This window comes from Nocardiopsis sp. ATB16-24 (assembly GCF_030271535.1).
Lineage (GTDB): Bacteria > Actinomycetota > Actinomycetes > Streptosporangiales > Streptosporangiaceae > Nocardiopsis.
In genome coordinates, this window is record NZ_JASCXJ010000007.1 from 1 (window position 1) to 115,343 (window position 115,343).

The 115,343-nt window shown below is 70.1% G+C and carries 97 protein-coding genes and 2 pseudogenes (1 of these 99 running past the window's edge); 39 read left to right on the top strand and 60 right to left on the bottom strand.

Annotation, left to right across the window (positions count from 1 at the left end; translation table 11 throughout):
- The 9 genes and pseudogenes from PFX91_RS23255 to PFX91_RS09985 all read right to left on the bottom strand — a co-directional run.
- Nucleotides 1-157: pseudogene (locus PFX91_RS23255) on the bottom strand (cytochrome P450); the annotation flags it as partial.
- Nucleotides 158-197: 40 nt separating this feature from the next.
- Nucleotides 198-1,442, bottom strand: a complete 1,245-nt coding sequence (locus tag PFX91_RS09950; protein WP_285731122.1) for a cytochrome P450 family protein — start codon at nucleotides 1,440-1,442, stop codon at nucleotides 198-200.
- A complete protein-coding gene (locus PFX91_RS09955; protein ID WP_285731124.1) occupies nucleotides 1,442-2,656 on the bottom strand; it encodes a cytochrome P450 in 1,215 nt (404 codons plus the stop codon). The genes PFX91_RS09950 and PFX91_RS09955 overlap by 1 nt, the downstream gene beginning before the upstream one ends.
- 96 nt (nucleotides 2,657-2,752) lie before the next feature.
- Nucleotides 2,753-4,003 carry a cytochrome P450 family protein gene (locus tag PFX91_RS09960; RefSeq protein WP_285731126.1) on the bottom strand — a complete coding sequence of 417 codons (1,251 nt, stop codon included), beginning with the start codon at nucleotides 4,001-4,003 and terminating at the stop codon, nucleotides 2,753-2,755.
- Nucleotides 4,003-5,229: a cytochrome P450 gene (locus PFX91_RS09965; protein ID WP_285731128.1), complete on the bottom strand. Its 1,227-nt coding sequence runs from the start codon at nucleotides 5,227-5,229 to the stop codon at nucleotides 4,003-4,005. The genes PFX91_RS09960 and PFX91_RS09965 overlap by 1 nt, the downstream gene beginning before the upstream one ends.
- Nucleotides 5,230-5,262: 33 nt before the next feature.
- Nucleotides 5,263-5,853: a GTP-binding protein gene (locus PFX91_RS09970; RefSeq protein ID WP_285731129.1), complete on the bottom strand. Its 591-nt coding sequence runs from the start codon at nucleotides 5,851-5,853 to the stop codon at nucleotides 5,263-5,265.
- Between the two features lie 40 nt (nucleotides 5,854-5,893).
- Nucleotides 5,894-6,253, bottom strand: coding sequence for a DUF742 domain-containing protein (locus PFX91_RS09975; RefSeq protein WP_285731131.1), 360 nt, complete (start codon nucleotides 6,251-6,253; stop codon nucleotides 5,894-5,896).
- Nucleotides 6,250-6,654: a roadblock/LC7 domain-containing protein gene (locus tag PFX91_RS09980; RefSeq protein WP_285731347.1), complete on the bottom strand. Its 405-nt coding sequence runs from the start codon at nucleotides 6,652-6,654 to the stop codon at nucleotides 6,250-6,252. Before PFX91_RS09980 ends, PFX91_RS09975 begins: the two co-directional genes overlap by 4 nt.
- On the bottom strand, nucleotides 6,654-8,066 hold the full coding sequence (locus PFX91_RS09985) for a sensor histidine kinase (protein WP_285731133.1): 1,413 nt from the start codon (nucleotides 8,064-8,066) through the stop codon (nucleotides 6,654-6,656). Before PFX91_RS09985 ends, PFX91_RS09980 begins: the two co-directional genes overlap by 1 nt.
- An 822-nt stretch (nucleotides 8,067-8,888) precedes the next feature.
- On the opposite strand from PFX91_RS09985, the gene PFX91_RS09990 reads away from it, so the two are divergent.
- Nucleotides 8,889-9,272 (top strand): RNA polymerase-binding protein RbpA, encoded by a 384-nt coding sequence (locus PFX91_RS09990; RefSeq protein ID WP_285731135.1) that lies wholly within the window; start codon nucleotides 8,889-8,891, stop codon nucleotides 9,270-9,272.
- A 165-nt stretch (nucleotides 9,273-9,437) separates the two neighbouring features.
- Here PFX91_RS09990 and PFX91_RS09995 read toward each other — a convergent pair whose 3' ends face one another.
- The 4 genes from PFX91_RS09995 to PFX91_RS10010 form a co-directional block, all read right to left on the bottom strand.
- A complete protein-coding gene (locus PFX91_RS09995; RefSeq protein WP_285731348.1) occupies nucleotides 9,438-10,238 on the bottom strand; it encodes an HAD-IIA family hydrolase in 801 nt (266 codons plus the stop codon).
- A gap of 135 nt (nucleotides 10,239-10,373) precedes the next feature.
- A complete protein-coding gene (locus PFX91_RS10000) occupies nucleotides 10,374-11,126 on the bottom strand; it encodes an SCO1664 family protein (protein WP_285731350.1) in 753 nt (250 codons plus the stop codon).
- Between the two features lie 58 nt (nucleotides 11,127-11,184).
- Entirely contained in the window at nucleotides 11,185-11,760 is a 576-nt protein-coding gene (locus tag PFX91_RS10005; RefSeq protein ID WP_285731136.1) for a DUF3090 domain-containing protein, read from the bottom strand.
- A 191-nt stretch (nucleotides 11,761-11,951) separates the two neighbouring features.
- A complete protein-coding gene (locus PFX91_RS10010) occupies nucleotides 11,952-12,758 on the bottom strand; it encodes a histidine phosphatase family protein (RefSeq protein WP_285731138.1) in 807 nt (268 codons plus the stop codon).
- A gap of 251 nt (nucleotides 12,759-13,009) precedes the next feature.
- On the opposite strand from PFX91_RS10010, the gene PFX91_RS10015 reads away from it, so the two are divergent.
- Entirely contained in the window at nucleotides 13,010-13,963 is a 954-nt protein-coding gene (locus PFX91_RS10015) for an aldo/keto reductase (protein WP_285731139.1), read from the top strand.
- 130 nt (nucleotides 13,964-14,093) lie between these two features.
- Here the strand turns inward: PFX91_RS10015 and PFX91_RS10020 are convergent, their stop codons facing one another.
- On the bottom strand, nucleotides 14,094-16,361 hold the full coding sequence (locus tag PFX91_RS10020) for an LLM class flavin-dependent oxidoreductase (protein ID WP_285731140.1): 2,268 nt from the start codon (nucleotides 16,359-16,361) through the stop codon (nucleotides 14,094-14,096).
- Nucleotides 16,362-16,459: 98 nt separating this feature from the next.
- Here PFX91_RS10020 and PFX91_RS10025 point away from each other — a divergent pair, with 98 nt between their 5' ends.
- Together PFX91_RS10025 and PFX91_RS10030 are read left to right on the top strand one after the other, a co-directional pair.
- Nucleotides 16,460-17,068, top strand: coding sequence for a MarR family winged helix-turn-helix transcriptional regulator (locus PFX91_RS10025; protein ID WP_285731142.1), 609 nt, complete (start codon nucleotides 16,460-16,462; stop codon nucleotides 17,066-17,068).
- A gap of 57 nt (nucleotides 17,069-17,125) precedes the next feature.
- Nucleotides 17,126-18,937 carry a helix-hairpin-helix domain-containing protein gene (locus tag PFX91_RS10030; RefSeq protein WP_285731143.1) on the top strand — a complete coding sequence of 604 codons (1,812 nt, stop codon included), beginning with the start codon at nucleotides 17,126-17,128 and terminating at the stop codon, nucleotides 18,935-18,937.
- A gap of 170 nt (nucleotides 18,938-19,107) precedes the next feature.
- On the opposite strand, the gene PFX91_RS10035 is transcribed toward PFX91_RS10030, so the two are convergent.
- A complete protein-coding gene (locus PFX91_RS10035; RefSeq protein ID WP_285731144.1) occupies nucleotides 19,108-20,061 on the bottom strand; it encodes an alpha/beta fold hydrolase in 954 nt (317 codons plus the stop codon).
- A gap of 53 nt (nucleotides 20,062-20,114) precedes the next feature.
- Here PFX91_RS10035 and PFX91_RS10040 point away from each other — a divergent pair, with 53 nt between their 5' ends.
- A complete protein-coding gene (locus tag PFX91_RS10040) occupies nucleotides 20,115-20,708 on the top strand; it encodes a TetR/AcrR family transcriptional regulator (protein ID WP_285731145.1) in 594 nt (197 codons plus the stop codon).
- Between the two features lie 168 nt (nucleotides 20,709-20,876).
- Here PFX91_RS10040 and PFX91_RS10045 read toward each other — a convergent pair whose 3' ends face one another.
- The 5 genes from PFX91_RS10045 to PFX91_RS10065 all read right to left on the bottom strand — a co-directional run bounded on the left by PFX91_RS10045 (nucleotide 20,877) and on the right by PFX91_RS10065 (nucleotide 25,508).
- On the bottom strand, nucleotides 20,877-21,638 hold the full coding sequence (locus PFX91_RS10045; protein ID WP_285731146.1) for an SDR family NAD(P)-dependent oxidoreductase: 762 nt from the start codon (nucleotides 21,636-21,638) through the stop codon (nucleotides 20,877-20,879).
- A gap of 172 nt (nucleotides 21,639-21,810) precedes the next feature.
- A complete protein-coding gene (fabI, locus tag PFX91_RS10050; protein WP_285731147.1) occupies nucleotides 21,811-22,575 on the bottom strand; it encodes an enoyl-ACP reductase FabI in 765 nt (254 codons plus the stop codon).
- 80 nt (nucleotides 22,576-22,655) lie between these two features.
- The gene (locus tag PFX91_RS10055; RefSeq protein ID WP_285731148.1) at nucleotides 22,656-23,360 is read right to left on the bottom strand and encodes a beta-ketoacyl-ACP reductase; all 705 of its coding nucleotides are present in this window, start codon (nucleotides 23,358-23,360) and stop codon (nucleotides 22,656-22,658) included.
- A 227-nt stretch (nucleotides 23,361-23,587) separates the two neighbouring features.
- Nucleotides 23,588-24,247, bottom strand: a complete 660-nt coding sequence (locus PFX91_RS10060; RefSeq protein ID WP_285731149.1) for a response regulator — start codon at nucleotides 24,245-24,247, stop codon at nucleotides 23,588-23,590.
- Nucleotides 24,222-25,508 carry a sensor histidine kinase gene (locus PFX91_RS10065; RefSeq protein WP_285731150.1) on the bottom strand — a complete coding sequence of 429 codons (1,287 nt, stop codon included), beginning with the start codon at nucleotides 25,506-25,508 and terminating at the stop codon, nucleotides 24,222-24,224. The genes PFX91_RS10060 and PFX91_RS10065 overlap by 26 nt, the downstream gene beginning before the upstream one ends.
- 343 nt (nucleotides 25,509-25,851) lie before the next feature.
- Between PFX91_RS10065 and PFX91_RS10070 the strand changes: the two genes are divergently transcribed.
- From PFX91_RS10070 to PFX91_RS10080, 3 genes are all read left to right on the top strand, one after another.
- Nucleotides 25,852-26,619 carry an ABC transporter ATP-binding protein gene (locus PFX91_RS10070; protein WP_285731151.1) on the top strand — a complete coding sequence of 256 codons (768 nt, stop codon included), beginning with the start codon at nucleotides 25,852-25,854 and terminating at the stop codon, nucleotides 26,617-26,619.
- Nucleotides 26,620-26,623: 4 nt separating this feature from the next.
- A complete protein-coding gene (locus tag PFX91_RS10075) occupies nucleotides 26,624-29,359 on the top strand; it encodes an ABC transporter permease (RefSeq protein WP_285731152.1) in 2,736 nt (911 codons plus the stop codon).
- Nucleotides 29,360-29,437: 78 nt separating this feature from the next.
- Entirely contained in the window at nucleotides 29,438-30,982 is a 1,545-nt protein-coding gene (locus tag PFX91_RS10080; RefSeq protein ID WP_285731153.1) for a DHA2 family efflux MFS transporter permease subunit, read from the top strand.
- 84 nt (nucleotides 30,983-31,066) lie between these two features.
- On the opposite strand, the gene PFX91_RS10085 is transcribed toward PFX91_RS10080, so the two are convergent.
- From PFX91_RS10085 to PFX91_RS10100, 4 genes are all read right to left on the bottom strand, one after another.
- Complete coding sequence (locus PFX91_RS10085) at nucleotides 31,067-31,483, bottom strand: hypothetical protein (RefSeq protein ID WP_502888300.1); 417 nt, start codon at nucleotides 31,481-31,483, stop codon at nucleotides 31,067-31,069.
- A 188-nt stretch (nucleotides 31,484-31,671) separates the two neighbouring features.
- Nucleotides 31,672-32,502 carry a polyprenol monophosphomannose synthase gene (locus PFX91_RS10090; RefSeq protein WP_285731155.1) on the bottom strand — a complete coding sequence of 277 codons (831 nt, stop codon included), beginning with the start codon at nucleotides 32,500-32,502 and terminating at the stop codon, nucleotides 31,672-31,674.
- Between the two features lie 119 nt (nucleotides 32,503-32,621).
- Nucleotides 32,622-33,428 carry a DeoR/GlpR family DNA-binding transcription regulator gene (locus PFX91_RS10095; protein WP_285731156.1) on the bottom strand — a complete coding sequence of 269 codons (807 nt, stop codon included), beginning with the start codon at nucleotides 33,426-33,428 and terminating at the stop codon, nucleotides 32,622-32,624.
- A gap of 106 nt (nucleotides 33,429-33,534) precedes the next feature.
- A complete protein-coding gene (locus PFX91_RS10100) occupies nucleotides 33,535-33,705 on the bottom strand; it encodes a hypothetical protein (RefSeq protein ID WP_285731157.1) in 171 nt (56 codons plus the stop codon).
- A 94-nt stretch (nucleotides 33,706-33,799) separates the two neighbouring features.
- Here PFX91_RS10100 and PFX91_RS10105 point away from each other — a divergent pair, with 94 nt between their 5' ends.
- Nucleotides 33,800-34,603: a 4'-phosphopantetheinyl transferase family protein gene (locus tag PFX91_RS10105; RefSeq protein ID WP_285731158.1), complete on the top strand. Its 804-nt coding sequence runs from the start codon at nucleotides 33,800-33,802 to the stop codon at nucleotides 34,601-34,603.
- Here PFX91_RS10105 and PFX91_RS10110 read toward each other — a convergent pair.
- Complete coding sequence (locus tag PFX91_RS10110) at nucleotides 34,583-35,758, bottom strand: acyl-CoA dehydrogenase family protein (protein WP_285731159.1); 1,176 nt, start codon at nucleotides 35,756-35,758, stop codon at nucleotides 34,583-34,585. The two genes, PFX91_RS10105 and PFX91_RS10110, sit on opposite strands and share 21 nt — an antisense overlap.
- A 218-nt stretch (nucleotides 35,759-35,976) precedes the next feature.
- On the opposite strand from PFX91_RS10110, the gene PFX91_RS10115 reads away from it, so the two are divergent.
- Together PFX91_RS10115 and PFX91_RS10120 are read left to right on the top strand one after the other, a co-directional pair.
- Entirely contained in the window at nucleotides 35,977-36,969 is a 993-nt protein-coding gene (locus PFX91_RS10115; RefSeq protein ID WP_285731160.1) for a LysR family transcriptional regulator, read from the top strand.
- Between the two features lie 307 nt (nucleotides 36,970-37,276).
- Nucleotides 37,277-38,596 carry an ABC transporter substrate-binding protein gene (locus PFX91_RS10120; RefSeq protein ID WP_285731161.1) on the top strand — a complete coding sequence of 440 codons (1,320 nt, stop codon included), beginning with the start codon at nucleotides 37,277-37,279 and terminating at the stop codon, nucleotides 38,594-38,596.
- On the opposite strand, the gene PFX91_RS10125 is transcribed toward PFX91_RS10120, so the two are convergent.
- The 6 genes and pseudogenes from PFX91_RS10125 to PFX91_RS10150 form a co-directional block, all read right to left on the bottom strand.
- Nucleotides 38,568-40,001 (bottom strand): sensor histidine kinase, encoded by a 1,434-nt coding sequence (locus PFX91_RS10125; RefSeq protein WP_285731162.1) that lies wholly within the window; start codon nucleotides 39,999-40,001, stop codon nucleotides 38,568-38,570. The genes PFX91_RS10120 and PFX91_RS10125 overlap by 29 nt on opposite strands.
- A gap of 122 nt (nucleotides 40,002-40,123) precedes the next feature.
- Nucleotides 40,124-40,870 carry a TIGR03943 family putative permease subunit gene (locus tag PFX91_RS10130; RefSeq protein ID WP_285731163.1) on the bottom strand — a complete coding sequence of 249 codons (747 nt, stop codon included), beginning with the start codon at nucleotides 40,868-40,870 and terminating at the stop codon, nucleotides 40,124-40,126.
- Complete coding sequence (locus PFX91_RS10135; protein WP_285731164.1) at nucleotides 40,867-41,949, bottom strand: permease; 1,083 nt, start codon at nucleotides 41,947-41,949, stop codon at nucleotides 40,867-40,869. The genes PFX91_RS10130 and PFX91_RS10135 overlap by 4 nt, the downstream gene beginning before the upstream one ends.
- Nucleotides 41,950-42,073: 124 nt before the next feature.
- On the bottom strand, nucleotides 42,074-42,796 hold the full coding sequence (locus PFX91_RS10140; RefSeq protein ID WP_285731165.1) for a DUF6518 family protein: 723 nt from the start codon (nucleotides 42,794-42,796) through the stop codon (nucleotides 42,074-42,076).
- An 81-nt stretch (nucleotides 42,797-42,877) separates the two neighbouring features.
- A complete protein-coding gene (locus tag PFX91_RS10145) occupies nucleotides 42,878-44,395 on the bottom strand; it encodes an alanine/glycine:cation symporter family protein (RefSeq protein WP_285731166.1) in 1,518 nt (505 codons plus the stop codon).
- A gap of 220 nt (nucleotides 44,396-44,615) precedes the next feature.
- Nucleotides 44,616-44,779: pseudogene (locus PFX91_RS10150) on the bottom strand (IS701 family transposase); the annotation flags it as partial.
- Nucleotides 44,780-45,139: 360 nt separating this feature from the next.
- On the opposite strand from PFX91_RS10150, the gene PFX91_RS10155 reads away from it, so the two are divergent.
- Nucleotides 45,140-45,445 (top strand): glycine-rich domain-containing protein, encoded by a 306-nt coding sequence (locus PFX91_RS10155; RefSeq protein WP_285731167.1) that lies wholly within the window; start codon nucleotides 45,140-45,142, stop codon nucleotides 45,443-45,445.
- A 160-nt stretch (nucleotides 45,446-45,605) separates the two neighbouring features.
- Entirely contained in the window at nucleotides 45,606-46,259 is a 654-nt protein-coding gene (locus PFX91_RS10160; RefSeq protein ID WP_285731168.1) for a class I SAM-dependent DNA methyltransferase, read from the top strand.
- Nucleotides 46,260-46,262: 3 nt separating this feature from the next.
- On the opposite strand, the gene PFX91_RS10165 is transcribed toward PFX91_RS10160, so the two are convergent.
- The gene (locus PFX91_RS10165) at nucleotides 46,263-46,427 is read right to left on the bottom strand and encodes a hypothetical protein (RefSeq protein WP_285731169.1); all 165 of its coding nucleotides are present in this window, start codon (nucleotides 46,425-46,427) and stop codon (nucleotides 46,263-46,265) included.
- 720 nt (nucleotides 46,428-47,147) lie between these two features.
- Between PFX91_RS10165 and PFX91_RS10170 the strand changes: the two genes are divergently transcribed.
- The 3 genes from PFX91_RS10170 (at nucleotide 47,148) to PFX91_RS10180 (ending at nucleotide 51,117) form a co-directional block, all read left to right on the top strand.
- On the top strand, nucleotides 47,148-48,440 hold the full coding sequence (locus PFX91_RS10170) for a Fic family protein (RefSeq protein ID WP_285731170.1): 1,293 nt from the start codon (nucleotides 47,148-47,150) through the stop codon (nucleotides 48,438-48,440).
- A gap of 775 nt (nucleotides 48,441-49,215) precedes the next feature.
- Nucleotides 49,216-49,683, top strand: a complete 468-nt coding sequence (locus PFX91_RS10175) for an NUDIX domain-containing protein (RefSeq protein ID WP_285731171.1) — start codon at nucleotides 49,216-49,218, stop codon at nucleotides 49,681-49,683.
- A gap of 93 nt (nucleotides 49,684-49,776) precedes the next feature.
- Nucleotides 49,777-51,117 (top strand): MFS transporter, encoded by a 1,341-nt coding sequence (locus PFX91_RS10180; protein WP_285731172.1) that lies wholly within the window; start codon nucleotides 49,777-49,779, stop codon nucleotides 51,115-51,117.
- Between the two features lie 66 nt (nucleotides 51,118-51,183).
- On the opposite strand, the gene PFX91_RS10185 is transcribed toward PFX91_RS10180, so the two are convergent.
- The 6 genes from PFX91_RS10185 to PFX91_RS10210 all read right to left on the bottom strand — a co-directional run bounded on the left by PFX91_RS10185 (nucleotide 51,184) and on the right by PFX91_RS10210 (nucleotide 58,181).
- Nucleotides 51,184-52,728, bottom strand: coding sequence for a DEAD/DEAH box helicase (locus PFX91_RS10185; RefSeq protein ID WP_502888296.1), 1,545 nt, complete (start codon nucleotides 52,726-52,728; stop codon nucleotides 51,184-51,186).
- Nucleotides 52,729-53,155: 427 nt separating this feature from the next.
- Entirely contained in the window at nucleotides 53,156-53,986 is an 831-nt protein-coding gene (locus tag PFX91_RS10190; RefSeq protein WP_285731176.1) for an enoyl-CoA hydratase/isomerase family protein, read from the bottom strand.
- A gap of 91 nt (nucleotides 53,987-54,077) precedes the next feature.
- Complete coding sequence (locus PFX91_RS10195) at nucleotides 54,078-54,284, bottom strand: helix-turn-helix domain-containing protein (protein WP_285731177.1); 207 nt, start codon at nucleotides 54,282-54,284, stop codon at nucleotides 54,078-54,080.
- A gap of 203 nt (nucleotides 54,285-54,487) precedes the next feature.
- Entirely contained in the window at nucleotides 54,488-56,086 is a 1,599-nt protein-coding gene (locus PFX91_RS10200; RefSeq protein WP_285731178.1) for an ABC-F family ATP-binding cassette domain-containing protein, read from the bottom strand.
- 249 nt (nucleotides 56,087-56,335) lie between these two features.
- The gene (locus PFX91_RS10205; RefSeq protein ID WP_285731353.1) at nucleotides 56,336-57,631 is read right to left on the bottom strand and encodes an AI-2E family transporter; all 1,296 of its coding nucleotides are present in this window, start codon (nucleotides 57,629-57,631) and stop codon (nucleotides 56,336-56,338) included.
- Nucleotides 57,632-57,770: 139 nt separating this feature from the next.
- Complete coding sequence (locus PFX91_RS10210; protein WP_285731179.1) at nucleotides 57,771-58,181, bottom strand: YccF domain-containing protein; 411 nt, start codon at nucleotides 58,179-58,181, stop codon at nucleotides 57,771-57,773.
- Between the two features lie 733 nt (nucleotides 58,182-58,914).
- Here PFX91_RS10210 and PFX91_RS10215 point away from each other — a divergent pair.
- A complete protein-coding gene (locus tag PFX91_RS10215; RefSeq protein WP_017588640.1) occupies nucleotides 58,915-59,214 on the top strand; it encodes a WhiB family transcriptional regulator in 300 nt (99 codons plus the stop codon).
- A gap of 122 nt (nucleotides 59,215-59,336) precedes the next feature.
- Here the strand turns inward: PFX91_RS10215 and PFX91_RS10220 are convergent, their stop codons facing one another.
- Both PFX91_RS10220 and PFX91_RS10225 read right to left on the bottom strand, forming a co-directional pair.
- Nucleotides 59,337-60,647 carry a phosphoribosyltransferase family protein gene (locus PFX91_RS10220; protein ID WP_285731185.1) on the bottom strand — a complete coding sequence of 437 codons (1,311 nt, stop codon included), beginning with the start codon at nucleotides 60,645-60,647 and terminating at the stop codon, nucleotides 59,337-59,339.
- Nucleotides 60,648-60,777: 130 nt separating this feature from the next.
- On the bottom strand, nucleotides 60,778-61,338 hold the full coding sequence (locus PFX91_RS10225; protein ID WP_285731187.1) for a GNAT family N-acetyltransferase: 561 nt from the start codon (nucleotides 61,336-61,338) through the stop codon (nucleotides 60,778-60,780).
- 308 nt (nucleotides 61,339-61,646) lie between these two features.
- Here PFX91_RS10225 and PFX91_RS10230 point away from each other — a divergent pair, with 308 nt between their 5' ends.
- The gene (locus PFX91_RS10230; protein ID WP_285731189.1) at nucleotides 61,647-62,843 is read left to right on the top strand and encodes an MFS transporter; all 1,197 of its coding nucleotides are present in this window, start codon (nucleotides 61,647-61,649) and stop codon (nucleotides 62,841-62,843) included.
- A 274-nt stretch (nucleotides 62,844-63,117) separates the two neighbouring features.
- On the opposite strand, the gene PFX91_RS10235 is transcribed toward PFX91_RS10230, so the two are convergent.
- The 4 genes from PFX91_RS10235 to PFX91_RS10250 all read right to left on the bottom strand — a co-directional run bounded on the left by PFX91_RS10235 (nucleotide 63,118) and on the right by PFX91_RS10250 (nucleotide 67,765).
- Nucleotides 63,118-63,819, bottom strand: coding sequence for a DNA primase (locus tag PFX91_RS10235; protein WP_285731191.1), 702 nt, complete (start codon nucleotides 63,817-63,819; stop codon nucleotides 63,118-63,120).
- A gap of 29 nt (nucleotides 63,820-63,848) precedes the next feature.
- Nucleotides 63,849-65,288, bottom strand: a complete 1,440-nt coding sequence (locus tag PFX91_RS10240) for a flagellar basal body-associated FliL family protein (protein ID WP_285731192.1) — start codon at nucleotides 65,286-65,288, stop codon at nucleotides 63,849-63,851.
- 385 nt (nucleotides 65,289-65,673) lie between these two features.
- Nucleotides 65,674-66,459 (bottom strand): hypothetical protein, encoded by a 786-nt coding sequence (locus PFX91_RS10245; RefSeq protein WP_285731193.1) that lies wholly within the window; start codon nucleotides 66,457-66,459, stop codon nucleotides 65,674-65,676.
- A gap of 295 nt (nucleotides 66,460-66,754) precedes the next feature.
- Complete coding sequence (locus PFX91_RS10250) at nucleotides 66,755-67,765, bottom strand: YihY/virulence factor BrkB family protein (RefSeq protein WP_285731194.1); 1,011 nt, start codon at nucleotides 67,763-67,765, stop codon at nucleotides 66,755-66,757.
- 394 nt (nucleotides 67,766-68,159) lie between these two features.
- Here PFX91_RS10250 and PFX91_RS10255 point away from each other — a divergent pair, with 394 nt between their 5' ends.
- The 9 genes from PFX91_RS10255 (at nucleotide 68,160) to PFX91_RS10295 (ending at nucleotide 79,004) form a co-directional block, all read left to right on the top strand.
- Nucleotides 68,160-69,857, top strand: coding sequence for a nitrite/sulfite reductase (locus PFX91_RS10255; RefSeq protein ID WP_285731195.1), 1,698 nt, complete (start codon nucleotides 68,160-68,162; stop codon nucleotides 69,855-69,857).
- A 131-nt stretch (nucleotides 69,858-69,988) separates the two neighbouring features.
- The gene (locus PFX91_RS10260) at nucleotides 69,989-70,195 is read left to right on the top strand and encodes a hypothetical protein (protein ID WP_285731197.1); all 207 of its coding nucleotides are present in this window, start codon (nucleotides 69,989-69,991) and stop codon (nucleotides 70,193-70,195) included.
- Nucleotides 70,192-70,893: a phosphoadenylyl-sulfate reductase gene (locus tag PFX91_RS10265; RefSeq protein ID WP_285731199.1), complete on the top strand. Its 702-nt coding sequence runs from the start codon at nucleotides 70,192-70,194 to the stop codon at nucleotides 70,891-70,893. The genes PFX91_RS10260 and PFX91_RS10265 overlap by 4 nt, the downstream gene beginning before the upstream one ends.
- 138 nt (nucleotides 70,894-71,031) lie before the next feature.
- The gene (locus PFX91_RS10270; protein ID WP_285731201.1) at nucleotides 71,032-71,826 is read left to right on the top strand and encodes a sirohydrochlorin chelatase; all 795 of its coding nucleotides are present in this window, start codon (nucleotides 71,032-71,034) and stop codon (nucleotides 71,824-71,826) included.
- 133 nt (nucleotides 71,827-71,959) lie between these two features.
- On the top strand, nucleotides 71,960-72,637 hold the full coding sequence (locus PFX91_RS10275; protein WP_285731203.1) for a pyridoxine/pyridoxamine 5'-phosphate oxidase: 678 nt from the start codon (nucleotides 71,960-71,962) through the stop codon (nucleotides 72,635-72,637).
- Between the two features lie 364 nt (nucleotides 72,638-73,001).
- Nucleotides 73,002-74,633, top strand: coding sequence for an acyl-CoA dehydrogenase family protein (locus PFX91_RS10280; protein WP_285731204.1), 1,632 nt, complete (start codon nucleotides 73,002-73,004; stop codon nucleotides 74,631-74,633).
- Nucleotides 74,634-74,897: 264 nt separating this feature from the next.
- Entirely contained in the window at nucleotides 74,898-77,060 is a 2,163-nt protein-coding gene (gene glgX / locus PFX91_RS10285) for a glycogen debranching protein GlgX (RefSeq protein ID WP_285731206.1), read from the top strand.
- A gap of 180 nt (nucleotides 77,061-77,240) precedes the next feature.
- Nucleotides 77,241-78,041, top strand: coding sequence for a dihydrofolate reductase family protein (locus tag PFX91_RS10290; protein ID WP_285731208.1), 801 nt, complete (start codon nucleotides 77,241-77,243; stop codon nucleotides 78,039-78,041).
- Between the two features lie 174 nt (nucleotides 78,042-78,215).
- Nucleotides 78,216-79,004, top strand: coding sequence for a GntR family transcriptional regulator (locus PFX91_RS10295; RefSeq protein WP_285731210.1), 789 nt, complete (start codon nucleotides 78,216-78,218; stop codon nucleotides 79,002-79,004).
- 88 nt (nucleotides 79,005-79,092) lie between these two features.
- Here PFX91_RS10295 and PFX91_RS10300 read toward each other — a convergent pair whose 3' ends face one another.
- The gene (locus PFX91_RS10300) at nucleotides 79,093-79,524 is read right to left on the bottom strand and encodes a hypothetical protein (protein WP_285731212.1); all 432 of its coding nucleotides are present in this window, start codon (nucleotides 79,522-79,524) and stop codon (nucleotides 79,093-79,095) included.
- A gap of 202 nt (nucleotides 79,525-79,726) precedes the next feature.
- Between PFX91_RS10300 and msrB the strand changes: the two genes are divergently transcribed.
- The 3 genes from msrB to PFX91_RS10315 all read left to right on the top strand — a co-directional run bounded on the left by msrB (nucleotide 79,727) and on the right by PFX91_RS10315 (nucleotide 81,869).
- Nucleotides 79,727-80,170, top strand: coding sequence for a peptide-methionine (R)-S-oxide reductase MsrB (gene msrB / locus PFX91_RS10305; RefSeq protein ID WP_285731213.1), 444 nt, complete (start codon nucleotides 79,727-79,729; stop codon nucleotides 80,168-80,170).
- Between the two features lie 240 nt (nucleotides 80,171-80,410).
- Nucleotides 80,411-81,079, top strand: coding sequence for a phosphatidylserine decarboxylase (locus PFX91_RS10310; RefSeq protein WP_285731215.1), 669 nt, complete (start codon nucleotides 80,411-80,413; stop codon nucleotides 81,077-81,079).
- The gene (locus tag PFX91_RS10315; protein WP_285731216.1) at nucleotides 81,066-81,869 is read left to right on the top strand and encodes a CDP-alcohol phosphatidyltransferase family protein; all 804 of its coding nucleotides are present in this window, start codon (nucleotides 81,066-81,068) and stop codon (nucleotides 81,867-81,869) included. Before PFX91_RS10310 ends, PFX91_RS10315 begins: the two co-directional genes overlap by 14 nt.
- 104 nt (nucleotides 81,870-81,973) lie before the next feature.
- On the opposite strand, the gene hemQ is transcribed toward PFX91_RS10315, so the two are convergent.
- Both hemQ and hemG read right to left on the bottom strand, forming a co-directional pair.
- On the bottom strand, nucleotides 81,974-82,684 hold the full coding sequence (hemQ, locus tag PFX91_RS10320) for a hydrogen peroxide-dependent heme synthase (protein WP_285731217.1): 711 nt from the start codon (nucleotides 82,682-82,684) through the stop codon (nucleotides 81,974-81,976).
- On the bottom strand, nucleotides 82,681-84,147 hold the full coding sequence (gene hemG / locus PFX91_RS10325; RefSeq protein ID WP_285731220.1) for a protoporphyrinogen oxidase: 1,467 nt from the start codon (nucleotides 84,145-84,147) through the stop codon (nucleotides 82,681-82,683). Before hemG ends, hemQ begins: the two co-directional genes overlap by 4 nt.
- A gap of 166 nt (nucleotides 84,148-84,313) precedes the next feature.
- Here hemG and PFX91_RS10330 point away from each other — a divergent pair, with 166 nt between their 5' ends.
- Nucleotides 84,314-85,348, top strand: a complete 1,035-nt coding sequence (locus PFX91_RS10330) for a DUF4349 domain-containing protein (RefSeq protein WP_285731221.1) — start codon at nucleotides 84,314-84,316, stop codon at nucleotides 85,346-85,348.
- Between the two features lie 91 nt (nucleotides 85,349-85,439).
- Here PFX91_RS10330 and hemE read toward each other — a convergent pair whose 3' ends face one another.
- Nucleotides 85,440-86,465: a uroporphyrinogen decarboxylase gene (hemE, locus tag PFX91_RS10335; protein ID WP_285731355.1), complete on the bottom strand. Its 1,026-nt coding sequence runs from the start codon at nucleotides 86,463-86,465 to the stop codon at nucleotides 85,440-85,442.
- Between the two features lie 312 nt (nucleotides 86,466-86,777).
- Between hemE and PFX91_RS10340 the strand changes: the two genes are divergently transcribed.
- From PFX91_RS10340 to PFX91_RS10360, 5 genes are all read left to right on the top strand, one after another.
- The gene (locus tag PFX91_RS10340; protein ID WP_285731223.1) at nucleotides 86,778-87,353 is read left to right on the top strand and encodes a DUF3000 domain-containing protein; all 576 of its coding nucleotides are present in this window, start codon (nucleotides 86,778-86,780) and stop codon (nucleotides 87,351-87,353) included.
- Between the two features lie 67 nt (nucleotides 87,354-87,420).
- Nucleotides 87,421-88,683 carry a ribonuclease D gene (locus tag PFX91_RS10345; protein WP_285731224.1) on the top strand — a complete coding sequence of 421 codons (1,263 nt, stop codon included), beginning with the start codon at nucleotides 87,421-87,423 and terminating at the stop codon, nucleotides 88,681-88,683.
- A 202-nt stretch (nucleotides 88,684-88,885) separates the two neighbouring features.
- Nucleotides 88,886-89,923, top strand: a complete 1,038-nt coding sequence (locus tag PFX91_RS10350) for a tetratricopeptide repeat protein (RefSeq protein ID WP_502888301.1) — start codon at nucleotides 88,886-88,888, stop codon at nucleotides 89,921-89,923.
- 216 nt (nucleotides 89,924-90,139) lie between these two features.
- Nucleotides 90,140-91,339, top strand: a complete 1,200-nt coding sequence (locus tag PFX91_RS10355; RefSeq protein WP_285731225.1) for a thiolase family protein — start codon at nucleotides 90,140-90,142, stop codon at nucleotides 91,337-91,339.
- Entirely contained in the window at nucleotides 91,336-93,429 is a 2,094-nt protein-coding gene (locus tag PFX91_RS10360) for a 3-hydroxyacyl-CoA dehydrogenase NAD-binding domain-containing protein (RefSeq protein WP_285731227.1), read from the top strand. Before PFX91_RS10355 ends, PFX91_RS10360 begins: the two co-directional genes overlap by 4 nt.
- 81 nt (nucleotides 93,430-93,510) lie before the next feature.
- On the opposite strand, the gene PFX91_RS10365 is transcribed toward PFX91_RS10360, so the two are convergent.
- Nucleotides 93,511-95,727 carry an MMPL family transporter gene (locus PFX91_RS10365; RefSeq protein ID WP_285731228.1) on the bottom strand — a complete coding sequence of 739 codons (2,217 nt, stop codon included), beginning with the start codon at nucleotides 95,725-95,727 and terminating at the stop codon, nucleotides 93,511-93,513.
- A 142-nt stretch (nucleotides 95,728-95,869) separates the two neighbouring features.
- Here PFX91_RS10365 and PFX91_RS10370 point away from each other — a divergent pair, with 142 nt between their 5' ends.
- Nucleotides 95,870-96,652, top strand: a complete 783-nt coding sequence (locus PFX91_RS10370) for a TetR/AcrR family transcriptional regulator (protein WP_285731229.1) — start codon at nucleotides 95,870-95,872, stop codon at nucleotides 96,650-96,652.
- 546 nt (nucleotides 96,653-97,198) lie between these two features.
- Nucleotides 97,199-98,038 (top strand): neutral zinc metallopeptidase, encoded by an 840-nt coding sequence (locus tag PFX91_RS10375; RefSeq protein ID WP_352231650.1) that lies wholly within the window; start codon nucleotides 97,199-97,201, stop codon nucleotides 98,036-98,038.
- Here PFX91_RS10375 and PFX91_RS10380 read toward each other — a convergent pair whose 3' ends face one another.
- The 8 genes from PFX91_RS10380 to PFX91_RS10415 all read right to left on the bottom strand — a co-directional run bounded on the left by PFX91_RS10380 (nucleotide 98,039) and on the right by PFX91_RS10415 (nucleotide 109,130).
- On the bottom strand, nucleotides 98,039-99,433 hold the full coding sequence (locus tag PFX91_RS10380; protein ID WP_285731230.1) for an FAD-dependent oxidoreductase: 1,395 nt from the start codon (nucleotides 99,431-99,433) through the stop codon (nucleotides 98,039-98,041).
- Between the two features lie 77 nt (nucleotides 99,434-99,510).
- Entirely contained in the window at nucleotides 99,511-101,433 is a 1,923-nt protein-coding gene (gene dxs, locus PFX91_RS10385; RefSeq protein WP_285731232.1) for a 1-deoxy-D-xylulose-5-phosphate synthase, read from the bottom strand.
- Between the two features lie 399 nt (nucleotides 101,434-101,832).
- On the bottom strand, nucleotides 101,833-102,567 hold the full coding sequence (locus tag PFX91_RS10390; protein WP_502888302.1) for a sulfite exporter TauE/SafE family protein: 735 nt from the start codon (nucleotides 102,565-102,567) through the stop codon (nucleotides 101,833-101,835).
- A gap of 114 nt (nucleotides 102,568-102,681) precedes the next feature.
- The gene (locus PFX91_RS10395; protein WP_285731235.1) at nucleotides 102,682-103,938 is read right to left on the bottom strand and encodes a styrene monooxygenase/indole monooxygenase family protein; all 1,257 of its coding nucleotides are present in this window, start codon (nucleotides 103,936-103,938) and stop codon (nucleotides 102,682-102,684) included.
- 308 nt (nucleotides 103,939-104,246) lie between these two features.
- Nucleotides 104,247-105,527, bottom strand: a complete 1,281-nt coding sequence (locus PFX91_RS10400; RefSeq protein ID WP_285731236.1) for a sugar ABC transporter permease — start codon at nucleotides 105,525-105,527, stop codon at nucleotides 104,247-104,249.
- A complete protein-coding gene (locus tag PFX91_RS10405; protein ID WP_285731237.1) occupies nucleotides 105,527-106,324 on the bottom strand; it encodes an ATP-binding cassette domain-containing protein in 798 nt (265 codons plus the stop codon). Before PFX91_RS10405 ends, PFX91_RS10400 begins: the two co-directional genes overlap by 1 nt.
- A gap of 82 nt (nucleotides 106,325-106,406) precedes the next feature.
- Complete coding sequence (locus PFX91_RS10410) at nucleotides 106,407-107,552, bottom strand: substrate-binding domain-containing protein (RefSeq protein WP_285731239.1); 1,146 nt, start codon at nucleotides 107,550-107,552, stop codon at nucleotides 106,407-106,409.
- A gap of 402 nt (nucleotides 107,553-107,954) precedes the next feature.
- Nucleotides 107,955-109,130, bottom strand: coding sequence for an ROK family transcriptional regulator (locus PFX91_RS10415; protein WP_285731240.1), 1,176 nt, complete (start codon nucleotides 109,128-109,130; stop codon nucleotides 107,955-107,957).
- Between the two features lie 107 nt (nucleotides 109,131-109,237).
- Between PFX91_RS10415 and PFX91_RS10420 the strand changes: the two genes are divergently transcribed.
- The gene (locus tag PFX91_RS10420; protein WP_285731241.1) at nucleotides 109,238-109,834 is read left to right on the top strand and encodes a uridine kinase family protein; all 597 of its coding nucleotides are present in this window, start codon (nucleotides 109,238-109,240) and stop codon (nucleotides 109,832-109,834) included.
- A 24-nt stretch (nucleotides 109,835-109,858) separates the two neighbouring features.
- Here the strand turns inward: PFX91_RS10420 and PFX91_RS10425 are convergent, their stop codons facing one another.
- From PFX91_RS10425 to PFX91_RS10435, 3 genes are all read right to left on the bottom strand, one after another.
- On the bottom strand, nucleotides 109,859-111,973 hold the full coding sequence (locus PFX91_RS10425) for a serine/threonine protein kinase (RefSeq protein ID WP_285731242.1): 2,115 nt from the start codon (nucleotides 111,971-111,973) through the stop codon (nucleotides 109,859-109,861).
- Nucleotides 111,974-112,168: 195 nt separating this feature from the next.
- Complete coding sequence (locus tag PFX91_RS10430; RefSeq protein ID WP_285731243.1) at nucleotides 112,169-113,470, bottom strand: hypothetical protein; 1,302 nt, start codon at nucleotides 113,468-113,470, stop codon at nucleotides 112,169-112,171.
- Nucleotides 113,460-115,343 carry the 3' portion of a hypothetical protein gene (locus PFX91_RS10435; RefSeq protein ID WP_285731245.1) on the bottom strand. 108 nt of this gene lie beyond the right edge of the window, so the window shows 1,884 of its 1,992 coding nt (coding positions 109-1,992); the start codon falls outside the window, past its right edge — the gene reads right to left on this strand; its stop codon occupies nucleotides 113,460-113,462. The genes PFX91_RS10430 and PFX91_RS10435 overlap by 11 nt, the downstream gene beginning before the upstream one ends.

The window sequence follows — 115,343 nt, forward strand, 5'->3', positions numbered from 1 at the left end:
GGACGTCCCCCTCCATGAGCACGGGCACGACCGGGCCGTGCCGCTCGCGCATCCACTGGTAGAAGCCCTGGGGATCGGTGTTGAAGCGTTCGTCGTACAACCGGACGGGATCGGCCATCTCGGTCCTCCTGTGGCGATAAGGGGGGTGGAGGGACACGGCGCCCGGCCGCGGTGGCGGCCGGGCGCACGGCGGGCCGTCAGGGCCTCAGGAGCACGGGCAGTTCCTGGAGGCTGTTGACGATGATGGAGTGGTGGTTGCGCAATTCCTCGTCGGGCACGGCCAGGCGCAGGTCGGGGAAGCGCTCGAAGAGCATCGGCAGGGCGATCTGCCCCTCCATGCGGGCCAGGGTGGCGCCGGGGCACACGTGGGGGCCGTAACCGAAGGACATGTGGCGGCCCTTGGTGCGGGTCAGGTCGAAGGTGTCGGGGTGGGGTTCCTCGCCGTGCTCGGCGCGGTCACGGCTGATGGCGCCGTAGGAGACCATCAGCGCCTCACCCTTGCTGATGGTGCGTCCGCCGACCTCCACGTCCTCGGTAGCGAACCGGAAGAGCATGTTGGAGGTGGGCGGGTCATAGCGCAGGGTCTCCTCCACGACCGCGTCCCAGCCGACCTCGCCCTTCTTGACCAGGTCGAACTGTTCGGGGTGGGCCAGGAGGGCGCGCACCGCGTTGCACAGCAGGTTGACGGTGGTCTCGTGCCCGGCCGCCACGGTGACCTGGAGGGTGCCGCGCACCTCCAGGTCGGTCAGGGCGTCGCCGTCCTCGCCCGCCTGGAGGAGTTCGGTTGTCAGGTCCTCCCCGGGGTTCGCGCGCTTGGCCGCGACCATGTCGTCGTAGTAGCGCTCCAGCGTGGTGTAGACCTCCGCGAACTCCTCGGGTCCGGTGACCGAGGAGAAGAACTTCACGTACAGGTCGCGCAGGTGGCCGAACTCGGAGCGGTCCACCCCGTACAGCTCACCGATCACGTTCATCGGCAGCTGGAAGGCGAACTCCTCCTTCAGGTCCAGGGGCCGGTCGGCCTTGGGTTCCATGGCGTCGAGCAGTTCGGTGGTCAGTTCCTTGATGCGCGGGCGCAGACGCTCGACGCTGCGGGCGGAGAAGGCCCTGGCGGTGAGCAGGCGCAGCCGCCGGTGTTCGGCCCCGTCGGTCCCCAGCAGGTTGGTGGGGGTCGGGGGGATCGTGCTCAGCAGGGGCCAGCCCTCGGGGATCCGGCCTTGTTGCAGGTCGTCCCAGTGGGCGACGTCCTTGACCAGGCGGGAGTCGGTGAGCAACGCGCGGGCGGTCTCGTGGTGGGTCACGGCCCAGGCCGAGACTCCGCCCGGCATCTCCACCCGGGTGAGGGGACCGGCGGCGTAGAGCGTCTCGCGTTCGGCGCGCAGGTCGGTGACGTAGGGGTCCAGGACCACGGTTCCGTCGGGGCCGTGGGAAACGGGGCAGGACATCAGAGGGCTCCCAAAGGTGGTACGGAGGTGAACGTGACGGGCAGTGAGGCGACGCCGCGCATCCAGGGGGAGGGCCGCCAGCGCAGTTCCTTGGGGGAGACGGCCAGTTCGAGGTCGGGCAGCCGGTCCATGAGCACCTCGATGGCCGTCGTCGCGACGATCTCGGCGATCTCCTGTGCCGGATAGGGGCAGCTGTGCTCTCCGTGGGAGAACGACAGGTGGGCGTGGTTGCCTCGGGCGTTGGGGCAGCCCGGCGCGGTCCGCACGCGGGGGTCGGTGTTGGCTCCGGCCAGTCCGAGCAGGATCATGTCGCCCTTGCGGATGGTCTTCCCGCCCAGTTCCACGTCGTGGGCGGCGAAGCGGCCCGCGTTGACCTGGGTGGGGGTGTCCTCCCACAGGACCTCGTTGAGCGCCTGCTGTGCGCTGCTGCGGGCGCCGGCGATGGAGACGGCGAAGCGGTCGTCGGTGAGCATCAGCCGCAGGGCGTTGCCCAGCCACTCGCCGGTGGGCTGGTTGCCGCCGCCCAGGAGGACGATCAGTTCGGGAACGGCCTCTTCGTCGGTGTAGCCCGCGGGGTGGGAGAGCAGTCGGGAGACCACGTCGGGTCCGGGCTCCCTCCGACGCTCGGCGACGATCTCGGCCATCGCGGCCATGAGGGCGCGCTGCGCCTCCATGGCCTGGGTTCCTCCGTCGATCATGGTGGTCATGAGGGAGGCGGTGTGGTCCCCGCGTTCGTCGTCCAGGCCGTACATCCAGCTCAGCACCAGCGCGGGCAGCCGCGCGGTGTAGGCGGGGCGCAGGTCGGCACTGGCGGAGGCGCAGAACCGGTCGATGAGGCGGTCGGCCATGCGGGTGGTGACCATGCGCAGTTCGTGCGGGTCGGTCCCGGCCAGGGCGTCGCTGACCGCGCCGGCGCGCCTGCGGTGATCGTCCCCTTCCGAGTACAGGACCGTGGGCAGCTGCATCACCAGGGGCAGCAGGGGCCAGTCCTCGGGGACCAGGTGCCAGGCGTTCCAGCGGTGGGAGGAGCGTGCGAAGACACCGGGGGTGCTCAGGACGTGGTGGAGTTCGCGGTAGCCGATGACCAACCAGGCGGGGACGTCCCCCTCCATGAGCACGGGCACGACCGGGCCGTGCCGCTCGCGCATCCACTGGTAGAAGCCCTGGGGATCGGTGTTGAAGCGTTCGTCGTACAACCGGACGGGATCGGCCATCTCGGTCCTTCCGATGGCGGGGAGGCGGGAGAAGGTGAAGGGCGGGCAGGCGCGCGGCCCGGCCGTCGGGGTGAGGGCCGGGCGCACGGGTCCTGATCAGGGTCGGAGGAGGATCGGGAACTCCTTCAGGCTGTTGACGATGAGCGCCGCCTCGTTCTCCAGCGCCTCGTCGGGGACGGCCAGGCGCAGGTCGGGGAAACGCTCGAAGAGTCTGGGCAGTACGATGCCCGCCTCCATCCGCGCCAGGGGTGCGCCGGGGCACATGTGGGGGCCGTAACCGAAGGTGAGGTGGCGTCCCTTGGTGCGGGTGGGATCGAACACGTGGGGGTCGTCTCCGAACTCCTCCCGGTCCCTGGTGATGGCGCCGTAGTGGGTGACCAGGGCCTCGCCCTTCCTGATGGTCACGTCCCCCATGGGGACGTCCTCGGTGGCGAAGCGGAACAGGATCGCGTTGTTGGGCGGGTCGTAGCGCAGGGTCTCCTCGATGACCTGTTCCCAGGTGATCTGGCCCTGGCGCAGCCGCCGGTGCCATCGAGGGTGGTTGAGCAGGGCCCGGATGACGTTGTTGATGAGGTTGACCGTGGTCTCGTGCCCGGCCGCCACCACCATCAGCAGGGTGACGATGATCTCCGCCTCGGTGAGCGGGTCCTCCCCCTCCTCGGTGGACCTGATCAGGTCGGTGGTGAAGTCGTCGTGGGCGTCCAGGTCGGCGCGCTTACGGGCGACCAGTTCGGTGAAGAACGCGTGGATCTGGGCGTAGAGCCTCAGGTGCTCGCCCTCGTCGGTGTCGACGAAGAAGAGCGGGGCGTACAGCTCGCCGAGCTTGTCGTACTCCTCCTTGGCCACGCCGTAGAGTTCGCCGATGACGGTGATCGGCACCCGGAAGGTGAACTCCCTCTTCAGGTCCAGGGGTTCGTGGGCGCGGTCCTCCAGGGCGTCCAGGTGTTCGTCGGTGATCCGTTCGATGTGCGGGCGCAGTCGTTCCACCCGGCGCGCGGAGAAGGGGTGGGCGGTCAGGCGGCGCATCCGCCGGTGCGGTTCGCCGTCCAGGCCGAGCATGTTGATGCCGTCCCAGGCCAGGACGCCCATGTAGGGCCAGTCCTTGGAGACCTTCCCGTTCTTGTAGTCGGCCCACTGTTGGGGGTCCTTGACGAAGCGCGGGTCGTTGAGCGTGGCCTTGGCCGCCGCGTGGTGGGTGGTGGCCCAGGCCCGTACCCCTCCCGGCAGCTCCACCGGGGTGACCGGGCCCTGTTGGTAGAGCTCCTCCCGATGGGCCTGGATGTCGTCCGGGTAGGGGTTCAGGAAGGGGACGTCGGTGTCGCCGATACCGCGCACGGGGCAGGACATCAGAATCCTCCTAGGGGGGACGAGGGGGTGAAGGTGACCGGTAGGGAGACCACTCCCCTCGCCCAGGGGGACGGGCGCCAGCGCACCTCTTCCGGTGGGATGGCCAGTTCGATGTCCGGCAGGCGGTCCAGGAGTACCTCGATGCCCGTGGTCGCGATGAGTTCGGCGATGCCCTGGGCCGCGTGGGGGCATGCGTGCTTGCCGTGGGAGAAGGACAGGTGGGCGTGGTTGGCGCCCGCCCGTCCCGGGTCGGGGTCGCGTACGCGGGGGTCCCTGTTGGCGGCGCCGTAGCCGAGCATCACCAGGTCGCCCTGGCGGATGAGCCGGCCGGCGAGCTCCACGTCGTGGGCGGCGTAGCGGCCGGCGTTGATCTGGGAGGGGGAGTCCTCCCACAGCACTTCGGCCAGGGCGTCGCGCACATTGCTGCGCGCGCCGGAGAAGGAGGCAGAGAAACGATCGTCGGTGAGCATCAGACGCAGGGCGTTGCCGATCCACTCGGTGGTGGGCTGGTCGCCTCCGCCGAGGATCCCGATGAGTTCGGCGGTGAGTTCCTCGTCGGTGTAGCCGAGGGGGTCGGCGACCAGGTGCGAGATGACGTCGGAGCCGGGGGCGGCCCGGCGTGCGGCGATGGCCGCGCCGAAGCGTCCGACGAGTTCGGTGTAGGCCTCGAAGACCTCCGGTCCGGAGGAGTCGAAGAGGGCGCTCATCGCCTTGGCGAGCGCTCGGACCTCCTGGTCGTCGAAGCCGTACAGCCGGCCCAGGACCAGGCTCGGTAACCATTCGGCGTACTGGGTGCGCAGGTCGGCGCGGCTGTCACCGCAGAACTCGTCGATGAGGCGGTCGGCGAGACGGGTGACCACGGTCCTGAGCTCATGGGGAGGGGCGGAGTCGAGCGCGGCCCCGACCGCCGCGGAGCGCCGTCGATGGTCCTCCCCCTCGGCGAAGAGGAGGTTGGGCATCGGCGCCAGGACCGTCTGCAACGGCGACTCCGGAGGAAGACGATCCCACCCGTTCCAGCGTGTGGAGCTGCGTGCGAACACCGAGGGGGTGCTGAGCACGTGGTGCAGTTCCTTGTAGCCGATGACCAGCCAGGCGGAGATGTCCCCCTCCAACAGGACGGGCACGACGGGGCCGTGTTCACGGTGCATCCACGCGTGGAAGGCGGCCAGATCGGTGGTGAAGCGAACGTCCGACAACCGGACGGGTTGAGCGTTGTTCACGGTCATCCTCGGGGCGGTGAAGGGGGGTCGGTCCGTGCGTCACCGGGCCTGCGCGGTCACCAGGGAGCGGACGTGCTGTACCAGGGCGATGAGGACCTTCTTGGCCGATTCCCGTTTGCGGGCGTCACAGCGCACCAGGGGGATGGCGGGGTCCAGGTCCAGGGCCGCGCGTATCTGGTCCAGGGTGTGCTCGGCGTCGCCGAAGTCGTTGTGGGCGACGACGAAGGGGGTGCCCTGGACCTCCAGGCGGTCGATGGCGTACCAGGAGTCCTCCATGCGCCGGGTGTCGATCAGCACGACCGCGCCGAGCGCTCCGGAGAACAACCGGTCCCACAGGAACCAGAAGCGTTCCTGGCCCGGGGCGCCGAAGACGTACAGGACCGAGGTGGCGTCCAGGGTGATGCGACCGAAGTCGAAGGCGACGGTGGTGGAGCGTTTGCCCTCCACCCCCGAGAGGTCGTCGACGCCGTCCCCGGCACGGGTCATGGTCTCCTCGGTGTTGAGGGGTCGGATCTCGCTGACCGAGCGGACCAGGGTGGTCTTGCCGACGCCGAAGCCTCCGACGACGGCGATCTTCAGGGCCTGCTCTGTGGTGGCCGGCAGGGGGGCGGGAGCGGGTTCAGGGCTCACTGAGGGTCCGTGCGTCGGTGAGGGGGATGCGGAGGGCTCATCAGAGGTTGTGGAGTGCAACGAGCACCTTTTCCAACACGTCCGGGGAGGCGAGGGGGCGGGCGGGGGACGGCGCCGGCCGGGGGTGGCGCGCGGTGATCTGCCCGGTGTCGAGCAGGTCGGTGAGCAGGATGCGTGTGATCGCCACGGGCAGGCGCAGATGGGCGGAGACCTCCACCACGGCCGTCGGGCTGCGGCACAACCGCAGGATCCGGGCGTGCTCGGACTGCATGCCGGGAACGGGTTCGCTCTCTGCCACGATGAGGGCCACCGCGTCCAAGGATTCGTCCGCCCCGCCGCTACGGCCCGAGGTGATGACGTAGAAGCGGTCGGGGCCCTCCTGCTGATGGGGGCGGATCATGCCGATCCAGCGGAGGCGCGGGGCGGGGTGGACAGATACTCGCCCATCTGCTCGACCAGTTCGTTCATGTTGTGTCCGACCAGGCCCGGGTCGGCCTCCTCGGAGGTGATGACGGCCAGGTGGGCTCCGTGCCCCGCCTCGACGATGAACAGCAGTCCACCGTAGAACTCGGCCATGGCCTGGCGGACACCACCGGCTCCGTCGCCGAACTCCACCGACGCGCTGTGCGCCAGGCTCTGCACTCCTGCGGCGATCGCGGCGAGGTGGTCGGCGCTGTCGGTGCGCAGACCGGCGCTGTGGCACAGTTTGAGCCCGTCGCGGGAGAGCACGAGGGCGTGCCGGGTGCCGGGCGTGCGCTCCAGCAGTCCTTCGAGCAGCCAGGTCAACTTGTCGAGGTCCATCATGCGTCCTTATCCGGTCGGCCGCTCACCGCGGAACGGAAGGCGCCGAACCCCTTCGGTGAGGTGGCGGGAACGTCCTTGCGGGGAGTGGGCCTGCTGCTTTCGGTGGCCGCGAGGGTCTGGCCGCGGCGTCGCTGAGGAAGTCCGTTGGCGTCCGAGGCGGAGGTGTCCTGGGTCGACTCCGGGGAGGGGGACGGAGTGGCTCCCATGGAGGCTCCCTGCTCGGAGGCTTGGGCGTGCGTGGTCGCCCGTGAGGGGGCGGATTCGCCGGCCTGGAGCCGCGTGGTCGCGGACTCGGAGGAGACGACGGGCGCGGGGAGGGGCTTGATGAGCTTCTGGGGAAGAAGCATGATCACCGCGGTACCGCCGCGTGAGGAGGGGCGGAAGGAGACCGAGAGGTCGTAACGGTGGGCGATCTGCCCCACGACCGACAGGCCGAGGCGGGTTCCGGAGATCGTGGCCAGGTCGAGGCCGTTCTCGACGGTGTGGCGGGCGCGGCGCAGGGCCTCCTCTCCCATGACCAGTCCGCCGTCCTCGACCATGATCGCCACACCGGCCTGGACCTCCTCCACGTGGACGTGGACCTCGGCCGTGGGCGGGGAGAACTTGGCGGCGTTGTCCAGGAGTTCGGCCAGGGCGTGGATGACGCCCTCGGCGGCGAATCCGGCGACCGCCTGGGTCGACACGTTGTGGACGCGAACACGCTGGTAGGCGCCGATCCTGGCCATGGCGCCGCGCACGACGCTCTCCAGGCTGATGGCGCGTCCCCAACGGCGGCCGGAGCGGGCACCGGTGAGGACCGCGATGCTGTCGGCGATGCGTCCGGCCTGGGCGGTGCTGTGGTCCAGATGCATGAGGTCGCCGAGGATCTCGGTGCCGGCGTGGCCGTCACCGTGGCGTTCCTGCATGCCGCGCAGGTCGGCGAGCATGGTGGTGGTCAGGGCCTGGACTCGACCGGCCGCGGTGGCGCAGGCGACCATGGCGGCCGAGCGGCGGCGTTCCGCGGCGGCGATCTCCGTGGCGGCGGCCTTCAGGAGGGCGCGTCCACCGTGGTCCGAGGGTACGGGCAGGCGGCGCAGAGCGGTGTCGGCCGAGTCGCCCGCGCGCAGGTGGTCGGCCAGACGGGGCAGGTGTTCCTCGGCCAGGGACGCGGTGTCGGCGCGCAGCGCTTCGAGTCGTTCGCCCAGTCGGTGGACCTCATCGCCACGACGGTTGAGGAGCAGCGCCAGGACCGCCACCAGCACCAGGGGGACGGCGGAGGCGATCAGGAGGGGCAAGGCCCGGGCCTCGGGGAGGACCCAGGGGGTCACGGCCCACAGGGGCAGTGCCACCACCAAGAGGAGCAGCCAGCGTGGCACGGCCAGCCACGACGGCACGGAGCCGCGGGGGCGGGGGGGATTCCAAGCAGTCATGGGACTCCATGTCCAGCCGGGTCGTTATTCCTGTTCTCGCAGAGGAGAGAGGCGCCGAAGGTGGGGTTTCTTCGTGCGCGGGGAACGCCGAAAGGAGGGACTAAATGGCCTCTACATGCTTTTTTCGGCGCACAGCGAGCAAACATACCACCAGTCTCCACAGACATCCATGTCGGGATAATGACCTTTATGACCGCGGAGTCAGGGCGTGGCAGGCCGTGTGCCGCGACTTCCCGCACCGGCGCCGGAGGGTGATAACCGTCGACCGAATACGGTGCGGAAATCCTCGCCTCTCATTGCCGTGATCTCGCGTTCGACTACCGTGATCTGCGTGAACAGAGTTCTTACGGGGTTCCCGACGAACTCGCGTCGAGGCCTGGGGAGCGGCGCCGCGGTGTGACGGCGGGGGCGAGGCGGACCACTCCACAGGGAGTGGTCCGAGACGGCCGCCTCAGAACGGAAGAGGCGATCCGGAGTTCGACCCTGCCGAGGAAGATCGGCGTTTCCGCCGGTTACACCAACGCCCGCGCAAGGAACCGAAAGCGACCACGTGGACACCGAACGTTCGGGACATAGGTCCGGGTAGGACACGGATACCGTTTTCTCCGACCGGGACCGGAATAGCGACACACCCGGAAAGGACGGCTCGGAGTGTTCCAGGTCACATGTGCCAGACTCGGTGCACCGGAACCACGCACGCTTGGAGAAACGGGGTGGGCCCGGGCCCGGGGTGGTTCGACCTCGGGTGAGCGGGGAATCTTGACGTGGACCGAAGTGTTACACCCCGCGAGACCGCACAAGCGCCTGGGAGGCACCCACACGATGGCCGAGCGAGCACTTCGCGGCACCCGGCTCGGGGCGACGAGCTACGAGAACGACCGCAACACCGACCTGGCTCCGCGACAGGAAGTCACCTACGACTGCACCCGGGGCCACCGCTTCTCGGTCACCTTCGCGACCGAGGCCGAAATTCCCGCCGAGTGGGAGTGCCGTTTCTGCGGCGACCGCGCTCTTCGCCGGGACGGTACCGGCGAGGAGCCCAAGGCTACGAAGCCGGTACGCACCCACTGGGACATGCTGCTGGAGCGCCGGAGCATGGAGGACCTGGAAGAGGTCCTCGCCGAGCGCCTGGCCGTACTGCGCGCACGCCGCCGCGAGGAGGCGGCGAAGGTGGAGGAGATCTCCAAACAGCGCCAGAGCGCCTGACCACTCCACGACACCACGGGGGCGGTGGACATCGATCCACCGCCCCCGTCGTCGTCTTCGCGACGTTCCGGCGACCGGGTACGGCCCACCGAAAGGACGTCGGAGGGCTCCTTCACGGGAGGTCGAGGAGCCCCTTCACGGAAGCGAGTGCGGACACGACCGCCCTCAGGCCTGGTGGAAGGGGTCCTGGCTGGCGCCCACCAGGGCCTTCACCGAGTCGATCACCCGCGTGGGCCGGTAGGGGAACTGTTCGGCGGTCTCCCGTTCGGAGATGCCCGAGAGCACGAGGACCGTCTGTAGTCCCGCCTCCAGACCGCTGAGCACGTCGGTGTCCATGCGATCGCCGACCATGAGCGTGTTCTCCGAGTGGGCGCCCATCCGGCGCAACGCCGAACGCATCATCAACGGATTGGGCTTGCCCACGAAGTAGGGGCGGCGCCCCGTGGCCTTCTCGATCAGAGCGGCGACCGCTCCCGTGGCGGGCAGGGGCCCCTCGGCGCTGGGCCCGGTCTCGTCGGGATTGGTGGCGATGAACCTGGCTCCGTTACGGACCAAGCGGATCGCGCGGGTGATGGCCTCGAAGCTGTAGGTGCGGGTCTCGCCGAGCACGACGTAGTCGGGATCACGTTCGGTGATGACGTAGCCGGCGTTGTGCAGGGCCGTGGTCAGACCGGACTCCCCCACGACGTAGGCCGAACCACCCGGACGCTGGGTCTGGAGGAACTGGGCGGTGGCCAGGGCCGAGGTCCAGATGGCCTCTTCGGGGATGTCCAGCCTCATGTTGAGCAGACGCGCACGGAGGTCGCGCGGAGTGTAGATGGAATTGTTGGTCAGCACCATGAACGGGGTCTGGTTCTCGCGCAGTTCCGCGATGAGCTCGTCCGCACCGGGCACGAGGTGCTCCTCGCGCACGAGCACGCCGTCCATGTCGAAAAGGTAGTTCCACTGGTTGCTCACGTGCTCCATTGTGCCGTCATCGGCCTCGGACACGCCATCGCCCCGCTCCTGTGGTCGGGATTCGTCCCCCGCTGTCGGCGTCCCTCGCGGTCGCACGCCCCATCACGGTCCGTGGGGCCCGCCGGCGACCGCCCGGCCCGGGCCTCAGATCGGCGGCCAGGGCACGGCGGGCCAGTCCGGTGCCGGGTGGGGATGGACGCCGTGGTCCAAAAGCAGTTCCACCCGACCGCGCACCGCCTGGACCTCGGGCTCGGTCAGGTGCTCGGTCAGCTCCCGGGACAGGGGGGCCTCGGGGTCCTTCAACGCGGCGTGCACCGACGCGAGCGCCTCCAGGGCCTCCTCCGGCAACGGCTGTCCCCGCCACTGCCACAGCACGGTGCGCAGCTTGTAGTCCTCGGCGAAGGAGACGCCGTGGTCGCAGCCGTACAGATGACCGCCGGGCGTGGGCAGCAGGTGGCCGATCTTGCGGTCGGAGTTGTTGATCACCGCGTCGAACACCGCCATGCGGCGCAGGGCGGGGTCGTCGGTCCGGCGGGAGAGGGCGACCAGGTCGACGGTGGCGTCGCCGTGCACCCACAGCTGCACCATGCCCTCTCCGAAGGGGCCGTCGCGGTGGACCGTGGGAGGGACGACCTCCCATCCCAGAGCCTCGGACACGGCGTAGGCACTGACCTCACGACCGGCCAGGGTGCCCTCGGGGAAGTCCCACAGCGGACGCTCGCCCGCCACCGGCTTGTACACGCAGGCCGCGGAGCGGACGCCGTCGGAGACGGTGCAGTAGAGAGTGGTGTTGGAGGCGGCGGTCAACCGGCCCTCGACGGTGAGTTCGCCGGTGCGCAGCAGATCGAGCCCGACGTCGGGGCTCAGGCCGTCGAAGGCGTCGGCGGTCCCCTTCATCGCCGACTCCCGGGTGTGCGCGCCCACGGGCCCGCGGATGTCGTTGTCATGCACGGTCTCAGACGAGACGGTCCGGACGGTAACCGTTCTGGCGAGGACAGATGTGGCCGGTGGGGTCGAGCGGACGGCCGCACAGTGGACAGTCCGGACGCCCGGCGGCGACCACCTTCATGGCCCGTCCGGCGAAGGCGCGGGCGGCACCGGGGGTGAGGTAGACACGCAGTACGTCGCGGTGGGCGGGGGCCTCCTCTGCGAAGACCTCCAGTTCCTCCTCCTCGATCATGTCCTCACCGGCGGTCTCGTCGATCTCCTGGGCCTCGATGATCACACGGGCCGCCTCGGCGTCCCAGGCCAGAGCGAGCGTGCCCACCCTGAAGTCCTGTTCGATGGGTTGTTCCAGGGGCCCTTCGTCCTCCGGTGTGTCGAGGTCCTCGACCAGGGCCCCGAAACGTCGCCGCACCTCTTCCAGCAGTTCCTCGATGCGGGTGGCGAGCGCTTCGACCTGGGCCTTCTCCAGCACCACACTGGTGATGCGCCCCTCGCCCACGGCTTGGAGGAAGAAGGTGCGGTCCCCCGGCTGGCCCACGGTGCCTGCGATGAACCGCTCCGGCGGGTTGAACTGAAAGACGGGCATGCAAAGAACCTTACGGGATACGTGAGGCCCGGCGCCAAACCCCGCGGGCACAGTGGTGAGCCCAAGCCGAGCGGGTGCGTGGAAAAGGTCCGCGGCCTCGCCCGGTCCGCCTCTGGCGCGCGGACGCCCCACCGGCGACGCCGAGGCCCGACCCTCCTCGGCCCGCGGTTCCCCGAGGGGCCGCCCCGTGTTCAGGTGGTCCCGTGGCCGCCCGCTCCGCCCCCGACGACCGCGTCGCCCTCGGCCTCGACCGGGGTGGGCAGGCTGGCGGGCAGGCTCTCCCCGGTGTCGTTGAGCTTGTTGAGGAAAGGACGGGTGCGGGTGTAGGTGATGGAGGTGATCGAACAGGGGTCCACGCGCAGACGCTGGAAAAGGTCGATGTGCATGCCGAGCGCGTCGGCGACGATCGCCTTGATGATGTCCCCGTGGCCGCACACCACGTACACGGGCGGGGCCGGTGCGTCGGCGTTCTCGATGGTGTCGGTGCCCTCGACGGCCTCGGTGGCGGTGCCGGGGAAGGAGGCGGGCCCGGCCGTGAGGAGACGTTCGTTCCAGTCCCGGACGGCCTCGACCACCCGGGCGGACATGGCGGCCAGGCTCTCGCCTCCGGGGAAACGGACGGCGCTGGGGTGGTCCTGCACCACGCGCCAGAGGGGGTCATCGGCCAGTTCGGTGAAGGCGCGACCGGTCCAGGATCCGTAGTCGCACTCGATGAAACGCTCGTCGGTGGTGATGGGCACGCCGAGGCGTTCGGAGATGGCCCGCGCGGTCTCCTGGCAGCGTTCGAGCGGGCTGGAGACCAGGGCGGCCGGGCGCAACCCGCTCAGCCGTACGGCCAGGTCGGCGGCCTGGGCGCGACCGGTGTCGTTGAGGTGGATCCCCCCGGCCCGACCGGCCAGGCGGGGACCGGTGGCGTCGGTCATGCCATGCCGAACGAGGAGGAGGGTGACCGCCTCGAAGGCGGGCGGACTGTCCTGGGATGCTGAGGGTGTCGCCATGGGCACCAGGGTAGGCCCATCCCGGGTGGTCGCGGCGGACGGCCGGGCGTGTGCGAGCGCGTCGCGAGGTGGGCCGTGCCCCGCGCCCGCCGGTCCGTCGCGGCGACGGTTCGTCCGGCCCGGGCCTGGGCTCCGCTCGGTGCCTTCTCCGGCACCTGGTATGCCGTACTCCCTGTTCAGGACCGTACCGAAAGCACACGAAACGGTCGTGGGCGAGGACGACGTCGGACGAACACGGTACTCTCCGCCGCATGGAACAACGACAGGTGGGCGGATCAGGGCTGTGGGTGTCTCGTACCGCCCTCGGCACGATGACCTGGGGCAAGGACACCTCCGAGGAGGAGGCCGGACAGCAGCTCACCGCGTTCGTCGACGCGGGCGGCACGCTCGTGGACACCGCGGACATCTACACCGGCGGCCAGAGCGAGCGCATCCTGGGCAGGATGCTGCGCTCCTCGGTGCGCCGTGACGATGTGGTGGTGGCCACCAAGACCGGTCACACCCCCGAGGGCTACCGCCCGGTGGACGCCTCCCGCAGGCACCTGCTGGCCTCCCTGGACGCCTCGTTGCGACGTCTACAGACCGACTACGTGGACCTGTGGCAACTGCACGTGTTCGACCCCGCCACCCCGTGGGAGGAGACGTTGTCGGCGATGGAGAGCGCCGTGGCCGCGGGCAAGGCCCGCTACGCGGGCACCGGCGACCTGGAGCCGTGGCAGTTCGCCGCCCTGGCCACCTGGCAGCGGGCGCGGCCCGGGCACATGCCGCTGGTGAGCGTGGGCACCGAGTACTCCCTGCTCAACCGCGGTGCCGACCGAGGTCTGCGGCCCGCCGCGGCCGCCGTGGGGGCGCACGTGATCGCGTGGTCTCCCCTGGGCCGCGGGGTGCTCAGCGCCAAGTACCGCAACGGGACCCCGCCGGACTCACGCGCGGCCTTCCCCCACATGGCTCCGTACGTGGAGCCCTACCTGGACGACCGCAGTCGTCGCGTGGTGGAGTCGGTGTGCACGGCGGCCGAGGGTCTGGGCGTGCCTCCCCTGGCCGTGGCCCTGAGCTGGGCCCGTGACCAGGAGGGCGTGGCGGCGGCGGTGGTGGGGCCGCGCACCCTGCCGCAGTTGCAGGAGATCCTGGGCATGGAGAGCGTGGAACTGCCACCCGAGATCCGGGACGCCCTCGACGACGCCACGGCCCGTACGGAGCGTTGAGGGGCCCGCCGTGCGATCTCCTTCGCCGCCCGGCCTCGGCGGCGGTGCCCCCTCCTCCGTGGAAGGCGACAGCCGGAGGCGGGGTCGGGGCGGGTGGGGTCCCCTTCACGCTCGCGGCGTCCCCGGTCGCTCAGGCGGGCGGGATCGCGAAGTTCTTGTCGAACACGTTGTGGGGGTCGTACTCGGCCTTGAGCGCGCGCAACCTGTCCAGGGTGGGCCGGGGGAAGGCCTGGGCGAGCACCTCGGGGCCGGTGCGGGTGTCGAAGCTCAGGTACATGCCCTCCAACTGCTCCCCCAACCCCGCCCAGTGCTCGTCCAGACGGGAGGCGCGGCCGGTCACGGTCATCGCCGCCAGTGAGAAGTTCTGCGATCGGTGGGCGTAGGCGGTGGCGTGCGCGGGCAGGTCGTTGATCGCGCCGCCGACCTGACGCAGCTGCATGAACATCACGTCGCCGGAGGTCAGCATCTCCCCCATGCCCTCGGCCGCCTCGGGGGTGAGGTGGCGCAGCAGGCCCGAGCGTGACTCGGGCAGTCCGTGGCCCTGGTGCGGCCCGTCCGCGCCGACCAGGATCGCAGGGTAGGGCGCGAGCCGGGCCCCCTGGTCCAGAACGGGGCCCGCCGCGAGGAAGGGTTCCAGGGCGCGCACGGCCGCGTCCGTGTCGTCCCCGGCGAAGACCACCATGGCCTGGGCCACGGGGCCTCGCCCGCCGCGCGCCGGCCCCATGGTCAGGAAGGCGGTGACCTGTCGTGGCGCGGCCTCGGCGATCTCGCCCCAGGCCCGGAGGAAGGCGGCGGTGTCGGTGGCGTCGTAGACGAACTGTCCCAGGACGACCTCGCCCACGGGCGCGGCCTTGACCTCCACGGCGGTGAGCACGCCGAAGTTGGCGCCCGCGCCGCGCATGGCCCAGAACAGGTCGGGGTGGTCCTCGGCGTCGGCGCGCAAGGTCCGCCCGTCGGCGGTGACCAGTTCGACGGCGGTGATGTTGTCGATGGTCAGTCCGTGGGCGCGGCCCATGTAACCCACACCGCCGGTGGTGGCCAGTCCGCCGACCCCGACGCCTCCGTGGTCGCCGGAGCTGATCGCCAGACGGTGGGGGGCCAGGGCGTGCGCGACCTGCCCCCACCGCGCACCGGCGCCCAGACGGACCAGGCCGGAGCCGGCGTCCAGGATCTCGATGCCGTTCATCCGCCCCAGGTCGATGACGACCGCGCCGTCACCGGTGGAACGGCCGCTGATCCCGTGGCCACCGCTGCGCACGTGCGTGCCGACCTCCTGGGCGCGGGCGTAGGCGAGCGCCTCGGCGACCTGTTCGGCGGAGGCGGGCCGCAGGACCAGCCCCGGGGAGCCGTGTTGCATGTAGCCGTGGCGGACGCGGGCGTAACCTCGGTCGCCGGGTTCCACGGCCTTCGCGCGCAGGTTCTCGGGCACGGCGTCGTAGTCGATTCCCGGGCGGCGTGCGGCCAGGGACGCCGCGGACCGGGCGGGGCCGGTGTCGGTGCCCGCCTCGGCGCGTTCGCGGGCGACGGCCTCGCGCAGGGCGGGGGCGACCTCGGCTCCGAAGGTCTGGATGGTGCGGGGGTCGTCGGTGCCCAGGATCAGGGTGGAGAAGCCGTGTTCCAGGATCAGGGGCAGCAGGTCCTCGACCCACTGCTCGGGCGGCCCCTGGAGGAATCCCCGGCCGGTGGGCAGGAAGGACCCCTGCATGAGGTTGAGCATCCGACGGATGTGGCGGGGGTGACGCCCGGCGTCCACCGCGGCCTCGTCGATGACGCGGTGGGAGTCGGCGATGTCCTCGGGCCGGAGGTAGCCGAGGCTGGGCAGCCAGCCGTCGGCCTTGGCGCCGACCAGGCGGAGCATGCGGGGCTTGTAGGCGCCCAGGCTGATACCGATGTCGTGCGCGGGCGCGGGGCCGCGCTTCATGCCGCGCACGGTGTGGTGTCGGCCCTCGACGCGGACACCGCCGCGGGCGTCGGTGTCCCAGACCTGGCGGATGACGTCGATGCCCTCGCTGAGCGCGTCGACCGCCTGTCGGGGGGTGAGGCGTTCCACGCCCATGGCCTCGATGCCGTCCCAGAAGGCCCCGGCGCCCAGGGCGAGTTCGAAACGGCCGTGGGAGAGCAGGTCCAGGGTGGCCGCGGAGCGGGCGAGCACGGCGGGAGGGCGCAGGGGAAGGTTGAGCACGTTGGCCGACACCCGCAGTCGGGTGGTGCGCGCGGCGACCCACGTGAGCAGGGTCCAGGTGTCGAGGAAGCCGGGGTTGTAGGGGTGATCCTGGTAGGTGGCCAGGTCCAGTCCGGCGGACTCGGTGAGTTCGGCGAGGGCGACGGCCCGGTCGGGGTCCTGCGCGGCCGGGGTGATGAAGGTGCCGAAGTGCAGGCGATGACCGTAGTCGGGCATGGTGCTCTCCTCGCGAACGCGTCGAAATTTGTTTGTTCCGCAAACGATGGTTTCTCCAACTCATCTTAGGTACCACCTATTCCTGGTAGCCTCGGGCCATGGCACCCACCGCTCCGGAGCCCGGTCCCTTCCCGGACGCGCACGGACCGTCCCCGGACACGAACCTGGGATGGTCGCTCGCCGTGGTCCTGCGCCACTGGCACGAGCGGGTGGAGGCGGCGCTGGAAGGCGTGCCGCACGGCAGCCGGGGCTACCACGTGCTCACCGCGACCGCGTTCGGACCGCCTCCCACCCAGGCGGCCCTGGCACGTCGACTGCTGATCGACCGCAGCGTGATGACCTACCTGCTCGACGACCTGGAGGAGGCCGGCCTGGTACGGCGCCGGGTCGATCCGCGGGACCGCCGGATACGCAGGGTGTGTCCCACCGAACACGGGCGCGAGGTCCTGGCACGGGCCCACCGGAGTGTGGAGCATGTGGAGGAGCGGGTCCTGGCGGGGTTGGAGGCGCCCGAACGCGACCTGTTCCGACGTATCGCCCGACAGGCGGCCCTGGCCGTCCAGGACTCCTCATCCGGCGGCGACCCGTGCGAGGCCGTGCGCCGGGTGGTCGACGACGGTGTGAGGGGGACCTCGGCGGCAGGTCCGCCGAGGACGGAAGAAGACCCCCGGGCGGGACACGGGACCGGGGACCGTACGTCGTCGTGAGTCGATAGGGTCCCAGAGTCCGCAAGCCCGCTCCTATGACGAGGGGAACCAGCCGAGGTGTCCGAGGCCGTGGAACAGGTCAGTGCCGTCCTTGACCGGATGGGCGCCCCGCGCGCCCTGGCGTCCCGACTGGCGGGCGCACTGGGGCCCGACGCGGCCGCACGCCTGGAAGCGGATCCGTGGCTGCTGCTACGTCTGCCGCAGGTCACCCTGGAACAGGCCGACTTCTGCGCACGCAGACACCTGGGCGAGGAGGCACGTCCCGACGACCCGCGACGGTTGGCGGCCCTCACCGCCCACGTGCTGCGTATGTCCGCGGCGCGGGGGCACACCGTGGTGGAGGAGAAGCGGCTGGCCACGGTGATCGGCAGGTGGGGGGTGGCCGATCCGACCGCCGCGATGGAGGCGGCCGTGGCCCAGGAGAGCGCGGTGGTGCTGGAGAGCACCGACGAGGGCGACGACGACTTCGACTTCGCCGAGGGCGTGGTGCCGGAGCTGCCCGAGCCCGACCGTTTCTACGCGCTGCCCGACGTGGGGCACTCCGAACAGCGCCTGGGTGATCAGCTGCTGAGACTGATCGGGGGCAACGACCCGATCATGGACTCGGCGACCGCCGCCGAGACGGTGGACGAGGCCGCCCGGCGCGGTGCCTTCCCCCTCTCCGAACGTACGCGCCAGGCCCTGATCACGGTGGCCCTGCGTCCGGTGACGGTGCTGCGGCACGGCCCGGGGGACACCGAGGAGCTCGCGCGGGCACTGGTGTGCATGGACGCGATCGCCACCGACAGTCAGGTGGGCATCGCGGTGGTGGCGCCGACCGCGCAGGCCGCGGCCGCCGTCAACGCCGCCCTGGCCCGGGTCCGCGCGGGGGGTGGGAGCCCTCGGACGCACGCGCGGCAGGAGGACGTCGCGGAAGGGGCCGAGGGTGAGGAGGAGAGCACGGAGGTCTCCTCGCCCGTCCGGGCCGTGTCGTTGACGGAGTTGTCGGCCCGGGCCCCGCTGGAGGCGGGGCTGGTGGTGCTGTGCGAGGCGATGTCGGTGGGCGCGGCCCGCGCCGCCGAGGTGGCCTCGATGTGCGCGGACGGTGCTCACCTGGTGTTGGCGGCCGATCCGGACCAGGCGCCGTCGGCGTCACCGGGCCAGGTGGTGGTGGACATCGTCGCCTCACGGACCGCCCACGTGGCGGAGGTGGGAGACGACGAGCGGCCGGGACCGATCGCGGAACTGGCCGCCGCCGTGGCCACGGGCGCTTTTCCCGAGGTGGAGGCGCCAGGACGCGAGGTGGTGCGGGTGCCGGCCTCCTCGGCCGAGGAGGCGGCGTATCGGGTGGTGCAACTGGTGACCGACTCCATCCCCCGGGCCCTGGGGATCGACGCCGAACACGTACAGGTGGTGACCGCGCGCGAGGACGGACCGGCGGGCGCCCAGGCGCTCAACGCCGCCTGCAAGGAGGCGTTGAATCCGGGTCCGGGAGCGCACGGCGGGTTCGACGTGGGAGACCGGGTACTGCTCACGGCGCAGGGGCCGGTCCACGGTCCGGGCGACACGGGGTACCTGCGCGAGGTGGGTGAGGCGGCCGTGGTGGAACTGGCCGACGGTAGGCGGGTGGAGGTCACCGACCCGTCGGCGATGCGTCCCGGTTGGGCGATCTCCGTGGCCGCCGCGCACGGAGGCCGATGGCCCGCGGTGGTGGCGGTGTTCCCGCCACAGGTGCCGGTCTCGCGCCCGCAGGTGTACACGGCGCTGACCCGGGCGACGCGGCACGTGTCGGTGGTGGACGCCACCGGAGGCGGCCTGGAGACGGGTGTACGGGAGAACCCGGCCAAGGAGCGGACGACCCGCCTGGTACGGATCCTCCGCGAGGGGTAGCGCCTGCTCGCGGGGGCGTTCCTCCCGTTCCCTCATCTGAGGACGGGGCCCTTCTCGACGCCTCGTCCACGACGGCCCCGGGAGCGACGCCGCCCGAGGTCGGCTTCCTCCGCTTCGGCGCCACCGGCCATGGGCGGTCCCCTCGCGGTGGCCGGGCCGGAGGGGGTCGGTCAGTCCAGGAAGGCGTCGATGTCCTGGGCGACGCGGTCGGGGTACTCCCCGTTGACCGCGTGGGAGGCGTCGGGGTACACCTTCACGGTGCCCTGGGGCAGGGCCCGCTCGGCGACCTCGACCGCGGTGGCGGGATCGTGCATGACCGATCTTCCGGCGATGATCGCCAGGACGGGCAGGTCGATCTCCCCGAGCCGCTCCTCACCGATCCTGGCCGGTGGAGGCAGGCGGAGGGAGTATCCCTGCATGCCGGACTCGATCATGTCCGCGACGGGCACGCCCTCCACCGGTGCGCCGCCCGCGGTCCAGGAGTTGAAACCGTCCCGCCACGAGCGCGGCAGCCAGGGCAGCGAGGCCGGGACGGAGCGCACGATCGCCTCCAGGGGCAGGTCGTCGAAGACGAACACCGGGTCGACCAGCGTCACGGAGGCGATCCGCGAAGGTTCGCGCACGGCCAGGTTGGTCGCGCTCCACCCGCCGATGGACAGCCCCACCAGGTGGAAGCGTTCCTCCGGCAGCCCCTCCAGGGTCTGGTGCAGCCACAGTGCCTGGTCCCGGTCGTCCTGGAGGGGGCGCTCCTGCACGCTCATGCCGGGTTCACCGAGCAGGTCGACCGTGTAGACGTCCCCGACCTCCAGGAGTGAGGGCAGGTTGTCCGCCCAGACCGGTGAGGCCGATGCCCGACCGGGAAGCAGGACGAGCGGCGTCCGGCCGTCTCCCTCCCCCTCGAAGCGGTACAGGCGTACGACGCCGTAGTCGGTGCGCACGTCGAGTTCGACGTCGGGGACGGGCATGTCCGCCCAGGCGGCCTCGTAGTCCTCCCTGAACGTCTCCAGAGCCTGCGCCGAGCGCCAGAAACCGACCGGCGGGTCCGGGCGTGAGAGGACGGCGGCACCGGACAGGACCAGGACGATCACGCCGAGGATCACGAGCACCCTTCTCCGCTTCCCCATCCCTTCTCCTAACCGATCGGTTAATAATTTAACCGTAAGGTAAGCTGGTGGACATGGCAAGCCACAAGTCCCGGGAACCCACCCTCACCGAGCAGGCCCGCCGCGCCCAGCTCATCGACGTGACGACCCGGGTCATCGCCGAGCACGGATACGCGGGAGCCTCGCTCTCCCGCATCGCCGGGGCCGCCGGCATCACCAAGGCCGCGGTGCTCTACCACTTCCGTTCCAAGGACGCCGTCGTGCGCGCCGCCTACGAGCACGCGCTGGCGGACCTGGTCGACCACGTCGGCGGAGCCGTCGAGGCGGCCGGGGTCGAGGAGGCGCCGGCGGCGTACGTCCGCTCGATGGTCGAGTACCTGCGGGATCATCCTCATCACACCCGTGTGGTGGTCGAGGCGCTGTCCGACGACGGCGGGGAGCGGCACCCACGCGAGCGTTGGGGTCCCCTGGCCGACCTGATGCGTGCGGCGCGACGGGCCCGGGGCCTTCGCACGGACCTGGACCTGCGCACGGCGGCGCTCGTCGTCGGGGGCGGCATCGACGCGATCATCGCCGAACACCTCGACCACCCCGACTACGACCCGGTCGCCGCGGCCGAACTCCTGGTCTCGATGCTCCACCGGGTCCTGCTCTCCGAGCACGGCTGAGGAGAGCAGGACGTCACCGCCCGTCGGTCCGCGCCCGGCCTCCTGTGCGGGCGGGCCGACCCGTTCCGTCACGCCGCCTGGTGCGGGAGGCCGCGGCCTTCAGGCCTTCGTCGCCCCTCGCACACGTGGGCTGCGTCGACGCACGGGGGACGACGTCGCGGGAAACGCTCAGATCCGGTCGAGGAAGGCGCCGTCGACCACCAGGTTCTGTCCGGTGATGAACGTGGCGGCCGGACTGGCCAGGAAGACCACCGCGCGGGCCACCTCCTCCGGGCGGCCCAGCCGACCGTAGGGGATGCGCCCGCGGATGCTCTCGTAGAACTCCGGATCGTTCTCCCGCCGGCGTTCCCAGCCCCCTCCGGGGAACTCGATCGGTCCCGGGGAGACGGTGTTGACCCGCACGCCCCGGCCCGCCCACGCACGAGCCAGGGAGGAGGCGTGGTGGTTGAGCGCGGCCTTGACCGCGCCGTAGGAGCGCGGCCCGGCGGGTGCGGTGGCGTGCAGCGCCGAGGTGGTGGAGACCAACACCACCGCTCCGCCCCGCTCGGAGGCCCTCAGGTGCCGTTCGGCCGCCTCGGTCAGCCGCACGAACGGCATCAGATCGGTGGAGAAACCACGCTCCCACTGGTCGGGGGTGGGCGAGCTGCCGCCCGAGACGTTGGAGACCAGCACGTCCAGGCCCCCGAGTTCGGCGGCGGCGTCGTCGACGAAGGAGGGCAGCGCGTCGTGGTCGGTCACGTCCAAGGCACGGGAGAACACCCTGGCCCCGGCCGCCTCCAACTCTCCGGCCGCCTCGGCCAGGGGTTCGGGGGTGCGGGCGCAGATCGCCAGGTCGGCGCCCTCGTCGGCGAAGACCCGGGCGATGGCACGGCCGATCCCCCGGCTGGCCCCGGTCACGGCGACCCGTGCTCCCGACAGTCCCAGATCCATCCCGTCCCGCCCTTCGCCACGTTCCGCCGGTCGTTCGACTGCCAGGGTCACACGAACCGTGTCCGGCGAGGAGACGCACACGCCGTACCGGGGACGTGCGAGAAGCAGTCGGGTGGATCGCCTCGAGGGCGACCCACCCGCGTCAACCTATCGCACGGGCGTGCCGAGGCCGTCAGGCTCCGGTGGAGTGGAACCCTCCGTCGACGTGGACGACCTCACCGGTGGTGGCGGGGAACCAGTCCGACAGCAGCGCCACGACCGCCTTGGCGGCGGGTTCGGGGTCGCTGATGTCCCATCCCAGCGGGGCCCTCTCCGGCCAGTGCTCGGCCAGGTCCTTGAACCCGGGGATGCTGCGGGCGGCCATCGTGCTCAGCGGCCCGGCCGAGACCAGGTTGACCCGGATGCCCTGGTCTCCGACGTAACGCGCCAGGTAGCGGGCGGTGGAGGTCAACGCGGACTTGGCCACGCCCATCCAGTCGTAGATGGGGTAGGAGACGCTGTTGTCGAAGTCCAGGGCCACCACCGAGCCACCGTTCTTCATCAGGGGCGTCAGGGAGGTGGTCAGCGACTTCAGCGAGAAGGTGGAGGTGTGCATCGCCGTGGCGACGTCCGCCCACTCGGTGTTGAGGAAGTTGCCGCCCAGGGCCTCTTGTGGGGTGAAGCCGATCGAGTGGACGATGCCGTCCAGACCGTCGACGTGCTCGCTCACGCGTGCGGCCAGCGTGCCGAGTTGTTCGTCGTCGGTGACGTCCAGTTCCAGGACCGGGGGCGTCTCGGGAAGGCGCTTGGCGATGCGCTCCACCAGGCTCAGCCGGCCGTACCCGGTGAGGACGACCGTGGCGCCCTGCTGCTGTGCGAGCCGGGCCACGTGGAAGGCGATGGAGGAGTCGGTGAGCACCCCGGTGACCAGGATGCGCTTACCTTCGAGAATTCCCATGTTGCGGGTTGTCCGTCCTGTCTTCGGTCTGTACCGGAAAAGGGGTCTTTCCGGGAGGTCTCAGAGGCTGCGTTCGTGGGTCAGTGACCCATGCCCAGGCCGCCGTCGACGGGGATGACGGCGCCGGTGATGTAGGAGCCGCCGGGGCCGGCGAGGAAGGAGACCGTCCGGGCGACGTCCTCGGCGGAGCCGATGCGGCCCAGGGGCACGTTCTTCTTGATCTCGTCCTGGCGCTTCTCGGGCAGGCCCGCGGTCATGTCGGTCTCCACGAAGCCCGGGGCCACGATGTTGACGGTGATGTTGCGCGAACCCAGTTCACGGGCCAGGGAGCGGCCGAAGCCCACCAGCCCGGCCTTGGAGGCGGCGTAGTTGGCCTGCCCGCCCGAACCCATGAGGCCGACCACCGAGGAGATGAGGACGATGCGGCCCGACCGCTTGCGCATCATGCCGCGCATGGCGCGCTTGGCCACGCGGAAGGCGCCGGTGAGGTTGGTGTCCAGGACGGAGGAGAAGTCGTTCTCGCTCATCAGGGCCAGGAGCTGGTCCTTGGTGATCCCGGCGTTGGCGACGAGCACCTCGACCGGACCCTGCGTCTCCTCGACCTCCTTGAAGGCGGCGTCGACCTGGGCCGAGTCGGTGATGTCGCAGCGGACCGCCAGAAAACCCTCCGGGGGCTCACCCGAGCGGTAGGTCACCGCGACGTCGTCTCCGCCCGCGGCCAGTTCACGGGCGATGGCCAGGCCGATTCCGCGGTTGCCGCCGGTGACCAGTACCGAGCGCGACATAGGGGCTCCTCTTCTCCTGCGGCTGCTGTGTGATCAGCCACGACGTGATGATGCGATGGGGACGGGGATCGCCTTGCAGCGTACCGAGCTACCCGTCGGTAGAGGCAACCGAGGCGTGGAGAGCGCACATGGTTCCGGCCACGGCCCCTCCGGGGATGCGTCGAACCGCTCCTCCCAGGTCGCGCGGGGTGGGGGTTTCGTCACCGGTCAGGGCGCCCGCGCACCCGTCAGGCCCAACCCGCGTCATGGGCCAGGATGGCGGCCTGCACCCGGTTGGCCAGTCCCACCTTGGCCAGTATCCGGCTCACGTGTGCCTTGACCGTGGCCTCGCGCATACCCAGCTCCCGCCCGATCTGGGCGTTGGACCTGCCCTGGGCCACCGCCACGAGCACGGAGCGCTCGCGCTCACTGAGCTGCGACAGACGCCGCCGGGCCTGGGCTCGACGCGTGGCGGAATCGGCGGGGGCGGGAGAGGCGAAGCGTTCGAGCATGCGTTTGGTGACGCGGGGGGCGAGCATCGCGTTGCCCTCGTGGACGGTGCGCACCGCCGCGATGAGGTCACGCGGTGGGGTGTCCTTGAGCAGGAAGCCCACCGCCCCGGCGCGCAGGGCGCCGTGCACGTACTCGTCCAGGTCGAAGGTGGTCAGCAGCACCACCCGGGGAGGTTCGGGCAGACCGGCGAGCATGGCCGCGGCGGTGATGCCGTCGGTGCCCGGCATGCGGATGTCGAGCAACACCACGTCGGGGGTCAGCTCCCCGGCCAGACGCACGGCCTCGTCCCCGTCGCCGCCCTCGCCCACCACCTCGATGTCGGGGGCCGCTTCCAGGATCATCCGCAGACCGGACCTGACCAGGAGTTCGTCATCGACCAAAAGTGTGCGGATCACCGTGGGAGGCCTCTTCTTCCGTTTCTTCCGTACCGCTCGGGTCGTCGGTTCCCAGGATGGCGCGCAACCGCCATCCGCCGTCGGGACAGGCCCCCGCGCTGAGCCGCCCACCCGCCAGGGCGACGCGCTCGCGCAGCCCGGTCAGCCCGAATCCGCTGCGGGGCATGGGCGAGACGGGAACGGAGGCGGGGTCGTTGGCCACCTCCACCTCCAGGCGACGCTCGTCCCGGTGCAGGCGCACGGTGACGGCGGCGCCGGGTGCGTGTTTGGCCGCGTTGGTCAGCCCCTCCTGGACCACGCGGTAGGCGGTGCGTTGGACGGCGGCGGGCGGCGGCGGTCCCTGTCCGGTGTCCTGCCGGGTGACGGTCATCCCCGCGGCGCGCCACTCCCCCACCAGCCGGTCCAGGTCGGCCAGCACCGGCTGGGGAGCGGTGGGCGCGGAGGCGCCGGAGTCGTCTCGCAGCACGCCCAGGATCCCACGCAGCTCCGCCAGTGCCTCGCGGCCGGTGGTGCGGATGAGTCCGGCGGCCTCGACGGTGCGCCGATCGGTGGCCGAGACCTCCAGTCCACCGGCGTGCAGCACCATGAGACTGACCCGGTGGGCGACCACGTCGTGCATCTCCCGGGCGATGCGGGTGCGCTCGGCGGTGATGGCCTGCTCGGCCATCATGTGCTGTTCGCGTTCCAGCCTCGCGGCCCGTTCGTGGAGTCGGTCGATGAGCTGACGGCGGGTGCCGACCCACAGGCCGAGGGTCATCGGCACCACCAGCAGCATCCCGATCAGGAACACCAGTTCTTCGGCGCTGAACCGGTAGGTGACACCCATGGCCAGGGTGTACAGGAGGAACCAGCCCACCAGAAGACGCCGGTCGGAGTGGTACACCGCGTACGAGTAGAGGGCGATCGTCGCCGGCACGAAGTTGCCGAACGCCAGGAGCACCACGAACGCGGTGACGAGCAGCCAGTGGGGGCGGCTGCGGCGCATGAGCACCACGACCCCGCACCACAGCAGCGAAGGCACGTAGGCGAGGTAGACGACCAGGTCCACCACGAGGGACGGGAAGGTCGACACGGGGAAGGCCCTGTCCAGGAAGATGTCGAACAGCCCGTGACCCTCGATGTGGTACGCCGCGCTGAACGGAAAGGACAGGACGGCGTAGAGCCAGTCGGCGATGCGCAGACGGCGCTGCCACCACCACTCCCGGTTCTTGTTCCACAGGGATCCCAAGGCTCGGCCCCGGGCCTCCACCCAGCTCTTCATGGGGCGGAGTCTACGGCGGCCCTCCCCGCGCTCCTTCCGTTCGCGCTCGGGATCGCCGGCGCCCGAAAGACCCTCCGAACCCGTGTGGTACCAGCTCAGGGCACCCTTTTTCTTCTCCCTCACGCACGGTGACCGTTCCGACCCCGACGAAAGTCGGTGTCGGCCCCCTACCAAGGAGTCGTGGAACGGCCCTTCGGGGTTCCTTTGGCCACCCCCGGAATCGGTCACACGGGGGAGGTGGCGGCGGGGTGCGCGGGCCTAGCGTGGTCACGTGCCGAAGCGGAGGAGGTCCGTCCCGGCACACGGCACCATCCCATCCCCGAACCCCTTGGAGCTGTTCGTTGTGACCGAGTCCCCTGTGAAGTCCGTCCCCGAGGTCGCCTCACCACCCGTGGTGGTCGCCCGCGGCCTCACCAAGGTCTACGACACCGGTGGCAGCCAGGTCCACGCCCTGGCCGGTGTGGACGTGGAGTTCCACCGGGGCGCCTTCACCGCGATCATGGGTCCCTCCGGCTCGGGCAAGTCCACCCTGATGCACTGCCTGGCCGGTCTGGACGTGCCCACCTCCGGAACCGTGCATCTGGGCCGCACCCGGATCACGGGGCTGCGCGACGCCGAACTGACCCTGCTGCGCCGCGACCGGATCGGGTTCATCTTCCAGTCGTTCAACCTGCTGCCGATGCTCACCGCCGAGCAGAACATCCTGCTGCCCTCACAGATCGCCCGGCGCCGTGTGGACAAGCAGCGCTTCGACCACATCATCGACGTGGTCGGGCTGCGCGACCGCCTGAGTCACCTGCCCGCCAAGCTCTCCGGCGGCCAGCAGCAGCGCGTGGCCGTGGCCCGCGCCCTGCTCAACGCACCCGAGGTGGTCTACGCCGACGAACCCACCGGCAACCTGGACTCGCGCTCGGGCACCGAGGTGCTGCGTTTCCTGCGCGACTCGGCCCGCAGCCTGAACCAGACCATCGTCATGGTCACCCACGACCCCGTCGCCGCCTCCTACGCCGACCGTGTGGTCTTCCTGCGCGACGGCCGGCTGGTGGACGAGGTCTGCGACCCCACCGCCGAACTGGTCTCCACCCGCCTGCTGAAGCTGGAAGAGGCCTAGGAACATGCTGCGCACCACGCTCGCCGGGCTGAGGCTGCACAAGTCCCGGTACGTCACCACCGTGTTGGCGATCCTGCTCGGGGTCATGTTCGTCTCGGGCACGATGGTCTTCGCCGACACCCTGAACGCCGGCTACGAGAAGTCCGTCATGGGTTCGGCCACCAGCGTCGACGCCATCGCGGTCCCCGAGGCCCCCGACCCCCAGGACGGTGAGCCCACGGAACCGGTCCCGTTCACCGAGGAACAGCTCGAACGGATTCGGGAGCTGCCCGAGGTCGACGCCGCCGACGGGACCGTCCGGGGCCAGGCCGTGCTCCTGGACGCGGAGGGTCGCGCGTTCGGTTTCATGCCGCCCGCGGCCCTCTCCCTGGGAGAACCCAACCGGTTCTCCGCCGAGGAGGGGTCGCTGCCCTCCACCGGCGAGGAGATCGCCCTGGCCACCTCCACCGCCGACCAGACCGGCTTCGCGGTCGGTGACACCGTGACCGTGCTCGACCGCGAGGAGAACGAACGCGAGTTCACCGTCACCGGCCTGGTCGAGTTCGGTGTGGACCCGTCCTACGCCTTCGGGGGCGCCGTCGTCTTCGATCCCGACACGGCCGAGGAGATGACCGGCCTGTCGGTCTACTCCGAGATCGACGTACTCGCCGCCGAAGGCTCCACCGACGAGGAGGCGGCCAAGGCGGTGGCGTCGGTCCTCGGCTCCCAGGCCAAGGTACGGACCGGGGAGGAGTTCGGTCTGGACATGGCCGAGAGCGCGGGCGGCGACACCGAGATGATGCGTACCGCGCTGATGCTGTTCGCCCTCATCGCCATGTTCGTCGCCGGGATCGTCATCTACAACACCTTCGCCATCCTCATCGCCCAGCGTCAGCGCGAGCTGGCACTGCTGCGCTGTGTGGGGGCCAAGCGCGGTCAGGTCTTCCGGTCGGTGTTGGTCGAATCGTCGGTGGTGGGCCTGGTCGCCTCCGTCCTGGGCGTGCTGGCCGGGGTGGGCGTCGGTACGGCCGGCGCGGCCTTCGGCGGGCCCCTCTTGGGCATGGGCGAGTCCGTCTCGGTCGTGGTCACTCCCCCCGCGGTCGTGACCGGCCTGGTCGTGGGCACCGTGGTGACGGTGTTCTCCGCCCTGGTCCCGGCCACGCGCGCCACCCGGGTGGCTCCGCTGGCCGCGTTGCGCACCAGCGCCACCGCCTCCGGCCTGGAGAAGGGCACGGGCTGGATCCGTGTCGTCCTCGGCGTGCTGTCCTTCGCGGTCTCGGCCGTCATGGTGGGGCTCACCCGGATGTCGGGACCGAGCCAGACCGGCCCGATCGTCGTGACCGCCGCCGCGCTGATCGCCTTCGTGGGCGTGGTGGTGCTGGGCCCCCTGCTGGTGCGCGGCATCGTGCGCGTGGTCGGCGTCCCCCTGCGGAAGGTGGGTGTGCCGAGCATGCTGGCGGTGGACAACTCCACCCGCAGCCCGCGTCGCGCGGCCACCGCCATGATCGCGTTGACCGTGGGTGCGACGCTCATCACGGGTTATTCGGTGGTCAGCGCCTCCTTGGAGTCGACCCTGACCAAGCAGCTCGACGAGCAGTTCCCGATGGACTACCAGATCTCCCCGCAGTTCGCCATGGACGATCCCGCCGCCGGCGGACAGGACCCCGCCGACGCGGAGGAGCTCCCGGCGGAGGACGCCGAGGGTTCGGAGGTCTCCGGCGAGGACACCGAGGAGCCGGCGAACGCCCCGGGCGAGGACGGGTCCCAGACCTCCGAGGAAGCCGCGGCCGAGGGCACACCCGTCGAGGAGGCCCCCACCGGTGGTGGGGACGACTCCCCGGAGTTCGGGACCGTCCCGCCCGAGGTCCGTGAGGCCTTGGAGGCCCAGGAGTCCCTGGGAAAGGTCATCGGTGCGCGCAGTACCGCGGCGGAGTTCGACGACCAGCGGATGCTCCCCGTCTTCACCTACACCGGCGGTGAGATCGGCGTCGACATCACCAGCGACACCGCCGAGGGCGATCTGTCCGACCTCGGCCCGGGCCGGGTCGTGGTGTCGAAGGACTACGTCGACGACCTGTCGGTCGGTGACACCCTCACCCTGCCGATCGAGGACGGAGGCGAACTCTCCCTGGAGGTCGTCGCGGTCGTCGAACCCATGCAGTTCCTCATGGGAGCGACCATCGACCCCGAGGACTTCGCCACCGCCTTTCCCGGGCACACCGAGGACGACTACCTCTTCGTCCGCGCCTCGGAGGGCTCCGAGGCCGCCGAGGTGCGCGAGGCGGTCTACGCCGCGGTCGACGACCACCCGACCATGCAGATCTCCTCGGTCTCGGAGGTGAAGAACCAGTTCTCCCAGGTCATGAACGTGGCCTTCTACACCATCGCGGCGATGCTGGGGCTGGCGATCATCATCGCGGTGTTCGGCATCTCCAACACCATGGCCCTGTCGGTCCTGGAGCGCACCCGGGAGTCCGCGCTGTTGCGGGCGCTGGGTCTGGGCAAGGGCCAGCTCCGGCGGATGCTGAGCGTGGAGGCCGTGCTGCTGTGCCTGATCGGTGCCGGTATCGGCATCGTGCTGGGTGTGGTGTTCGGCTGGGCGGCCGGCGCCTCGGTCCTGCCCGGCATGGTGTTCTCCGTGCCGTTCGGTCAGATCGCGGTGTTCGTCGCGCTGTCGGTGGTGGCCGGGCTGCTGGCCGCGGTACTGCCCGCGCGGCGGGCGGCGTCCACCTCGATCACGGGGGCGTTGGCCGGCGAGTAGGCGTCCGGCGGACACGTGGGCGCGGACCCCTTCGTTCGAAAGGGGTCCGCGTCGTACTGTGTGGGACGGGGGTGCACGGTGAGGAACTCTGCTTCGGTACCGGTCCCGGCGGGCGAGGTGGCGTGGGGGACGCCCACCGCCCGATGGACGCTCACGGCCACCGTGCTCGGCTCTGGCATGGCCTTCCTGGACTCCACGGTGGTCACGGTGGCGCTGCCCGCCATCCAGGCCGACCTGGGGGCCGGCCTGGCGGGCATGCAGTGGGTCGTCAACGGTTACATGGTGACGCTCTCGGCGCTCATCCTGCTCAGCGGTTCGCTGGCCGACAGGTTCGGTCGGGTGCGTCTGTTCATGGTCGGGGTGACGGTGTTCGCGCTGGCGTCGGCCCTGTGCACGTTCGCGCCGACCCTGGGATGGCTGGTGGCGGGACGTGTGGTCCAGGGGGTGGGCGGCGCGCTGCTGACCCCGGGAAGTCTGGCGATCCTCCAGGCGGGTTTTCGCGAGCAGGACCGGGCACGGGCGATCGGCGCCTGGTCGGGCTTGACGGGCGTGGCCGCGGCCGTGGGTCCGTTCGTGGGCGGCTGGCTGGTACAGATCGGGGACTGGCGGCTGATCTTCCTGATCAACCTGCCCATCGCGGTGGTGGTCGTGGTGATCTCCTGGTTCGCGGTACCGGAGTCGGGTGACGCCGCGGCCTCGGACCGCCTGGACTATCCCGGCGCCCTGTTGGGCGTGGTCGCGCTGGGCGGGATCACCTACGCGCTCATCCAGTGGGGCGCGGTGGGTTCCACCCCGGCCGTGTGGACCGCGGCGGCGACGGGTGTGCTGGCGCTGGCCGGGTTCCTGCTGGTGGAGGCGCGCGGACGGAATCCGATGCTGCCTTTGGGCATCTTCTCCTCGACCGCCTTCAGCGCCACCAACGGCGCGACGGTGCTGATCTACGGGTCCCTGGGGCCGTTGCTGTTCCTGCTGGTCATCTACCTCCAGGAGGTGGGCGGGTACTCGCCCGTGGCGGCGGGCGCAGCCTCCTTGCCGATCACCCTGCTGATGCTGGTGCTCTCCTCGCGGTCGGGCAGGCTCGCGGCGCGGATCGGCCCGCGTCCGCAGCTGTTCGTGGGCCCGTTGTCGCTGGCGGCCGGGTTCGTACTGCTGTCACGGCTGGGGCCGGAGGCGCCCTACCTGACGAGTGTGCTGCCCGGGGTACTGCTGGTGGCGTTGGGTCTGTCGACGACGGTCGCTCCGCTGACGGCGACCGTACTGGCGTCGGCGCCGCAACGACACGCGGGGCTGGCCTCGGGTGTCAACAACACCTTCGCGCGCGGTGCCCAGCTGATCGGTGTGGCCGCGGTCCCCGTGCTGGCGGGGATCGGCGGCGAGGGTTCGAAGGCCCATGGGGGCACGGCCGCGCTCGTGCAGGGGTTCGGACCGGCGATGCTGATGTTGGCGGGGTCGTGCGTACTGGCCTCTTTGTGCGCCCTGGCGCTGCCGCGCGGGCGGATGCCGCGGGCCGTGGAGCCCGCGGTGGAGGAGAGGCCCACGCGGTTCTGCGGTGTGTCGGGTCCCCCGCTGCGTTCGTGTCCGGGGTCGAGTGCCGGCACCCGCGAGGGCGGTGGAGACCGGTGAGCGGACCGGCCCTCCGGGGCCGCCCTGGAGCGGGTCCCGGAGGGTCGGGGTCCGGGAACCGGCGAGGAAGGACCGGGGAGGGCCTCAGGTGTCCGGGGCCCCCGTGTCCTTCGGGTCCGCGGCGTCGGGAACGTAGCCGGAGGTGTCGATGGTCCGGTCGCGTTCGTCGTCCCGGTCCCCCTGGGGAGTGTCCGCGGGGTGTTCGTAGGGTCGGTCGGGGTGCTCGTCGCGGACCGCCGCCCCCTCCCCGATGTCGGGTGTGAACCCGTCGTCGACCTCGTGGAGGGCCTCCTGCTCCGCTCCACGGGTCTCCCCTCCCCAGTTCTCGCGCGGGTAGACGTCGCTGCGCTCGGAGCGCACCGCTTCGTCGATCCCCCGGGGCTCGGCGCTGTCGGTCCCCGGTCCGTCGGGGTCCACGAACTCGTAGTCCTGGATGTCGTAGTCGGCCTCGATCCTGCGTTCTCTGGCGACGGCCTTGCTCAGTTCGGGGTCGTCCCCCATGTCGGTGTCGACGTCATAGGGCTCTTCGGTCACTGTTCCCCCTCTCCTCACTAGGTCCGTGCCCCAAACGACCGCGCGTACACAGCGGTCGTCCCAGAGCATGACGTCCTTGGAAGAGGCGTCGGTCGGGTGCCGAAGACGCCGCCACGAGGGCTTCACCACGTCGGCCGCCCCGAGGTCTCCCCGTTTCAGGCCGGGGGTCGGTGGCGGCGTGCGCGCTCGGCGCGACGCAGACGCAAGGGGCGCAGCGCCGCCTCCAGGGCCACCGCGCCGTCGAGTTTGCTCTGGCCCACGACGCGGTCCTCGAAGTGGATGGGGATCTCCACCAGTTTCCGGCCTCGCCGGTAGGCCCGGTAGTGCATCTCCACCTGGAAGGCGTAGCCGGTGCTCTCGATGCCGGACAGGTCCAGGACACGCAGTGCCGAGGACCGCCAGATCTTGAAACCCGCGGTGACGTCGCGTACGGGCATGGACAACACGGCCTTGACGTAGGCGTTGGCCCAGTTGCTGAGCAGTCGACGGCGCACCCCCCACTGCTCCGACAGGCTTCCCCCCGGCACGTAGCGACTGCCGATCACCACGTCGGCGTTGGTGGCGTGCAGGGTGCCGAGCAACTGGGGGACGTAGCCCACGGGGTGGCTCAGGTCGGCGTCCATCTGCACCACGTAGTCGGCGCCCTCCTCCAGAGCGCGCGTCATGCCCGCGACGTAGGCACGTCCCAGGCCGTCCTTACGGGTGCGGTGGACGACCTCGACCCGTCCGGGGAACTCCACGCAGAGCTTGTCGGCGACCTCCCCGGTACCGTCCGGGGAGTCGTCGTCCACGACCACGACCCGGAGCCGGGGCAGGTCCAGGGCCATGAGCCGGCTCACCAGCACGGGCAGGTTGCCCGCCTCGTTGTAGGTGGGCACCACCACCGTCAGCCGGGAATCGGCCCAGGGCTCGGGCAGCACCACGGGGGTCGGAGCGACGCGCACGGGCTCGGAGGCGGAGTGTCGAGGTGCGGGGTGGGAAGACATGCGCGAGAACTCCTGGAGAGGGGTGGTCGGGACGGACCGGTCGATGCGTGAGAGGGCGTGAACGGTAGGCTACGCGTTCCCGCCCGCCGTGTGCAGGGCGCTGTTCCTCGACTTCCCCCTCACTGCCCTCGGGCGTCGGCGGCCACGACGACGTGGACGAGGGCGCCCGTCTCCTCCAGTGTCATGAGCACCTCGGGATCGGCGTTGCTGTCGGTGACCAGGTGGGCGATCTCCTCGGGGGCGACCGTGGGCACCATGGTGTCGGCGCCGATCTTGGTGTGGTCGGCCACGACGATGGTCTCCTCCGCGCACGCGGCCAAGGCCCGGTCCACACCGGCCACGGCCGGGTTGGGGGTGCTCAGGCCGCGTTCGGCGCTGACCCCGTTACCGGACAGGAAGGCGCGGTTGACGCGCAGTCCCTCCAGGACCCGCTCCGCCTGCCTCCCTACCAGCGCCCTGGCCGGGCCGTGCAGGGTGCCGCCGGTGACGACCACCTCGACACCGGCGGCCCCGGTCAGGGCCTCGGCCACCCGCAGGGAGTTGGTGACCACGGTCAGGTCGCCGTGTCCCACGAGTTCGCGGGCCAGGGCCTCGGTGGTGCTGCCCGGACCGATGGTGACGGCGTCGCCGGGACGGACCAGTCGGGCGGCGACCGCGGCGATGGCGGCCTTCTCCGCGGCGCACTGGCCGCTCTTGCCGACGTAGCTCTGTTCGTGGCCGATCCGTCCGGGCAGGGCGACCCCGCCCCGACGTCGGTCCACGAGTCCCTCCGCCTCCAGCGCGCGTACGTCGCGGCGGATGGTGACCTCCGAGGCGTGGACCTTGACGGCGATGTCGCGTAGGGACATGGTGCCGTTGGCACGCACGAGTTCGAGGATGCGCTCCCGGCGTTCGGCCGCGAACGCCGGACGGCTCTCCTGAGACAATATGACCCACTTTCCGTGCTCTGCCGCGGGCGTGGGCAGCGGTCCCGCGCGTCTGGGGCCGGGAGGTGTCGGGTCGCGGGGCCGCCGCCCCGCGAGGGAACAGACCCTAGACTACGGACCTGTCCCTGGTCACCGGCTTTTCGGGGTCGGGACCCTCCCCGCTGGACTCCTCGGCGGCCGTATCGGGCTCCTCCGTCAGGAGGGTGATGATGACGACCACCGTGAGCGCCACCAGGCCGATGAGCGCTCCCGCGCCGAACAGCACCACGACGGACATTCGGGCCTCCCAGGGGAAGGGCTGACCTGTCAATAACCGAATTCCCGGTTTGGGTTGACCTCACACCACCCAGCAGGGGGAAGGTCACGTCACAATGGGGGGCATGAAGTTCGACCCGGCACCACTGACCACCGAGGTGTGGTGGGCACGCACCACCGCCGCCGACGACCGTCTACTACGCCTGTTGGATGAGGAGGAACGTACCCGCAACGCACGTTTCCGCCACCAGGCCGACCGTGACCGCCACCTGCTGGGCCGGGCCCTGGCCCGGCTGCTGTTGGCGGAGCGCTCCGACTGCCCGCCCGAGAAGGTGACCTTCGCTTTGCGATGTCGTTCCTGTGAGGAGAAGGAACGCGCGGGCGCCACCCGAGGACAGGACTCCGATCAGGGCCCCCACGGCAAACCCCACCCCGTCGGCGCCGCCGAAGGATGGGAGATCTCCGTCAGTCACTCGGGTGAGTGGGTGGCGCTGGCCCTGGCCCACGGCGTGCCCGTGGGGGTGGACGTGGAGCGCGTCTCGGCCACCCGCGACCTGGAGGGGCTCGCCGGCTACACCCTGGGTTCCGTGGAGAGCCAGGCCTGGCGGCGTCTGCCCCCTTCCGAGCAGGTGCTCGGCTTCTTCCGTTACTGGGCGCGCAAGGAGGCCCTGCTCAAGGCGACCGGTCTGGGACTGTCGGGCGGTCTGCGCCGGGTGCTGGTGAGTCCGCCGGACACCGCACCGGAACTGTTGTCCTGGTCCGGTGCCGGCGGACCGCGAGAGGTGACCCTGCTGGACTTGGAACGGGGGGAGGAGTACCGGTCGGCCCTGGCGGTGCTGACCGACCGGCCGGTGCGGCTCGCGGTGCATCCGCACGAGGACGCGGTCCGTCTTCTGCGGTCACTGCCCGCGGACGTCTGAGTCCTGTTCACGGGCTAGGTGGCGGCTGATGACCAGGCGCTGCACCTGGTTGGTGCCCTCCACGATCTGTAGCACCTTGGCCTCGCGCATGTGGCGTTCGACCGGGAAGTCACGTGTGTAGCCGTAGCCGCCGAAGACCTGCACGGCGTCGGTGGTGACCTTCATGGCGGTGTCGGTGGCCAGGAGTTTGGCCATGGCGGCCTGCTTGGAGAAGGGGCGTCCGGCGTCGCGCAGGCGGGCGGCCGCCAGGTAGAGCTCCCGGGATGCGGCGACCTGGGTGGCCATGTCGGCGAGCATGAATCCCACGCCCTGCATGTCGCCGATGGCGGCGCCGAACTGGCGACGTTCCCGGGAGTAGGCCAGGGCCGCGTCCAGGGCGGCCTGGGCCACCCCGACGGCGCAGGCGGCGATGCCCAGACGCCCGGAGTCGAGCGCGGCCAGGGCCACGCCGAACCCCTTGTCCCGCTCGCCCACCAGGGCGTCGGCGTCGAGGCGGACGTCGTCGAAGAGCACCCCGGCCGTGGGTGAGGAGTTCATGCCCATCTTGCGTTCGGGCGGGGCCGCGTCCAGTCCCCGGACGCCGGCGGGGACGTGGAAACAACTGATGCCCCGGGAACCGGAGTCGGGGGCCCCGGTGCGGGCGAAGAGCGTGTAGTAGTCGGCGTGCCCGCCGTGGGTGATCCATGCCTTGGCCCCGTTGACCCGGTATCCGTCATCGGTGGGTTCGGCACGGGTGGCCAGTGCGGCGGCGTCGGAGCCGGAGGTGATCTCCGACAGGCAGTAGGCGCCCAGGAGGTCGCCGCCGAGCATGTCGGGCAGCAGGGTCGCCTTCTGCTCCTTGGAGCCGAACTCGGCCACCGGGTAACAGGACAGGGTGTGGACGCTGACGCCCAGGCCCACCGCAAGCCAGCCGCGGGCCAGTTCCTCGACCACCTGGAGATAGACCTCGTAGGGCTGTCCCCCGCCGCCGTGCTCGTCGGGGTAGGGCAGTCCGAGCAGGCCCGAGGAGCCGAGCACGCCGAAGACCTCTCGGGGGAAGAGTCCGCTCTCCTCGTCGTGGGCCGCGCGTGGTGTGAGCTCCTTGTCCACGATCTCCCGCGTCAGTTCCAGAAGCTGCTCGGCCTCGGGGGTGGGCAGTGTGCGTTCGACCGTCATGAGCTTCTCCCGCGCTTCAGCCTGTCCGACACAGGGACATAGTAGGACGTCCAACTATATGGTCGCGCAGAGCACCGTATCCCACAAGTCGGCGGTCCTGGACGTCCGACCCTCGACAGTCGGTGCACGGACGACCGGTCCGTTAGACGACCAGGCTTTCGGGCGCGCGTGGGCAACACGTCTGTACACGAGCCCCTTCCCCGGCCTAGATTCCACGCATGGACCTCGAACTCCGCCACCTGCGCACCATCTGCCTCCTGGCCGACACCGGCAGTGTGACCAAGGCGGCCGCCGCGCTCTCCACGTCCCAGCCGGCACTGACCACCCAGCTCCAACGCATCGAGCGTGAGGTCGGAGGACCGCTCTTCCACCGTGGGCGCACCGGTGTACGCCCCACCGAGCTGGGCGAGTTCGTCCTGGTGCGCGCCCGCTCGGTGTTGTCGTCCATGGACGATCTGCTGCACGACGTCACCGGCCGCGGCGCCCCTCCCTCCACGCTGCGCATCGGCGGAGTGGGGCCCCTGGCCCTGGGGCTGTCGGCCCGTCTGCCCGAGATCTTCCCCAAGGTCCCCGTGCACGTACGCACGGAGTACTCCCCCAAACTGGTCACCGATCTGGTGCGGGCGGGCCGTCTGGACCTGGGGACCACGATCGACTACGTGGACCGCGACCTGGCCACGGATGGCCCCCTGTCCTGGGCGATGCTGTCGGTGGAACCCCTGCACGTGGCGTTGTGGGCCGACCATCCCGAGGCCCAAAAGCCGATGATCCGGTTGGGCGACCTGTCCGGATGCCCCTGGGCACTCACCCCGCCGGACGGCAGCGGCTGGCCCGACTGCTTCTACCAGGCCTGCCAACGGGCGGGGTTCACGCCCACGGTCCCCTACCGGCTCTACGACCGCTCCGAGATCCACGACCTCATCTCCCAGCGGCGGGCGATCGCACCGTGCCAGCCGGACTTCGACACCAGCGCGGGCGTGGTGGTGCGCCCTTTGGAGGGCGCGCCCATACAGCTGCGTCATCTGCTGGTCTGGCGGCGTGACAGCCCGATCCACCAGGCCTCCGACGGCATCGCCCGCCTGGCCCGCGAGCTCTTGCGCGCGTCCTCACGCGCGATGGAACACGTCCTGAGCGACACCGACGCCCCCGGAAACGAGCGGACCGGCCCACCCGCCTCAGGCCATGACGGCCGGGCCCCGCTCGGCGGCTGACCCCCTCGGCCGAAGGACCACCGCCGGTGTCGTAGGGGCGTCCCGTCCTCCACGGTCCGCCCTCGCTCCGGTCCCCTCGGGTCACGAAGCCAAGGCCCGTGTTCGGCGCATGATCCTCACGCTCGTCCCCGCCTGCCCGCACCCCTTGGTCGGCCCGCGCGAGCGGTCGTCAGGCGTACAGTAAGCTACTCATAAGTAACGTACTGGCGGGTAAACATCGATCCCCTCTATCCGTCCGCACTGAGTACTTCTCCCGGGGCGCCCCTCACGCCTGCTCCACAAGGAACGACCGAGCTCAGGACACATCATGCGACCACTGAGAATCCTCGCCTCCGCGCTGGCCGTCACGATCGCGCTCACCTCCTGTTCCAACGGCCAGAGCACGAAGGAGACAGGGACGGACGACCAGACCCCGGGAGTCTCCGACGACGCCGTGGTCATCGGCACGCACCAACCCCTCACCGGTCCGGCCTCCCCCGGTTTTCGCCACGTCTCCACCGGTGCCCGTGCCGTCTTCGACTACATCAACGACAACGGCGGCGTCCACGGACGCCGGATCGAGTACCAGGTCCAGGACGACTCGTTCGACCCCGCCCAGACGATCGAGGCCACACGAAGCCTGATCAAGGACCATGAGATCTTCGCCATGCTCGGCGGCCTGGGAACCCCCACCCACGAGGCCGTGATCGACGAGCTCAACGAGGAGGGCGTGCCCGACCTCTTCGTCTCCTCCGGCGCCCTGGCCTGGGACCAGCCCGACGTCTACCCCTACAGCTACGGCTTCCAGGTGGACTACTCCAAGGAGGCCAAGATCCAGGGCGCGTTCATCGCCGAGAACTTCCCCGGGGACAAGGTCGGCCTGCTCTACCAGAACGACGACGTGGGCCCCTCCTCCCATGCGGGGATCGAACAGTACCTCACCGAGGAGATCGTGGCCTGGGAGTCCTACGACCCCGGCGTCCCCGAGTTGGCCGGACAGATCGAGGCCCTCAAGGCCTCCGGCGCCGAGATCGCGGTCTGCTACTGCATCCCCGCCTTCCTGGGGATGGCCGTTCTGGAGTCCGCCGCCATCGGCTACACGCCGCAGTGGATGGCGCCCAGCTTCGGCGGCGACGTGGAGATCGTCACCGCGCTCATCGAGGAGTACTCGCAGGGCACCCCGGCCGAGGACATGCCTCCCGAGGCCTTCCTGGACGGGCTCATCATCACCGCGTTCCTGCCGATGGCCGCCCAGAGCAAGGACCCCTGGACCGTGTTCTTCCAAGAGATCCACGAGGAGTACAACTCGGGGACGCCCTTCACCGACACCACCGTCTACGGCATGGTCCAGGCGGTCCTGTTCGCCCAGGTGCTGATGGAGGTCGGCCCCGACCTGACCCGTCAGAGCCTGCTCGACACCCTGCACTCCGACGAGTGGGCGGGCCCCGGACTGGTGCCGTTCGTCGCCACCGAGGACGACCACAGCGGATACTCCGGAGTGATGGTGGTGCAGCACCACGCCGGTGAGGAGCCCGAGGTACTCCAGGAACCCATGATCACCGACAGCGACGGCGGAGAGATCCTCCCCTTCGACCTGGAGCGCCCCGACCCCGAGGACGTCACTCTGTTCGGTGGTGAGAGCCGGTAGCGTCCTGGGCGGCGGGCATCGTCAGGGTGAAGGCCGCGCCTCCGAGCAGGTCGCTGTGCCCCGCCACGAGCGTGCCTCCCTTGGCCTGCGCGATCTCACGGGAGATGGCCAGCCCGAGACCGCTGCCCTCCGGATCGCGCTCCATGGACTCGTCGAGACGGGCGAAGCGCTCGAAGATCCGTTCGCGTTCGGACTCGGGGATGCCGGCGCCGTCGTCGTGGACCGTGATGACGACGTTCTCTCCCCGGTGCTCCACGACGACCTCGACCCGTGACCTGGCATGGCGTTCGGCGTTGGCGACGAGATTGGTCAGCAGCCGGGTCAGGCGTACACGGCTGCCGGTCACCCACGCCTCACCCCGAAGACGGGTGTGGGTGGGGACGCGGTACCGGCGACCGGCGAACTCCTCCTCCACCAGCGCGCACATGTCCACGGGTTCGCGCTCCTCAGCCACGTCGCTGTCCGGACGTGCGAGTTCGAGCAGGTCGGAAACGATGTTCTCCAGGCGTTCGGCGTCGGAGAGCAGACTCTTGAGCAGTCGCTCCCGGTCACGGATGTTCGGATGGGGCTCGGACAGCTCCAACTCCAGCTTGGTCCGCATCCCCGCGATGGGGTTGCGCAGCTCGTGGGAGGCGTCGGAGACGAACCGCCGCTGCCGCAGGACGGCCTCCTCCATCCGTTCCAGACTGGAGTTGGCGGTACGGGCCAGATGGGCGATCTCGTCCTGGCTGCGGGGCACGGCGAGCCGGCGGTCCAGCTCGGTGGCGGAGATGGTGTCGAATTCGGCGCTGATCTCCTCCACCGGGCGCAGCGCGCGGCCGACCCCGTACCAGACGACGAGCCCGGTGACGGAGAGCAGGATGACGTACATCCCCACCAGCACCGTCTCCAACGCGTGACTGCTCACGGCCAGGGGTGGCCGCGCCGCGGTCAGGACCATGACGTCTCCGTAGGAGGTGCCGGTGAGGGAGTAGCCCACCACCAACAGACAGGAGTCGGGGTCGGCTCCCCCCTCGTGTCCGCAGACGGTCTCCTCCATCAATGTGTCCGCGAGGTCGGGCTGCCGCTCCGTCAGGGGGGGTTGTCCGCTCAGCGCCTGGCTGGAGGCCAGCACCTCATGGGTGTCGCGTTCGACGATCTGGGTGCCCAGGATGTAGCCGTCGTCGGGGATGTAGCCCGGGTAACGCTCGGACATGATGTCGCCCGCGACGTTGAGCGCTTCCAGCTCCGCGCGGTCGAGGGCCTGGTCCACGAACGTTTCGCGCAGCAGGAGGAAGGCCATGAACACGCCCAGCCCCGTGACCACGGCCAGTCCCGCGATCGTGCCCACCGTGACCCGGGCACGGATCGATCGGGGGCGTATCCGGTTCCACGCCCTGGCGAGCCCATCCCCCCAACCTGCCATCTTCCCATTGTCACCCTTGGCGACGGCCATCCGATGAACCACCGGCGGTGTGGCGGACAGTGGCCCAGGAGGATCGACGGCGCCGCCCTCGCGGGCGTCGGGCCGGGTTCGGCCCGCCCACACTACTCGTAGGGGTCGGGGGGGTCGGTGACCTCCTCCATCTCCACGACCTCGAACCCGTGCTCGCTGACGTCGGAGAGTTCGCCCTCGGGCTCGATCCACCTACCGCGCACCCTCCACCAGGTGTCCGCCTCGGGCGCGGGCGCACCCGAGATCACCACCTTGTTGACGACGGCGTCGGCGGCACAGCACGCCATCTGCAAGCGGGCCAGGTACCAGCCCTGCCCGTCGGCGGTGGGCACCGCGAACCCGGTCAGCTCCACCTCGCGCCCGGCCAGCAGACGCTCCTCGTCGATCCAGGCACGCATCACGAACTGACGGATGTGCATGGGGACGACCTCGCCGGGCTCCGCGTCGACCAGCCCGTCGTCGAAACGACCCGAACGGGGCTGGTCCGGTGGCGGGCCCGAAGCGCCGGCGGTGGTCTCCACGGTGTAGGCCCCCAGCGCGGGAGGAGCGACGACGAAGACGGCGACCACGGGAAGCAGGAGAAGCCAGGCCACACCGGGGGCACGGGAGTGGTCGTGACCGTGGTGCTCCACTCCCTCGGCCTCGGGTTCCTGCCGCGTCTCACGCAGTTCGGCCACGATGACGAGCACGCCGAGCACCGCCATGGCCACACCCGCGGCGATGAGGAAGGGGCCGAATCCTGGCTTGACCCAGTTCAGGTACAGGTCGGTGGCCACGGTGCTGGTCAGCGCGGCGGCTCCCAACAGTACGAGCGTCAGACCTTGAGCCATGCGGTTCACAGGAGCAGACCTCCGACCAGGAACGTGCTGAGCAGACCGACCACCAGGCACAGCGGCGCGAAGCGCGCCACGAAACGCCATCCGAACACACCGGCCTGCATCGCGATGAGTTTGAGGTCGACGATGGGACCGATCACCATGAACGCGAGCTTGGCGGTGGGCGAGAAGTCGGTGAGGCTGACCGCGACGAACGCGTCGGCCTCGGAGCAGATGGACAGCAGGATGGCGAGCAGGGAGAGCACGAGCACCGAGATCACGGGCGCCCCGGCCACCGTCAGCAGCCACTCGCGCGGCACCATGACGTTGAGCGTGGCGGCGGCCAGTCCGCCGACCACGAGATAACCGCCCGCGTGCATCATGTCGTGCAGCATCGACTCACGGAAGACCTTCCACCGGGACTCGCCGGGGCCGTGGGAGCGCGCGGGCGGCCTCAGCCAGTCGGCACGGCCGAAGCGCACCCAGATCCATCCGATGACCACGGAGGCCAGAAGCGAGGCGGTGAACCGGGCCAGCACCATCTCGGGCTGTCCGGCGAAGGCCACCGCGGTGGCGATCATGACGATCGGGTTGATGGAGGGGGCGGCGAGCAGGAAGGTGAGCGCCGCCGCGGGCGCCACACCGCCCTTCATCAGGCTCCCGGCGATGGGGACGGAGGCGCACTCGCAACCGGGCAGCAGCGCGCCCGAGACCCCGGCCACCGGTACGGCGCGGCTGGGTCTGGAGGGGATGAAGCGCTGGTAGGCCGAAGCGGGGACGAAGGCGGTGAGCGCGGCCGACAACGCCACACCGAAGACCAGGAAGGGCAGCGCCTGGAAACTGATCGCGGTGAAGATGGTGGCCCAGGCGAGGAAGGCCTGGCCGGTCAGCTCCTCCGACAGCCAGGCGTGCCCCATCGCCATCGCGGTGATGAACAGGGCGAACAGCCAGACGGTCCCCGTTCTGCGTTGTCCCCGGCGACGCCCCCAGTCCTCGGGGGGAAGCTCGTCGACCCGCTCGTCCCACCCTCTGGCGAGCGTGTCGCCGAGGGAAGGGGAGAAGGCCGGTTCTGGTGCGGCGTCGGACGTCGTCCGGTCGGACACGGTGGTACTCCGTGGTGGTCGGGTGGAATCTGCTGGCAGAGTACCGAAGATCGTTTTCGCCCGTGGGCGCTCCACACCGACCTGTGGACGAACGGGTCCAACCGATCCGGCCACAGGGGACGACTCACCCCGGAAAGCCCATGCCGGCCAGGAACATCACCCTGTGCGCTCCCCATACGCCCGCGTACCACAGCAGGCCCGCGGGGACCATCGCGGCGAGTCCGCGCACCCGGTCCCCCGGCTCCCGGGCCACCGCCAGGACGAGCGCGACGCCCACCGACGCGAGGAAGGCGGACTGGAGGTACATGGGGGCGAGGGAGGAGGGCACGGGCACCTCCGGAGCCGTGACCCGCAGGTACGTCCAGTCCAGCAACGGAAGCAGCGCGTCGGCGAGGAAGACCCCGCCCAGCAGACCGAGGCCCACGACACGGCGGGGGCGCCGCTCATGTCGGATCCACGCCCCGACCGTGGTCAACAGTGGTCCGGCCGCGCGGGCGGCCAGCAGCCACAGCCAGGCCGGAAGCAGCCATTCCGCGGGGGTGAGCAGAAAGTCGGGCCCGCCTGCGAGAATCGCCCCTGTCGCGTAGTAGCACACCACCGCGACGAGCAAAGCCACCGCCCCGAAGAGCGCCACCTGCCAGGGGCGCGACCTGGTCCCCGCCCACACCCCCGACAGGACGACGACGGCGCACCAGCCGGCGGCGGCCTCGGTGAACAGGTGACCGACCCAGCCGGGCGACAGCACCGCCAGGGGGATGGTCAGGGCGCCCAGGGCCGACCCGGCCGACACGGCCAGGAGGAGGACCACGGGAGAGGCGAGGCGCGAGGCGGAAGAGGTCGTCTGCACACCCCGACTATCGTTCCGCGTGGGCCCCTTGGTTCCCCGCCCGTCCGCGAAGAGCGCGACCGCCCCCGCCCGGGGCGTGGTTCAGCGGTCCTCGGGGCCCTGTTCGGGCTGGTCCCGGCCGGGGTCGGAGGGGGCCTGCCCCTCCGCACGCGGGACGTCCTCGGGCAGGGCGCCGGTGGCCGAGCCCCAACACTCCACGTTGCGCAGGTCGGGCATCTTGGAGAGCGTGAACTGCGGGTCCAGGCCGTTGCGCAACTGGCGACTGTAGTCCTTCAGCAACCGGAACGCGATCCCCGACAGAGGGGCCAGGGCCAGCAGGTTGACGGTGGCCATGACGCCCATGGCGATGTCGGCGAGGTTCCACACCAGGGTCAGCGGGGCCACCGAGCCGACGAACACCGCGACCAGGACCGCCCAGCGGAAGTAGGTCATGTTCCTGGGGCTGCTGTCCAGGAACATCAGGTTGCTCTCGCCGTAGTAGTAGTTGCCCAGGATGGAGGTGTAGGCCAGCAGGAACAGGATCACCGTGAGCGCGTGGACCGACCACGACCCCAGGTTGGACTCCAGCGCGCCCTGGGTGACCTGGACCCCCGGTTCTCCCCCGAACTCGGGGGCACCGAGCAGGACGATGAAGGCCGTCACCGAGCACACCAGCCAGGTGTCGAAGTACACGCCCAGGGTCTGCACCAGCCCCTGTTTGGCCGGATGGGAGACCGACGCGGCGGCTCCGGCGTTGGGCGCCGAACCCAGACCCGCCTCGTTGGAGAACATGCCGCGCCGCAGACCCTGCACGATCGCCGTGCCCACGCCTCCGGCGACGAACTCGCGCACCCCGAAGGCCGAGGCGAAGATGTCGGCGATGACCCCGGGCACCTCACCGAGGTTGAGGATGACCACGTACAGGCCGATGAGGATGTAGAGGATCGCCATCAACGGCACCAGCGCCTGGGCCACGTAGGCGATCCGCCGGGCGCCGCCGAAGATCACCAGCGCGGTCATCCCCACCAGGAGCAGGCCCACCACGGAGGCCAGTCCCAGCCCGGGGGACGCGCCGAGCGCTTCCGTCGAGGTGGCGATGGCACCGGAGATGCTGTTGGCCTGCACGGTGTTGAACGCCAGGCTGAAGGTCACGGTGATGATGACGGCGAACAGTACGCTCATCCACCGCTGTCCCAGCCCGTACTGCATGTAGTAGGCCGGCCCGCCCCGGAACCCCGTGCTGGTACGCACCTTGTACAGCTGGGCGAGGGTGGACTCCACGTAGGCGGCGGCCCCCAGCAGCGCCGCCATCGCCCACATCCAGAAGACCGCCCCCGGGCCGCCGAGGACGACCGCGGTGGCCACGCCCACGATGTTGCCCGTTCCCACCCGCGACGCCGCGGAGATGGCGAAGGCCTGGAAGGAGGAGGTCTCCTTCTTCCCGTCGGGGGCGATCCCCGGCGCGGCCCTGATCACCCGGAACATCTCCGGGAACAGCCGTAGCTGCACGACCCCCGACCGCACGGTGAAGTAGGCGGCGAGGACGATCAGCAGTGGGATGAGGAAGTAGCTCCAGAAGAAGTCGTTGACGGCGATGATGGCGTCGTTGAGCGCGTTCACACGTTCCCCTTCAGGCTGCCTGCGGACCAGGGCCACCCCGCAACCTTCCACGCGGTCCGCAAGACGACACCAACGGACACGCGGAGAAGCGTCGAATGGACGTCATAAGAGTTCATCTCGTGTGGTGGGTTCGCGTGGTGAGCCGGCGTGGTGAGCTCGCGGTGGCGGATCAGGGCGCAGGCGATGCCGGCACAGGTGAGGAACCAGCGCGGCCATGGAGTGCCATGGACAAGGTCATGTGCCGATACCACGCCCGATACCCGCGCGCCTGGTGGTGACCGATCCGGTCTCGTCCTTCGCGACCTGGAGACACCCCTGGACCGCCCACCGGGCCCCGATCACCCGCACCGATTCCGCCGGCGCCGTATGTGCTGCGACGAAACAGCGGGCAAGGAGTGACGTCGGTGGGGTGGGGGTCGGCGGTCATCGGGGTGCGCTTCAGCGGTCATGGGAGCATGATGTGAGGTGGAATGAGCGTTGGGGTGGGATTTTTCGCGGGTTTTCGGAGAGGATGGCCGGGTCGATCGTTGTCTTCACCGAACGTCAGGTCTCGCGGAGATAACGCCCCGCGTTTCCGCAGGTCGTTAAGCGTGAGCCCCACGCACGTGGGGATGGACCAGGACGGCATCGACCACATGCTCCAGTTGCTGGAGTGAGCCCCACGCACGTGGGGATGGACCGGCCCCCGGCCCGAAACCGACCATGGCCCGCACGTGAGCCCCACGCACGTGGGGATGGACCGTGATGGCCGAGCGCTGCTTCGGCCAGGCGGTCGCCTACCTGATCACCGCCTTGGAGACGCGGGGGCAGGGTCTGGAGATCGGGTGTGGCCCGCTGGTGGACATCGCCGTGCACGGGTTCATCCTTGACACGGTGAACTATCGCGAGTTCTGCCACCGCCACTTCGACGGGAGTTTCCTGGAACACGTGCCGGAGATCGCGTTCAAGTACGACAAGTACGACGGGACGGTGGAACGCACCGCGCACATCATCGAGGCGAACGGGTTCACCGTCGACTGGCCGCTGTGGGACCGCGACGCGATGCGGTGAAGCCCTTGCCACCCAGGCAGTGACTGCCACTGACATCTGGCATTCCAGCAGGTCGCCACGGCCACCCCGTGGCGACCTATCGTCGTGTTCTCCTGCGCAGGGGAAGGTGGCCGCGCTACCGTGGCCCGGGTTCTGCCACCTCACCCCACAGGGAACCCTCATGACCAACCCGACCTCGACCATTCCCGAGTACTGGGATCGCTGCGCCCAAGGTGTCACTGTTGAAGCCGACCTGGACGCGGCGTTCGGGTGGACCCAGTGGGACGACCACGGCCCCGGTTCCGAGCTGCTCGGGGATCCCTCCACCGCTTTGGAACTGGGGTGTGGGCGCGGGGTCGAGGTGGCCGCGCTCGCTCACCGCGGTGTCAAGGCCGAAGGCATCGACATCTCCCCCGTCCAGGTGGAGCAGGCACGCGAGCTGTGGGCACCTTTGGGTGCCTGTTTCCACCAAGGCGACGCCATCGAGTTCCTGCGGGAGACCGACCGGTCCTGGGAGGCGATCTACTCGGTGTGGGGCGCGGTGTGGTTCACCGACCCGAACGTGTTGCTGCCGCTGGTTCACGACCGGTTGACGCCGGGCGGCCGGTTGGCGTTCTCTCATGCCGAGCCGATACCGGGCTCTTCCGGGCCGCAGGGCATGTACGGAGGTGGTTTCCGTGGTAGGCGGGTGTGGTTGCACCAGTGGGCCGCCCATCCCGCAGAGTGGGAACACCTGCTTCGCACGACAGGGTTCGTCGACTCTCGGGTGTGGGTGGAACCCGCCCCTGACCCGGAGATGGTGGGCACCCTCATCGGCGTCGCTCACGCGAGCTAATGATCAGTTCTCCTTGCGTTCGTTGGTCCTCAGCCCCAAGGCTTCGCGGTAGTGGTCCGCGATCTTCTCGACGGGCATGCCGGGAGACAGCATGACGGGGATGGTGTCGCCGTGGTCGCGTGGGGTGATTCGTCCTCCGTGGAAACGGCGGGCGAGGCGTCCGCTCACCCAAGGGCGACTTGCTGAAGGAGCGGCAAGCCGGGGCCACCGGACTCTAGGGCCGGTGGCCCTCCGGTCCATCCCTACGTACATGGGGCTCGCTGGCCCAGAGGCCGGGATCGATGTGGGCCGGGTCCTCGGTGAGGTCGGCGGTCTCGGGATGTGTTCCAGCGGTGATGAACGCACGGTGTGAGGTGGAGTTTCCGTTGGGGTGGGACTTTTCGCGGGTTTTTGGAGAGGATGGCCGGGGTCGGTCGTTGTCTTCACCGACCGTTAGGTCTCGCGGAGATAACGCCCCGCGTTGTCGCAGGTCGTTAAGCGTGAGCCCCACGCACGTGGGGATGGACCGACGCCGGGAATGGTCAGGGGCGCCCACATTTGGTGAGCCCCACGCACGTGGGGATGGATCGCCTCCTCATACACGCCAGCGGACAGCACTTCGGCCCACGTGACCGAAATATCACGAACCGCAATAGATTGAACACAAGGAGTGTTCAAAGTAACAGAAGCCCCGAAGAGCACAGATCACTCGATCAATGACTCCCACCAGCCTCAACCCCCACCCTCCGCCCCTTGACGACAAAGCGATGCCTCAAGGTCTAGGTGTGCTCCAGAGCGCAGGCGCGGGTGGGTCCTCTCATCGGTGGGATCCTTGAACGAATCACCCAACAGCCAAAGTTTAATGCTCTATAGTTTAATGGATTGCGTCGCTCTGAAAGGAAACCAACGATGGCCACATGGGAAGAAGAGCACTGGCAGTCCAGTGTGGCCTCCGGCGTACCTCGATCCGCACGGCGCTCCGGACTCTATCGACGCTATGTCCCCGACCCTGTCGACGGACTCGCCCTGGCCGTCGATGGTCCTCTCTCACGCCAAGTCAACACGGTAGAGCGGAATATCCGCTCCCTTAACGGACCCGGCGCAGAGAACCTCGCCGCAATGGCACGCTTCCTCCTGCGCTCCGAAGCCATCGCCAGCTCACAGATTGAAGGGATCACTCCCTCAGCTCAGCAGATCGCCCTTGCCGAACTCGGCCAGTCCGAGAACGTGCGTGGGGTCAGCGAGCAGGCGCGTCTGGTGGCCAACAACATGACGGTCGTGCGACGGTCCACCACCGAACTCGTCGAGACATCGGCCTTGACTCTGGACCACATCGTCGAGCTCCATCGATCGCTATTGCCTGACCAGCCGCATCATCATGGCCTTCGTAGCGTGCAAAATTGGATCGGCGGTTCGGACTGGAATCCGATCGGGGCCGACTTCGTTCCCCCAGAACCTGACCGGGTTCCCGAGCTGATGGCAGACCTGGTCGACTACGCCAACGGCGCTGCCCACTCTCCCCTGATCCAAGCCGCGATCGTCCATGCTCAGTTCGAGACCATCCATCCCTTCACCGATGGCAACGGCCGTGTGGGGCGTGCGCTCATCCACACGGTCCTGGCCCGTCGCGGGCTGGCGGAGCGCGCGGTTCTGCCCATCAGCCTCGTGCTGGCCACTCTGCGAGACCAATACATCGCCGGGCTCAGCACCTACCGACACGACGAGCCCGCGGCGAGTGCCGGGGCGAGCACAGCGATCAACGCGTGGGTGGACGTCTTCGTCCAAGCCGCCGCTATCTCCGTTGAGCAGTCCCGAACACTCATGCGGCACATCGACGAGCTACGGTCGGCGTGGATCCAGCGTCTGTCGAGTTATCGGGAGTCCATTGGTCGGCGTCCCCTGCCCCGTGCGGACTCGGCCGTGGCACGTTTGTTGAATCAGCTCCCTGAGGCTCCGGTGGTCACCGCGACGACCTTGGCGAGGATTCTAGATGTCTCGTTCCCAGCGGCCAGCGCGGCACTGGACGAGCTTTTGAAGGCCGGGATCGTGCAGACCAAGGCGATCGAGCGAGGTGCCACCGCTTACTTGGCCCGTGAGGTGCTGGAGCTGATCACGATGGCCGAACGTGCTTTGGCAAGCACCAAGTTCGACACGCGTGTCTCGGCTCCTAACCGCCCCGTGCCGGCTCGACCACGGAATTGAAAGGACAGGGCATCGTGCTGAGAACCCAGGTTGGGTCTAGATGTGCTGTTTTTGGAAGTGAGCACACAGCGGGGTCCGCCCTGGCAGAGTGAGTGAACGTGCCTGGCCGTCATGTACGTGGCGGTCCATCCCCACGTGCGTGGGGCTCACGCTTAACGACCTGCGGCAACGCGGGGCGTTATCTCCGCGAGACCTAACGGCCGATGAAGAAACGACCGACCCCGGCCATCCTCTCCGAAAACCCGCGCAGAGTTCCACCCCAACGGAAATTCCATCTCACACCATGCTCCCATGACCGCTGAAGTGCACTCCGATGACCACCGACCTCACCGAGGACCCGACCCACATCGACCTCGGCCTCCGGACCAAGGAACGTCACCTCCACCGCCACCTCCACCGCGTCCGCCTTCGTCCTGGGGGACATCTTCGTGAGCCTCACGCCCGTGGGGATGAACTGACCGAAGCGCATCCCTGTGCCAGCCCATCCTGGGAGCGTCCCAGGACCTCGCGTCCGTGCGGTCCACCTCGAACCGCCTCCCCTTTCTCGCTGTCCCGGCGGCGCGGAAGTGGACCCGCACCGTGGTGGACTCCACCTCGGCGACGAGCCCCTCCCCCGCCGGCGGCGTCGATCCCAAGCCGATCGGCCGATCCTTGGTCGGGTGCCGTCCAGGAACCGGCGGCCTGCCGCGCTCTTCTGGGGGCCGTGGTGTTCGGGCGGGTCCCGCCACAGGACACCGGTAGCATGCGGCTCGTTCACCTTGGCGGGAGAAAGCGCATGAACCACAACGGCTCGCTCGTGCTCATCCGGGACCGCAGCGGTCGGATCCTGTGCCAGCTCCGTGACGACGAACCCGGCATCGCCTGGCCCGGCCACTGGATCCTGCCCGGAGGTCGACAAGAGCCCGGTGAAAGCTGGGAGGAAACAGCGCGCCGCGAGGTGCGGGAGGAGACCGGTCTCGACCTCCGGCGGCTGCACCGGGTGCACGTGCGCGTGGTCGCGCCCGATACGCTTCCCCCGGCCATGTTCCACGCCCGGGTCACGGGCGAGGAACCCCTCGTCCTGGGTGAGGGGCAGGCACTGGCCTGGTACCATCCGGACGCGCTGCCCGAGCCGATGCCAGGACCGGTCGTGGACTACATCACCCAAGCCCTCGCACAGGTCGGCCAAGAACCGGTAGGGGCACCACCGGTGCGGACGCCCACGGCCCTGGTCGTAGAGGAGACCGACCCCCGACGGCCCTGAGTACGGCAACCCGCTCCGGACACATGCCCGCGCGGTCTCCTGTGGTGGAAACGCCCATGGCCGACTCCACCGACACTCCCTACCGTTCCGTGCATGAAACCGAACGCATCCCCTCCGTCACCCTCCGGACGGCGCGGAACGCCCTTCCGTCGGGTGGTCACCGCCAGTCTCATCGGCACGACGATCGAGTGGTACGACTTCTTCCTCTACGGTTCGGCCGCCGCCCTCGTCTTCAACCGCGTCTTCTTCCCCGACTCCGACCCCCTGGTCGGCACCATGTTGGCGTTCACCACCTACGCCGTGGGGTTCGTCGCACGTCCTCTGGGCGGCCTGGTCTTCGGACACTTCGGCGACCGGATCGGCCGTAAACAACTCCTGGTCATCAGTCTGCTGCTGATGGGGGGCGCCACGTTCGCGATCGGTCTGCTGCCGACCTACGCGGCGATCGGTGTGGCCGCTCCCCTGTTGTTGACGCTGCTGCGGGTCGTCCAGGGCTTCGCGTTGGGAGGCGAGTGGGGCGGCGCGGTGCTGCTGGTCGCCGAACACGGCAGGCCCGCCGACCGCGGGTTCTGGGCGTCCTGGCCTCAGGCCGGCGCGCCCGGCGGCAATCTGTTGGCCACCGCGGTGCTGGCCGTCCTGGCCGTGACGATGTCCGACGCGGCCTTCCTGTCCTGGGGCTGGCGTATCCCGTTCCTGCTCTCGGGCGTGTTGGTGCTCATCGGCCTGTGGATCCGTCTGGCGGTGAGCGAGTCCCAGGTCTTCCGGGAGGCCAGTGAACGGGCGGCGGCCTCGGCCCGGCCCGAGCGCGCCCCGATCCTCTCCGTGCTGCGCGACCACTGGCGTGAGGCACTGGTGGCCATGGGTGTGCGCATGGCCGAGAACGTCTCCTATTACGTCGCCACGGCGTTCATCCTCGTCTACGCCACTCAGCAGGCGCAGATGCCCACCGGACAGGTGCTCAACGCGGTGCTCATCGCCTCCGCCGTACACCTGGTGACCATCCCGGCCTGGGGCGCGTTGTCGGATCGTCTGGGGCGGCGTCCGGTGACGGCCCTCGGCGCGGCGGGCGTGGCACTGTGGGCCTTCGCGTTCTTCCCGTTGATCGACGTGGGCACCTTCGGTTCGGTGACCCTGGCCGCGACCGTGGCCCTGGTCCTGCACGGCGCCATGTACGGCCCTCAGGCCGCCTTCTTCTCGGAGTTGTTCAGCACACGGGTGCGCTACTCCGGCGCCTCGATGGGGTACCAGTTGGCCTCGATCGTGGCGGGCGGCCTGGCACCGCTGATCGCGACCGCGCTGTTGGCCTCCTTCGGCACCGGCACGCCGATCGCTCTGTACGTGGCGGCGATGTCCGCCCTCACCCTGGTCGCGGTCGCGTTCGCCCGTGAGACCAAGGGCGTCGACCTGAGTCGCGTCAGTGTCCGAGAGGAGTAATCGACCCCGGTGACGGCCCGGGGCCGGCAGGTGGCACCTGCCGGCCCCGGGCCCGTTCTCACGCTGTCAGTGTCGCTGGGCCGAGTCGTAGCGCTCGCCCCGACGCGAGGGACCACCGCGACGATCGCCGCGGTAACCGCCGCGGTTGTCGCCGCTCCGGTAACCACCGCCGCCGCGCCGCTCGCCACGGGGACGGTCGGAACGGTGACCGCCGCCCTCGCCACGTTCGCCCTGACGCTCACCGTCGCGGTAGCCGCCCTCGCCGCGCTCACCACGGGAACGGTCCCCGCGGTAACCACCGCGGTAACCGCCTCCGCGCTCGCTCCGGTAGCCACCGCGGTAGCCGCCACGGCGAGGACCGCCACGGCCACGGCGCTCACGCACGGGCTCCGGCGGCTCGATCCACGGCTCCCACGAGGGCTCCTTGGCTCCGGTCACCTCGGTGAGCAGTTCGTCGCCGGGGTTGACCAGGTGCTGCTTGGCGTCGACTCCGGCGTCGCTGAGCAGGCGTCGGGCCATGCGGCGCTGGTTGGGCGCCACGAGGGAGACGACCGCGCCCGAGGAGCCCGCGCGGGCGGTGCGTCCGCCGCGGTGCAGGTAGTCCTTGTGCCCGGTGGGCAGGTCGACGTTGACGACCAGGTCGATGCCGTCGACGTGGATGCCGCGCGCGGCCACGTCGGTGGCGACCAGGGCCTGGATACGGCCCTCGCGGAACTTGGCCAGGGTGCGGGTGCGCACGCTCTGGGTCTTGCCGCCGTGGAGGGAGGCGCAGGGAACGCCGGCCTGGACCAGCTGCTCGCTGATGGTGTCGGCGCGGTACTTGCTGCGCACGAACAGGATGGTGCGGCCCTCACGCGCGGCGATCTGGGTGACGATCTTGTTCTTGTCCCGGGGCAGCACCTTGAGCAGGTGGTGCTCCATGGTGGTGACCTGGGAGACCGGCGGGTCCACCGAGTGGGTGCGCGGGTCGTTCATGTACCTGCGGACCAGCTTGTCGACGTCGCCGTCGAGCGTGGCCGAGAACAGCAGGGTCTGTCCCTGGGGACGCACCTGGTCCAGCAGCTCGCTGACCTGCGGCATGAAACCCATGTCGCACATCTGGTCGGCCTCGTCGAGCACGGAGATCCCCACGTCGCCCAGGTCGCAGGCGCCCTGCTCGATGAGGTCGGTGAGACGGCCGGGCGTGGCGACCAGGACCTCGACGCCCCGTCGTAGTTCGTTGATCTGGCGGGTGTAGGAGCTTCCCCCGACCACGTCGCCGACGCGCGCGCCCACGACGCGGGCGTAGGGGCGAAGGGCGTCGCGGACCTGGTGGGCCAGCTCGCGGGTGGGCACGAGGATCAGTGCCCGGGGGCGGTTGGCGGCGGCGCGGCGCTCGGCGGCGCGCACCAGGACCGGCAGGCCGAAGGCCAGGGTCTTGCCCGACCCGGTCCGACCGCAACCGAGGACGTCCCGGCCTTCGAGGGCGTCGGGAATGGTGGCGGCCTGGATCGGGAACGGGGTGGTCACACCGTTCCTGTCCAACTCAGCGACGATCTCCTGGGGCAGGCCCAGGCCGTCGAAAGCAGGCGTTACGGCAGTGTCCGTCGTCAAGTGACGTACCTTCCTCATCTTTTGGCGGCGTTTCGAGGAAGGCTTCACACGGCTTGGCCAGCGAAGAAATCACACAAACGCGCCTGATCACACGCGGAAGCGGACCCCTTGCATGGTGCGGGGGCTCCTGAGCTCGTGGATTCCTCACTGCTGTGGGGGGATACGAGCGACTCTCGGATCAAGAGTGGCACCGACCGGATCGGCACGCTCTCCGCGTCTTGCGCGGCCTGGGCGCGCTCGGATGCGCGCGGCATGTCACGACCGCTTGCAGCAGCGTACTAGAGATCGCGCGGCCTCGGGGACGGTAAGGGGGTTTTTCGCCGGTGATACGGATCTCCCTACGTCGTGCCCTCCCCGGACCTGCACCGTTTCCCGGTGCGTGTTCGGGGAGGGCTTCCAGACACGACCCCTCAGGCGTGTCCTTCGACTCCGGGTAGTGGGACGGTCACCGTCCCGTCATGCCCTTGGCCAGTGCGGTGAGTCGGGCCGCCTGGGCCCTGCGCTCGGCCTCGGCCTGCTGGGCCAGCGTGTTGCCGGCGGCCTGCTGGAGCAGGGCCTTGGTGGCGGTCGCCGCCTCGCGGTCGGTGGCCAACAGCGCGGCGACGACGTCGTCCACCGCCCCGGAGAGTTCGTCCACGCCGACGACCAACTCGGCCAGACCCAGCTCACGCGCCTCCTGGGCACCGACGCGGCGGGCGGTCAGGCAGATCTCGATGGCGCGGTTGACCCCGACGATGTCGACCAGGGGCTTGGTGCCGGTCAGGTCCGGGACCAGTCCGAGGGCGGGTTCCTTCATGCACAGTCGAGCGTCGTCGGCCAGGATGCGCAGGTCACAGGACAGGGCCAGCTGGAAGCCCGCGCCGATGGCGTGACCGCGCACGGCGGCGATGGTGACCAGGTCGGGGCGGCGCAGCCACAGGAAGCCCTCCTGGAGGCCGGCGACGTAGTCTTGGAGTTCGGCGTCGGTGGTGGTGCCGTCGGCCAGTCCCGCGACGACGGAACGCTCGCCGTCGACCCCCTCGGGGCTGAACATGCCGAGGTCGATTCCGGCGGAGAAGGTGTCACCGTCCCCCTCGATCACCACGATACGGACATCGTCGGGGAGGGTGCGGCCGATATGGGCCAACGTGGTCCAGGTGCGCCCGGTCATGGCGTTACGGCGCTCAGGGCGGCTGATGGTGATGCGCGCGACCGGGCCCTCCAGCCCCAGTCGGAGCCGCGCCCGGGAGAGCTCTTCCTCCGTGGGCGGTGCCTGGCCGTGTGACGCCTGTGCCATGGGGTCCTCCGTCGAGTTCGGTGTCACCCCAGATATTACTCATCAGTAACCGACCAGGGCGCGCACGGGGCGGCTCCCGTGCGCACGAGGCTCACGCCTTGCGCGTGGCTCCGCCCCGCCCTCGCAGCTCCACTCCGGCCTCGCCCAACAGTCGATAGACGAAGCCGTAGGAACGCCCGGTGGCCGCCGCCAGCATGCGGATGCTCTCCCCCGCGTCGTAGCGGCGCTTGAGCAGGGAGGCGAGTTCGGAGCGCTCGGGGCCCACCAGCCTTCTGCCCTTGTCCGGCACCTCGTTCACGCGTCACTCCTTCGAGTCGGTCGGTCGCCTTGGCGGAATCACCCTCATGATCAGCCATGCCGCTCCCCACACGCCACATCCCCGCGACGCCGCGCGTGGTACCGCGTTCCGAAAACGGGTTTCGGAACGCGGTGATCACCGACCGAAAAGACGCCGGGTGAACCCCTCCGGCGTTCTGGGCGTCATGGCCCCGAGGCCGCTTCCTAGGCCAGGGCGATGAGGTCCTCGAACTCGGCGTTCCACACGTCCTCGACGCCGTCCGGCAGCAGGATGACCCGCTCGGGCTGGAGTGCCTCCACCGCGCCCTCGTCGTGGGTGACCAGCACGATGGCGCCCTTGTAACCGCGCAGCGCGGCCAGGATCTCCTCCCGACTGGCCGGGTCCAGGTTGTTGGTGGGCTCGTCCAGCAACAGGACGTTGGCGCTGGAGACCACGAGCGTGGCCAGGGCCAACCGCGTCTTCTCCCCACCGGAGAGCACCCCCGCGGGCTTGTCCACGTCGTCGCCGGTGAACAGGAACGAACCCAGGGTGCGGCGCGCCTCCACCTCGGGCAGGTCGGGCGCGGCGCTCATCATGTTCTCCAGCACCGTCCGGTCCATGTCCAGGGTCTCGTGCTCCTGGGCGTAGTAACCGAGTTTGAGTCCGTGCCCGGGGAGGACCTTGCCGGTGTCGGGTTCCTCGATCCCCCCGAGCAGCCGCAGCAGGGTCGTCTTGCCCGCGCCGTTGAGTCCGAGGATGACCACGCGGCTGCCCCGGTCGATGGCCAGGTCCACTCCGGTGAACACCTCCAGGGAGCCGTAGGACTTGGACAGCCCCTCGGCCATGAGCGGTGTACGGCCGCTGGGCGCGGGGTCGGGGAAGCGCAGTTTGGCCACTTTGTCCGCCTGGCGGACCCCCGCGACGCCGTCCATGATGCGGTCGGCGCGGTTGAGCATCTGTTGCGCAGCGCGCGCCTTGGTGGCCTTGGAACGGAACCTGTCGGCCTGCTTGCGCAGGGCCTCGGCCTGCTTCTCGGCGTTGGACTGCTCGCGCCTGCGGCGACGTTCGTCGGCCTCGCGCTGGGCCAGGTACTGCTTCCAGCCCATGTTGTAGATGTCGAGGGAGCTGCGGTTGGCGTCCAGGTAGAACACCTTGTTCACCACGGTCTCGACCAGTTCCACGTCGTGGCTGATCACGATGAGACCGCCCTGGTGGGACTTGAGGAAGTCGCGCAGCCAGACGATGGAGTCGGCGTCGAGGTGGTTGGTGGGCTCGTCCAACAGCAGTGTGTCCGCGCCGCTGAACAGGATGCGCGCCAGTTCGATCCTGCGGCGCTGTCCGCCGGAGAGCGTGTGCAACGGTTGGCCGAGCGCCTTGTCGGGCAGGCCGAGGCTGGAGGCGATCGCGGCGGCCTCGGACTCGGCCGCGTAACCGCCGAGCACGTGCAGGCGCTCCTCCCAGCGCGCGTAGGCGCGCACACCCTTGTTACGGGTCTTGCCGTCGGTGCTGGCCATCTTCTTCTCGGCCTCGCGCAGCCCCTTGAAGGCCTCGTCGATGCCGCGCGCGGACAGCACCCGGTCCCGGGCGATCACGTCCAGGTCGCCGGTGCGCGGGTCCTGGGGCAGGTAGCCGATGCTGCCGGAGGAGGTGACCGTCCCACCGGTGGGCGGGCCTTCCCCCGCCAGGACCTTGGTCATGGTGGTCTTTCCCGCACCGTTGCGGCCGACCAGTCCGATCCGGTCCCCGGCGGCGACGCGGAAGGTGGTCGGCTCCAGCAGGAGTCGAGGACCGACGCGCAGTTCGAGGTCGGTGGCGATCAGCATGATGGGGCTTCCTACGAGAGTGGCGGAACGGTCATCGATGTGGCCGGGCACGCGTGAGCCATGACCGGCACGTGGGGAGGGTGGGGGACGCGGCCTCGGGCCGACCGACCCAGACTAACGGCAGTGGCGAGGGGCGGGGCGAGGGGTTTTTCGCGCCCGGTACGGAACGTGCCCCCTCCGCGGTCAACGGACAAGGGGCACGTCGCATTCCTCAGACGGGTTCGGCGCGAAGGCGCCCGGCCGCCTCCGTCATCTCTGTTCGGGGGTGGTCGCGGACGTGGCCCCACCCCCCTCGTCTCCGTCTCCGTCCGCCTTGACCACGACCTTGTCCGCCTCGATCCTGGCCACGCTGGTGGAGTCCTCCTCGTCCCCGCCGGGGGAGGGCGGACGATTGCGCAACAGTGCGGCCAGCACCGCGACCACCGGGGTGGCCAGGAACATGCCGGGGATACCGCCGACCACGGCGCCGACCGAGATGGCGATGAGCACGATGGGAGAGGGCAGGTCCAGGGACGCGCCGTAGATGCGCGGCGCGAAGACGTTGCTCTCCAACTGCTGTACCGCGACCACGAGCAGGACCACGATCAGTGCGGTGATCCAGCCCTCGGTCACGAAGGCCACCAGCGCCGCGAGCAGACCGCTGAGGAAGGCTCCGATGATCGGCAGGAACGCGCCGACGAAGGTCAGCACGATCAGCGGGATGGCCAGGTTGATGTCGATGAGGAAGATCAGGAAGATACCGATGCCGACGGCGTCGATGAACCCGACCGCCGCCACTCCCCTGACGTAACGGCCCATCACGCCGAAGGCGACCTCGCCCGCGTGGCTCAGGCCCGGACGGGAACGGGGCGGCAGCAGGGTGAGGAACCATTCCATGAGCTGGTCGCCCGAGTGCACGAAGTACACGGTCAGGGCGATGATCAGGACGATGCCGACCAGGACCGAGATCACCGCCGAGGTCGCGGTCCACGCACCGCTGAGCAGCTGGTCCTGGTTCTCGGTGATCATGCTCTGGATCTGCGCCCAGGCGTCGTCGAGCAGGTCGGTGAACAGCGCCGGATCCAGTCCGAAGGGCACCTGGACGTTCTGCAACTCGCTGACCGCGCTGGTCACGCTGTCCACCAAGGGGCCGAAGCCCTGGATGGCGGGGGTGACGATCAGCGAGATCACCCCGCCGAAGACGACGAGTCCCACCAGGAGGGAGATGGCGGTGGAGGCCCCCCGCCCCAGCCCCTTGTTCCGTAGGGCGCCGGCGATCGGCATGAGAAGGGCGGTGATGAACACCGCCAGGATCACCGGCAGGGTGACGACCGAGAGGTAGACGAGCACGTAGACGAGCAGTCCCGCCACCACGCCGATCAGCAGGACCCGCCAGGCCACGTCGCTGATCGATCTCAGCAGGTCGTCGGTTCCCGACTGCTGTTCGGCCGGTGCCTCTTCCTTTTGGGGCTCGGACCGGGCACGCTCGTTCTCCGCCTCCAGTCTGGCGAGACGCTCGGCACGGGCTCTGCGGGCGGCGATCCATTTGTTCAGGAGCGCCCACACTCCCGGCCGTTGGGCTTGCACATGGACTCCATTCTCTGGACGGGGTGGGGTGGAGCCTGAGGCCTGCCACCACACGGGGACGGGGCCAGGCGTGGACGGAGGCCCCGGGCCCTTCGCCCGTGGGCCGAGACCGAGGAGATCAGAAGCGCCAGGGCTCCCCGGCGTGGCCGCTGGAGACGATCTCGTTGCCGAAGGGCGCCAGGGCCACGGGGATCATCTTCAACGAGGCCCAGGCCATGGGAATACCGATGATAGTGACGGCGAGGCCGATCGCGGTGGCGATGTGGCCCAGGGCGAGCCACCATCCGGCGACGATCACCCAGATGACGTTGAGGGCGGTGGTCATGCCGCCGCCGGAGTCGGATCTGCGGACCAGCTCCCTTCCGAAGGGCCAGAGCGCGTAGTTGGCCATGCGGAAGGAGGCGACCCCGAAGGGGATCGTGATGATCAGGACACAGCAGATGACGCCCGCGATGACGTATCCGACGGCCAGCCAGAAGCCGGCGACGATGATCCAGATGATGTTCAGGATGAGCCGCAAGAGGGCCACGCTGCCTCGTCCTTCCTGTCAGGTCCCGTTGTCGAGGGCGTTCGACGAGTGGGACCGCGTCCTCGTTTTCTATCGTCTGGGACGCTCACTCACCACGACCCGTTCTGGTGCTTCCCCCTGACACTTCCCCTAGGGGAAGGTCTCGACGCATGGGGAGGGCGCGGGGGTCGCTCCGTGCGGTGTCGGGGCGGGGCGTCGCGGGGATGCGAGGGCCACGGAGCGCGGTGACGGAAGGTGAGGACATGCGGTCATGCCCGAACGAGGGACAGGGTGCCGACCGCAATGTGATCGGTACATCACGAAGAGCCTCTAGGCAGGAGGGACATCGCACCATACGATGTGCTGTGTCCTTCGCAAGGCATCAGATCTTGCGTTATGCGACAAACTCGGACAAACAACCGCAGATCGGCCTGTAGTCAACAGATTTCGGTAACGGTTGAGCGAGTAATTTCCCTACCCCCCGTGCATGAGCGGGACTGGGGATGGCATGATTACGTACCGGCTCGGACGGAGGCCGTCACCGCCTCCGCAGCCGTTCACGTGAGAGCACTCCGCCGTCGGCGGGTCGGTGCCGCAAGGCTGTGCTTCTCGTGGTCTCAGCCACACCGGGGAACATCGCTGACCCCTATCGGCGTTTGCGTCGTGCGGGGTGTCTCACGTCGCGTGACCAACTTTTGGTGACTGAAGCTTTTTCCGACAGCTTACTAGTGATTTCAGTAGAGGTGGTTCAAGCATGTCTCAGGTACGTCGGCAGGCCGCGCTGCGCCCCCGCCCGAGCTGGGGGTGGCAGGATGCCGCCGCGTGCCGGGGCGAGGACCTTGTGCTCTTCTTCGGCCCGGACGGCGAACGCCAGCCGGAGCGGGAGATCCGTGAGCGCAAGGCCAAGGAGATCTGTGCGGCCTGCCCTGTTCGGACCGACTGCCTGGACTATGCGATCTCGCGTCCGGAGAAGTACGGCACTTGGGGCGGCCTGAACGAGGACGAGCGTGCTTCCGAGCGCCGTCGCCGTATGCGTCGCGCCAACGCCGCTTGATCGAGGTTCCCGCGCAAACGGATCTCTCCGGTGGCCCCGGCCCCCGAACAACCCGCGGCGCCCCGACGAAATCGTCGAGGGCGCCGCGGGTTCTCCGTACCCGTCGCCGACCGTCGCGGGGCTCAACGGCCCCCCGGGGACAGGTGCCGGTCGAACCACTCCAGGGCCTCGGAGGCCACCCGGCGCCAGCGGCCGGGGCCACCGACCGCCCGTTCCTCCCCCGCCATCGTGCGCAGATCGGTGGGCCCGCCCAGCCGGGCGCGCACCCACTCACCGAGTTCGCGCGCGAAGGAGTCGCCCCCCTCCAGCAGGATCAGGGTGGGCGCCCGCACACCGGACAGGCCCTCCTCCGCCAGATCGATCCGGCCTCCACAGACCACCACCGCGTCCACGTCCCGGGAGCGGGTGGCCGCCGCCACCAGCGCCGCGGGAGCGGCCTCGCCCGAGGCGAGCACGCCCAACGGCCGGTCGGCCGTGTCCGTGGCCTGACGCATCCAGTCGACGGCGGCGCCCAGTCGTGCGCCCGACTCCTCGGCCGTGGCGCCGCCCACCTCCGCGGAACGCTCCCGCCCGGTCGGGGAGTCCAGCAACAAAGTGGCGTATCCGGCCCGTTGTAGGACCGGTGCCACCGCTCTCCACCGCTCGTCCTCCCGTCCCCCTTCGGCCGCCATCACCACCGCTCCGCGCAACGCCGCCGGCACGGTGAGATCGCCGTCCAGGAACGTCCGCCCCGCCCGCACACGCACGGTCCGGGTGACGTCGTCGCCGAGGGAACGGGCCCGACCGTACTCGGCCATGATCGCGGTGACGTGGCGGTCGGAGAGCTGGTCGAAGTCGCGGTACCACTCCCCCACCGCGCGGAAGTTGTCCGGCGCGCTGAGCACCACCAGGGCATCGGCCTCCTCGTGCAGCAGTTCGACCGCCTCCGGCGAGGCCACGGGCACGGCCAGGACCAGGTGGGCGGGGCCGGCCTGGCGGACCATGCGCAGCGCGGCCCGCGCGGTGCCCCCCGTGGCCACACCGTCGTCCACGATCACGCAGTCGCGACCGGCGATCCTCGGAGCCGGCCGCTCGCCTCGGTAGACCCGACGCCTGCGGTCGAGCTCGTCGCGCTCGGCGGAGACCGTGTCGGACAGGGCCTGACGGGGCACGTGCATCCGTGCCAGGGCGAAGTCGTCGTAGAGGACGCGCCCGTCCTCGGCGATCGCTCCGACCCCCAGTTCGGGTCGGCCCGGCAGACCGATCTTGCGGACCACGAGCACGTCGAAGTCGGCGTCGAGCCGTCGGGCGAGTTCCGCGCCGACCGGTACCCCTCCTCGGGGGAGGGCCAGGACGAGCGGATCGTTGACCGCGAAGGGGCGCACCCGCTCCGCGAGGCGGCGTCCCGCCTCCGACCGGTCGGTGAAGGGCAGTGCGACGGGTACTGGGTTCATGTCCTCACCGGTACGGGACCCGAGCCCCGGTACCGCTCCTCTCGGCTGTACGAAGTGAGCCGCTGGAAAGTGCTACCGAGATACCCCCCGACACGGCGGTTACAACCCCGTGTCCGAGCAAAACCCACCGTCAGGCGCGATGGAAGTCGTCCTTGAGCACCGCCATGAGCAGGGCGTCGTGGCGCCGCCCCTCCCACAGCAGGGAGTCCCGCAGCCGTCCCTCCACGGAGAAACCGCACGAACGGTAGACGGCGATGGCCCTCATGTTGAAGGCGTAGACGTAGAGCCAGACACGGTGCAGGCCGATGTGCTCGAAGGCGTACTCCAACACGAGCCGGGTGGCCTCCCGGCCCAGACCCCGACCGGTGAACTCGATCGAGGACAGGGCGATGCGGTAGCCGGCGCTCTCGTTCTCGGGCGAGACGGCGTAGATGGACAGCTCACCCAGATAGCGTTCGTCCCCGGACGCGAGGATGGCCAGGTCCAGACGGTCGGTGCGGCCCGCCCGTGTGGCGCACCATTCCTCGGCCTGGGCGTAGGTCAGGCGACGGTGTGTCCCGGTGAGTCTGCGGACCTCCTCGTCCAGGCCGGCGGTGAAGTAGGCGTCGGTGTGCTCCGGGGCGAGGGGCACCAGACGTACGCTCCTACCGGTGAGTGTGGGTTTTTCTCGCAACGCACTCGTGTTGATCATGTGCTCTTCCGGTTCCGTCCGGGCCGTGCGGACACGGTTTCCGGCGTGAGGGGTCGGCGGACAACGGGCTGGCAGCCCTTGCGTGGGAGCGGGTCGCGGGGGCGGGAGGGACCACGACGCCGGGGTGCGCCGCGGTCCGTGGGTCGGGGGCGGGCGGACGGCTCCGCGCGGCTGCGGAGCGGAACCTTCATGTAAATCCGGAGTGCGGACAATGGCAAGCGTGCTGCGGCGGGTCGCGCGAAAGCCTGTCATCCGACGACTCGGCCGGATAGCATCTGCGCGTGCCGAGTTCATCGTGGGAGTCGACTGTGAGAACCCCGACCGCGACCGTTCCCCCGCCCCTGGAGGCCCGCAGGGCCAGAGTCGCGGTCTCCGCCCTCTTCTTCGTCAACGGTTTCACCTACACCAACGTCGTTCCGTGGCTGCCGGTGATCAAGTCCCGGCTGGAACTGGGCAACGCGGAGTTGGGGTTGGCGATCGCGGCGATGCCGACCGGAGCGATCCTGACCGGAATGCTGGCGGGCCCCCTCATCCACCGGTTCGGAAGCGGCCGGACCGCCGTGGGTACCGGTCTGATCTCTGTGGGAGCGCTCCCATTCCTGGCGTCGGCACAGAACTGGTGGACGCTGGCCGCGACGCTGTTCGTCCTGGGCAGCGCCGACGCGTGGACCGACTCGGCGCAGAACGCCCACGGGCTGCGCGTGCAACGGCGTTACGGGCGCACCATCATCAACACCTTCCACGCGGTGTGGAGCATGGCCGCGGTCGCCGGTGGTCTGCTGGGCGCGGCCATGGCCGGATCGGGGGTGCCCGTCCTGTGGCATCTGAGCGGTGTGGCGGGGCTCTTGGTGTGCGTGAACCTGATGGCGGGTCGGATGCTGCTGCCCGGTCCGGACAGCGCCGAACGCGAGGACGGAACCGAGAACGGGACCGGGCGTCGGCCGCGCGTACCCGTGCGGGCCGTACTGCTGTTGCCGGCGCTCGGCGTGCTGTTGATGTTCGCCGGAGGCATCGAGGACTCGGCCGCCTCGTGGGGTGCGGTGTACATGACCTCGGAGTTGGGGACGCCCCTGTTCCTGGCCGCGATGCCGTTCGTGGCCTGCCAGGCGATGATGACGTTGGGACGCCTGGTCGGAGACCGGGTGACCGACCGCTTCGGAGCGGCCACCGTGGGACGCGCCTGTGGACTTCTGGCGGCCGGCGGCATCGCGTTCGCCCTGCTGCTGCCGTATCCGGTGACCACGGTGATCGGCTTCGGGGTGATGGGACTCGGCGTGTCCACCCTGTTTCCGTTGACGCTGGCCGCGGCGGGTGACGTCCCGGGAGTGCGCACCGGGGACGGGGTCACGGTGGTCGGGTGGCTGGGACGGGCGGGGTTCTTGGCCTTCCCTCCCCTGGTGGGGCTCCTCGCCGACTCCTTCGGCCTGGGTGTCGCGCTGTGGGTGATCGCGGGGGCGGGTGTGGGCGCCTTCCTGCTCGCGTTCGCGCTGCGTCCACGGGGATGAGCGTCCGGGCCCACCTCATCGTCGGGGCGGCCCGGACCGTCGGAGAAGGACGGTGTGCGGGTGCGCCGAAGCGTCCCTGACGGAGAAAAGGGAAGGGCCCCGACCGTCGACTCCGGCGATCCTGTCCGGAGACGGTCGGGACCCTCGTGCCCGCACGGCTCGGCCGTACGGTGCGGGGGTGCCTCAGGCGGTGTCCTCCAGGGAGTCCGCTCGCCCCGCCCGGGCCTCCGAAGGGGTCCGGGCGGGGCTTTGAGCGAAATTCCGTCGGACGACCCTAGGCGATCGGGGCGGGGCGACGGGCGCCGGCCCACAGGGCCAGAACACCGATACCCGTCACGACGGCGCCACCGAGCACGAATCCCTGCATGTCGACGCCGGTGGCGGCGAGGGTGTCGTCACCACCGCCGCTGACCGGGGCGGGGGCACCGGGAGCGGTGCCGCCGGCGGTGCTGCCGGGCGCGGTGGTGCCACCACCGGGAGCCTGGCTCTCATCACCGTCGTCGCCGGGCTTCTCACCCTCCCCCGGGTCCGGGTCCGGGTCCGGATCGGGGTCCGGGTCGGGGTCCGGGTCCGGGTCGGGGCCCGGGTCCGGGTCGGGGCCCGGGTCCGGGTCGGGGTCAGGATCCGGTTCGGGGTCCGGCTCACCGGGACCGGGCTCCCCACCATCACCGGGGTCGGGCTCCGGCTCGGGCTCGGGTTCACCGGGACCGGGCTCACCGCCGTCACCGGGGTCGGGCTCCGGCTCGGGCTCGGGGGTGGTCGGGAAGTCGAACGGCTGCGGCGCCGTCAACTGCTCGGCCGCATCCTGGGTGGGCAGAACCTCGACGACCGGGGTCTCGACCGTCTCCTCGGCCGCCTCGGGGGCGGCCTCGGGAACGGTCTCGTCCACGGTGTCGGCGAACACCGGGCCCGCGGAGAACCCGGCCATGAACAGGCCGGCCGCGGTCACGGTGAAGAACCGCTTCTTGGGGGACATCCCACTCCTTTCTTTTCTCGGGTACTGCCTTACTCGGGGGGGATGGCATAGAGGTGGTCCTCGTGGACCACGATGGCCCGCTCGCCGAGCAGACCACTGGGTTGAACGGAACCCTCCTCGGCGCGCTCGACCCCGCCCTCGGCGTCGACGGCGGCCGGGGCGCCGTCGAGTCGACCGAAGACGAGGGAGCCGACCGCGATGTCGGGCTCGAAACCGGGCACCACGGAGGTCCGACCGTTCTCGGGGTCCATCACCACGGGACCGTAGGCGACCAGGTCCGTGCCCACCGGTCCCGAACGGTGGCGCACGCCCTCCAGTTCGTCGGGGTCGATCTCCGCGCCGCCCAGCACGCTGCCGTCCCGGCTGTCGTGGAAGGCCAGGACGGTGCCCTCTCCGCGCAGGGGCTCCCAGCGGACGATGACGTACTCGCGCAGGGCGGTCACCACGGACTCCATCTCGCCACCGTTCTCGGGGCGCCGGGGGTTGACCTGCACGGCGTCGCCGTCGGTATCGGTCCAGGTCCAGGGACCGTTCACCACGGCGGCCAGGATCTCCTCGCCCTCGGCGAGCATGGGGGCGGATCCGGCGGGGACCTCGACCCGTTCGAGCTCCTCCCCCACCAGGACGAAGGCCTCCTCCTCGTTGCGGACGAGCACGGAGTCCCCCACGTACTGGGCCGCGGTGTCCTCGGGCAGGTCCACGCTGCTCGGGGCACCGCCCGAGGCGGGCCAGAGCCACAGCGTCCCGGCCGTCTCCATGACGATGGCCGTCTCCCCGCCGTAGTCCACGAAGCGAGGAGCCCCGAGGAACTCTCCCGAGGCGGCCGGCAGGTCGACCGACCACCGACTCTCGCCTTCGGCGTCGAGCAGGTTGAGGCGTTCCTGGGGGTCGATGTAGGCGAGCAGGTCCCCCTCGCGGCTGATCCCCGGCTGGGTGTCGGGGGCGAGTTCCCGGACGAAGTCGACGATCTCCGAGAAGTGGGGTGGCGCCGGGTGGTTCAGGGTGGTCGCGTCCGCCGCGTCCTCGGGCTCGGCCCCGGTCGGGGACGAGGGCAGGAACCGCCAGACGACCGCACCCGCGCCGACGAGCAGGATCAGGGCCAGGACGGCGGCCCCCACGATGGTCAATGTCCGTTTCCCGCTGGATCCCCCGCTCTCGGGCCCGGTCGAGGGCCGCGGGGTCGGAGCGCTTTCCGGTGCGGCCTGGTCGGCGGCCTGGACCACGCCATCGGGCGTGGCGATCAGGTGCCAGTAACCGTGCGCGTCACGGGCGTCGACGAGGACCGGCTGCCCGATCCTGGCGGCGTAGCCGGTGGCGACGTCCAGTGCCGCGCGCCGTGTCTCCCGGGGGAACCGACCGGTGACGACCTGCCGGTGTCCCTCGACATGGATCTCGGCACTGCGTTCGTCGGGTGCGATGACGATGACGGCGGTGGGCCGGGACTGCCCCGGTCGGGACGCCCGGCTCATGGTGCCTCCGAAGGCATGGAAAACGTGGACCTGTTCGTGTACGGGGTACGGGTACCTCGGTCAGCGCTGACGGTGGGTCGCGTCCCGGGGGTCACCGGGAGATGGGCCTCGGCACACACGTAGTCAACACTGCACGTGATCATACTGACCGTTGACGGTCACGCCCATGTCGGCCGTGTACCGGCCGGGCGGGTGCCGACCACCGCGATCACGGATGTCGTTCCGATTCTCCTTCCCTGAGGTGGGAGAAAGTCCGCACACGGGACGTGGGAGGCGGCACGTGGGCTGCCCGGCACTGGAATGGATGCTTCTTCAAGGCATAAGGTTCACACCGAAAATGGCCGATTCCGGCCACGGCGCTCCCTTCGGTCACGCCCGTATCCGGTCAGTCCCTCTCCGGGGCGGGGATCTGGACCATCCGGAAGTACGCCCCCGGGTCACGGCTCCGTACACGGTTCGCCTGTCGGTCGGGGCGGACCGGTTCGATGGTGAGGTGGAGTGCCTCCCCCGGTTCCGCCAGGAGGGGGACCGGGGCGTTCGTGAGCCTGCCGTACCTGCCCTGGACACGGTGCGGACCGGGGGGAAGACCGACGACGAGGGTCTGGCCGGGGCCGAGAGTGCCCACGCGGTCACCGTCCACGATGATCCGGTAGTCGACCAGTGCGTCGAACGGTCCCCGGTCGATCCGGTGGACGAGGAGCGGCGTCCACCCCGGCGGAACCTGGTCCGGGCTTCTGATACCGATGACCTTGGGTCCTGTCAGCTCGGGTTGCGCGAGCGCCTCCCGCAACTCCCACCGTTCACGCCTGTGCACGGCGCGGGAGGCGACGCCCCCCGCGCAGGCCACCATCAGCAGAGGCGTCAAGGACCAGAACCCGTGGGAGAGGACCAGGTGGGACGCCCAGACCAGGCAGAGGAAGAAGAGGATCCACATCAGGTGGTACGAGCCGAGAAGGACGTGCCTCGTGCAGTGGAGCCGCCTCCGCTCCCCGACGGTGAGTTCCGGTCCGGCCGCCGCGGTGAACGCGACGGGGAGGGCGAGAAGGACGGCGAGGAAGACCCCGGCGGCCAACGGCACGGCATCGCCGGTGAGGTGCGTCCACATCGCGATCATGCCGCACGTGAAGAGACCGAACGCCGACTCCTGAAGCAGGAGGTGGGAGGCCCTCACCAAGACCTCCCCCGCCGGTCGCGGAGGGAGTCCTTCGCGTCGAGGACGGTGGGCACGAGGGGCGCGGGCCGCATCGGTCGCGAACCGAGCACGGTCTTCACACCGGCCGGAGCGGACTCCTCGTCCACTCCGTCCGACCTCGCGGGAACACTCATGGGGGACGGCCTTTCGGGGATGCGCCGTGTCGGCTCGGGGCGGCGAAGGTGCGACCCTCCTGCCGGACGGCACGGTGAGACTACCGAAGAGACCGGACCCGCCACGGTCCCACGGTCGGTCCGGGTGCGGTCGGAGCCGGTCAGCGGTCGTCGTCCTCCGTGAGGGTGTCGAGCATCGCCTGTTCCCTGCGCCGGACGAGACGGTCGGCCCGGTCGAAATGTCGGTTGGCGATCTCCGCGCGGGCGGCGGCGGTGCGCACGGTCGGCCACAGGGCGTCGATCTCGGCGTTGAAGGAGGACCCCACCAGCACGGCGATGGCCATCACGAACAACCAGGCCAGGATCGCGATCGGCGCGGCCAGGGATCCGTAGATGCTCACCTGTCCCAGGGAGGCGTCCAGGTAGGCGCGCAGCAGCACGGACCCGACGATCAGCACCAGTGTGGCCAGCAGCGCCCCCGGCAGGTGACGCCACAAAGGGGTGCGCACCGGCACGCTGAGCGCGTACAGCAGCGTGACCGCGGCCGTGGCCATGAGGGCGACGGTCGGCCAGTAGAACAGGTTGAGCCGCCCCACGGTCATCGGCAGCAACGCGTTGAGGAGGTCCGGTCCGGCCACCAGGACCGGCAGGACCAGGACGGCGAACAGCAGGCCGCCCAGATAGGCGAGGAAGGCCAGGATGCGTTGGCGGATCCAGCCGCGTATCTCGTCCAGCCCGTAGGCGATGGTGATGGAACGGATGAAGACGTTCATCGCCCGCGACCCCGACCACAACGACACCAGGAACGTCACCGACAGCACTCCGCCCTGGACCCCGCCCAGGAAGTCGTCCACGAGCGGCTCCACGACGCTCTCCACCGTGTCCGGGGTCAGCACCCGCGCGGTCAGGTCCAGGATCCACAGCCGGATCTCCTCGACGAGTTCCTCCCCCAGCACGGCGGCGAGCGGGCCGAGCGCGCCCAGCAGACCCAGTAGGAGGGCCGGCAGGGAGATCAGGGTGAAGAACGCCGACTCCGCGGCCAGTCCGATGACCCGGTTACGGGAGAAGGCACGGATGGTGCGCGTGACGAGGAGCGTCCCGTTGTGCACATGGCGGTGCCGCCCCAGCCACGCCTCGACCGCGAACCACACTCTCTCCCAAAGACCCACCACGGAGGAAACGTTAGCGGGCCGCGTTCCGGAGGAGGGATCCGGGCACCCACGTCACGTGACGCGGCTCACTCGGCGGCGTCATGAGGGCGCCTGGACAAAGCCCCGGCCCCGTGACATTCTTCAGGACATGATCGCTGCCCTGGACCCCATGCTCTGCGTGCGCCGCCACGTGGATCTGCTTCGGGTCCGCAGCGCGATCTGTTGCAGCGTCGGTTAATCTCGCCGCCTTTGACGCACCCCAGGGGTGTGCGCGGCGCCGGCGCTCCCCCTTCTCTTCGTTCCCACACGCGAAATCCGACTCGTTCGCAGGCACGACGACGTGCCGCGACACGGGTGATGAGGCGCGGGCGCCGGGGCCGTGAACGCTCCGCGACACCCATCGGAGACACCCGCGATGCCTCCCTCTTCCGCGCAGACCGGCAGGACAGCGACCGCGGCCAAGCCGCGCCGCCGCCGTGGTGAGGGCCAGTGGGCCCTCGGCTACCACGAGCCGCTGAACCAGAACGAGGAGAACAAGAAGAACGACGACGGGCTCAACGTCCGCGATCGCATCATCGACATCTATTCCAAGGCCGGATTCGACTCGATCGACCCGTCCGACCTTCGCGGGCGCTTCCGCTGGTTCGGGCTGTACACCCAGCGGGCCCCGGGCATCGACGGCGGCAAGACGGCCGTCCTCGAACCCGAGGAACTCGAGGACCGCTACTTCATGTTGCGCGTGCGTACCGACGGAGGGCAGCTGACCACCGCCCAGCTGCGCGTCCTCGGCGAGATCTCCCGCGACCACGCGCGTGACACCGCGGACATCACCGACCGCCAGAACATCCAGTACCACTGGGTCCGGATCGAGGACGTACCCGTGATCTGGGAGAAGCTGGAGGCGGTGGGCCTTTCCACCACGGAGGCCTGCGGCGACACCCCACGCGGCATGCTGGGCTGTCCGGTGGCGGGCGTGGCCGAGGACGAGGTCATCGACGCCTCGCCGCAGCTCCGGCAGATCTACGAGGAGCACATCGGCAGTCCCCTGTTCTCCAACCTGCCCCGCAAGTTCAAGACCTCGATCTCCGGGTGCGCCTCCCACTGCGTCAACCACGAGGTCAACGACGTGGCGTTCGTCGGTGTGCGCAACGAGCGGGGCGAGGTCGGCTACGACCTCCAGGTGGGCGGAGGCCTGTCCACCAACCCGATGTTCGCCCTGCGCCTGGGCGCCTTCGTGCGACCGGACCAGGTGAGCGAGGTCTGGGCGGGGGTCTGCTCGGTCTTTCGCGACTACGGCTACCGTCGCCTGCGCTCGCGCGCCCGCATCAAGTTCCTCATCAAGGACTGGGGCGCGGAGAGGTTCCGGGAGGTGCTGGAGAAGGAGTACCTGGGCTACGCGCTGCCCGACGGTCCGGCTCCCGAGCTGGACTCGGGGCTGCGCCGTGACCACGTGGGCGTCCACCGTCAGAGGGACGGAAGGTTCTACGTGGGCTTCGCTCCCCGCGTGGGCCGGACCCCGGGCACGAAGCTGGTGCGCGTCGCTGAGATCGCCGAGGAGCACGGTTCGGGTCGCGTCTGCACCACGCCCGACCAGAAGCTCATCATCCTGGACGTCGAACAGGAGCGGATCGCCTCCCTCACCGCCGCTCTGGAGGCCGAGGACCTTCAGGTCCATCCGAGCACGTTCCGCCGTCAGACGATGGCCTGCACCGGTATCGAGTACTGCAAGCTGGCGATCGTGGAGACCAAGGGACGCGCCTCCTCCCTGATCGACGAGCTGGAGAGGCGACTGCCGGACTTCGCCGAACCGCTGACCATCAACCTCAACGGTTGCCCGAACTCCTGCGCGCGCATCCAGGTCGCCGACATCGGGTTCAAGGGCCAGTTGGTCGTGAACGACCGCGGCGAGCAGGTGGAGGGCTACCAGGTACACCTGGGCGGCCACATGGGACTGGACGCCTCCTTCGGCAGGAAGGTGCGCGGTCTGAAGACCACCGCCGAGGACATGCCCGACTACGTCGAGCGGGTGCTGCGCCGGTTCCAGGAGCAGAAGGAGGACGGCGAGTCGTTCGCGTCCTGGGTCGGTCGGGCCGAGGACACGGACCTGAAGTAGTCCGAGCCGCCGTGGTCCGGTCCGGACCACGGCGGCCGACCCCACAGCAGTGCGGCCGGTTCTGGAGGGTCCGTGCGGGCCCTCCCCCACCCGAACCGGTCAAGGCCCCGAGCAAGAGGAAGAGGTGCGCCGTGTCCGAGAGGTCCGCGCCCCACTACTGCCCCTACTGCGGCGACGAGGACCTGGTGCCGGAGGAGGGCGCCCCGGTCAAGGGTGAGGGCTATCCCTGGGCCTGTCTGTCCTGTGCCCGGGTGTTCCGGGTCAAGTACGTCGGGTTGCGCTCCGCGTCGTTCTCCGCGGAAGGCGCCCCCACCAGACCGACGGAAGGAAATCCATGAGCACCACCATCACCCCCGTGGGCGGAGCCGAGTTCGCCGAACGCGCGGCGGAAGAGCTGGAGGAGGCCTCGGCGCAGGAGATCATCGCCTGGGCGTCGCAGACCTTCGGCGACCGGCTGTGCGTGACGTCCTCCATGGCCGACGCCCTCATGGTCGACCTGGTCTCCAGGCAGGTCCCGGGCATCGACGTCATCTTCCTGGACACCGGCTACCACTTCCCCGAGACCATCGGCACCCGTGACGCCGTCGCCTCGGTGTACGACATCAACCTGATCAACGTCGAACCCGTCCGCACGGTGGTCGAGCAGGATCTGGCCCTGGGCCCGCGTCTGCACGGACGCGATCCCGGTATCTGCTGTCATCTGCGCAAGGTGGAGCCCCTCCAGAGGGCTCTGGCCCCCTACTCGGCCTGGCTGACCGGTCTGCGCCGGGAGGACTCGGCGACCCGCCGCGCCACCCCCGTCGTGCAGTGGGACGGTCGGCGGCGGATGACCAAGGTGAACCCGATCGCCCGATGGACCCAGGAGGAGGTCGACTCCTACATGGCCGAGAACGGGGTGATCGTGAACCCGCTCCAGTACGACGGCTATCCCTCGATCGGATGTGAGCCGTGCACCCGGCGGGTGGCTCCCGGCCAGGACCCGCGCAGCGGCCGGTGGGCCGGTACAGGCAAGACCGAGTGCGGAATCCACATCTGAGCGGGTGCCGCGTCGCGGGCGGTGCCGTCGGCCCGCCCGCGACGCGGTGACCGGCGACGTGTCCGCTTCCTTTCGTTCTCGTGGGGTGCGGGCCCGGCCGGGCCACGGTGTCGGCCCGACACATCCGAAGGCGAGGAGATGACGGCGGTGGACAGGACCGGAAGAGCGTGGGGCGGAGCACCCGAGGGGGACGTGCCCCTGCTCGCGGTGGCACACGGGAGCGCCGATCCCAGAGCCGCGGAGACGGTGTCCGCGGTGTTCGAGCGGGTGCGGTCGTTGAGGCCCGGACTGGACGTGAGGGTGTCCTATCTGGACCATGTGGCGCCCGGCGCGGCGACCGCCCTGGAGGAACTGGCCGCCCGTGGGGCGGGTGAGGCGGTGGTGCTGCCGATGCTGTTGACGGCGGCCTACCACAGCAAGGTGGACCTGCCGGGGGTGTTGGAGGAGGCGCGTGAACGCAGCCCCTGGCTGCGGGTGCGCTACGCCCACACCCTGGGCCCGCACCCACTGTTGCTCGACGCGGTGGAGAGGCGTCTGGAGGAGGCCGGGGCCCGACCGGGTCCGGACACGGCGTTGGTGCTGGCCTCGGCCGGTTCCAGCGATCCGGAGGCCAACACGACCGTGTCCGCCATGGCCTCGGAGCTGGCCGCACGCGGTCCTTGGCGCGAGGTGGCGGTGGCGTACGCGTCCGCGGCCTCCCCCCGCCCCGGCGAGGCGGTCGCGGCCCTGCGTGAGCGGGGCGCCTCACGGGTGGCCGTGGCGACCTACCTGTTGGCTCCGGGGTTCTTCGCCGACCGCGTGCGCGACCAGTCCGTACGGGCGGGTGCGCGAGTGGTCTCGGCGGCGTTGGGGGACGCGCCCGAACTGGCCCGGGTGGTACTGGAGCGTTATGACGCCGCCAGGGCCGCCGGGCACACCGCCGGGATGCTCTGAGGCGCGCGTCGAACCTTCCGTGACTTCTCCGCCGCCCCGGGAGGACGCCTTGCCCCGGGCTCGGGTCCTCGAAAGAATCACCGGGAGGCGTTCGGGAGGGGCGTCGACGATCCATGGGCTCGGGGGTGATCCGGTGTCGGAGACGGGGAAGTCGGCGCGGGAGGGTGTCCGCGACCTGTTGCGGGGTCTGCCCGTGTTCGCCGGTGAGCTGCCGGGCTTCGATCCGGGGGCGGCTCCCGAGGATCCGGCGGAGCTCTTCCTGGAGTGGTTCACCACGGCGGTCCGCGGTGGTGTGTCCGAACCCCACGCGATGACGGTCGCCACCGCGGACAGGGACGGGGCGCCCTCCGCCCGGGTGGTGATCATGAAGGACTTCACCCCCGAGGGCTGGTGGTTCGCCACCACGACCACCTCGCGCAAGGGGCGGGAGTTGGCCGAGAACCCCCGCGTCGCCCTGCTGTTCTACTGGGGGTCGCAGGGGCGGCAGGTGCGGGTGCGGGGCCGCAGCGAGATGGCGGTTCCCCGCCAGTGCGCGGACGACTACCTGGCCCGGCCCCTGGAGTCCCGTGTGGCGGGTCTGCACGGAAGGCAGAGCGAGCCCCTGGCCGACCTCGCCGACGTCGACCGTGCGGCGGACGAGAGCCGCCAAAGGTTGGAACGCGACCCGGGGCTGGTGCCCGAGGACTGGGGGTTGTACCTGGTCCGTCCATCCGAGGTGGAGTTCTGGCAGGCCGACCCGGACCGGCGCCACATCCGTCTGCGTTACGGCCGCGCGGGCACGGGGTGGGAGCGCGGACTGTTGTGGCCCTAGCGTGAGGGCGGGCGGCCCCGCTTCGCGAAGGGCGCCGGCTGCGCGCCGTCCCCGTTCCCGGCCATGACCGGGTGTCGCGTCTGCTCCGGGGGCTCCCCTCTGCCGGGGTCTCCTCCGACGGGGGTGTACCCCTGATCCGGCGCGGGGACCCGTGTCGGAGGGGTCTCGGCCGGCTCGTCCTTCCTCACGGGTCGCGCGTCGCTCTCGGCCAGCGCGTTCGGCACCGGACACGGCCGGTTTCCCGATCGCGGCACCGGCGGCTTCGCCCCGGGTGGACCGAACCTGATTCTGTTCTGTGTCATCGCCGCGGGTAGGATTCCCGCACCCCGGATCACCCGCGTCCAGGAACGGAAAGGCGGCCGCCATGCCCCCGACACACGAGGTCTTCAATCAGGCTCCCCCGCTCGGCGACTACGCCGCCGCGGACGATCCCGCCCTGTTGGAGGGACTACGGCGCGAGGGAGCGGGATGGGCCGAGGCCGAGGTGCGCGAGGTGGGCGACGCGGCGGGCTCGGAGCGCGTCCGCGCCTGGGGCGAGTCCGCCAACGCCTATCCGCCCGTGCTGCGCACCCACGACCGTTACGGGCACCGGGTGGACGAGGTCGACTACCAGCCCGCCTACCACGTGCTCATGGACCAGGCGGTGGAGCGGGGCATGCACGCCGCGGCCTGGGCGGACGAACGGCCCGGGGCGCATGTGGCCCGCGCCGCCAAGTTCTTCCTGTGGTCCCAGCCCGAGGCGGGTCACGGGTGCCCCGTCTCGATGACCTACGCGGCGATCCCCACCCTGCGCCACTCCCCTGAGCTGGCGCGGCGGTACGAGCCCCTGTTGACCGCGCGCGTCTACGACTTCGGGTTGCGGGCACCGCACACCAAGCGCGGGCTCATCGCCGGTATGTCGATGACCGAGAAGCAGGGCGGCTCGGACGTACGCGCCAACACCACGCGCGCGGTGCCCACCTCGGAGGGCCACTATCTTCTGACCGGGCACAAGTGGTTCACCTCCGCGCCGATGAGCGACGTGTTCCTCACCCTGGCCCAGGCCCCGGAGGGACTGACCTGTTTCCTGGTGCCCCGGGTCCTGGAGGACGGCGGCCGCAACGCGCTGCACATCCAAAGGCTCAAGGACAAGCTCGGCAACCGGTCCAACGCCTCCGCCGAGCTGGAGTACGACGGCGCCGTCGCCCACCTGGTCGGCGAACCGGGCCGGGGCGTGCGCACCATCATCGAGATGGTCAACTGCACCCGACTGGACTGCGTGATCGGTTCGGCGTCGGGGATGCGGGCCGCGGTGGTGCAGGCGCTGCACCACGCCGAGCACCGGCGGGCCTTCGGTTCGACCCTGGTCGAGCAGCCTCTGATGCGCAACGTGCTCGCGGACCTGGCTCTGGAGTCGGAGGCGGCCACCGCGTTGATGATGCGTCTGGCCGGGTCCGTGGACCGCGCGATGCGCGGTGACGAGGGCGAGGCCGCCTTCCGGCGGCTGGGGGTGGCCGTGGGCAAGTTCTGGGTGACCAAGCGTCAGCCGGCGCACGCGGCCGAGGCGCTGGAGTGCCTGGGCGGCAACGGGTACGTGGAGGAGTCGGGCATGCCCCGGCTCTTCCGGGACTCCCCGCTCAACTCCATCTGGGAGGGCTCGGGCAACGTGGCGGCACTGGACGTGCTGCGCGCGATGGGTCGCAGTCCCGAGGCCCTGGAGGCGTTCATGGCCGAACTGGGCGCCGCCAGGGGGTCGGACGGTCACTACGACGCGGCGGTCGAACGGTTGGAGGAGACCCTCGGCGACCCCGACCGGATCCAGTACCGGGCGAGGTCCGTGGTGGAACTGATGGCACTGACCCTCCAGGCCTCGGTGCTGTTGCGGTACGCGCCGAACCCGGTCGCCGAGGCCTTCACCGCCTCCCGTCTGGGCGGCGAGTGGGGCCATGTCTTCGGGACGCTGCCCCGAGGGGTGGACACCGGTCTGATCCTGGAGCGGGCCCGTCCACACGGATAGTTTTCCCAAATCCCATCAATAACAGCGAACGTTCTTAACTCTGACAATTCCATCTACAAAATCCGTAAAGGGACGGCCGGTGAATGATCACCGGCCGAATAGGCATACTTCCACGTCCGGAGCGGAACAAAGAAGTCGTCACAAAAACGAACCCGGGCCTTCGGGTGGGTCGCGGATCCGTGAACCCCTTCCCCAGCGGGAAGGGGTTCACGTGACCGGACCGCCTCTCCCGACGGCCCTGACTCCAAGAGACTGACGAGGCCTATGGTGGAAGTCTGGCCGGGTAGTTCCTATCCGCTCGGTGCGACCTACGACGGGTCCGGCACCAATTTCTCCCTTTTCTCCGAGGTCGCCGAGCGAGTGGACCTGTGTCTGTTCGACGACGACGGCGAGGAGACCCGCATACAACTGACCGAATACGACGGATTCGTCTGGCACGGCTATCTTCCCGGCATCGGCCCGGGACAGCAGTACGGGTACCGGGTCCACGGACCCTACGCTCCCGAACACGGCCTGCGCTGCAATCCGAACAAACTGCTCACCGACCCGTACGCCAAGGCCCTGAACGGCAACCTCACCTGGCACGAGTCCCTGTTCAGTTACCATTTCGCCGCACCCGACCGGAAGAACACCAAGGACAGCGCGCCCTACGTACCCAAGTGCGTGGTGGTCAGTCCGTTCTTCGACTGGGGCAACGAGTCCCGGCCCCGCACGCCCTACCACCGGACGGTGATCTACGAGGCGCACGTACGCGGTCTGACCATGCGCCATCCCGGGATCCCCGAGCACCAGCGGGGCACCTACTCGGGGCTGGCCCATCCGGTGATGATCGACTACCTCACCTCGCTCGGAGTGACGGCGGTCGAGCTCATGCCGGTGCACCACTTCGTGCCCGAGCACGCCATGGTCGCCCGGGGGCTGACCAACTACTGGGGCTACAACACCCTGGCCTTCCTCGCCCCGCACAGCGGGTACGCCGCACGCGGCTCGCGCGGGCAGCAGGTCCAGGAGTTCAAGGCGATGGTGAAGTCGCTGCACGAGGCGGGCATCGAGGTGCTGTTGGACGTGGTGTACAACCACACCGCCGAAGGCGACCACATGGGGCCCACGTTGTCGTTGCGCGGTATCGACAACCTCAGCTACTACCGGGTCAGCGACGAGGACCAGCGTTACTACCTCGACTACACCGGCTGCGGCAACAGCCTGAACGTGCGCCACCCGCACTCGTTGCAGCTGATCATGGACTCGCTGCGCTACTGGGTCCTGGAGATGCACGTGGACGGGTTCCGCTTCGACCTGGCCTCGGCCCTGGCCCGGGAGTTCCACGACGTGGACCGGTTGAGCACCTTCTTCGACATCGTCCAACAGGACCCGGTGATCTCCCAGGTCAAACTGATCGCCGAGCCCTGGGACGTGGGACCCGGCGGCTACCAGGTGGGCAACTTCCCTCCGTTGTGGACGGAGTGGAACGGCAAGTACCGCGACACCGTGCGCGACTACTGGAGGGGCCAGCCGGTGGTGGGCGAGCTGGCCTCACGCCTGGCCGGGTCCAGTGACCTGTACCAGGACGACGGCCGTCGCCCGGTGGCCTCCATCAACTTCATCACCTGCCACGACGGCTTCACCATGGCCGACCTGGTCTCGTACAACCACAAGCACAACGAGGCCAACGGTGAGAACAACCGGGACGGCACCAACGACAACCGGTCCTGGAACCACGGTGTGGAGGGCCCCACCGAGGACCCGGAGATCCTCACGCTGCGCCGTCGTCAGGTGCGCAACTTCCTGGCCACCCTGTACCTGTCCCAGGGGGTGGTGATGCTCTCTCACGGTGACGAGGTGGGACGCACCCAGGGCGGCAACAACAACGCCTACTGCCAGGACAACGAGATCTCCTGGATCGACTGGAAGGGAGCGGGGCTCGACGCGGACGGGGAACCCGACAACGATCTGCTGGACTACGTGCGCGAACTGGCGCGGCTGCGCCGGGAGCATCCGGTCTTCCGGCGGCGTCGCTTCTTCCGTGGCAGCCCGGTGGGCGGCGCCACCTCCGGCAAGAAGGGCCTGCCCGACATCGTGTGGCTGCGACCCGACGGCAAGACCATGTCCGGTGACGACTGGAACTCCACCGGACAGGCCCTGGGCGTCTTCCTCAACGGGGACGCCATCACCGAACCCGATCCCCGAGGCAGGCGCATCCGGGACAGCTCGTTCCTGCTCCTGCTCAACAGCAGCGCGGAGACGGTGAAGTTCACCATGCCCGGCACCACGTACGGAACAGCGTGGGAGACCGTTCTGGACACGGCCGACCCCGACGTGGAGGGACGGCCGTTCGTGTCCGCGTCCCGCCCGGTGAAGGTGATCGACCGGGCACTGCTCCTGCTGCGCAGGGTCTCGCCCCAGAAGGCGACGACGCTCCGTTCCTGAGCTGCGCCGGACAGAGACCGGCCGCCCGGCCGTCGCGCTCGTGCGGGGGTCGGGCGGCTCTCCTTCCGCGGGGAGGCCGAGCCGCCGGGACCGGGGACGGGCCATCACCCCCGGGTCCAGGGCACGCCTGGAGCGCCTGCGGACACGCACCGCCCTGTGCACCGCCTACTCTGTGTGACCATGTCGAGCACACACACCGATGGGACGAACACCCCCACCGCCTTCCGTGAACTGCTGCCCTCCCCCGGCGGCGCGGACGTGGACCTGACCGCCGCCTACGCCTATCCCGAGGGTCTGGACCGGCCCTGGATACGCGCCAACATGGTGGCCAGCACAGACGGTGGCGCCGTCGGCCCGTCCGGGCGCAGCCTCGAACTGTCCTCGGGGCCCGACCGCAGGGTGCTGGGGCTGCTGCGGGGCCTGTGCGACGTGGTGCTGGTGGGCGCGGCCACCGCACGGGCGGAGGGCTACGGTCCGGTACGCGCCCGCAAGGCGTGGACCGAGCTGCGCGCCGGCCGAACGCCCACCCCCGCCGTCGCCGTGGTCTCCCGATCCCTGGACCTGCCGGAGAAGTTGTGGAAGGAGGCGCCGGGATACGCGCGCACCCTGGTGTTCACCACGGCGGAGTCCCCGGTGCGACGCCGCCGGGCCGTGGAGGAGTACGCCGACGTCGTGGTGGTCGACGGGGAGTCGGTGAGGCCCGCGCACGTGGTGGAGGCCCTGGCCGAGCGTGGGTTGTACCGGGTACTGACCGAGGGCGGTCCGCACCTGTTGGCGGAGTTCGTGGGGGCGGGACTGCTGGACGAGCTGTGCCTGACGCTGAGCCCGCTGCTGTTGGGCCCGGGTGCTCCCCGCATCGTCGCGGGAGGACCGGGCGCGCGGGAGGTCTCGGCCCACGCTCCCGCCCAGAGCACGCCCGTACGGCTGGCACACCTCCTGGAGGCACAGGGCAGCCTGTTCGCCCGTTACACCAGGGATTAGATCGGCTGCCGGGAACACGCCGGTAACCGGTCGGTTTCGGTCACCCCGCGGTCACGCATGAACCGTCCCGTAACCGGACATACCCGAAGTGTGCCCTCCACTGGAAGTACCAGGATCGAGCAAGGGACACACCATATCGACGGGGCTTACCGGCTTGGCCCCCCGGCCGAGAGGATGAACGTGGTGCCGACGTCCGAAAACGGATCCCCTCCGGTCTACCGCGAGATAGCCGAGGAACTACGCGAGCAGATCCGCTCCGGACGGTACGCCGACGGCGACCGCCTGCCCGGGGAGAACGCCCTCATGGAACACCACGGTGTCGCACGGGCGACCGCGAGGCAGGCGCTCTCCGTACTGATCAACGAGGGCCTGGTCGTGGCCGTGCGCGGCTCGGGGATCTACGTACGTCTGTTCCGGCCCCTGCGAAGGCATGGAGCCCGACGTCTCTCCAAGGAGCTGTGGGGCGCCGGGCGCGCGATCTGGGAGACCGACGGCGACGACCGGGACTACGAGGTGGACCGTCTGCTCGTGGAGGAGAGCGTTCCCGACGAGCACGTGGCGCGCGCGCTGGGGCTGCCCGAGGGTGCCGGCGTGCTGCGGCGCTCACGCCGTTACCTGGTGGACGGCAGGCCGGTGCAGACCTCGGTCTCCTACCTGCCCCTGGCCGTCCTGGAGGAGGCCGGCGCCTCCGCGGCCGCCCGGCGTATCCGTGAGCACGACACCGGCCCCGGGGGCATCTACGCACGTCTGGCCGAGATGGGGCGGGCACCGGCCCACTTCACCGAGGAGATCCGCGTGCGCATGCCCACCCCCGAAGAGAACGAGGAACTGCGGCTGGCCCCGGGCACCCCGGTGTTGGAGGCCGTGCGCACCGCGTTGACCGCCGAGCACCGGCCGGTGGAGTTCAACGAGATCACCATGGACGGCTCGGCGTACGTACTGCGCTACGACTTCCAGGCCTGAGGTCGCACGGACCTTCGGAGGAGGACCGCCCCGACGACGGCGAAGGGGGAGGGACGCCCGGGGCGTCCCTCCCCCTCTCGGAGTCGGCTCAGCGACAGCCTCGTCTGGAGGCGAACACCAGGTACACGAGCAACAGGAGCATGACCCCCACCACCAGCGCACCCACGGCGACGAAGGGCAGGAAGCCCGACGCGGTCATCGCCCACCGCGCCATGCCGAACCCCAGGAGGACCGCCAGTCCCACCGAGCACACGGCGATCGCCGTGGCGAGGAGCAGCAGTCCGCGATCACTCCAGGGTTCCGGCCTGGCCAGACCGATCCGCGTGACCGTGGCGCGAACACTGAGCTCGGCGGCCCAGCGCAACTCACGGCCGACGGCTCCCACCTCGGCCGCCACGACCCGCGGCCACGACCTCGCTCCGGTGGTGGCCTGGTCGATCCACCACAGTCCGTATCGGACCCTTCCCACGCGCAGTGGTCGCCTGCCCACCCCGAGTACCTGTTGAGCTGTAACGGCCATGTCACCGCCTTAGCGCACCGTTCGACCACTGACCCTGATGACAGCCGTACCCGTCACTTTCGTCACTGAACGTCGCCAAAGACGAAGTTAGGGGTATGTCACCACGGAGCGGGGTTCACCTGACTTTCGCGCCACAACCGACACAGCGTCACGACGGGGAGCGAGGCGGCATCCGGACACGATTGCGGGTAGCGTCGGGAGTATGGCTGACTCAGCGGACAAGGCCCCGAACAGCGGCGAGGGGCTCAAAGACATTCCCCGCACCGACCAGGAGTGGCGCGAAAGGCTCAACGCCCAGGAGTACGCGGTGTTGCGACAGGCGGCCACCGAACGTCCTTGGACGGGCGCCTACGTGGACACCAAGACCACCGGCGTCTACCGTTGCCGGGGTTGTGGCGTCGAACTGTTCCGCTCCGCCGAGAAGTTCGACTCCCACTGTGGGTGGCCCAGCTTCTACGACCCCGCCGACTCCGACGCCGTCACCCTGCACGAGGACCGTTCCCTGGGCATGGTGCGGACCGAGGTGCGGTGCGCCACCTGCGATTCCCACCTGGGCCACGTCTTCCACGGCGAGGGATACGCCACACCCACGGACGCCCGGTACTGCATCAACTCCGTGGCCCTGACCCTGGAGCCCACCGAGTAGTTGTCGTACGATCCTGGTGCCGGACGCGTGTTCCGAGCGCGCTCTCCGCGGCCGTGATCCGATCGTGGGGGAATCAGGGATAATCACATCCAGCGCACCAACGGCCGGCCCCCACCGACCCGTGGGGCGCGGCGCGAAGGCGCCGACCCGCCAGCCCATCCGGTGACGGCCCCGGACCGACCCCCTCACCGTGGCGACCGGTGTGCGGGCGAAACGACAGACCCGCGACGAAAGCGCTCGATGAACGACGACCCACCTTCCTCATCCGCCTCCCACCGACCCCCGGCACGTCCGCGCCTGGGTATGGCCCAGGGCTCGGCCCCCTGGCTGTTGCCCGCGCTGGGCGCCGCCGGGGCCGCCGTCCTTTCCGCCCGGGGGTCCCGGGCCCGCACCGCGTTCGCCGTCCCCCTCGTCGCTCTGGCGGCGGGAATGACCTGGTTCTTCCGCGACCCCGAGCGGGGACCGGCGACCGGGCGGGTGCTGTCCGCGGCCGACGGCGTCGTCCAGAGCCTCGACCCCCAGCCCGACGGGCGCATCCGGGTCGCGGTGTTCATGAACCCCCTCAACGTTCACGTCAATCGCGCCCCCCTTGCCGGCGTGGTGACGGGCGTCGAGCACCGCCCGGGCGGTTTCCGCCCCGCATTCGACAAGGACAGCGAGCGTAATGAACGCGTCATCTGGACCCTTGAAACCGAGATCGGTGAGATCACGGTCGTTCAAATCGCCGGCGCGATGGTCAGGCGTATCGTCCCGTATCTCGCTGCGGGGCAGAAGGTCGAGCAAGGCGAGAGGATCGGGCTCATCCGGTTCGGGTCCAGGGTCGATGTCTACCTTCCGGCCGGTATCGCCCCGGCGGTGGAGATCGGCCAGAAGGTCCGTGCCGGAGAAACCCGTCTTGACGCCGACTGAGACGGTGGTGGCGACCGAGGCGGTCGTCTCCACGACCTCGGAGGAGGGTGCCCCCCGGCTTCGTCTGGGGGTGGCCGACTACCTGACCCTCGGCAACGCCCTGTGCGGTTTCCTGGCGGTGTGGGCGCTGGTGGCGGCCCAGACCGCGCATGCGGCGACCGGCGCGGTCGGCCCGCTGCCGCGTACGGCCATGGCCACGGTCGTGGGCCTGTTGTTGGTGGCCGCGGCGCTGGACGTGCTCGATGGCCGGGTGGCCCGCAGACTGGGCGGCAGCGGCATGGGCGCGGAACTGGACAACCTGGCCGACGTGATCAGCTTCGGGTTCGCCCCGGCGTTCTTCTTCGTCCTGTGGGGCATGCGGATGCAGGAGGCGGGAGGGCTTCCCGTGGCGGCCGGCGGCGCGGTGCTCCTGGCGGTCATCGTGCGGCTGGCCCGTTTCTCCCGACAGGCGCCGGGCACGAACTACTTCACGGGGCTGCCCTGCCCCTTCGGGGCCATGGCCGTGGTCACGGTGGTGCTGCTGGACCCGCCTCTGCTCGTGGGCGTGACGGCGGTGCTGCTCATCTCCTGGTTGATGGTGAGCCGGATGGAGTACCCCAAACCGCGTGGCCGTAAGGCCTACGCGGTTCTGAGCCTGCTGACGGTCGGGGTCGCCCTCATGGCCGCCTGGGGCATGGGCCTGCCCGCCGGTCAGACGCTCATCTACCTGATGAGCGCCGCCGTCCTGGGCTTCATCGTCACGATCCCGTTCTACGTCCTGGCGACCCGCCGGGACTCCCGGCGCGGCTGAGACGCCACCGACGTCGGGTGCCCCCGGAGGGAGGATCCCTCGGGGGCACCCGACGGTGTTCTCTCAGGGGCTCGGCCCCGCCGCGTGCACGGCCGTCAGCCGATTCAGGGCAGGGAGTCGACCAGTTCGGCGACGCTCTTGCGGCGGCCCGTGTAGAAGGGCACCTCCTCACGGGTGTGCAGGCGGGCCTTGGCGCCACGCAGGTGGCGCATCAGGTCCACGATGCGGTGCAGTTCGTCGGCCTCGAAGGCGAGCATCCACTCGTAGTCGTTGAGTCCGAAGGAGGACACGGTGTTGGCGCGCACGTCCGGGTAGGGGGCGGCCATGCGACCGTGCTCGGCGAGCATCTCGCGGCGCTCGTCGTCGGGCAGCAGGTACCACTCGTAGGAGCGTACGAACGGGTACACGCACACGTACTCCCGGGGCTCCTCGCCCGCCAGGAAGGCGGGTACGTGGCCGCGGTTGAACTCGGCGGGGCGGTGCAGTCCCACGACCGACCACACCGGGGTGCTGAGCCGGCCGATCCTGGTGCGGCGGAAGGACGTGTACACGTCCTGGACCCGGTCGGGGGAGTCCCCCACCCACCAGAACATGATGTCGGCGTCGGCGCGCAGTCCCTGGACGTCGTAGCCGCCACGGGTGGTCACACCCTGCTCCGCGGCCTTGTCCAGGAGCGTGGTCAGCTCGTCGGCCGCCGCGGCGCGGTCGATCCCCTCCAGGCTCTCGACCTTGAAGACCGACCACATGGGGTAGCGGATGAGCGCGTTGAGATCGGTGCCGTCCTGGCCGGCGGCTTCGTTCTGCTGGTCCGTCACGGGTTGACTCCTTGTTGGTTCGTTCCGGCGTCGTCGCCACCGGAGGTGGAGATGTTCGTCCTGAGGGTGTCGACCAGGCGCGCGACCTCCTGGTCCGCGTCGGCGATGCAGGCGGGAATGCCCACACCGCCGTAGACGGCGCCGCACACCCCCAGGCCCGGGACACGGGCGACGTCCGAGCGCACGCGCTCGACGAGGCCGGCGTGTCCGACGTCGTACTGCGGCAGCCCGCCGTTCCAGCGGGTGACCCGGGTCTGCACGGGCGTCCCGGACACACCGGTGACCGTGCCCAGGTCGCGCAGGGCGACGCGGGTGAGCTCCTCGTCGGAGCGTTCGAGGATCCTGTCCTCTCCGAACCTACCGATGGAGCAGCGCAACACCACCAGTTCGTCGCCGGGGTTGGCCCGGGCCAGCTCCTCGGCGAGCCAGGGCCACTTGTTACTGGAGAAGGTGGCGGCCTTGATGGTGAGCCCCTCCCCCGCGGGGACCAGGAAGCCGCTTCCGACGAGCGGTCCGGGGAAGGCGGAGGCGGGAAGGGCCATGGTCACCAGGGCCATGTCGGCGTACTCCACGCCCCCCAGTTCGCGTGAGGCCTCGGGGGCGTGTTCGGCGAGCAGCCGGGAGGCCTCCGAGGCGGGGCAGGCCAGAAGGACGGCGTCGCAGGAGATGCGCTCGTCGTCGTCCAGGTGGACCCGCCACCCCTCGGGAAGGCGTTGCAGGCCACGGACTCGACGACCCAGGCGCAGGCTGGAGGAGTGACGCTCGGCGAGCTCACCGACGAGCCCGGCCACACCTCCCCGCAGGGAGGCGAAGACCGGCCCGGGCTTGGTGGGCGCCGCGCCCCCGCCTCCGAGGGCGGCGCGCACGGCGAGCAGCAGGGAGCGGTCGCGGCGGGCCATGGAAGCGATCTGGGGCAGTGTGGAGTCGAGGGAGAGTCGGTCGGCCCGGCCCGCGTAGACACCGCCCAGAAGCGGCTCCACGAGGCGGTCGACGACCTCCTGTCCCATGCGGGAGCCCACGTACGCGGCGACGGAGACGTCCCCGTCCACACGGGTGCGCGGCGACACCACGTCCAACCCCGCGCGCAGGGTGCCGGCCCAGGAGAGCACACCGCTGCGCGCCAGGGCGCGCAGGTCACCGGGCACGCCCATGAGCTGGCCCTTGGGCAGGGAGCGCAGGCGCCCGCGACTGTAGACCGCGGCGCCTCCGGGGCCCGGATGGACCACACGGTCGTCGAGACCCAACTCACGGAACAGGTCGACGGCCTCGGGCCGTCGGGCCAGCACCGCCTCGGCTCCCGCGTCGACGTCGACCCCCGCCACCGGCGAGGCGCGCAACTTCCCCCCGGGAACGTCGGCGGTCTCCACCACGGTGGTGGTGAACCCCCGGCCGACAAGGCGGTGAGCGGCGGTCAGTCCGGAGACCCCGCCTCCGACCACGACGACGTGCGGTGCTTCAGGCATGTCTCCAGCTTCCCAGATGGCGCGGGTCACAGCGATCCACCGTCCCGCTGGGCGCCCGATGTCCTGGATGGGGCCCTCCGGGACGGGACGTGACGGGGGAAGACACCGTTGCGAGGTCGTTACCACCGGCGCACAACGGGCACGGCCCCGCATGCGTCGAAGGGTCATGTCCACCACAGCGTTCCCCCCGCCCCACCGCGTCATCCGGGTGGTGTCCTCCATGGCCCTGGCCGCTCTGCTGGCCACGGCGTGTGGTTCCTCCCTCCGGTCCGAAGGCTCCGCGGCCGACGAGCCGGCGGCCCACTCCCCTCAGACCGGGTACCACGCCGTTCCGGAGGACGGCGCCGCCGGAGAGCGGACCGGGGAGTCCGGGCCGGAGGGCGGCGCCTCGGTCGACTCCGAGGTGGAGGTCGGGGATCGGCGACTGGTGCACACCGCCGACATGACGGTCCGGGTCGAGGACGTGACGGAGGCGGTCGACCAGGCCAAGAGGCTGACGATCGACGCGGACGGCTACATCGCCCACGAGACCCTCTCCACTCCCCGGGGCGGCACGCCCGCGGGTTCGTTGACGTTGCGCGTGCCGAGCGAACGCTACGAGGAGGTGTTGGAGGACCTGGCCGAGCTGGGCGACCGGTCGAACCTGGAGCGTTCGGTCGAGGACGTCACCGAGGAGATCGCGGACGTCGAGAGCCGCGTGGAGTCGGCCGAGACCGCTCTGGAGACACTGCGGGGCTATCTGGAGGAGGCCGAGAACGTCGACGACCTGCTACGGGTGGAGAACGAGATCCAGACCAGACAAGCGGAACTGGAGGCGTTCCAGGCACGTCTGGAGACGCTGCGCGACCAGACGTCGTACTCGACGGTGCACCTGACCTTGAGCCCCCCGGAGACGTATGTGGAGGAGCCCGCGAACGACCCGATCGGATTCCTGGGCGGACTGGAACGCGGTTGGCGGGCCCTGGTCGCCCTCGGTGAGGGTGTCGCCGCGGTCGCGGGTTGGCTGTCACCCTTCGTGGTGACCGTCGTCGTGCTGGGCGCGGGACCCCTGTGGTGGTACCGCGCGCGAAGGAGGGCACGCCCCGCCCACGAGGGCTCCCCGTCCGGACGTGGCGGGCCCGAAACCGAGGAGGAGACGGGGAACGGGAAGGCCGTGCCCTCCGAGGGGGCCGGGAGGAAGGCTCCCGAGGACCGGGGATAGCCGCGCGGTGCCCGGCCCCGCTGCGGGGTCGGGCACCGCGGAGAGGGCGGGAGGCGTGTGAGGCCCGTGATGGAGTACGGACCGTTCCGCCTCAGCGGGCGCTCTGCTCGTGCACGAACTCGGTGAGACGTTGGAGCATGTCCGGGTCGGTGGTCGGCAGCACTCCGTGCCCGAGGTTGAAGACGTGCCCCTCGGCCGCCTCTGCTCGGGAAAGGATGTCGCGGGTGCGCTCGGCGACGACCTCCCACGGGGCGAACAGGGTCGCCGGGTCCAGGTTGCCCTGGAGGGCGACACCCGGTCGCACGCGTTGGGCCGCCTCGTCCAACGGCACACGCCAGTCCACGCCCACCACGTCGGCACCGGCCTCGCCGAGCAGGCCCAGCAACTCTCCGGTACCCACACCGAAGTGGATGCGCGGCACCTCGTACTCGCCGAGCTGATCGAAGATCCACGAGGAGTAGGGCAGGACCGAGGCCCGATAGTCCTCGGCGCTCAAGGCGCCCACCCAGGAGTCGAAGAGCTGGACGGCGCTGGCGCCGGCCTCGATCTGGGTGCGCAGGAAGCCCAGCGCGATGGTGGCGAGGCGACGCATCAGCTCGTCCCACAGCTCGGGCTCGCCGTACATGATCGCCTTGGTGTGTTCGTGGTTCTTGGACGGGCCGCCCTCGATGAGGTAGGAGGCCAGGGTGAAGGGAGCGCCCGCGAAGCCGATCAGGGGTTTGTCACCCAACTCGCCGACCAGCTGGCCCACGGCCTCGGTCACGTAGGGCAGATCGTCGGGCTCGATCTCGCGCAGTCGCTTGACACCGGCCGCCTCCCGGATGGGTTCGGCCACCACGGGACCGATCCCGGGCTTGATGTCGAGGTCGATGCCGATGGCCTTGAGCGGGACGACGATGTCGCTGAAGAAGATCGCGGCGTCGACGTCGTAGCGGCGCACCGGCTGCATCGTGATCTCGGTGATCATGTCCGGGCGCGCGCAGGCTTCGAGCATCGGCACGTCGGCACGGACCCGTCGGTACTCGGGCAGGGAGCGCCCGGCCTGGCGCATGAACCACACCGGGGTGTGGCTCACCGGAAGGCGCCGGCAGGCGCGAAGGAATGGAGAATCTTGCAGGGTCACCCTTCGATCGTGCCATGCCCTCGCCGGTGCTCCCACTCGGATCGCCGTATCGCCGGCTCCACCGCCTTCCACCGCCGCCCCGCCGCCACCGGGCCCTGATCACCGAAACCCCGTGCCCGACGGCGGAGCGATCCCAAGATCATCACAAAACACCGACACGCCGGGCGAACTCCGTCCAGGGCGGCGTGACTCGTGCCACGGTCGTCTGCGTGCCCACCATCGTGCCTGTGGCGGGGAGGCGGAGCATGCCCAGGCGATCCCCGCCCAGACGTGAATCACCACAGAACGAAGGCTGACGTTTCCACCATGCCCGATGTCGGTAACGCCGAGGACGCCAACGAGACGTTCCGGCGAGCGGTCGAGGCCCTGCGCTCTCCCCTCCTGCGCCCCGAGATCACCGTTCGGGAGATCCCCGCCCCCCAACGGCTGGCTCCCCACTCCGCCGCCGTCTCGGCCGAGGTGACCGTGCAGGGCGAGGAGGTCGCCTGGGGGCGGCTCATCGTGCTCTACGATCCCGAGGACACCCGCGACTGGCCGGGGCCGTTCCGTGTGGTCTGCCAGGTCAACTCCGAACTGGAGTCGGAGATCGCGAGCGATCCGTTGCTCGGACCGGTGGCCTGGAGTTGGCTGACCGACGCCTTGGAGGCCAACGACGCCGCCCACCACACCCTCAGCGGCACCGTCACCCGGGCCACCACCGAGGGTTTCGGCACCAAGGCCGACCAGGGGTCCACCACCGAGGTGGAGATGCGCGCCTCGTGGACGCCGGAGTCCGACGACCTGGCCGGACACGTCAACGCGTGGTCCGCTCTCCTGGCCTCCGCGGCGGGGCTACCTCCTCAGGACGTCACCGACATCGGCAGGCAACGCTCCCGTCCCTGACCTTCGCGGGGTCGGTCCGGCGCGGTCCGGATCCGTGTTCGGTGGCGACAGCGCATACCGTAGTGATGTGGCGAACGCGTTGAACTCCAAGACAGAATCCCGCGACGCAGGCAAGGACGACGCTGAAGGGGCCCCACTGCTGCGGGAGCCGCGCGAGGGCCTGCCCGAGGTCACCTCCGACCCCGACGCGCTGGCCGGTGTGGCCTCCGCGTTCTCTGCCGGCAGCGGTCCCGTGGCGATGGACGCCGAACGTGCCTCCGGTTACCGGTACGGACAGCGGGCCTACCTGGTGCAGTTGCGCCGCGAGGGGTCGGGGACGGCGTTGATCGACCCCGTCACCTGCCAGGACCTGGGCAAGCTGAGCGAGACCGTGGCCGGAGCCGAGGTGGTGCTGCACGCGGCGCACCAGGACCTGCCCTGTCTGTACGAACTGAACCTGCGCCCTCGACGTCTCTTCGACACCGAACTGGCCGGTCGACTGTTGGGTTACCCGCGGGTCGGCCTGGGTTTCATGGTGGAGCGGGTCCTGAACATCCGGCTGGCCAAGGAGCACTCGGCCGTGGACTGGTCCCAGCGCCCCCTGCCCGAGGACTGGTTGCGCTACGCCGCGCTGGACGTGGAGGTCCTCGTCGAGTTGCGCGACGCCCTGGAGCTCGAACTGGAGGAGACCGGCAAGCTGGAGTGGGCCAGGGAGGAGTTCGAGGCCGTCCTGGCCGCACCGCCGAAGGAGCCCCGACCCGATCCCTGGCGCCGTACCTCGGGTATGCACCGTGTGCGCAACCAGCGCGCCCTGGCCGTGGTCCGCGAGCTGTGGTACGAGCGTGACCGCATAGCCCGGGAGCGGGACATCTCACCCGGCCGCGTGTTGCCGGACGCGGCGATCGTGGAGGCGGCCACGACCATGCCGCGCACCACCGCGGAGCTGGCCGACATCCGCCAGTTCGGCATCAAGTTGGCACGGCGTTACCTGACCACGTGGATCAAGGCGATCAACCGCACCCGCGACATGCCCCAGGCCGACCTCCCTCGGCCCAACGCCCCGGGTGACGGCCCTCCCCCGGTGAACCGGTGGTCCGACAGGGCCCCGGACGCGGCGCTTCGGTTGGAGGCGGCCAAGGCCACGGTCGCGGGGATCGCCGAGGACGTCGTGATGCCGACCGAGAACCTGCTGCTGCCGGACGCGGTACGCCGCCTGGCGTGGGCGCCGCCCAAGAACGTGGACCCCGACACCGTGGGGGCCTTCCTCCGGGAGCGCGGGGCCCGCGAGTGGCAGATACGCCTGACCGCCGAGCCTTTGGCCACCGCTCTGCACGAGGCTGAGAAGGGGTAATTTTTACCCCCGTATGACACAATCAACCTAGGCGTGACTGAACTCACCACCCCCCCAGGGGGGTTGGTACCTGTTCCGCAGTGCTCTGTCCGATTAAGTTATAGAAATGTGCCCTGGCGTTCCGGGGCACTGTGTTCGTACGACGGGTGTTGTCACCGCGGGCCATCGAGCCGCGGTGCGTGATCAGGGGAAAGTGGTGAGTGTGCTGTCGTTCTGGCGCGCGTTGCTGCGCGAGACCGGGCTGAAGGGTGCGGTCAGGCCCCGTTCGGCCGACGCCCCTGCGTCCTCGCGTGAAGAACATCCCGCGAAGCAGCCGACCGAGGTGCCCGTTCCGAGCCCGACACCGGCGGGCGGCGCGATCACCGAACCGCTGTCCCTGTCGGAGGAACGGGGCGAGACGGCGATCGCCCAGGCTTCCGCGACCAGGACGGCCGAACCGGACGGAGCGTCCGTTCCCGTGCCCACCTCGGGGATGAGGGCGGTCTCCCTCGAACGGACCCTGCGGTCGCTGGTGGAGCGGCTCGGGACCGAGCATCCGGACACGATCACCGCACGCAACAACCTGGCGACCAAGTACGCGCAGATGGGTCGTCGCCAGGCGGCCGTGCAGCAGTTCGAGCTGGCCCTGGCCGAGGCGGTGGAGGTCTTCGGGGACGAGCATCCCCGTACCGAGATCATTCGCGAGAACCTGGCCTGGGCCTACGAGGACGCCGGACGCCCCGAGGACGCCGTGAAGCAGTGGGAGGTGCTGCTGCGCGAGCGCGAACGCCAGTTCGGCCCGGCCGACGAGGACACCGTCGAGGCGCGCATACGCCTGGCCGTCTGCTACCGGCGCAGCGGACGTCTGGACGCGGCCGTGGTGCACTATGAGCGGGCCATCGACGACGTCTCCTCCACCGAGCAGCGCGAGGACCTGCGGTTGGGGTTGAGCGCGGCACAGAGCATGTCCGGACGTTACGACGACGCGATCGCGCAACTGCGGATGGTGTTGGCCGGCAGGCGCCGCCGGCTTGGCAAGAGCCATCTGGACACGTTGACGGTCCACCACCGTCTGGGGCGCGCCTACACCCAGGCCGGCCGGATCGACGAGGCCGTGGAGGTGCTGCGCGACGCCTACCGGGCGGCGATGAACTCCTTCGGCGACCCGGAGGTGCGGCGCCTGACCCTGCGGATGCGCCGCGACCTGGCGGGGGCCTACAACGCGGCCGGCCGTCACCGTGAGGCCAACGCGCTGTTGTAGAGCGGCGCACGGCGCCCTGGGCCGGGGACGCGAGGGCGTCCCCGGCCTTTCGCGTGTCCGGGCCCCACTCCCCCTCGCCGCTGCCGGTCGTGGACGGAGGGCGTTCTTGCGTCCCTTCGGTCGAGACCGTCGGCGGCGCAGCTCGCACTACTTGTTACTGGCGAGTAGCATGGACGTGTCAAGTCCATTCATCCCTTGGAGAAGGAGGGGGCCATCGTGTCGCGAACTGCCCGCGATGTCGTGTTTGTCGACGGGGTCCGTACCCCGTTCGGCAAGTCTGGCAAGGGCCTCTACGCCGAGACACGCGCCGACGACCTGGTCGTACGCGTGATCCGCGAACTGATGCGCCGCAACCCCGGCCTGCCGGCCGAGCGCATCGACGAGGTCGCCATCGCCGCCACCACCCAGATCGGCGACCAGGGCCTGACGATCGGGCGTAGCGCCGCGATCCTCGCCGGGCTGCCCCGCAGCGTCCCCGGCTACGCCATCGACCGCATGTGCGCCGGCGCGCTCACGGCCGTCACCACCTCCGGCGCCGGCATCGCCTTCGGCGCCTACGACGTGGTGATCGCGGGAGGCGTCGAGCACATGGGCCGCCACCCCATGGGCGAGGGGGTCGACCCCAACCCGCGCTTCCTCTCCGAGAAGCTCGTGGACCCGTCCGCGCTGGTCATGGGCAACACCGCCGAGAACCTGCACGACCGGTACCCGACCATCACCAAGGAGCGCGCCGACGCCTACGCGGTACGCAGCCAGGAGAAGGTCGCCAAGGCCTACGCCGACGGCAAGATCCAGCCCGACCTGGTCGAGGTCCTGGTCCGCTCCCTGGAGAAGGGCTACGGACTGGCCACCCAGGACGAGCCCCCGCGGCCCGGCACCACCATGGAGACGCTGGCCGGCCTGAAGACCCCGTTCCGTGCGCACGGGAACGTGACCGCGGGCAACGCCGCCGGTCTCAACGACGGTGCCACCGGCGCCATCCTGGCGGCCGAGGACGTGGCCCGGGAGCTGGGCCTGACCTCCCGGATGCGCCTGGTCGACTTCTCCTTCGCCGGGGTGGAGCCCGAGGTCATGGGCGTGGGACCGGTGCCGGCCACCGAGAAGCTGTTCGCCCGCCAGGGCATCTCGATGGACGACATCGGCCTCATCGAGATCAACGAGGCCTTCGCCGTGCAGGTGCTCGCCTTCCTGGAGCACTTCGGCCTGGCCGACGACGACCCCCGCGTCAACCCGTGGGGCGGCGCCATCGCCCTGGGCCACCCGCTGGCCTCCTCGGGCGTGCGCCTGATGATGCAGCTCGCGCGCCAGTTCGCCGAGCGGCCGGACGTCCGCTACGGCCTGACCACCATGTGCGTGGGCATGGGCATGGGCGGAACCGTCCTGTGGGAGAACACCGAATACGAGGGGGGCAAGTGAGCAGCGCGATCGAGCAGGCCCGGGAACTGTTCAGCGACGAGGTCGTCACCAAGGCGATCTCCCGTGACGTGGAGCTCCCCTACGGTGCGGGCACCGCGGTCCTGATCACCCTGGACAACGGGCACGACCACACCAAACCCAACACCTTCGGCCCCGGCGGGCTGTTGAGCCTGGACGAGGCGATCGAGGCGGCCCGGGCACGCACCGACATCGTGGCCGTGGCCGTGACCGGCAAGCCGTTCATCTTCGCCGTGGGCGCGGACCTGACCGGCGTTCCGGCGATCCAGAACCGCGAGCAGGCGCACGCCATCGGCAAGCTGGGCCACGACGTGTTCCGCAAGCTCGGCGAGATGCACGTGCCGACCTTCGCACTGGTCAACGGCGCGGCCATGGGCGGCGGCGTGGAGGTGGCGCTGCACTGCACCTACCGCACCGTCTCCTCGGGCGTGCCCGCCTTCTCCCTGCCCGAGACCTTCCTGGGCCTGGTGCCCGGTTGGGGCGGCACCTACCTGCTGCCCCACCTGATCGGCGCCGAGAAGGCCCTGAAGATCATCATCGACAACCCGCTCGCCCAGAACAAGGTGATCAAGGGTCGGCAGGTCTTCGAGATGGGCATCGCCGACGCCCTCTTCGAACCCGCCGACTTCGTGGAGGAGTCGCTGCGCTGGGCCGCCAAGGTCGTCAAGGGCGAGATCACGGTCGAGCGCCCCGAGGTCGACAAGGGCGAGGCCTGGGACAACGCTGTCAACATGGCCCGGTTCACCGTCGAGGGCAAGTTGCACGGCGCCGCCCCGGCCCCGGTCCGCGCGGTCGAGTTGGTCGCCGAGGCCAAGAACCGCACCCGCGACGAGGGCTTCGCCGCCGAGGACGAGGCGCTGGCCGACCTGATCCTGAGCGACGAGCTCAAGGCGGGTCTGTACGCCTTCGACCTGGTGCAAAAGCGTGCCAAGCGGCCCGCCGGCGCTCCCGACAAGTCGCTGGCCCGTAAGGTCACCAAGGTGGGCGTGGTCGGCGCCGGGCTGATGGCCGGTCAGCTGGCCCTGCTGTTCGCCCGCCGTCTGGACGTGCCGGTGGTCATGACCGACCTGGACCAGGAGCGCCTGGACAAGGGCGTGTCCTACGTGCACGGCGAGATCGACAAGCTCCTGGGCAAGGGCCGGATCAACGGTGACAAGGCCAACCGCCTCAAGGCCCAGGTGACCGGCTCCCTGACCAAGGACGCCTTCTCCGACGCCGACTTCGTCATCGAGGCCGTGTTCGAGAAGATGGAGGTCAAGAAGCAGGTGTTCGCCGAGGTGGAGGCCGTGGTCTCCCCCGAGGCCGTCCTGGCCACCAACACCTCCTCGCTGTCGATCACCGAGATGGCCTCCGAGTTGAAGCACCCCGAGCGGGTCGTGGGCTTCCACTTCTTCAACCCGGTCGCCGTGCTGCCGCTGCTGGAGATCGTCCGCGGTGAGAAGACCGACGACGCCGCGCTGGCCACGGCCTTCGCCACCGCCAGGAAGTTGAAGAAGACCGCGGTCCTGTGCAAGGACGCCCCGGCCTTCGTGGTCAACCGCCTGCTCACCCTGTTCATGGGCGAGGTCCTCGGCGCCGTCGGCGAGGGCACCGAGCCCGAGGTCGCCGACCGCGCGGTGGCGCCCCTGGGTCTTCCGATGTCGCCGCTGATGCTGCTGCAACTGGTGGGGCCGGCGGTCGCGCTGCACGTGTCCGAGACCCTGCACGAGGCCTTCCCGGACCGCTTCGCGGTCTCCGACCAGCTTCGGGAGATCGTCAAGGCGGGCAAGACCGCCATCTTCGCCCCGGACTTCACCATCGACCCCGAGGTGAGGAAGCTCTTCTCCGGCGGGGACGAGCCCTCCGAGGAGAGCCGGATCCTGGACCGGGCGCTGCGCGCGCTGGCCCGGGAGATCCGGATCATGCTGGACGAGGGCGTGGTGGCCGAGGCCGCCGACATCGACCTGTGCCTGATCACCGGCGCCGGCTGGCCCTTCCACACCGGTGGCATCACCCCGTACCTGGACAAGGTCGGCGTGTCCACCGAGGTGAACGGCAAGCCGTTCCACGAGGGCGCGCCCAAGGCGCTGTAGTCGCCTCCGTGCGGGCCCGGCGTCGACGGACGCCGGGCCCGTTCTCTTGTTCGAGAGGGGTTCCCTCCGACCGGCCCGCGTTCAGGAGTCCGCGCGCACGCGTCCCCCTCCCGCCCGGACGCCCGGCTCCCCGTCGTCGTCGCCGCCCTCGGAGATCCCGATCCGGTCGTGCAACCATCGCAGGGGAGGGGGCAGCCACCAGTTCGCCCCGCCGAGCAGACGCATGGTGGCGGGCACCATGATCGCGCGGACCAACGTGGCGTCGACCAGTACCGCCAGGGCCAGGCCGATGCCGATGATCTTCAGGAAGAGCAGATCCGAGGTGCCCATCGCCAGGAGCACCACCATCAGCAGGATCGCCGCGCTGGTGATGATCTGGCCGGTGTGCTGTAGTCCCGCCGCCACCGAACGGGTGTTGTCCCCGGTGCGCAGGTACTCCTCGCGCACCCGGCTGAGCAGGAACAACTCGTAGTCCATAGCCAGTCCGAAGGCGACGATCATGATCAACACCAGGTAGGTGGGGTCGATCGTGCCCACGGGGTCGAAGCCGAGGATCCCGGCGAAACCGCCCTCCTGGAAACCCCACACGACCGCCCCCAAGGAGGCGCTCAACGAGAGGGCGCCGATGAGGACCGCCTTCAGCGGCAGCACGACGGAACCGAAGGCCAGGAAGAGCAGGAACAGGGTCGCCACGATGATGAAGGCGATGGTCACCGGGGCCGCGTCCACGATCGCCTCCACGTTGTCCTGCTGCATGGCGGCCACACCGCCCACCAGGGCCTCCCGTGCCCCCTCCGGCAGCGGTTCCTCACGCAGGTCCTCCACCAGCCCGGCGATCTCCGGTGAGTCGGAGTCCCCCTGGTAGGCGACCATGACGTGGGCGATGCCCTCCCCGGTGCGCTCGATGCTCACCAGGGAGGCCTCGGGCAGGTCCTCCAGGCGTTCGGCGTACTCCTCCAGGGCCTCGTCGTCGCTGTCACCGATCACGGCCACGTGGAGCCGCCCCAGCCCTCCCGCGGGGAAGTCCTCCGACACCGACTCGGTGGCGATCCGGCTCTCCACCTCCTCGGGCAGGTAGCGCTGGTCGGTGGAGCCCAGGTCGAGGGAGGTCAGCCCCGAGCCGAGGACGAGCAGGACGCCTCCCACGGCCACCAGGGACACCGCGGGACCGCGCATGACCGCGCGCGCCAGGCGTGCCCAGGCCCCGGCCTCCCCGTGCGCGTCCGCGCCGAGGGTGCGGCGGGGCAGCGGCAGTCGCAGCAGGTCGATCCGGTGTCCCACCACGGACATGAGCGCGGGCAGGAAGATCAGCGCGGCGAGCAGGTCGAACACCACGACCGCGATACCGCCCCAACCGATCGACTTGAGGATGGGCTGGGGGAAGAACAGCAGGCCGGCGAAGGCGATGCCGACGGTGACCCCGGAGAAGGCGACGGTCCGCCCGGCGGTGTCGACGGTACGGCGCACCGCGTCACCGACGGCGCGGCCGCGTCCGAGTTCCTCGCGGAAGCGGCTGACCATGAACAGTCCGTAGTCGATCGCCAGCCCCAGACCCAGGATCGTGGCGACGTTGACCGCGAACACCGACACCTCGGTGACGTACGTCAGAGCGCGCAGGAGGGTCAGCGAGCCGAGGATGGCCAGGCCCCCGACCGCGAGCGGGACCAGGCCCGCGACGAGCCCGCCGAAGATCACGACCAGCAGGACCAGCAGGACCGGCAGGGTGACGAGCTCGGCGCGGACCACATCGCTCTCCGCGCTCTGGGCCAGTTCGTTCTCGATGGCGATCGGACCGCCCAGGTGCACGTCCAGGTTGCTGGAGGACAGGTGCTCGGCGACCTCCTGGTACTGGTGGAGACGGTCGGCGTGGGACTCTCCGCTCAGGGTGAGGGGGATGTAGGTGGCCCGCATGTCCTCGGACACGAGCATGCCCCGCTCGACCTCGCCGAGTTCCTCGTCCAGGTAGGTGTCGAAGTCGGCGACGACGTCCTCCGGCATGCCGTCGGCGACGCGTTGTACCGCCGCGGCGAAGGTGGGGTTGTCCACCCGTAGTTCGTCGCTGCGGTAGACGGCCACGACGTCGACGTCGTCGTGGCCCAGTTCCTTTTCCAGGACACGCGTGGCCCGGGCGGACTCGGACTCGGGGTCCTCGAACCCGCTGTCGCTGACGTCGGCGAAGACCCCCGCGCCCCAGACCGCGGAGAAGACGGCGAAGACGCCCGTGGCGATGAGCACCGTCCATCGGAGGCGGTGGACCTCCATCCCGAGCCGCCCGAAAAGCCCCGTGTGTGTCGGCATCGGCATAAGGCGCCCCTCCGCGGAATGGTCCCCGTGTCAGCCATCGCATTTGCTAACGGTGTTCACCAAAGCATGCGGGCGTTACGATACCAATACGGTTACCTGAGGGCGCAGCGCCATGAGACGGGGTGTACCGCGACATATGACGAAACCGCAGTCGGGCCGGGGTGCCACCGGCCCGAGTCGACGCGAGCGTGTGCGCGAGGCCACACTCGCGGAGATCAAGCAGATCGCCCGTCGACACCTGGTCGAGCACGGGACCTCGGGGGTGTCCCTGCGTGCCATCGCCAGGGAGATGGGCATGACCGCACCCGGCCTGTACCGCTACGTCCCGGGCATCGACGCCTTGTTGGTGTTGATCACCGCGGACATGTTCCAAGAGGTCGCCGACGCGGTGTCCGCGGCCGACGCCAGTGTGCCCGCCGAGGACACCGACCTGCGGATCCTCACCTCCCTGCGGGCCTTTCGTTCCTGGGCCGTCTCGCACCGGGCCGAGTTCGCCACGATGTTCGGCCCCCGCGCGCGCCTGTCCTCCGAGACCGACGTCACACCGGTGGTGGAGGCCGGTCGGCGTTTCGGCGCCACCTTCTACACGCTCTTCGACCGTCTGTTGTCCGAGGAGCGCTTCCCCCTGCCCGACGGGAGCCGCATCACCCCCGAACTGGAGCGTGAACTGCGCGCCTTCGCCGACACCTGCGGCTTCTCCGCTCCGCACATTCCGGTGGAGGCGATCATGGTGCTCAGCTCGTGCTGGGTACGCCTGTACGGCGTCGTGTGCATGGAGGTGTTCGAGCATCTGGACTTCGTGATGCGTGACATGGAGCCGCTCTTCGAGTCCGAGTTGCAGAGCATGCTGGCGGGCCTCGGCGTGCGTTACCGGCCCCCCGGAGCCGAGGGTTCGACCGCCATGGGCATGCCCGATTAAGCCCCATACTGGATGTCTGTGACTCTTGCCGGATTCACCTGAAAAGTGAACCGGCCTGGCCCGGCGCGCCGCATCGCGCCAGCGAGGACGGACCCAGTGGAGAAGCGACCCGGCGGTGAGCGATCAGAGGACCCCGTCCTCGGATCCGAACGGCCAGGTTCTACAGACCCCCGCCCCCCGGAGGCACCCGCCTACCCCTTCGGTGCCGAGGACGTCACCGGCCCGGTGGAGGCCCCGTGGGCCGCGCGCGGTCCCCACGGCCCGCGACCGCCGCAGGCCCCCTTCCGGTCCGGGGCCGGCCGACCCGCCCCCCACGGCCCGGTCGGTCACCGACCACCCGATCGCCCCCCGTCTCCGATCCCGGCCGCCACCCCGCCGCCTCCCCACGGCGCGTGGCCGACAGGAGCACACGCGCCCCCGTCACCCCACACCGCACCCGGTCCCCACGGAGTGCCTCCTCCTTGGCCGCAGGCTCCGCAGTGGGCTCCTCCGGCCCCGTGGGAGCATCCGGCGTCCCGTGCGCGCCGCCGCGGCCTGGGGGTGCTCGTGGGGTCGTCCTTGGCGGCCCTGATCGCCCTCGTCGCCCTGGCGGCGAGCATCCTGATGGTCCTCACCACCCCTCGGGAGGAGCCCCGCCCGAACGGCATCGACCTGTCCTCCCTCTACGACCATCGTCTGGCCTCCAGACCGAACGGGGTGGAGATCGATCTGGTCGGACACCCCTTCTACGAGGTGCCCATGCCCGAGCCGACCTCGTGTCGTCCCCCCGAGTTGGACATGGGCTCGGACGAGTCGTGGGAGGAGTTCGCGACCGCCGCCGGAACCTGCCTGGACCGACTGTGGGCACCGGTGTTGGAGGAACTGGGCCTGACCGGCCGGACCCCCGAGTTCGCGGTGACCCGGACCTCCCCCGACGAAGACGACGAGGAGAGCTACACCCTCGCCTACTACGAGAGCGATTTCGCCCGTATCACCGTCGTCCTGCCCAATGTCCGCTACGTGGGCGCCCTGGTCCCCGCAGACCACCGGGAGGACGTCTGGCTCGCCCTGATGGGCCACGAGTACGGCCACCACGTGCAACACCTCACCGGTATCCTCGACGTCTCCTACGACCTGCGCTGGAACGCCGGGAACGCCGATGAGGAACTGGACACCCTGCGGCGTACCGAACTCCAGGCCGAGTGCCTGGCCGGAGTGGGCCTGCGGGGGATCACCGACGCGGAACGGAACAGGTTGGAGGCGGTCAACGCCAACTTCAACGACGGCGGTGACCTGGAGACCCACGGCAGCGCGAGGAACCGGGCCCTGTGGCTGGAGCGGGGATGGTCGGGACCGACCCTGGGCGCCTGCAACACCTACGACGCCGAACCCGACCAGGTCGCCTGATCATTCACCGATGACTCTGCGGTAGGCCTCCCAGCCATGGAGCTTGACGCGTTCGCCGCGATCCAGCTCCATGGCCTGGTCCGCCTCGGCGGTGTCGATGCGCAACCAGTCCTCGTAGTCGCTGTGCGCGATCCCGCGCTCGTCCAGGACCTCCTCCAACGACACCGGTGCCGGGGCCGTCGAGCACAGCTCCTCGGCGTCCTCCAGCAGGGAGCGGACCGTCGCGGCGGCGTCGGACTTGTTGGTGCCGATCACCCCGGTGGCGCCTCGTTTGATCCATCCGGCCACGTAGTCGCCCCGGACCACCTCGCCGTCGGCGTCCATGACCCGACCTCCCTCCTGGGGCACGGTGCGCCCCCGCGGATCGAAGGGCACGCCCGGCAGGGGGACGCCCGCGTAGCCGACGGAGCGCAGCACCATTCCGGCGGGGATATCGGTCGTCTCGCCGGTGCCGGTCAGACGCCCGTCGGCGTCCAGGCGGGTGGACTCCACGCGCACGCCGTTCACGCGGTCCTGTCCGAGGACCTCCTTGGGGCGTGCCCAGAAATGCATGCGGACGGTGCGGGGAAGCCCTCTCCGTTCCCGGGAGGCGTGTTCCCGCAGGAGCTTGAGGTTGGTGCGGGCGGCGCGGGCCACCTCGCCCAGTTCCGGGGTCGCGCCGCCGCCCACGGCGGTGGGGTCGATGTCGACCTGGCGGGGGTCGACGACCACGTCCGCCCCCGGCAGCGCCAGCAGGTCGCGCAGCTCCGGTGCGGTGAACTTGGCCTGGAGAGGGCCCCGGCGGGCCAGCAGATGCACGGTGCGTACCCGACTGGCGGCGAGCGTCTCCAGGACCGGCTGCGGGATGTCGGTGTGGCGCAGCTCATCGGCGGTCTTGGCCAGGATGCGGGCCACGTCCAGGGCGACGTTGCCCGCCCCGACCACGACGACGTCCTCGGTGTCGAGGACGAAGCGTTCCAGTTCGGTGTCGGGGTGGCCGCAGTACCAGTTGACGAAGTCGGTGGCGGCGACGCTGCCCGGAAGGTCCTCGCCCGGCACGTCCATGCGTCGGTCCACGCTGGCGCCGGTGGCGTAGACGACGGCGTGGTGGGTGCGGGCCAGGTCGGCGCGGGTCAGGTCGGTGCCGAACTCCACCCCGCCGACGAAGCGCACGTCGGGGTGTTCCAGGACCCTGCGCAGCGCCCTGGCCACACCCTTGATCTTGATGTGGTCGGGGGCCACGCCGTAACGCACCAGCCCATAGGGCGTGGGCAGACGGTCGATGACGTCGACCCGTACGGGCACGCGCCGTTGACGGGTGAGCGCGTCGGCGGCGTAGACGCCCGCCGGTCCGGAGCCGATCACGGCCACCCGGAGGGGACCGCCGGTGGGCTGCTCAGGTTCGGGAGAGGTCATGGGCCCATTCTGGCAGCCCGGGGACGCCCCCGGGCTGCTCGACGACCTCGATAGCGCGTCGGAGGACCCCCGTGCGCTCAGGCGTTCTCGTCGGCCAACTCGCCGGCGGAGGCGTCGGTGTGCCGCGAGACCGTCTCGGTCAGCTTGCGCGACAGATCCTGCGGGGTCAGGCCCTGTTCCCGCAGGATGGTGTCGCGCTTGGCGTGGTCCAGGAACTCCTGCTCGATACCGAAGGTGCGTACCGGCATGTCGACGTCGTGGTCGCGCAGCAGGCGGGCCACCGCGTCACCGACGCCGCCGGTACGACCGTTGTCCTCGATGACGGCGACGACCCTGTGTTCGGCGGCCTCCGCGACCAGGGCCTCGTCCAGCGGCTTGACCCACAGGGGGTCGACGACGGTGACACCCAGCCCCTGGGCCGCCATGCGGTCGGCGACGTCACAGGCGACCTGGGCCATGGTGCCCACGCCCACGATGAGCAGGTCCTTGGAATGTCCGTCGTCCTCGGCCCGGCGCAGAAGGTCCATGGAACCGAGGCTTCCCACGGCGTCCAACCGCTCGGCGACCGCGCCCTTGGGGTAGCGCACGACGGTGGGGGCGTCCTCGACCGTCACGGCCTCGCGCAACAGGGTGCGCAGGCGTTCGGCGTCACGGGGCGCGGCCAGACGCAGCCCCGGGACCACCTGGAGGATCGACATGTCCCACATGCCGTTGTGGCTGGCGCCGTCGTTGCCGGTGACGCCGGCGCGGTCCAGACAGAAGGTGACGCCCTGGCGGTGCAGGGCCGCGTCCATGAGCACCTGGTCGAAACAGCGGTTGAGGAAGGTGGCGTAGACCCCCACGACCGGGTGCAGGCCGTTCATGGCCATACCGGTGGCCGCCGTGGCGGCGTGCTGCTCGGCGATGCCCACGTCGAAGATGCGGTCGGGGTAGGCCTCGGCGAACTTGTGCAGGCCGGTGGGGTGGAGCATGGCGGCGGTGATGGCCACGACGTCGGGGCGCTCGGCGCCGATCTCCACCATGGTGTCGGCGAAGACCGAGGTCCACTTGACGACCTTGGGCCCGGGTTTGGCCTGTCCGGTGGCCACGTCGAAGGGGCCCGGCGCGTGGAACTGGTCCTCGTCGTGGTTCTCGGCCGGAGCGTAGCCCTTGCCCTTCTGGGTGATGCAGTGCACGATCACCGGGCCGCCGAAGTCGCGGGCGCGACGCAACGCCTTCTCCAGGACCTGCTCGTCGTGGCCGTCGATGGGGCCCAGGTACTTCAGTCCCAGGTCCTCGAACATCATCTGGGGCTGGATGGCGTCCTTGAGACCCTTCTTGATGCCGTGCAGTGCCTCGTAGAGGGGCTGGCCCACCACGGGGGTGCGGTTGAGGGTGGTCTTGGCCAGGTCCAGGGCCTGCTCGTAGCCGGGGGTCATGCGCAGCGAGGCCAGATGGTCGGCGAGCCCGCCCATGGTGGGCGAGTAGGAGCGGCCGTTGTCGTTGACGACGATGACCAGGCGTCGGTCCTTGCGCTCGGCGATGTTGTTGAGCGCCTCCCAGGCCATGCCGCCGGTGAGGGCCCCGTCGCCGATGACCGCGACCACGGTGCGGTCGGTACGTCCCTGGACCTCGTTGGCCTTGGCCATGCCGTCGGCGTAGGACAGCGCGGTCGAGGCGTGGGAGTTCTCGATGAAGTCGTGCTCGGACTCGGCTCGCGAGGGATAGCCCGACAGGCCTCCCTCGGACTTGAGGTCGGTGAAGTCGTGCCTACCGGTGAGGATCTTGTGCGCGTAGGCCTGGTGGCCGGTGTCGAAGAGGATGGGGTCCTTGGGCGAGTCGAAGACCCTGTGCAGCGCGATGGTCAGTTCGACGACACCGAGGCTGGGGCCGAGGTGCCCACCGGTCTGGGAGCAGGATTCGACCAGGAACTCCCGGATCTCCTGTGCCAGAGCAGGGAGCCGGTCTGCCGGGAGCTTCTTGAGTGCTTCCGGATTGTGTATCGACTCGAACAGTGTCACTGTCTCGTCAGTCCCCTCGTCCAGCGTGATCCGTTGAGTTCGCCCTACCCGATCCCCGACGTGGGACGGACTTGGCTACCGGCAGGTATACATACCCGAGTTTATGGGCCTACGTCCATGGCTTCCGCCCAACCCCGGCAAGGCCGCGGCCCTGGCGGGACCACCGTGGACGGCGCTCCCGGCAGGCGACCATCGCCCTATCGGGTTCACCCGTGTTTTCGCGTACATTACCCGGCTCGGGAGGCGAATCATCCTGTGGTCGGGCGAGAAGATCCCCGTCCTGGCGCGGGAGAGAACCCCTCGTCCCGCCGTCCGGCCTCCTTCCCGACCGGACCCGCGGAGAACGGCGGCACGGTGACCTGGTCTTTCGAGTGATTCCCCGCCCCGGGAGAAGATCGGTCAGCCGAGCACCGCCTGCCCGAGCAGCCCGAGGGCCGAGGCGGAGACCACGCACAGCATGGCGACGCGCAGCCGCGCGGCGTTGACCCGACGGCGCAGCACCTGCCCGAGGAGGAAACCCAGCACGATGAAGGGTATGGCCGAGACCCCGACCACGGCGGTCCGTACGTCCATCTGACCGCCCAGGGCCAGGGCCGCCAGGGACACCGCGCCCCCGACGAGGAAGAACATGGCCAGGGTGGCGCGGACCCTGGCAGGCTCCTCGTACTGGTAGAGCAGGGCCATCGGCGGACCGCCCACGGAGGTGGCCGTTCCCGCGAACCCCGAGAGACTCCCCGCCACCACGAGCGAGACGGGGGTGAGGGGCACCCTCAGGGACCAGACCGACAGGGCCACCGCCACGAGCACCATGATCGCGACCGCCCCGGCCAGGGCGCGGGGCTCCAGCACCGCGACCACCCACACGCCCAGGGCCGTTCCCGGCAGGCGTGCGGGCAGCCCCCAGGCGATCCCACGCCAGTCCACGTGACGCCACTCCTGGAGCAGGGTGAGCAACGGCAGGACGACCACGGTCACCAGCAGGGCCCCCGGCATGAGGGTGGGGTCCAGGAGTGAGATGACGGGAGCGGAGACCAGTCCCAGGCCGAGCCCGACGGTGCTCTGGACGACCGCCCCGACGGCGACCGCGGTCATGGTCACCAGGACGAAGGTCCACAGGTCGCCCTCGCCGAGCACCCCGTGGCCGGTGGGAGAGAAGTACTCCACGAAGCCCCAGGAAGCGGGCGATGGGAGAGAGGTGAGTTCTACAGACACAGCCCGCGACGTTATCTCCCCGCTCTCCCGTCGAGGTCAGGAGGTCCTGGGGTGGAGGGGTTCGGAGCGCAGAACGTCGTCCACGTAGGCCAGTGCGCGTTCAGGGTGCAGGAACCAGTCGATGAGGTCGGAGGGGTCTCCGAAGGAGTTGGCGAAGCGGTCGGCCGTCTCCTTGTGCCGGGAGGCCAGACGGTACAGCTCCTGCACGTACGGCGGGTTGTCCAGCAGGACCCTGCCCCAAGCCGTCACCTGGCTCGCCTGCCGCCAGTAGTCGGCGAACGCCGTACGCATGAAGGACTCGTCGAAGGGCCGTCTGCCGTGGTCGACGATGGCGCGGCGGTACACCTCGGCGCAGAACGAGGCCATGTTGGCCCCCTGCGCGACGATGGGATCGTTGGCGACCACGGAGTCGGCCATGCCCAGGACGGGGGTCCCGTCGGTCAGGCGGGCCACGGGTTCGCGCACCACCGGCGTGTAGCCGCCGTGCAGGGTCGCTCCCGGGTCCGCCAGACGTGCGTGCGCCAGGCGCTCGTACTCCCAGGGGACCTCGCCGCGCAGTACGTCCAGCACACCGGCCAGGACCTCCTCCCCCGAGGCGTCGGCCGGCAGGGGGCGGTCCAGGGGGCCTCCGGGCACGGCCTCGACCAGGACGGCCTCGCAGACCCCCGCGAGGGAGTAGGTGGGAAGGGTCATCACCTCCCCCGTTCCGGGGAGCACGGTGCGGCTGAGGACGGATCCGTCGGGGTGGGGCGCCGCGCCCGTGACGTAGACCAGGGCCAGACGGCGCTGCGGGGACCGAAAGTGCGAGCGCCGTGTGTCACGGGGGAAGAGTTCGGCGAGCTCTCCGCGCCCGGCGGCGATGACGACGAGGTCGTGGTCGGCGGCGAAGCGGGGCAGGTCCCGCGGGCGGACACGATGGCGGACGAGGACACCACCGGAGCGGTCGAACAGTTCGAGCCATGCCGACATCTTGATCCGCTGGTCGACCGACTGGGCCGGCTCCTCCAGGGAACCGGTCCAGGACAGGCCCGGCGCTCGGGCTCCGCCCGTGTCGGCGACACGGACGCTGACACCCTGGATCGCGGGAGCGTGATCGTCCCACAACGCGAGGCCGTGGCGGCGTTCGCGACGCAGAGCCGGCCCGAAGAGGCACTGGGTGGACATCACCCGACCCGTGCGTATCTCCTGCGGCCCGGTGGCGCTGACGAGTGACACCTCATAGTCCTCCGCGAGCAGACCGAGGGCGAGTTGCAGCCCCGACTGCCCGGCCCCGACCACGAGAATCCTGCGCATGTCTCTCCGTTCACCTCCGCCCGCCGCCTTTCCGGGGATCACGGGCGCGTGCCGGTCCGACGGCCACGGAGCGCCGGGCACAGTGGCCCCGCGGCACGCGATCGACCGACCGTCCCCTTGGGGAAGCTAGCAGCGCCTCGCGTGCGCGCCTCACCGCCCCCGTCGCAAGCCGCCCCCTTCCGGGGCCGCGCGGGGCGTCGGGGCGTCGAAAGGGGCCCGGCCCGGTGCGCGGGGGCACCGGGCCGGGTGGGAAGGGGCGGTGACGGGTGGAGTGGGGCACCGTCGGACCGCCCGTGATGGTCTCGACGTCAGGCGCCGCCCCTGGCGTGGGTCTTGCGGCCCCTGCGGGAGGCGGCGTCCAGGATCACCGCGATCAGCAGAACGGCGGCGGTGATCATGAACCGGACGGAGGTGGACATCTGCAACAGCAGCAGGCCGGAGGCGATCGCGCCCAGGACCAGGCCGCCCAGCAGAGCCGAGTAGGCGTTGCCACGCCCGCCGAAGAGGCTGGTGCCGCCGATGACCGCGGCGGCGATGGCCATCATGAGCTCCTCGCCCCCACCTGTGGACACACTCGCGGCGAAGTTGCGCGAGGTGAGCAGGACCCCGCCCAGGGCGGCGAGGGTGGAGGCGATGCCGAACACCGAGATACGGATCAGGTCCACGTTGATGCCGGCCCGGCGCGCGGCCTCGGAGTTGCCTCCGACGGCGTAGACCATGCGGCCGTAGCGGGTCTTGCGCAGGACGAGGTCGAGCACGACGACGAACCCCACGAAGATGAGGAACGCCAGGGACACGCCCTTGTACTGGTTGAGCACCCACACCCCGCCCAGGACGGGCACCGCGAGCAGGACGGCGCGGAACGCGATCTCGGCCGAGGGCTTGTAGGGCAGGCCGGCCAGGCGACGGCGCCGTTCGACCAACGCCACCGACAGGACGTACAGACCCAGTGTCAGACCCGCGATCGTCCAACCCATGAACGGCACGAAGAAGGTCTGGGTCAGCATCGCGATCGCCCCGTTGGGGCTGGTGTTGATGGTGCCGTCGGCGCCCATCAGGTACAGGTGCAGCCCCTGCCATCCCAGCAGGCCCGCCAGGGTGACCACGAACGCCGGGACTCCGAGTTTGGCGAAGACGAAGCCGTGGAGCAGGCCCACGAGGAGACCGATGCCCAGGGCCACGCCGATGGCCGCCCACTCGGAGACCCCCTGTTTGACGGCCATGACGGCCAGGACCGCCGCGGAGAGTCCGGCCACCGAACCGATGGACAGGTCGATCTCGCCCAGCAGCAGGACCATGATCACGCCGGTGGTCATCAGACCGATGGCGGCGATCTGCACCGTCAGGTTGGACAGGTTCTGCGGCGACAGGAAACGGTCGTTGGCGATCTGGAAGACGACGGCGATCAGGACCAGGCCGAGGATCACCGGGAGCGGCCCCAGTTCACCACCGCGCACGTTGCGCTTGAGCGCCTCCAGCCAGCCTCTGGGGGAGGCGGCCGTGGCCAGCAACCGGGGGTCGCGCCTGGGGCCGGCCGGATGGGCCCCGCCCTGGGCGGGCGGCTTGGAGACGGGGGTCTGCTGGGTCATCACTTGTCCTCCGTGGACAGGGCCGAGGTGCCGGTGCGCTCGGATCGGCGACTGACCGGGTTGTCGGCGGCACCGGTGATGGCGGCCACGATCTCCTCGTAGCTGGTATCCGCGATGGGGAAGTTACCGGCGTTGCGGCCCAGCCGCAGCACCACGGCGCGATCGGCCACGGCCCGCACGTCGGCCATGTTGTGGCTGATCAACAGCACACCCAGCCCCTGGTCGCGCAGGCGTTCGATGAGGTCGAGGACCTGCGCGGTCTGGGCCACGCCCAGGGCCGCGGTGGGCTCGTCGAGCATCACCACGCGCGGCTGACCCAGGAGTGAGCGGGCGATGGCGATGATCTGGCGCTGGCCGCCGGAGAGGGAGGCGACCGGCACACGAAGGCTGGGGATGCGTACGGACAGGGAGTCCAGCAGTTCCATCGCCCGGCTCTCCATCTCGACCTCGTCGAGGGTCCCGGGGAAGTGCAGCTTCTCGTTGCCCAGGAAGAGGTTGCCGACGATGTCCAGGTTGTCGCACAGGGCGAGATCCTGGTAGATGGTGGCGATCCCCAGACGCTGGGCGTCGGCGGGCGCCGAGATGTTGACCGGCTTGCCGTCCCAGGTGATGGTTCCGCCGCTGTCCGCGGGATGGGCTCCGGAGATGACCTTGACCAGGGTGGACTTGCCGGCGCCGTTGTCGCCGAGCAGGGCGACGACCTCACCCTCGTTCACATGGAAGTCGACGTCACTCAGGGCGCGGACGGCACCGAAGGTCTTGGAGATCCCGGACATTTCCAGGACTGGTGTGCTCATGCTTTGACTTCTCTTTCCTCGTACCCGCCCGGGGCGGCCGGACAGCGGATGGCCACCCCGGGCGGGTCCGTCTCACCGGTTCCTAGAGGGCTTCCTGGCAGAACTCGGTGTCGGCGTAGTCGTCCGTGCAGATCTCCTCGATGCTGTAGATCCCGTCCGAGACCACCGTGTCGCCGACGTTCTCCGCGGTCACCGCGATCGGCTCGAGCAGGACCGCCTGCACGGTCTCGCCGGCGGCGTCCTCGATCTCGCTGAGCTGGTACTCACCCAGCTCGGGCTCCTGACCGGTGGCCAGGGCCACGGCCATGGCCGCGGCGACCTGGGCCTCGGGGCGGATGGCCTTGTAGACGGTCATGTACTGCTCACCGGCGATGATGCGCTGGATGCCGGCGAGTTCGGCGTCCTGCCCGGTCACCGGGGGCAGCTCGTCGACGGCCACGCCCGCGCTGCGCAGGGCCGAGATGACCCCGGAGGCCACACCGTCGTTGGCGGCGTAGACGCCGACGATCTCGTCCACCCCGAGGGCGGTGATGGCGCCCTCCATCTGGGCGTTGGCCTCCTCGGGAGACCAGTCGGGGGTGTCGAACTCCTGGCCGATGTCGACCTGGCCCTCGAAGATCTCGTGGGCACCGCCCTTGAAGCTGGCGGCGTTGGGGTCGGTGGGCGAGCCGTTCATCATGACGATCTTGCCGTCGCCCGCGGTACCCGCCTCCTCCATCGCCGCGATCAGGGACTCTGCCTGGACCTGGCCCACACGGTGGTTGTCGAAGGAGACGTACATGTCCACGCCGCCCTCGGCGAGACGGTCGTAGGCGAGCACCGGCACACCCTGGGATCGGGCCTCGTTGACCGTTCCGGCGGAGGCCGAGGCGTCGACGGCGTCCAGGACGAGCACGTCCACACCGTCGGTCAACATGGCCTGGGCCTGGGTCTGCTGCTCGTCCACGCTTCCGTCGGCGTTGGCGTAGGACAGTTCGCACTCGGGGCAGAGCTCGGCGAGCTCCTCCTCGAAGAAGGGCCTGTCGAAGGCCTCGTAGCGCGCGGTGTGGAGGTCGGGCAGGAGGAGCCCGACGTGGAAGCCCTCCTCGACGCTGTGCGTCTCGCGTTCGGCGTCCTCACCGGAGGTGGTGAGCGAACCACAGCCGGAGACGAGCAGGGCCAGGGCGGCTCCGACCGCGGCGAAACCGCCTGCGGCCGTGCGACGCGATGTGAAACGTCGTGTGTTCAACGCGGGTGCCTCTCATGACAGGGGATGCTGACGATGGAACTCGCGAGTGGTGGAGTGAAGTCAAACCCGTCGTCATCTTGCCGTCAACTCCTGAACGCATAACTGAAACATCACGAGTCTTGGATTCAAGGCTTGAAATCATCGAAAACACAGGCCAGAGCGGGCTTCACGCGACGTGAGCTCTCGTGAAGGCGTCTCGATTTTTACCCGACCGTGGTGTCGCGCCAGCGCTGACCTCGGTGTTCGTCGTTCCTTCAACCTACTTCGGGGGAGACACCGAACGGGCCCACGTCCGCCTGAGAGGCTCGACGGGGCCCGATAGAGGACGGAGGGACACGGCAAGGGCACTGTCGGTCACCGACGCGCCCGCCGTCTTTCCGGTTCACGGTGTCCGCTGAGGTCTCAGCCCACGTGCTGGGCCGCCATACGCAGCGCGCCGTACAGAGCCGCGTCCCGACCCAACTCGCTCGGCACCACGTCGAGCCGTTCCAGGGCGCTTTCCAAGGAGCCCAGTTCCATGGCCCTGAGCATCGGGTCCAACAACAGCTCACCGGCCTCGGCCAGCTCACCGCCCACGATCACCCTGTCCGGGTTGAACAGGTTCGCCATGATCGCGGCCCCCTGCCCCAGGGCCGCCCCCGCCTCGGCGATGATGCGACGACTGCCGGGGTCGCCCTCCAGCGCGGCCGCCACCATGTCCGAGACGCGCACGGGCCCCGACCCGCCGGCCACACCGGTGTTCTGCGGCAGCATGTCCAGCAGGTAGTTCGCCCCCACGAAGGTCTCCAGGCAGCCTCGGTTGCCGCACCGGCACACCTGTCCGCGCGGGTCCAACGCGATGTGCCCGATCTCCCCCGCGGTGCCCCCCGCGCCTCGAAAGAGCCGGCCCGACATCATGATGCCCGCGCCCACCCCCTCGCTCAGTGCCAGGTGGACCACGTGTTCGGCGCCCACGCCCGCGCCCCGGTGCTGTTCGGCGAGGACGGCGAGGTTGGCGTCGTTCTCGGCCACGACCTCCAGACCCAGTCGTTCCGTGAGCGCCTTCGCCGGCCGGAAACCCGCCCAGCGGGGCACACAGGAGATGTGGCCGACCTCCCCCGTACCGGGATCGACGGGTCCGGGCACGGAGACCACGACCAGGGAGACCGTGCCCATGTCGATCCGGAACCGCATCAGCGTGGTCTCGATCAGCCACGCCGCTCTGCGTATCCCGCGTTCGGCGTCGGCCGCCACGTCGTAGTCGATCCTCTCACTGGCCAACATGTTGCCGTCGCCGTCACCGATCGCGACACCGACGCGGTCGGCGGTGAAGTCGACGGCCACGACGGCGCCCGGGGGACGCAGCAGGGTCACCGCCCTGGCCCGGCGTCCGTTGGAGGAGGTGTTGCGCACCGCGACGGTCCCCGAGGCACGCAGGTCGCGCACGATGTTGGAGACACTGGCCGCGGACAACCCGGTGGCCCTGGCCAGTTCGGCCTGGGTGCACGTTCCGTCGCGACGCAGCACCTCGACGATGCGCCGCTCGTTCGCCCGGCGCAGGGCGGACTGGGATCCCGGTGTGACGGTGGTCTCGGTCACCGGCTGCCCCTTTGTGTCGATGGTCTACGCGTCGCTGCTGCTGCCAGGAATGTTACAAGGGTTGAAGACAAGCCCCCATCCCACCCTGGGCGGGTTAGGGTCCGAGCGTGAGCAGAGCACCCATCAGCACGACCCGGCGCGGATGGTCGGACCGGTTGGCACGAGCGGTACCCGCCGCACCGGGCACGCGCGTGGTGGCGATCGAGGGACGTTCCGGCGCGGGCAAGAGCTGGGTGGCCGAGCACCTGTACGAGGCCCTCATCGCCAGGGGCGAGTCGGCCGCCGTGCTGACCATGGAGGATCTCTATCCCGGGTGGGAGGGCCTGGCCAGGGCGCCACGACTGTTGCGCGACCGGGTGCTGGCCCCGCTCCGGCGGGGGGAACCGGCGACGTGGCGGCGGTACGACTGGGAGCGTGGTGCGTTCGCCCGAGAGTGGTCGACCCTGCCCGACGACGTGGTCTCGGGCGGGGTCCTCCTGGTGGAGGGGACCGGGTCGGGGGCCGCCGTCGTACGCGACCTCCTGGATCTGTTGGTGTGGGTGCGCGCAGGCGACGACGAGCGGTCACGGCGGCTGGACGGCCGGTGGGACGCGGTCGCCTACGCGCCCTACCGACGCGTGTGGGCGGAGCAGGAGGAGTCCTTCCACCAAAGGGACCGTCCCCGTGAGCACGCCGACGTGGTCGTCGACAACTCCGCGCCCTGAACCACCAGCCGGACACCGGCGCCCTCAGGCCCCGCAGATCTCTCGGGCCCTGTGCAGGTCGGCGTCCATGGTCCGCAGCGTGGCCCCCAACGCCTGCGTGGTCATCGACAGGGCACTCGATCGCGCCGTCTCCTCGGCGCGTCGAGCCCTGTCCCCGTGAAAGACCACGATGGCGAGCAGAAGCACCGGAAAGACCAGGAGGCAGAGCAGACCGAGGGAGAGCAGCAGACCGCCCACACCCGACACCCCCGAGACGTTGAACGCCCCGCCCAGGAGCATCAGCGGAAGGAAGGACACGCCCGTGACGACGGCCCAGTTTCGCAACCGGCCACGGTTCTTCCCCGAGGACCGCAACTCCGCCTCCTCCCTCCGGTGCCGCTCCTGTCGGTGTTCGCACTCCAGCCGCTGACGCGCCAGTTCCGTGATCGTGGGCAGGAAGCCGTAGACCGCGGCCGCGTATCCGGCCCGGGCGGTGTCGGTCGGGGCCTTCTCCACGCGCTTCCACAGGATGCCCAGCCAGATTCCGACACCGGGCAGGTCGCCCGGTTCGGGGGGTACGACGAGATCGGGATCGAGCAGGAAGGCCAGTGCCACCGCGGAATCGACACGCACGCGCGTGCCCCGCCATCCGACGAGGGCCCCGGTGAGTTCGCGGTGGAAGGACAGGCCCACGCGTTCGGCCTCCTCCACCTGGTCGGCGAGTTCACGGAGTCCGTCGCCGCCACGGTGCGCCGCCATCTGCCGCAGGACCTCGGGGCGCGAGACCATCATCAACTCGTTGGCCTGACGGTCGCCGCTGACCAAGGGGCGGGGGTCCCGGAGGAGTCGCCGCAGCCCCGTGAGCGTGACCTCATGCCCTCGGAATCTGGGCGGCAGGTCCGGGCGGGCCTGGGCGACGAAGGAGGCGACGGCCATGTTCGCGTCCGTGACCCGACGTCGGAACAACGACCGGTCCACGAGCGTGTCGTTGAGGTCGTTCACGACCCACGAGCCGAGGGCCCCCAGTTCGATCGGGTCGCTGAAGACCTGGACCGCCTCTCGCCAATGTTCCTGCATGGCCGCGGCCAGGTCGCCGACCCGGGTGAACCGAAGTCCCGCGAAGTGGTGGGGTGGAGCGTCCACCGGGTGTGCGTCGGGCGCTCCAGCAGCGCCGGAGGCAGAGGAGGCGGGCACGACGTGAGCGGGCGGAGAAGGAGGTGTCCCGTGGGGAAGGGAGGGGAGCGGTCGCTCGACGGGGGTGGGGAGCGCGCCGATCCGCACCGGACGGACGGGACCGTCGGGCTCGATCCCTGCGGGGCACGTGGAGGTCATGGGGGTGCCCGTGACCAGGTGGTCGAGCAGGGTCCTGGCGTCGGGTCGGTGACCGGGCCTTTTGTCCAGACAGACGCGAAGGGTCGCGGCGAGGGGGTGGGGCACGCCGTCGAGATCGGGTTCTCCGGACAGCACCCGCGCGATGCGGGAGGCCTGGGTCGGCCCCGGGAAGGCCTCCCGGCCGGTGGCCGCGTAGACCATCACCGAACCCCACGAGAAGATGTCCACCGCCGAGGTCAGTCGCAGGCCCTCCAACTGCTCAGGGGCCATGTACCCGACGGTTCCCACGATCCCACTGGCGGTGACGGAAGTGGCCTCAACCGCGCGAGCGATCCCGAAATCGATCACCCGCGGACCGTCGGGAGCCAGCATGATGTTGTCGGGCTTGAGGTCCCGATGCACCACACCGGCCGCGTGGATCGCGGCCAGAGCCGTGGCCGTGCTCACCGCCAACCGGTGCAGTTCGACCCCGCTCCTGGGTCCCTCCTCGGCCACCGCGGCCTGCAACGTCGGCCCGTCGATGAACTCCGTAGCGATCCACGGCTCCGACCCTTGCGTGTCGGCGTCCACGATCGCCGCGACGCAGAAACCACTCACCCTCCGGGCCTGCTCCACCTCCGCCGCGAACCTGCGCCGCATCTCCGGGTCCCCCGCCCAACCGGCGTGCAGTACCTTGACCGCCGCACGGCCACCGTCGGGCGCCTCACCGAGGAACACCTCACCGAAACCACCGCGCCCCAACGACCGCACCAACCGGTAGCCGCCCACCATGCGACCGGTGTCCCGGCCCGCCGCGTTCTCCTTCTCACGGCCGTCCAGGTCGCCCACCGTTGCACCCCATATCCGTCGTCCTCGGCTTCCCCCGGCCGCCCGGGGGGGAACTATAGCCAGGTTTCGGTCCTCCGCCCCTGGGGACATGACCGGCGCCGAGCCCTCGATCCACAGGAACAGATGGTCACCACGGGTGCCGACGTTCTCCCGTGTGTGTATCCGATACCCCTCCGTTACGGCTGTCCCGAACCGTCAGCGCCGATGGTCGCCGCGTTGGATCCGCTGGACGAGGTCGTCGGTGAGCGTGCCGTAGCCGGTGGCGGCCCACACGCTGTGGCGGGCGGGCACCTCGTAGTAGGGCAGGGTCTCTCCCCCGTACTCGGCGGGCAGGACGGCGGGGCGCGTTCGTTCGCGTACGGCCCGGGCGCACTCGACGCACAGGGGCACACGTATGGTACGGACACCGCCGAATTCGCGCCAGGCGGTGACCTTGGTCCCGGTGCCGTGCAGAGGGTTGGCGTAGCAGTGTCCGCGTCGGATCGGCTTCGAGCCCCTTGCGGCGGCCTCCATCTCCTCCTCCGCCATGTCCAACAGGACCAGGACGCCTACGGCGTCGGGGAGGGTAGGGCCCTCGGCGACCATACGGTCGTGGACCCGGGCCGCGGCGGAGCGGGCGTCCAGGGCCCGCTGGAGACTCTCGGTGGCCTTCGGTCCCAGGCTCCCGTCCGAGCCCAGGGCGCTCAGACGTTCGCCCACCTCGATCAGGTCGCGTCCGCCCCGCTCCACGAGAGAGGTCAGCCGGGCGCGGTCGGCGTTGTCGAAGGCGGCGTGTTGGGTGATCGACGCCGCCCGTGTCCGACCCCGGCGTGCGGTGAGCCTGCCGCGTACGAGCAGGCCGAGCACGAGTGCGAGCAGGACGGCGACCACCCCGCCCACCGCCACCAGCGTGCCGTTGCCGCCCCTCCAGAAGACGCTCCTGTGGGGATTGGCCTCCTCATAGACCCGCACGGCCTCCTCGTAGGCCCCCGCGGGGTCGTCGGAGAGCGCGGTCTCCACCGCCGCCTCGGCCTGCTCCAGCAGGGAGCCCTCGAACTCCGTGACGTAGGAGGCGGTCAGCGCCCCGTAGTGGGCGGGACCTCCGCCACCGCTCCCCGGACCGAAGTCCGCGCCGTGGTATCGGCCACGGCCGTCGTGGACCAGGTAATGTCCCCTCTCACCGCCCCTGCGGTCATGCAGGACCGACACCAGGGCCGTGGCCTCGCCGTCCCATGCGTCACCGTCGACCAGGGGCACCGCGACGAGGTACAGATCCAACCCCGAGGACTCGATGGCCTGGGACAGGCGCTCCTGGGCCGCCGGGGGAAAGGCGCTCTCGTAGGCGGGGTCGACGTGCACGTGCGAGGACTCCAACGAGTCGAGGACGCCCTGGATCGGGCTCTCCCGTTCGGTGGTCTCGGCCCGTGCCCCCGAACCGGGCCACAGGAACACGGCGGCGAGCACCGTGGCGATCAAGACACGGACCGTGCGCCACGGGAGAGGGGTCTCAGCGGACATGGATCTCCTCCAGGAGCCTGTCGACCATGCGTGCGGGGTGGAGCGCGCCGAAGCGGTGCCGGACCCACGCCCGCTCCTCCAGTGACAGGTGGCTCCGACGTACTCCGCCCGGGCCGCGTACACGCAGCACGCGTTCCACCCGTCGTGCGTCGGGCAGGTCGGCGCACTCCCGGCACAGGGAGGCCATGCCCTTGGTCACCTCGGACCGCCGGCGTGTGGTGGCGGGTCCGTGTAGCGGGTTGACCGTACACGGGGGACCGTCCGCGCTGGCGGGGTCCTCCAACGCGGCGTGCGCCCTGCGGGAGACGACCACCACGCCCAGCCTGTCCAGGTCGTCGGGGTCGGCTTCCATCACCATCAGCGCGGCCTCGATCTGGGGCATGAACCCGTGCGGTACCGCCTGGGGTCCGCGGGCGACCAGAGAGGCCAGACGGGCACGTTCGGTCTCGGCCATACGGCGCAGGGAGCCCGAGGAGACACCGGCCTCGCGTACCCGGCGCATCGCGCCCATCGGCACGGGGAGCTTCAGCACGATCCAGGCCAGGGCCGCACCGACCAGTGGTCCGAAGATCAGCGCGCTGGGCAGGAGGTCCTCTCGGAAACGTTCCTCACGCGGCTTCCAGCCGGCGGTGGAGGCGGTCGGTGGATCGGGGTCCCGGGCGCTCTGGTCACGGGGAGCGGACTCGACGACGTCCAGCAACGTCTCCAACGCCTCCACCGGTGTGTTCGGCGGCTCCCGCTCGTACAGGCCACCGGTCAGGTGGTACTCGCGGACGCCGAGGCCGAAGGCCAACGCGCTCACGCGGACGGTGCCATCATGGCGGGCGGTGAACACGGCGTAGACCCCCTCCTCCCCCGCCACGTGGTGCATGGCGTGCAGGAACAGGTGGGGATCGCCACCGCTCTCGTCGCTGGAGACCATGGGGATCATCGCCACGCGAAGGGGTACCGACGCCTCCTCCGCCCGCTCTGCCGCCGAGGCCAGTCCCTCTCGGGACAGGGAACTGAGGGGATCCACGTACACGCTTCCCTCCCCCATCCCCTCCAGGACGCGTTCGACCCGCACGGTGGAGGTGACATGGGGTGGCCGCGCCTTGTGCTCGTCGACCCGGCTGGGGAGCTCCTTGCTCACCGGCGGCACGCTGTCGAGGTAGGCCAGGGCACCGAACACTCCGGCGGCGGGCAGTGCCAGGCCGACCACCACGACGAGGGCGCCCCCCGCGAGGATCCCCGGGCCTCGGCGGGTCAGACGCACGGCGCCGACCAGGGACAGGACGAACAGGGCGCCGCCCGCGCCGCCGACGAGGGCACCGAGCCTTCCCGGACCGGTGTAGCTGGTGGGATCGACACCGTCCAGGAGCCTCCCCCACCCGACGGTTCCCGGACCGATCCCGTAGCGGGAGCGGTGGTCCTGGCGTAGGAGGTCGGCACGGGTGTCCACGTCCGGATCGGCCAAGGCGTCGGCGAGGACCGTGGCGACCTCGTCGACGGGAGCGTCGTAGGCGAGTTCGGGGCTGTAGTCGACCACGTCGACGGCCGCCTCCACGGGCAGCTCCACGCCCTCGGCCCGGACCCGGGGGGAGCTCCCCGGCTGAAGGAGCGCGTAGAGACCGTCGGCGTCAGCGCGGTCGATCAAGGCGGGCAGGATCTCCCCGCTCCACTCGCCCCCGCCGCCGGGGCGAGGGATCGCCACCACGTGGTAGGGGACGCCCAGTCTCCCGAAGGAGTCGTGGAGGGCGGTCTCCAGCTCCTCCAGCTCGTACTCGCCCGCCAGGGCGTCGTCGACGACCACCGCGGTGCCCTCGGGCTCCTCCGCGAGCAGGGCGGCGTAGTGCTCGGCGGGGGTCACACGGTCCTCAAGGACCACGGGGGC

Coding starts and splice junctions, on each gene's coding strand:
- PFX91_RS10040 (WP_285731145.1), top strand. CDS start 20,115: ATGGCAAGCCACAAGTCCCGGGAACCCACCCTCACCGAGCAGGCCCGC.
- PFX91_RS10365 (WP_285731228.1), bottom strand. CDS start 95,727: ATGCCGACACACACGGGGCTTTTCGGGCGGCTCGGGATGGAGGTCCAC.
- glgX (WP_285731206.1), top strand. CDS start 74,898: ATGGTGGAAGTCTGGCCGGGTAGTTCCTATCCGCTCGGTGCGACCTAC.
- PFX91_RS10170 (WP_285731170.1), top strand. CDS start 47,148: ATGGCCACATGGGAAGAAGAGCACTGGCAGTCCAGTGTGGCCTCCGGC.
- PFX91_RS10185 (WP_502888296.1), bottom strand. CDS start 52,728: ATGAGGAAGGTACGTCACTTGACGACGGACACTGCCGTAACGCCTGCT.
- PFX91_RS10015 (WP_285731139.1), top strand. CDS start 13,010: ATGGAACAACGACAGGTGGGCGGATCAGGGCTGTGGGTGTCTCGTACC.
- PFX91_RS10220 (WP_285731185.1), bottom strand. CDS start 60,647: ATGAACCCAGTACCCGTCGCACTGCCCTTCACCGACCGGTCGGAGGCG.
- PFX91_RS09990 (WP_285731135.1), top strand. CDS start 8,889: ATGGCCGAGCGAGCACTTCGCGGCACCCGGCTCGGGGCGACGAGCTAC.
- PFX91_RS10120 (WP_285731161.1), top strand. CDS start 37,277: ATGCGACCACTGAGAATCCTCGCCTCCGCGCTGGCCGTCACGATCGCG.
- PFX91_RS09950 (WP_285731122.1), bottom strand. CDS start 1,442: ATGTCCTGCCCCGTTTCCCACGGCCCCGACGGAACCGTGGTCCTGGAC.
- PFX91_RS10180 (WP_285731172.1), top strand. CDS start 49,777: ATGAAACCGAACGCATCCCCTCCGTCACCCTCCGGACGGCGCGGAACG.
- PFX91_RS10225 (WP_285731187.1), bottom strand. CDS start 61,338: ATGATCAACACGAGTGCGTTGCGAGAAAAACCCACACTCACCGGTAGG.
- hemG (WP_285731220.1), bottom strand. CDS start 84,147: ATGCCTGAAGCACCGCACGTCGTCGTGGTCGGAGGCGGGGTCTCCGGA.
- PFX91_RS10270 (WP_285731201.1), top strand. CDS start 71,032: ATGACGGCGGTGGACAGGACCGGAAGAGCGTGGGGCGGAGCACCCGAG.
- PFX91_RS09985 (WP_285731133.1), bottom strand. CDS start 8,066: ATGACTGCTTGGAATCCCCCCCGCCCCCGCGGCTCCGTGCCGTCGTGG.
- PFX91_RS09960 (WP_285731126.1), bottom strand. CDS start 4,003: ATGTCCTGCCCCGTGCGCGGTATCGGCGACACCGACGTCCCCTTCCTG.
- PFX91_RS10400 (WP_285731236.1), bottom strand. CDS start 105,527: ATGACCCAGCAGACCCCCGTCTCCAAGCCGCCCGCCCAGGGCGGGGCC.
- PFX91_RS10175 (WP_285731171.1), top strand. CDS start 49,216: ATGAACCACAACGGCTCGCTCGTGCTCATCCGGGACCGCAGCGGTCGG.
- PFX91_RS10235 (WP_285731191.1), bottom strand. CDS start 63,819: ATGTCCCCCAAGAAGCGGTTCTTCACCGTGACCGCGGCCGGCCTGTTC.
- PFX91_RS10005 (WP_285731136.1), bottom strand. CDS start 11,760: ATGCCCGTCTTTCAGTTCAACCCGCCGGAGCGGTTCATCGCAGGCACC.
- PFX91_RS10090 (WP_285731155.1), bottom strand. CDS start 32,502: ATGTCTTCCCACCCCGCACCTCGACACTCCGCCTCCGAGCCCGTGCGC.
- PFX91_RS10380 (WP_285731230.1), bottom strand. CDS start 99,433: ATGACCTCTCCCGAACCTGAGCAGCCCACCGGCGGTCCCCTCCGGGTG.
- PFX91_RS10160 (WP_285731168.1), top strand. CDS start 45,606: ATGACCAACCCGACCTCGACCATTCCCGAGTACTGGGATCGCTGCGCC.
- PFX91_RS09980 (WP_285731347.1), bottom strand. CDS start 6,654: ATGGACCTCGACAAGTTGACCTGGCTGCTCGAAGGACTGCTGGAGCGC.
- PFX91_RS10100 (WP_285731157.1), bottom strand. CDS start 33,705: ATGTCCGTCGTGGTGCTGTTCGGCGCGGGAGCGCTCATCGGCCTGGTG.
- PFX91_RS10190 (WP_285731176.1), bottom strand. CDS start 53,986: ATGGCACAGGCGTCACACGGCCAGGCACCGCCCACGGAGGAAGAGCTC.
- PFX91_RS09975 (WP_285731131.1), bottom strand. CDS start 6,253: ATGATCCGCCCCCATCAGCAGGAGGGCCCCGACCGCTTCTACGTCATC.
- PFX91_RS10290 (WP_285731208.1), top strand. CDS start 77,241: ATGTCGAGCACACACACCGATGGGACGAACACCCCCACCGCCTTCCGT.
- PFX91_RS10075 (WP_285731152.1), top strand. CDS start 26,624: ATGCTGCGCACCACGCTCGCCGGGCTGAGGCTGCACAAGTCCCGGTAC.
- PFX91_RS10025 (WP_285731142.1), top strand. CDS start 16,460: ATGGCACCCACCGCTCCGGAGCCCGGTCCCTTCCCGGACGCGCACGGA.
- PFX91_RS09995 (WP_285731348.1), bottom strand. CDS start 10,238: ATGGAGCACGTGAGCAACCAGTGGAACTACCTTTTCGACATGGACGGC.
- PFX91_RS10200 (WP_285731178.1), bottom strand. CDS start 56,086: ATGCTGATCGCCACCGACCTCGAACTGCGCGTCGGTCCTCGACTCCTG.
- PFX91_RS10045 (WP_285731146.1), bottom strand. CDS start 21,638: ATGGATCTGGGACTGTCGGGAGCACGGGTCGCCGTGACCGGGGCCAGC.
- msrB (WP_285731213.1), top strand. CDS start 79,727: ATGGCTGACTCAGCGGACAAGGCCCCGAACAGCGGCGAGGGGCTCAAA.
- PFX91_RS09965 (WP_285731128.1), bottom strand. CDS start 5,229: ATGACCGTGAACAACGCTCAACCCGTCCGGTTGTCGGACGTTCGCTTC.
- PFX91_RS10065 (WP_285731150.1), bottom strand. CDS start 25,508: ATGAAGAGCTGGGTGGAGGCCCGGGGCCGAGCCTTGGGATCCCTGTGG.
- PFX91_RS10265 (WP_285731199.1), top strand. CDS start 70,192: ATGAGCACCACCATCACCCCCGTGGGCGGAGCCGAGTTCGCCGAACGC.
- PFX91_RS10340 (WP_285731223.1), top strand. CDS start 86,778: ATGCCCGATGTCGGTAACGCCGAGGACGCCAACGAGACGTTCCGGCGA.
- PFX91_RS10000 (WP_285731350.1), bottom strand. CDS start 11,126: ATGAAGGGGACCGCCGACGCCTTCGACGGCCTGAGCCCCGACGTCGGG.
- PFX91_RS10155 (WP_285731167.1), top strand. CDS start 45,140: ATGGCCGAGCGCTGCTTCGGCCAGGCGGTCGCCTACCTGATCACCGCC.
- fabI (WP_285731147.1), bottom strand. CDS start 22,575: ATGGGAATTCTCGAAGGTAAGCGCATCCTGGTCACCGGGGTGCTCACC.
- PFX91_RS10105 (WP_285731158.1), top strand. CDS start 33,800: ATGGGGGGCATGAAGTTCGACCCGGCACCACTGACCACCGAGGTGTGG.
- PFX91_RS10395 (WP_285731235.1), bottom strand. CDS start 103,938: ATGCGCAGGATTCTCGTGGTCGGGGCCGGGCAGTCGGGGCTGCAACTC.
- PFX91_RS10240 (WP_285731192.1), bottom strand. CDS start 65,288: ATGAGCCGGGCGTCCCGACCGGGGCAGTCCCGGCCCACCGCCGTCATC.
- PFX91_RS10405 (WP_285731237.1), bottom strand. CDS start 106,324: ATGAGCACACCAGTCCTGGAAATGTCCGGGATCTCCAAGACCTTCGGT.
- PFX91_RS10370 (WP_285731229.1), top strand. CDS start 95,870: ATGACGAAACCGCAGTCGGGCCGGGGTGCCACCGGCCCGAGTCGACGC.
- PFX91_RS10010 (WP_285731138.1), bottom strand. CDS start 12,758: ATGGCGACACCCTCAGCATCCCAGGACAGTCCGCCCGCCTTCGAGGCG.
- PFX91_RS10295 (WP_285731210.1), top strand. CDS start 78,216: ATGAACGTGGTGCCGACGTCCGAAAACGGATCCCCTCCGGTCTACCGC.
- PFX91_RS10300 (WP_285731212.1), bottom strand. CDS start 79,524: ATGGCCGTTACAGCTCAACAGGTACTCGGGGTGGGCAGGCGACCACTG.
- PFX91_RS10125 (WP_285731162.1), bottom strand. CDS start 40,001: ATGGCAGGTTGGGGGGATGGGCTCGCCAGGGCGTGGAACCGGATACGC.
- PFX91_RS10255 (WP_285731195.1), top strand. CDS start 68,160: ATGCCTCCCTCTTCCGCGCAGACCGGCAGGACAGCGACCGCGGCCAAG.
- PFX91_RS10085 (WP_502888300.1), bottom strand. CDS start 31,483: ATGGGGGACGACCCCGAACTGAGCAAGGCCGTCGCCAGAGAACGCAGG.
- PFX91_RS10035 (WP_285731144.1), bottom strand. CDS start 20,061: ATGGGGAAGCGGAGAAGGGTGCTCGTGATCCTCGGCGTGATCGTCCTG.
- PFX91_RS10215 (WP_017588640.1), top strand. CDS start 58,915: ATGTCTCAGGTACGTCGGCAGGCCGCGCTGCGCCCCCGCCCGAGCTGG.
- PFX91_RS10115 (WP_285731160.1), top strand. CDS start 35,977: ATGGACCTCGAACTCCGCCACCTGCGCACCATCTGCCTCCTGGCCGAC.
- PFX91_RS10020 (WP_285731140.1), bottom strand. CDS start 16,361: ATGCCCGACTACGGTCATCGCCTGCACTTCGGCACCTTCATCACCCCG.
- PFX91_RS10330 (WP_285731221.1), top strand. CDS start 84,314: ATGTCCACCACAGCGTTCCCCCCGCCCCACCGCGTCATCCGGGTGGTG.
- PFX91_RS10110 (WP_285731159.1), bottom strand. CDS start 35,758: ATGACGGTCGAACGCACACTGCCCACCCCCGAGGCCGAGCAGCTTCTG.
- PFX91_RS10310 (WP_285731215.1), top strand. CDS start 80,411: ATGAACGACGACCCACCTTCCTCATCCGCCTCCCACCGACCCCCGGCA.
- PFX91_RS10280 (WP_285731204.1), top strand. CDS start 73,002: ATGCCCCCGACACACGAGGTCTTCAATCAGGCTCCCCCGCTCGGCGAC.
- PFX91_RS10055 (WP_285731148.1), bottom strand. CDS start 23,360: ATGTCGCGCTCGGTACTGGTCACCGGCGGCAACCGCGGAATCGGCCTG.
- PFX91_RS09955 (WP_285731124.1), bottom strand. CDS start 2,656: ATGGCCGATCCCGTCCGGTTGTACGACGAACGCTTCAACACCGATCCC.
- PFX91_RS10430 (WP_285731243.1), bottom strand. CDS start 113,470: ATGTCCGCTGAGACCCCTCTCCCGTGGCGCACGGTCCGTGTCTTGATC.